The sequence below is a fragment of the Rhizobium sp. RU20A genome, from assembly GCF_900155885.1.
Classification (GTDB): domain Bacteria; phylum Pseudomonadota; class Alphaproteobacteria; order Rhizobiales; family Rhizobiaceae; genus RU20A.
In genome coordinates this window covers 172,539-284,273 of sequence record NZ_FTMB01000004.1, presented here as the reverse complement: position 1 = coordinate 284,273, position 111,735 = coordinate 172,539, and the positions used below count along the sequence as shown (strand labels likewise).

113 protein-coding genes and 1 tRNA gene (2 of these 114 running past the window's edge) are annotated in these 111,735 nt (G+C 64.1%); 45 read left to right on the top strand and 69 right to left on the bottom strand.

All coding sequences use genetic code 11. From position 1 onward, the window contains the following. Positions 1-596, top strand: the 3' portion of a protein-coding gene (gene fdhD / locus F3H41_RS13370; protein WP_149739178.1) for a formate dehydrogenase accessory sulfurtransferase FdhD. Its footprint begins 235 nt before the window's first position; only the last 596 of its 831 coding nucleotides appear in the window; its start codon lies beyond the left edge, outside the window; it ends in the stop codon at positions 594-596. Then, positions 586-825 (top strand): formate dehydrogenase subunit delta, encoded by a 240-nt coding sequence (locus tag F3H41_RS13365; RefSeq protein WP_149739177.1) that lies wholly within the window; start codon positions 586-588, stop codon positions 823-825. Before fdhD ends, F3H41_RS13365 begins: the two co-directional genes overlap by 11 nt. Before the next feature lie 140 nt (positions 826-965). Here the strand turns inward: F3H41_RS13365 and F3H41_RS13360 are convergent, their stop codons facing one another. The 7 genes from F3H41_RS13360 to F3H41_RS13330 all read right to left on the bottom strand — a co-directional run bounded on the left by F3H41_RS13360 (position 966) and on the right by F3H41_RS13330 (position 8,912). Next, entirely contained in the window at positions 966-1,370 is a 405-nt protein-coding gene (locus tag F3H41_RS13360) for a F0F1 ATP synthase subunit epsilon (RefSeq protein ID WP_149739176.1), read from the bottom strand. Between the two features lie 111 nt (positions 1,371-1,481). After that, on the bottom strand, positions 1,482-2,909 hold the full coding sequence (gene atpD / locus F3H41_RS13355) for a F0F1 ATP synthase subunit beta (protein WP_188129462.1): 1,428 nt from the start codon (positions 2,907-2,909) through the stop codon (positions 1,482-1,484). 17 nt (positions 2,910-2,926) lie between these two features. Further along, positions 2,927-3,808, bottom strand: a complete 882-nt coding sequence (locus F3H41_RS13350) for a F0F1 ATP synthase subunit gamma (RefSeq protein WP_149739174.1) — start codon at positions 3,806-3,808, stop codon at positions 2,927-2,929. A gap of 30 nt (positions 3,809-3,838) precedes the next feature. Beyond that, the gene (atpA, locus tag F3H41_RS13345; RefSeq protein WP_149739173.1) at positions 3,839-5,368 is read right to left on the bottom strand and encodes a F0F1 ATP synthase subunit alpha; all 1,530 of its coding nucleotides are present in this window, start codon (positions 5,366-5,368) and stop codon (positions 3,839-3,841) included. After that, positions 5,368-5,934: a F0F1 ATP synthase subunit delta gene (locus F3H41_RS13340; RefSeq protein WP_149739172.1), complete on the bottom strand. Its 567-nt coding sequence runs from the start codon at positions 5,932-5,934 to the stop codon at positions 5,368-5,370. Before F3H41_RS13340 ends, atpA begins: the two co-directional genes overlap by 1 nt. A 270-nt stretch (positions 5,935-6,204) precedes the next feature. After that, complete coding sequence (locus F3H41_RS13335) at positions 6,205-6,588, bottom strand: DUF4345 domain-containing protein (RefSeq protein WP_149739171.1); 384 nt, start codon at positions 6,586-6,588, stop codon at positions 6,205-6,207. Between the two features lie 107 nt (positions 6,589-6,695). Next, on the bottom strand, positions 6,696-8,912 hold the full coding sequence (locus F3H41_RS13330; RefSeq protein WP_149739170.1) for a primosomal protein N': 2,217 nt from the start codon (positions 8,910-8,912) through the stop codon (positions 6,696-6,698). Positions 8,913-9,045: 133 nt separating this feature from the next. Between F3H41_RS13330 and F3H41_RS13325 the strand changes: the two genes are divergently transcribed. Both F3H41_RS13325 and F3H41_RS13320 read left to right on the top strand, forming a co-directional pair. Further along, entirely contained in the window at positions 9,046-9,981 is a 936-nt protein-coding gene (locus tag F3H41_RS13325) for a tyrosine recombinase XerC (protein ID WP_149739169.1), read from the top strand. A gap of 217 nt (positions 9,982-10,198) precedes the next feature. Continuing rightward, positions 10,199-11,218, top strand: a complete 1,020-nt coding sequence (locus F3H41_RS13320; protein WP_149739204.1) for a TraB/GumN family protein — start codon at positions 10,199-10,201, stop codon at positions 11,216-11,218. 83 nt (positions 11,219-11,301) lie between these two features. Here the strand turns inward: F3H41_RS13320 and F3H41_RS13315 are convergent, their stop codons facing one another. The 15 genes from F3H41_RS13315 to sdhC all read right to left on the bottom strand — a co-directional run bounded on the left by F3H41_RS13315 (position 11,302) and on the right by sdhC (position 27,870). Further along, on the bottom strand, positions 11,302-11,802 hold the full coding sequence (locus F3H41_RS13315; RefSeq protein ID WP_149739168.1) for a cytochrome b/b6 domain-containing protein: 501 nt from the start codon (positions 11,800-11,802) through the stop codon (positions 11,302-11,304). A gap of 138 nt (positions 11,803-11,940) precedes the next feature. Continuing rightward, complete coding sequence (gene lpdA / locus F3H41_RS13310; protein ID WP_149739167.1) at positions 11,941-13,347, bottom strand: dihydrolipoyl dehydrogenase; 1,407 nt, start codon at positions 13,345-13,347, stop codon at positions 11,941-11,943. A gap of 116 nt (positions 13,348-13,463) precedes the next feature. Continuing rightward, entirely contained in the window at positions 13,464-14,105 is a 642-nt protein-coding gene (locus F3H41_RS13305) for a LysE family transporter (protein ID WP_149739166.1), read from the bottom strand. Between the two features lie 58 nt (positions 14,106-14,163). Then, entirely contained in the window at positions 14,164-14,580 is a 417-nt protein-coding gene (locus F3H41_RS13300) for an MAPEG family protein (RefSeq protein WP_149739165.1), read from the bottom strand. Between the two features lie 116 nt (positions 14,581-14,696). Next, positions 14,697-15,935: a 2-oxoglutarate dehydrogenase complex dihydrolipoyllysine-residue succinyltransferase gene (gene odhB, locus F3H41_RS13295; RefSeq protein ID WP_149739164.1), complete on the bottom strand. Its 1,239-nt coding sequence runs from the start codon at positions 15,933-15,935 to the stop codon at positions 14,697-14,699. A gap of 72 nt (positions 15,936-16,007) precedes the next feature. Beyond that, positions 16,008-19,004 (bottom strand): 2-oxoglutarate dehydrogenase E1 component, encoded by a 2,997-nt coding sequence (locus F3H41_RS13290; protein ID WP_149739163.1) that lies wholly within the window; start codon positions 19,002-19,004, stop codon positions 16,008-16,010. A gap of 193 nt (positions 19,005-19,197) precedes the next feature. Next, complete coding sequence (gene sucD, locus F3H41_RS13285; RefSeq protein ID WP_149739162.1) at positions 19,198-20,100, bottom strand: succinate--CoA ligase subunit alpha; 903 nt, start codon at positions 20,098-20,100, stop codon at positions 19,198-19,200. Between the two features lie 17 nt (positions 20,101-20,117). Continuing rightward, the gene (sucC, locus tag F3H41_RS13280; RefSeq protein ID WP_149739161.1) at positions 20,118-21,311 is read right to left on the bottom strand and encodes an ADP-forming succinate--CoA ligase subunit beta; all 1,194 of its coding nucleotides are present in this window, start codon (positions 21,309-21,311) and stop codon (positions 20,118-20,120) included. 30 nt (positions 21,312-21,341) lie between these two features. Beyond that, complete coding sequence (gene mdh / locus F3H41_RS13275) at positions 21,342-22,304, bottom strand: malate dehydrogenase (protein ID WP_149739160.1); 963 nt, start codon at positions 22,302-22,304, stop codon at positions 21,342-21,344. Between the two features lie 172 nt (positions 22,305-22,476). Continuing rightward, the gene (gene zapE, locus F3H41_RS13270) at positions 22,477-23,649 is read right to left on the bottom strand and encodes a cell division protein ZapE (protein ID WP_149739159.1); all 1,173 of its coding nucleotides are present in this window, start codon (positions 23,647-23,649) and stop codon (positions 22,477-22,479) included. 107 nt (positions 23,650-23,756) lie between these two features. Beyond that, a complete protein-coding gene (locus tag F3H41_RS13265) occupies positions 23,757-24,305 on the bottom strand; it encodes a protease inhibitor Inh/omp19 family protein (RefSeq protein ID WP_149739158.1) in 549 nt (182 codons plus the stop codon). 132 nt (positions 24,306-24,437) lie between these two features. After that, a complete protein-coding gene (locus F3H41_RS13260; RefSeq protein WP_149739157.1) occupies positions 24,438-25,217 on the bottom strand; it encodes a succinate dehydrogenase iron-sulfur subunit in 780 nt (259 codons plus the stop codon). Between the two features lie 15 nt (positions 25,218-25,232). Further along, complete coding sequence (gene sdhA / locus F3H41_RS13255) at positions 25,233-27,074, bottom strand: succinate dehydrogenase flavoprotein subunit (protein WP_149739156.1); 1,842 nt, start codon at positions 27,072-27,074, stop codon at positions 25,233-25,235. A 7-nt stretch (positions 27,075-27,081) separates the two neighbouring features. Beyond that, positions 27,082-27,462 carry a succinate dehydrogenase, hydrophobic membrane anchor protein gene (sdhD, locus tag F3H41_RS13250; protein WP_149739155.1) on the bottom strand — a complete coding sequence of 127 codons (381 nt, stop codon included), beginning with the start codon at positions 27,460-27,462 and terminating at the stop codon, positions 27,082-27,084. A gap of 15 nt (positions 27,463-27,477) precedes the next feature. Next, a complete protein-coding gene (sdhC, locus tag F3H41_RS13245) occupies positions 27,478-27,870 on the bottom strand; it encodes a succinate dehydrogenase, cytochrome b556 subunit (protein WP_149739154.1) in 393 nt (130 codons plus the stop codon). 353 nt (positions 27,871-28,223) lie between these two features. On the opposite strand from sdhC, the gene F3H41_RS13240 reads away from it, so the two are divergent. Next, positions 28,224-28,607 carry a hypothetical protein gene (locus F3H41_RS13240; protein WP_149739153.1) on the top strand — a complete coding sequence of 128 codons (384 nt, stop codon included), beginning with the start codon at positions 28,224-28,226 and terminating at the stop codon, positions 28,605-28,607. A gap of 15 nt (positions 28,608-28,622) precedes the next feature. On the opposite strand, the gene F3H41_RS13235 is transcribed toward F3H41_RS13240, so the two are convergent. The 5 genes from F3H41_RS13235 to tsaD are packed head-to-tail and all read right to left on the bottom strand — an operon-like array spanning position 28,623 to position 32,158. Further along, positions 28,623-29,270, bottom strand: coding sequence for a methyltransferase (locus tag F3H41_RS13235; RefSeq protein WP_149739203.1), 648 nt, complete (start codon positions 29,268-29,270; stop codon positions 28,623-28,625). A gap of 31 nt (positions 29,271-29,301) precedes the next feature. Continuing rightward, complete coding sequence (locus F3H41_RS13230; RefSeq protein WP_149739152.1) at positions 29,302-29,736, bottom strand: EVE domain-containing protein; 435 nt, start codon at positions 29,734-29,736, stop codon at positions 29,302-29,304. A 5-nt stretch (positions 29,737-29,741) separates the two neighbouring features. Continuing rightward, positions 29,742-30,035, bottom strand: a complete 294-nt coding sequence (locus F3H41_RS13225) for a YciI-like protein (protein ID WP_149739151.1) — start codon at positions 30,033-30,035, stop codon at positions 29,742-29,744. A gap of 36 nt (positions 30,036-30,071) precedes the next feature. Beyond that, positions 30,072-31,061 carry an NAD(P)H-dependent glycerol-3-phosphate dehydrogenase gene (locus F3H41_RS13220; protein ID WP_149739202.1) on the bottom strand — a complete coding sequence of 330 codons (990 nt, stop codon included), beginning with the start codon at positions 31,059-31,061 and terminating at the stop codon, positions 30,072-30,074. After that, the gene (gene tsaD / locus F3H41_RS13215; protein ID WP_149739150.1) at positions 31,061-32,158 is read right to left on the bottom strand and encodes a tRNA (adenosine(37)-N6)-threonylcarbamoyltransferase complex transferase subunit TsaD; all 1,098 of its coding nucleotides are present in this window, start codon (positions 32,156-32,158) and stop codon (positions 31,061-31,063) included. The genes F3H41_RS13220 and tsaD overlap by 1 nt, the downstream gene beginning before the upstream one ends. An 84-nt stretch (positions 32,159-32,242) precedes the next feature. On the opposite strand from tsaD, the gene hemC reads away from it, so the two are divergent. From hemC to F3H41_RS13175, 8 genes are all read left to right on the top strand, one after another. Continuing rightward, complete coding sequence (gene hemC / locus F3H41_RS13210; protein ID WP_149739149.1) at positions 32,243-33,172, top strand: hydroxymethylbilane synthase; 930 nt, start codon at positions 32,243-32,245, stop codon at positions 33,170-33,172. 4 nt (positions 33,173-33,176) lie between these two features. Then, positions 33,177-33,938, top strand: coding sequence for a uroporphyrinogen-III synthase (locus tag F3H41_RS13205; protein WP_149739148.1), 762 nt, complete (start codon positions 33,177-33,179; stop codon positions 33,936-33,938). Between the two features lie 87 nt (positions 33,939-34,025). Beyond that, positions 34,026-35,339 carry a COG4223 family protein gene (locus F3H41_RS13200; protein WP_149739147.1) on the top strand — a complete coding sequence of 438 codons (1,314 nt, stop codon included), beginning with the start codon at positions 34,026-34,028 and terminating at the stop codon, positions 35,337-35,339. Positions 35,340-35,348: 9 nt separating this feature from the next. After that, positions 35,349-37,046 carry a heme biosynthesis protein HemY gene (locus tag F3H41_RS13195; protein ID WP_149739146.1) on the top strand — a complete coding sequence of 566 codons (1,698 nt, stop codon included), beginning with the start codon at positions 35,349-35,351 and terminating at the stop codon, positions 37,044-37,046. 9 nt (positions 37,047-37,055) lie between these two features. Beyond that, positions 37,056-37,538 (top strand): TerB family tellurite resistance protein, encoded by a 483-nt coding sequence (locus F3H41_RS13190; RefSeq protein ID WP_149739145.1) that lies wholly within the window; start codon positions 37,056-37,058, stop codon positions 37,536-37,538. Positions 37,539-37,558: 20 nt separating this feature from the next. Further along, positions 37,559-38,329 carry a glutamine amidotransferase gene (locus tag F3H41_RS13185; protein ID WP_149739144.1) on the top strand — a complete coding sequence of 257 codons (771 nt, stop codon included), beginning with the start codon at positions 37,559-37,561 and terminating at the stop codon, positions 38,327-38,329. 141 nt (positions 38,330-38,470) lie between these two features. Next, on the top strand, positions 38,471-38,767 hold the full coding sequence (locus F3H41_RS13180) for a YggT family protein (protein ID WP_149739143.1): 297 nt from the start codon (positions 38,471-38,473) through the stop codon (positions 38,765-38,767). After that, entirely contained in the window at positions 38,764-39,096 is a 333-nt protein-coding gene (locus F3H41_RS13175) for a DUF167 family protein (protein WP_244616182.1), read from the top strand. The genes F3H41_RS13180 and F3H41_RS13175 overlap by 4 nt, the downstream gene beginning before the upstream one ends. Before the next feature lie 32 nt (positions 39,097-39,128). Here the strand turns inward: F3H41_RS13175 and ppa are convergent, their stop codons facing one another. Continuing rightward, positions 39,129-39,668, bottom strand: coding sequence for an inorganic diphosphatase (gene ppa, locus F3H41_RS13170; protein WP_149739142.1), 540 nt, complete (start codon positions 39,666-39,668; stop codon positions 39,129-39,131). Between the two features lie 269 nt (positions 39,669-39,937). On the opposite strand from ppa, the gene F3H41_RS13165 reads away from it, so the two are divergent. Beyond that, positions 39,938-40,417, top strand: a complete 480-nt coding sequence (locus F3H41_RS13165; RefSeq protein ID WP_149739141.1) for a hypothetical protein — start codon at positions 39,938-39,940, stop codon at positions 40,415-40,417. A 48-nt stretch (positions 40,418-40,465) separates the two neighbouring features. Here F3H41_RS13165 and F3H41_RS13160 read toward each other — a convergent pair whose 3' ends face one another. The 9 genes from F3H41_RS13160 to F3H41_RS13120 all read right to left on the bottom strand — a co-directional run bounded on the left by F3H41_RS13160 (position 40,466) and on the right by F3H41_RS13120 (position 50,343). Then, a complete protein-coding gene (locus tag F3H41_RS13160) occupies positions 40,466-40,972 on the bottom strand; it encodes a GNAT family N-acetyltransferase (RefSeq protein ID WP_149739140.1) in 507 nt (168 codons plus the stop codon). A gap of 210 nt (positions 40,973-41,182) precedes the next feature. Beyond that, on the bottom strand, positions 41,183-43,012 hold the full coding sequence (gene typA, locus F3H41_RS13155) for a translational GTPase TypA (RefSeq protein ID WP_149739139.1): 1,830 nt from the start codon (positions 43,010-43,012) through the stop codon (positions 41,183-41,185). Positions 43,013-43,209: 197 nt separating this feature from the next. Further along, positions 43,210-44,772: an alkaline phosphatase D family protein gene (locus tag F3H41_RS13150; protein ID WP_149739138.1), complete on the bottom strand. Its 1,563-nt coding sequence runs from the start codon at positions 44,770-44,772 to the stop codon at positions 43,210-43,212. 205 nt (positions 44,773-44,977) lie between these two features. After that, positions 44,978-47,041 carry a M3 family metallopeptidase gene (locus F3H41_RS13145; protein WP_149739137.1) on the bottom strand — a complete coding sequence of 688 codons (2,064 nt, stop codon included), beginning with the start codon at positions 47,039-47,041 and terminating at the stop codon, positions 44,978-44,980. Positions 47,042-47,143: 102 nt separating this feature from the next. Further along, entirely contained in the window at positions 47,144-47,785 is a 642-nt protein-coding gene (locus tag F3H41_RS13140; RefSeq protein ID WP_149739136.1) for a LysE family translocator, read from the bottom strand. 98 nt (positions 47,786-47,883) lie between these two features. Then, complete coding sequence (locus F3H41_RS13135) at positions 47,884-48,636, bottom strand: YoaK family protein (protein ID WP_149739135.1); 753 nt, start codon at positions 48,634-48,636, stop codon at positions 47,884-47,886. Between the two features lie 160 nt (positions 48,637-48,796). Then, positions 48,797-49,207: a TIGR02588 family protein gene (locus tag F3H41_RS13130; protein WP_149739134.1), complete on the bottom strand. Its 411-nt coding sequence runs from the start codon at positions 49,205-49,207 to the stop codon at positions 48,797-48,799. A gap of 27 nt (positions 49,208-49,234) precedes the next feature. Then, a complete protein-coding gene (locus F3H41_RS13125) occupies positions 49,235-50,107 on the bottom strand; it encodes a TIGR02587 family membrane protein (protein WP_149739133.1) in 873 nt (290 codons plus the stop codon). Between the two features lie 2 nt (positions 50,108-50,109). Next, entirely contained in the window at positions 50,110-50,343 is a 234-nt protein-coding gene (locus tag F3H41_RS13120; protein ID WP_149739132.1) for a hypothetical protein, read from the bottom strand. Positions 50,344-50,545: 202 nt separating this feature from the next. On the opposite strand from F3H41_RS13120, the gene F3H41_RS21710 reads away from it, so the two are divergent. Continuing rightward, positions 50,546-50,674 (top strand): hypothetical protein, encoded by a 129-nt coding sequence (locus F3H41_RS21710; RefSeq protein WP_280177044.1) that lies wholly within the window; start codon positions 50,546-50,548, stop codon positions 50,672-50,674. Between the two features lie 42 nt (positions 50,675-50,716). Here the strand turns inward: F3H41_RS21710 and F3H41_RS21295 are convergent, their stop codons facing one another. The 3 genes from F3H41_RS21295 to F3H41_RS13110 all read right to left on the bottom strand — a co-directional run bounded on the left by F3H41_RS21295 (position 50,717) and on the right by F3H41_RS13110 (position 51,885). Further along, positions 50,717-50,878, bottom strand: coding sequence for a hypothetical protein (locus tag F3H41_RS21295; RefSeq protein ID WP_188129459.1), 162 nt, complete (start codon positions 50,876-50,878; stop codon positions 50,717-50,719). 135 nt (positions 50,879-51,013) lie between these two features. Continuing rightward, on the bottom strand, positions 51,014-51,229 hold the full coding sequence (locus tag F3H41_RS13115) for a hypothetical protein (RefSeq protein ID WP_149739131.1): 216 nt from the start codon (positions 51,227-51,229) through the stop codon (positions 51,014-51,016). Between the two features lie 74 nt (positions 51,230-51,303). After that, positions 51,304-51,885 carry a sigma-70 family RNA polymerase sigma factor gene (locus F3H41_RS13110; protein WP_149739130.1) on the bottom strand — a complete coding sequence of 194 codons (582 nt, stop codon included), beginning with the start codon at positions 51,883-51,885 and terminating at the stop codon, positions 51,304-51,306. A 271-nt stretch (positions 51,886-52,156) separates the two neighbouring features. Here F3H41_RS13110 and F3H41_RS21535 point away from each other — a divergent pair, with 271 nt between their 5' ends. Next, the gene (locus F3H41_RS21535; protein ID WP_149739129.1) at positions 52,157-52,402 is read left to right on the top strand and encodes a hypothetical protein; all 246 of its coding nucleotides are present in this window, start codon (positions 52,157-52,159) and stop codon (positions 52,400-52,402) included. Between the two features lie 77 nt (positions 52,403-52,479). On the opposite strand, the gene F3H41_RS13100 is transcribed toward F3H41_RS21535, so the two are convergent. The 3 genes from F3H41_RS13100 to F3H41_RS13090 all read right to left on the bottom strand — a co-directional run bounded on the left by F3H41_RS13100 (position 52,480) and on the right by F3H41_RS13090 (position 53,826). Then, complete coding sequence (locus F3H41_RS13100; protein WP_188129458.1) at positions 52,480-53,349, bottom strand: SDR family oxidoreductase; 870 nt, start codon at positions 53,347-53,349, stop codon at positions 52,480-52,482. Between the two features lie 105 nt (positions 53,350-53,454). Next, positions 53,455-53,643: a hypothetical protein gene (locus tag F3H41_RS13095; protein WP_149739128.1), complete on the bottom strand. Its 189-nt coding sequence runs from the start codon at positions 53,641-53,643 to the stop codon at positions 53,455-53,457. A gap of 108 nt (positions 53,644-53,751) precedes the next feature. Then, positions 53,752-53,826, bottom strand: a tRNA-Gly gene (locus F3H41_RS13090). Positions 53,827-54,083: 257 nt separating this feature from the next. Between F3H41_RS13090 and F3H41_RS13085 the strand changes: the two genes are divergently transcribed. The 4 genes from F3H41_RS13085 to F3H41_RS13070 all read left to right on the top strand — a co-directional run bounded on the left by F3H41_RS13085 (position 54,084) and on the right by F3H41_RS13070 (position 56,731). Continuing rightward, a complete protein-coding gene (locus tag F3H41_RS13085; protein WP_188129457.1) occupies positions 54,084-54,608 on the top strand; it encodes a prolyl-tRNA synthetase associated domain-containing protein in 525 nt (174 codons plus the stop codon). Positions 54,609-54,685: 77 nt separating this feature from the next. Further along, positions 54,686-55,678, top strand: a complete 993-nt coding sequence (gene trxA / locus F3H41_RS13080; RefSeq protein ID WP_149739126.1) for a thioredoxin — start codon at positions 54,686-54,688, stop codon at positions 55,676-55,678. A gap of 176 nt (positions 55,679-55,854) precedes the next feature. Continuing rightward, positions 55,855-56,535 (top strand): LON peptidase substrate-binding domain-containing protein, encoded by a 681-nt coding sequence (locus F3H41_RS13075; protein ID WP_149739199.1) that lies wholly within the window; start codon positions 55,855-55,857, stop codon positions 56,533-56,535. A 7-nt stretch (positions 56,536-56,542) separates the two neighbouring features. Next, complete coding sequence (locus tag F3H41_RS13070; RefSeq protein WP_149739125.1) at positions 56,543-56,731, top strand: Trm112 family protein; 189 nt, start codon at positions 56,543-56,545, stop codon at positions 56,729-56,731. Between the two features lie 9 nt (positions 56,732-56,740). On the opposite strand, the gene F3H41_RS13065 is transcribed toward F3H41_RS13070, so the two are convergent. Then, positions 56,741-57,952: a ubiquinone biosynthesis hydroxylase gene (locus F3H41_RS13065; RefSeq protein WP_149739124.1), complete on the bottom strand. Its 1,212-nt coding sequence runs from the start codon at positions 57,950-57,952 to the stop codon at positions 56,741-56,743. Between the two features lie 173 nt (positions 57,953-58,125). Between F3H41_RS13065 and tesB the strand changes: the two genes are divergently transcribed. The 6 genes from tesB (at position 58,126) to xth (ending at position 65,580) form a co-directional block, all read left to right on the top strand. Next, a complete protein-coding gene (tesB, locus tag F3H41_RS13060) occupies positions 58,126-58,980 on the top strand; it encodes an acyl-CoA thioesterase II (RefSeq protein WP_149739198.1) in 855 nt (284 codons plus the stop codon). Between the two features lie 240 nt (positions 58,981-59,220). Further along, complete coding sequence (locus F3H41_RS13055; RefSeq protein WP_149739123.1) at positions 59,221-59,559, top strand: P-II family nitrogen regulator; 339 nt, start codon at positions 59,221-59,223, stop codon at positions 59,557-59,559. A gap of 25 nt (positions 59,560-59,584) precedes the next feature. Continuing rightward, positions 59,585-60,964 carry an ammonium transporter gene (locus F3H41_RS13050; protein WP_149739122.1) on the top strand — a complete coding sequence of 460 codons (1,380 nt, stop codon included), beginning with the start codon at positions 59,585-59,587 and terminating at the stop codon, positions 60,962-60,964. Between the two features lie 228 nt (positions 60,965-61,192). Continuing rightward, a complete protein-coding gene (locus F3H41_RS13045) occupies positions 61,193-63,856 on the top strand; it encodes a DNA translocase FtsK (protein ID WP_149739121.1) in 2,664 nt (887 codons plus the stop codon). A 133-nt stretch (positions 63,857-63,989) separates the two neighbouring features. Then, the gene (locus tag F3H41_RS13040) at positions 63,990-64,649 is read left to right on the top strand and encodes an outer membrane lipoprotein carrier protein LolA (protein ID WP_149739120.1); all 660 of its coding nucleotides are present in this window, start codon (positions 63,990-63,992) and stop codon (positions 64,647-64,649) included. A 124-nt stretch (positions 64,650-64,773) separates the two neighbouring features. Next, a complete protein-coding gene (gene xth / locus F3H41_RS13035) occupies positions 64,774-65,580 on the top strand; it encodes an exodeoxyribonuclease III (protein ID WP_149739119.1) in 807 nt (268 codons plus the stop codon). An 18-nt stretch (positions 65,581-65,598) separates the two neighbouring features. On the opposite strand, the gene F3H41_RS13030 is transcribed toward xth, so the two are convergent. Continuing rightward, entirely contained in the window at positions 65,599-66,051 is a 453-nt protein-coding gene (locus F3H41_RS13030) for a cyclic nucleotide-binding domain-containing protein (RefSeq protein ID WP_149739118.1), read from the bottom strand. Between the two features lie 129 nt (positions 66,052-66,180). Further along, positions 66,181-66,864, bottom strand: a complete 684-nt coding sequence (locus tag F3H41_RS13025) for a response regulator transcription factor (RefSeq protein WP_149739117.1) — start codon at positions 66,862-66,864, stop codon at positions 66,181-66,183. A gap of 149 nt (positions 66,865-67,013) precedes the next feature. Here F3H41_RS13025 and F3H41_RS13020 point away from each other — a divergent pair, with 149 nt between their 5' ends. Both F3H41_RS13020 and F3H41_RS13015 read left to right on the top strand, forming a co-directional pair. After that, complete coding sequence (locus F3H41_RS13020; protein WP_149739116.1) at positions 67,014-67,556, top strand: L,D-transpeptidase family protein; 543 nt, start codon at positions 67,014-67,016, stop codon at positions 67,554-67,556. Between the two features lie 130 nt (positions 67,557-67,686). After that, complete coding sequence (locus tag F3H41_RS13015) at positions 67,687-68,514, top strand: aldo/keto reductase (RefSeq protein ID WP_149739197.1); 828 nt, start codon at positions 67,687-67,689, stop codon at positions 68,512-68,514. A gap of 77 nt (positions 68,515-68,591) precedes the next feature. On the opposite strand, the gene leuC is transcribed toward F3H41_RS13015, so the two are convergent. The 4 genes from leuC to F3H41_RS12995 all read right to left on the bottom strand — a co-directional run bounded on the left by leuC (position 68,592) and on the right by F3H41_RS12995 (position 72,571). Further along, entirely contained in the window at positions 68,592-70,001 is a 1,410-nt protein-coding gene (gene leuC / locus F3H41_RS13010) for a 3-isopropylmalate dehydratase large subunit (RefSeq protein WP_149739115.1), read from the bottom strand. 245 nt (positions 70,002-70,246) lie between these two features. Continuing rightward, the gene (locus F3H41_RS13005; protein WP_149739114.1) at positions 70,247-70,834 is read right to left on the bottom strand and encodes a BA14K family protein; all 588 of its coding nucleotides are present in this window, start codon (positions 70,832-70,834) and stop codon (positions 70,247-70,249) included. A gap of 92 nt (positions 70,835-70,926) precedes the next feature. After that, a complete protein-coding gene (locus F3H41_RS13000; protein WP_149739113.1) occupies positions 70,927-71,754 on the bottom strand; it encodes an amino acid ABC transporter permease in 828 nt (275 codons plus the stop codon). 10 nt (positions 71,755-71,764) lie between these two features. Further along, positions 71,765-72,571 (bottom strand): basic amino acid ABC transporter substrate-binding protein, encoded by an 807-nt coding sequence (locus F3H41_RS12995; RefSeq protein WP_149739112.1) that lies wholly within the window; start codon positions 72,569-72,571, stop codon positions 71,765-71,767. Between the two features lie 196 nt (positions 72,572-72,767). Between F3H41_RS12995 and F3H41_RS12990 the strand changes: the two genes are divergently transcribed. Further along, a complete protein-coding gene (locus tag F3H41_RS12990) occupies positions 72,768-73,325 on the top strand; it encodes a GNAT family N-acetyltransferase (RefSeq protein WP_149739111.1) in 558 nt (185 codons plus the stop codon). 5 nt (positions 73,326-73,330) lie between these two features. On the opposite strand, the gene F3H41_RS12985 is transcribed toward F3H41_RS12990, so the two are convergent. The 3 genes from F3H41_RS12985 to acnA all read right to left on the bottom strand — a co-directional run bounded on the left by F3H41_RS12985 (position 73,331) and on the right by acnA (position 77,889). After that, positions 73,331-73,717 carry a DUF2794 domain-containing protein gene (locus F3H41_RS12985; RefSeq protein ID WP_149739110.1) on the bottom strand — a complete coding sequence of 129 codons (387 nt, stop codon included), beginning with the start codon at positions 73,715-73,717 and terminating at the stop codon, positions 73,331-73,333. Between the two features lie 341 nt (positions 73,718-74,058). Continuing rightward, the gene (locus tag F3H41_RS12980) at positions 74,059-74,796 is read right to left on the bottom strand and encodes a DUF1223 domain-containing protein (RefSeq protein WP_244616189.1); all 738 of its coding nucleotides are present in this window, start codon (positions 74,794-74,796) and stop codon (positions 74,059-74,061) included. Between the two features lie 396 nt (positions 74,797-75,192). Next, complete coding sequence (acnA, locus tag F3H41_RS12975) at positions 75,193-77,889, bottom strand: aconitate hydratase AcnA (protein ID WP_149739108.1); 2,697 nt, start codon at positions 77,887-77,889, stop codon at positions 75,193-75,195. A gap of 261 nt (positions 77,890-78,150) precedes the next feature. Here acnA and ccmA point away from each other — a divergent pair, with 261 nt between their 5' ends. From ccmA to F3H41_RS12950, 5 genes are all read left to right on the top strand, one after another. Next, complete coding sequence (gene ccmA / locus F3H41_RS12970; RefSeq protein WP_149739107.1) at positions 78,151-78,798, top strand: heme ABC exporter ATP-binding protein CcmA; 648 nt, start codon at positions 78,151-78,153, stop codon at positions 78,796-78,798. A gap of 43 nt (positions 78,799-78,841) precedes the next feature. Beyond that, the gene (ccmB, locus tag F3H41_RS12965) at positions 78,842-79,501 is read left to right on the top strand and encodes a heme exporter protein CcmB (protein WP_149739106.1); all 660 of its coding nucleotides are present in this window, start codon (positions 78,842-78,844) and stop codon (positions 79,499-79,501) included. A gap of 103 nt (positions 79,502-79,604) precedes the next feature. After that, the gene (locus F3H41_RS12960; RefSeq protein WP_149739105.1) at positions 79,605-80,408 is read left to right on the top strand and encodes a heme ABC transporter permease; all 804 of its coding nucleotides are present in this window, start codon (positions 79,605-79,607) and stop codon (positions 80,406-80,408) included. After that, on the top strand, positions 80,405-80,587 hold the full coding sequence (ccmD, locus tag F3H41_RS12955) for a heme exporter protein CcmD (protein WP_149739104.1): 183 nt from the start codon (positions 80,405-80,407) through the stop codon (positions 80,585-80,587). Before F3H41_RS12960 ends, ccmD begins: the two co-directional genes overlap by 4 nt. Before the next feature lie 59 nt (positions 80,588-80,646). Next, positions 80,647-81,207 (top strand): DsbE family thiol:disulfide interchange protein, encoded by a 561-nt coding sequence (locus F3H41_RS12950; RefSeq protein ID WP_244616188.1) that lies wholly within the window; start codon positions 80,647-80,649, stop codon positions 81,205-81,207. A 31-nt stretch (positions 81,208-81,238) separates the two neighbouring features. Here the strand turns inward: F3H41_RS12950 and F3H41_RS12945 are convergent, their stop codons facing one another. The 6 genes from F3H41_RS12945 to F3H41_RS12920 form a co-directional block, all read right to left on the bottom strand. Beyond that, the gene (locus F3H41_RS12945) at positions 81,239-82,429 is read right to left on the bottom strand and encodes a GGDEF domain-containing protein (protein WP_149739102.1); all 1,191 of its coding nucleotides are present in this window, start codon (positions 82,427-82,429) and stop codon (positions 81,239-81,241) included. 203 nt (positions 82,430-82,632) lie between these two features. Continuing rightward, positions 82,633-83,229, bottom strand: a complete 597-nt coding sequence (locus tag F3H41_RS12940) for a septation protein A (RefSeq protein ID WP_149739196.1) — start codon at positions 83,227-83,229, stop codon at positions 82,633-82,635. A 179-nt stretch (positions 83,230-83,408) separates the two neighbouring features. Continuing rightward, positions 83,409-84,815: a signal recognition particle-docking protein FtsY gene (gene ftsY / locus F3H41_RS12935; RefSeq protein ID WP_149739101.1), complete on the bottom strand. Its 1,407-nt coding sequence runs from the start codon at positions 84,813-84,815 to the stop codon at positions 83,409-83,411. Positions 84,816-84,842: 27 nt separating this feature from the next. Further along, complete coding sequence (mtaB, locus tag F3H41_RS12930; RefSeq protein ID WP_280177043.1) at positions 84,843-86,114, bottom strand: tRNA (N(6)-L-threonylcarbamoyladenosine(37)-C(2))-methylthiotransferase MtaB; 1,272 nt, start codon at positions 86,112-86,114, stop codon at positions 84,843-84,845. Next, entirely contained in the window at positions 86,111-87,022 is a 912-nt protein-coding gene (gene dapF, locus F3H41_RS12925) for a diaminopimelate epimerase (protein WP_149739099.1), read from the bottom strand. The genes mtaB and dapF overlap by 4 nt, the downstream gene beginning before the upstream one ends. A gap of 94 nt (positions 87,023-87,116) precedes the next feature. After that, the gene (locus F3H41_RS12920; protein ID WP_149739098.1) at positions 87,117-88,115 is read right to left on the bottom strand and encodes an MBL fold metallo-hydrolase; all 999 of its coding nucleotides are present in this window, start codon (positions 88,113-88,115) and stop codon (positions 87,117-87,119) included. Between the two features lie 319 nt (positions 88,116-88,434). Between F3H41_RS12920 and ffh the strand changes: the two genes are divergently transcribed. The 5 genes from ffh (at position 88,435) to trmD (ending at position 92,108) form a co-directional block, all read left to right on the top strand. Next, the gene (ffh, locus tag F3H41_RS12915; RefSeq protein ID WP_149739097.1) at positions 88,435-90,009 is read left to right on the top strand and encodes a signal recognition particle protein; all 1,575 of its coding nucleotides are present in this window, start codon (positions 88,435-88,437) and stop codon (positions 90,007-90,009) included. A 13-nt stretch (positions 90,010-90,022) separates the two neighbouring features. After that, positions 90,023-90,334, top strand: coding sequence for a chorismate mutase (locus F3H41_RS12910; protein WP_149739096.1), 312 nt, complete (start codon positions 90,023-90,025; stop codon positions 90,332-90,334). A gap of 57 nt (positions 90,335-90,391) precedes the next feature. Further along, positions 90,392-90,748, top strand: coding sequence for a 30S ribosomal protein S16 (gene rpsP / locus F3H41_RS12905; RefSeq protein ID WP_149739095.1), 357 nt, complete (start codon positions 90,392-90,394; stop codon positions 90,746-90,748). A gap of 92 nt (positions 90,749-90,840) precedes the next feature. Beyond that, a complete protein-coding gene (gene rimM, locus F3H41_RS12900; RefSeq protein WP_149739094.1) occupies positions 90,841-91,404 on the top strand; it encodes a ribosome maturation factor RimM in 564 nt (187 codons plus the stop codon). A 5-nt stretch (positions 91,405-91,409) separates the two neighbouring features. Continuing rightward, complete coding sequence (gene trmD, locus F3H41_RS12895; protein ID WP_149739093.1) at positions 91,410-92,108, top strand: tRNA (guanosine(37)-N1)-methyltransferase TrmD; 699 nt, start codon at positions 91,410-91,412, stop codon at positions 92,106-92,108. On the opposite strand, the gene F3H41_RS12890 is transcribed toward trmD, so the two are convergent. Continuing rightward, positions 92,090-92,836 carry a sulfite exporter TauE/SafE family protein gene (locus F3H41_RS12890; protein WP_149739092.1) on the bottom strand — a complete coding sequence of 249 codons (747 nt, stop codon included), beginning with the start codon at positions 92,834-92,836 and terminating at the stop codon, positions 92,090-92,092. The two genes, trmD and F3H41_RS12890, sit on opposite strands and share 19 nt — an antisense overlap. A gap of 284 nt (positions 92,837-93,120) precedes the next feature. Between F3H41_RS12890 and rplS the strand changes: the two genes are divergently transcribed. After that, positions 93,121-93,609: a 50S ribosomal protein L19 gene (gene rplS / locus F3H41_RS12885; RefSeq protein WP_149739091.1), complete on the top strand. Its 489-nt coding sequence runs from the start codon at positions 93,121-93,123 to the stop codon at positions 93,607-93,609. Between the two features lie 189 nt (positions 93,610-93,798). Here rplS and F3H41_RS12880 read toward each other — a convergent pair whose 3' ends face one another. The 3 genes from F3H41_RS12880 to F3H41_RS12870 form a co-directional block, all read right to left on the bottom strand. Beyond that, a complete protein-coding gene (locus tag F3H41_RS12880) occupies positions 93,799-94,533 on the bottom strand; it encodes a Bax inhibitor-1/YccA family protein (RefSeq protein WP_149739090.1) in 735 nt (244 codons plus the stop codon). Positions 94,534-94,721: 188 nt separating this feature from the next. Further along, positions 94,722-97,292 (bottom strand): ABC transporter permease, encoded by a 2,571-nt coding sequence (locus tag F3H41_RS12875; protein WP_149739089.1) that lies wholly within the window; start codon positions 97,290-97,292, stop codon positions 94,722-94,724. Next, positions 97,289-98,008 (bottom strand): ABC transporter ATP-binding protein, encoded by a 720-nt coding sequence (locus F3H41_RS12870; protein ID WP_149739088.1) that lies wholly within the window; start codon positions 98,006-98,008, stop codon positions 97,289-97,291. Before F3H41_RS12870 ends, F3H41_RS12875 begins: the two co-directional genes overlap by 4 nt. A 62-nt stretch (positions 98,009-98,070) precedes the next feature. Between F3H41_RS12870 and F3H41_RS12865 the strand changes: the two genes are divergently transcribed. Beyond that, entirely contained in the window at positions 98,071-98,724 is a 654-nt protein-coding gene (locus tag F3H41_RS12865) for an arylesterase (RefSeq protein WP_149739195.1), read from the top strand. 85 nt (positions 98,725-98,809) lie between these two features. After that, positions 98,810-99,394 carry an RNA 2',3'-cyclic phosphodiesterase gene (gene thpR, locus F3H41_RS12860; protein ID WP_149739087.1) on the top strand — a complete coding sequence of 195 codons (585 nt, stop codon included), beginning with the start codon at positions 98,810-98,812 and terminating at the stop codon, positions 99,392-99,394. Positions 99,395-99,422: 28 nt separating this feature from the next. Here thpR and F3H41_RS12855 read toward each other — a convergent pair whose 3' ends face one another. Continuing rightward, a complete protein-coding gene (locus tag F3H41_RS12855) occupies positions 99,423-100,685 on the bottom strand; it encodes a TIGR03862 family flavoprotein (RefSeq protein WP_188129455.1) in 1,263 nt (420 codons plus the stop codon). A gap of 163 nt (positions 100,686-100,848) precedes the next feature. Here F3H41_RS12855 and F3H41_RS21530 point away from each other — a divergent pair, with 163 nt between their 5' ends. Genes F3H41_RS21530 through F3H41_RS12845 form a run of 3 tightly spaced genes read left to right on the top strand, consistent with a single transcriptional unit; the run spans position 100,849 to position 106,611 of the window. Beyond that, positions 100,849-101,772, top strand: a complete 924-nt coding sequence (locus F3H41_RS21530; RefSeq protein WP_244616181.1) for a hypothetical protein — start codon at positions 100,849-100,851, stop codon at positions 101,770-101,772. Next, complete coding sequence (locus tag F3H41_RS12850) at positions 101,684-103,252, top strand: DNA polymerase Y family protein (protein WP_280177045.1); 1,569 nt, start codon at positions 101,684-101,686, stop codon at positions 103,250-103,252. The genes F3H41_RS21530 and F3H41_RS12850 overlap by 89 nt, the downstream gene beginning before the upstream one ends. Before the next feature lie 11 nt (positions 103,253-103,263). Next, complete coding sequence (locus tag F3H41_RS12845) at positions 103,264-106,611, top strand: error-prone DNA polymerase (RefSeq protein WP_149739085.1); 3,348 nt, start codon at positions 103,264-103,266, stop codon at positions 106,609-106,611. 475 nt (positions 106,612-107,086) lie between these two features. Here the strand turns inward: F3H41_RS12845 and F3H41_RS12840 are convergent, their stop codons facing one another. The 5 genes in view from F3H41_RS12840 to hutI are tightly spaced (at most 9 nt apart) and all read right to left on the bottom strand, a layout consistent with a single transcriptional unit that may run on beyond the window. Then, positions 107,087-107,650 carry a HutD family protein gene (locus F3H41_RS12840; protein ID WP_149739084.1) on the bottom strand — a complete coding sequence of 188 codons (564 nt, stop codon included), beginning with the start codon at positions 107,648-107,650 and terminating at the stop codon, positions 107,087-107,089. A gap of 9 nt (positions 107,651-107,659) precedes the next feature. Beyond that, entirely contained in the window at positions 107,660-109,345 is a 1,686-nt protein-coding gene (gene hutU, locus F3H41_RS12835; protein ID WP_149739083.1) for a urocanate hydratase, read from the bottom strand. Between the two features lie 5 nt (positions 109,346-109,350). Then, positions 109,351-110,163 (bottom strand): N-formylglutamate deformylase, encoded by an 813-nt coding sequence (gene hutG, locus F3H41_RS12830; protein WP_149739082.1) that lies wholly within the window; start codon positions 110,161-110,163, stop codon positions 109,351-109,353. 1 nt (position 110,164) lies between these two features. Then, entirely contained in the window at positions 110,165-111,700 is a 1,536-nt protein-coding gene (hutH, locus tag F3H41_RS12825) for a histidine ammonia-lyase (protein ID WP_149739081.1), read from the bottom strand. Further along, a protein-coding gene (gene hutI / locus F3H41_RS12820; protein ID WP_149739080.1) for an imidazolonepropionase crosses the window boundary here: on the bottom strand, positions 111,697-111,735 show its end. Its footprint extends 1,224 nt past the window's final position; the window shows 39 of its 1,263 coding nt (coding positions 1,225-1,263); its start codon lies off the right edge, out of view — the gene reads right to left on this strand; its stop codon occupies positions 111,697-111,699. The genes hutH and hutI overlap by 4 nt, the downstream gene beginning before the upstream one ends.

The window sequence follows — 111,735 nt, the reverse complement described above, 5'->3', positions numbered from 1 at the left end:
TCGAAGCGGGCGATGGGCTCGACGTGCAGGTGATGCTCGCCGAACCGGAGGCCGACGCGCTCACCGCCCGCCGCCGGCGCATGGCCGGCCCCGTCGGTTGCGGCCTCTGCGGGATCGAATCGATCGAGCAGGCCACGCGCGCCGTGCCACAGGTTCCGGAGAGCGCCCTTGCCTTCGCGCCCCATGATATCGAGGCCGCCGTGACCGCCCTCTCTGCCGCGCAGGCGATGAACCGGGAAAGCCGCGCCGTTCACGGTGCCGGCTTCTATCGACCGGGCACGGGCCTTCTCGCCGCCCGAGAGGATGTCGGCCGGCACAATGCCCTCGACAAGCTCACAGGCGCCGTCCTGCGCGGCGGCGCCAACGGCGCGGATGGCATGGTGGTCGTGACGAGCCGTCTCTCTGTCGAGATGGTGCAGAAGACCGCCAGCCTCGGGACCACTATCCTCGCCGCCATTTCGGCGCCAACGGCGCTGGCCATCCGCACCGCTGAGGCTGCCGGCATCACGCTGGTTGGCATCGTGCGGGGCGACGAGTTTGAGATCTTCACGCGGCCTGACCGCATCACGACGACCGGAGACCGCCATGTCGCATAGCAACACCGACGAAAAGCTGGTCCGCATGGCCAACCAGATCGCGACCTTCTTCCTCTCCCAGCCGGAGAACGAGCGTGTGGACGGCGTCGCGGGTCACATCAACAAATTCTGGGAAGTCCGGATGCGGGCGCGCTTCTTCGAGATGATCGATGCCGGCGAGGGTGAATTCCTGCCTCTCGTGAGGGACGCGGCCGCGCATGTGAAACGTCCGGTCAAGACACCGGCCTGAGCAACCGCTCGGGCGCGATCCGCGACCTCGTCGCCAGCGCACGGTCTGGCTGCTGCCTTGAAGAACGAAATTGCAGACAACAAAAAAGCCCCGCGAAGGGGCTTTTCGTTTTGGCATCAGGAGCTTTCGCCCTGTCCCTTTCAGGCCGGGATCAGCGTTTCCTTCAACGACGTCAGTTCGCCGATGAGGCGCTCCAGAGACGTCTTGCGGTCGTCGTCGCCATGGCCGTCCAGTTCGTCGCGGGCAGCAGCGATCCGGCGATCGAGCTGAGACTTGTCGAGTTCATCGACATGAACAGCCGATTCGGCCAGCAGCGTGCAGCCGCTCGGCACGATGTCGGCGAAACCGCCGAAGACGACGTAGCGATCCGTCTTGCCATCGGCCTTGACCGTCACGACGCCGGGTTTGATCGTCGTCATGGTGGGCGCGTGGTTCGCCAGAACGGTCATTTCGCCTTCACTGGCGGGAATGACGACTTCGCTGACCTTCTGGGACAGGAGAAGGCGTTCCGGGGAAACCAGTTCGAAATTGAAGTTGTCAGCCATGACCCATCACTCTTCCTGGGCGGTCGACCTGCGACCGCGAACGTCAAAACCTGCGCCGGTCTCTGGCCGCAGGCGAAGACCGGCGCGACGGGCGCGCCGGTCGATCGGTCATCAAGCGGCTTCAGCAGCCAGGCGCTTCGCCTTCTCGATCGCTTCGTCCATGGAGCCGACCATGTAGAAGGCGGCTTCCGGCAGGTGGTCGTACTCGCCGTTGACGAGGCCCTTGAAGCCCTTGATCGTGTCTTCGAGAGCAACCAGCTTGCCCGGCGAACCGGTGAAGACTTCGGCAACGAAGAAGGGCTGCGACAGGAAGCGCTCGATCTTGCGGGCGCGGGCAACCGTCAGCTTATCCTCTTCGCTGAGTTCGTCCATGCCGAGGATGGCGATGATGTCCTGCAGCGACTTGTAACGCTGCAGAGTACCCTGCACCTTACGGGCCACATCGTAGTGCTCTTCGCCGACAATCATCGGGTCGAGCATACGCGAGGTGGAGTCGAGCGGGTCAACGGCCGGGTAGATGCCCTTTTCGGCGATCGAGCGCGACAGAACGGTCGTCGCGTCGAGGTGCGCGAAGGACGTTGCCGGAGCCGGGTCCGTCAAGTCGTCGGCGGGAACGTAAATGGCCTGAACCGAGGTGATCGAACCCTTGGTCGTGGTCGTGATGCGTTCCTGCATGGCGCCCATGTCGGTCGCCAGCGTCGGCTGATAGCCCACAGCCGAAGGAATACGGCCGAGCAGAGCCGACACTTCCGAACCAGCCTGCGTGAAGCGGAAGATGTTATCGACGAAGAACAGAACGTCCTGGCCCTTGTCGCGGAAGTCCTCAGCGATCGTCAGACCGGTCAGGGCAACGCGGGCGCGGGCGCCCGGCGGCTCGTTCATCTGGCCATAAACGAGGGCAGCCTTCGAGCCTTCGCCGCCGCCATGCTTGTTCACGCCCGACTCGATCATTTCGTGATAGAGGTCGTTGCCTTCACGCGTACGCTCGCCAACACCGGCGAATACCGAGTAACCACCGTGCGCCTTGGCGACGTTGTTGATCAGTTCCATGATCAGAACCGTCTTGCCAACGCCGGCACCGCCGAACAGGCCGATCTTGCCGCCCTTGGCGTAGGGAGCGAGAAGGTCGACGACCTTGATGCCCGTGACAAGGATCTGGCCTTCCGTGGACTGCTCGACGTAAGCCGGCGCTTCCTGGTGGATGGCGCGCAGCGTCGAACGGTCGAGCGGACCGGCTTCGTCAACGGGCTCGCCGATGACGTTCATGATACGGCCGAGCGTCTGGTCGCCGACCGGAACCGAGATCGGAGCGCCGGTGTCGGTGACGGGCTGGCCGCGAACCAGACCTTCGGTCGAGTCCATGGCGATCGTGCGAACGGCATTTTCGCCGAGGTGCTGGGCAACTTCGAGAACAAGGCGGTTGCCGTTGTTGTCGGTTTCCAGCGCGTTCAGGATCAGCGGAAGATTGCCTTCCTCGAAAGCGACGTCGACGACGGCGCCGATGACCTGGGTGACCTTACCGGTAGCGGCCATGTCAATAACCTCTTTCGTAACCTTTAGAGCGCTTCGGCGCCCGAGATGATTTCAATCAGTTCCTTGGTGATCTGAGCCTGACGCTGACGGTTGTAGGACAGCGTCAGCTTGTTGATCATCTCACCGGCGTTGCGCGTCGCATTGTCCATGGCGCTCATCTTGGCACCCATTTCGCCGGCGACGTTCTCGAGCAGGGCCCGGAAGATCTGGACGGAAATGTTGCGCGGAATGAGATCGCTGAGGATCTGGCCGGCATCCGGCTCGTAGTCGTAAACGGCCGTGGCACCCGTGGCTGCCGGAGAAACTGCCTCGGCCGAGGCCGGGATCAGTTGCAGCGCCGTCGGCACCTGGCTGATGACCGACTTGAACTCAGAATAGAACAGCGTGCACACGTCGAATTCGCCGGCTTCGAACAGGCCGATGACCTTGCGGCCGATCTGGTCTGCATTGTCGAAGCCGATCTTCTTGACTTCGCGCAGGTCGATGCGGTCGATGATCAGCGATGCGAATTCGCGGCGAAGGATGTCATAACCCTTCTTGCCCACGCAGACGATCTTCACCGTTTTGCCCTGGGCCAGCAGCTTACGCACGTGATCGCGGGCAAAGCGCGCGATCTGCGAGTTGAAGCCGCCGCACAGGCCGCGTTCGGCCGTGCAGACAATCAGGAGATGCGTCCGGTCCTTGCCGGTGCCCGTCATCAGCAGCGGTGCGCTGTCGTCCTGGCCGACCGCCTGGGCGATATTGGCGAGGACGGCGCTCATCCGCTGCGAGTAGGGACGTGCGGCCTCGGCCGCCTCCTGCGCACGCCGAAGCTTTGCCGCGGCGACCATCTTCATCGCCTTGGTAATCTTCTGCGTCGCCTTGACGGAGGCGATCCGGTTTTTCAGATCCTTAAGAGAAGGCATCCGTTTTCCGTCCTAGCTTCTGTCGTCCGATCAGGCGAAGGTCTTTGCGAAGGCATCGAGGGCGGCCTTGAGCTTGCCCTTGGTGTCGTCGCTGATGGCCTTTTCCGTACGGATGGTGTCGAGGAGCGCCTTGCCTTCCGAGCGGAGGTAGGACAGCAGGCCCTGTTCGAAGGCGCCGACCTTGGCGACCGGGATCTTGTCGAGGTAGCCGTTGACGCCGGCGAAGATCACCGCGACCTGTTCTTCCGTCTTGAGCGGCGAGAACTGCGGCTGCTTCAGGAGCTCGGTCAGGCGCGCGCCACGGTTCAGCAGGCGCTGGGTGGATGCATCAAGGTCCGAGCCGAACTGGGCGAAGGCGGCCATTTCGCGATACTGGGCGAGTTCGCCCTTGATCGAACCGGCAACCTGCTTCATCGCCTTGATCTGAGCGGAGGAGCCCACGCGAGAAACCGACAGACCGACGTTCACGGCCGGACGGATACCCTGGTAGAACAGGTCCGTTTCAAGGAAGATCTGGCCGTCGGTGATCGAGATCACGTTGGTCGGGATGAAGGCCGAAACGTCGTTGCCCTGCGTTTCGATGACCGGCAGAGCCGTCAGCGAACCGGCGCCACGCTCGTCGGAGAGCTTGGCAGCTCGCTCGAGCAGGCGGGAGTGCAGGTAGAAGACGTCGCCCGGATAGGCTTCGCGGCCCGGCGGACGGCGCAGCAGGAGCGACATCTGGCGGTAGGCAACGGCCTGCTTGGACAGGTCGTCATAGGCGATCAGAGCATGCTGACCGTTGTCGCGGAAGTATTCGCCCATGGCGCAGCCGGCAAACGGTGCGAGGTACTGCATCGGGGCAGCGTCCGAAGCCGTCGCGGCAACGACGATCGAGTACTGCAGGGCGCCGCGCTCTTCCAGAACCTTGACGAACTGGGCGACCGTCGAGCGCTTCTGGCCGATGGCCACGTAGACGCAGTAGAGCTTGTCGTTCTCAGGACCGTTGTCGTGGATGGCCTTCTGGTTGAGGAAGGCGTCCAGGATGATGGCGGTCTTGCCGGTCTGGCGGTCGCCGATGACGAGCTCGCGCTGGCCACGACCGACCGGGATGAGGGCGTCGATGGCCTTGAGGCCGGTCGACATCGGCTCATGAACCGACTTGCGCGGAATGATGCCGGGAGCCTTGACGTCGACGCGCGAGCGGCGCGTGGCGTTGATCGGGCCCTTGCCGTCGATCGGGTTGCCGAGCGCGTCGACGACGCGGCCGAGCAGCTCCGGACCAACCGGCACGTCCACGATGGCGCCAGTCCGCTTGACGGTGTCGCCTTCCTTGATGTCACGGTCGGAGCCGAAGATAACCACGCCGACATTGTCGGATTCGAGGTTCAGCGCCATGCCGCGGATGCCGCCCGGGAACTCGACCATTTCGCCGGCCTGGACGTTGTCGAGGCCGTAGACGCGGGCGATACCGTCACCGACGGACAGAACCTGGCCGACTTCGGAGACCTCAGCCTCCTGGCCGAAGTTTTTGATCTGATCTTTGAGAATTGCGGAAATTTCCGCGGCGCGGATATCCATCAGCCGACCTCTTTCAGTGCAAGCTTAAGGCTCGAAAGCTTTGTGCGAAGGGAAGTATCAATCTGCCGGGAACCGACCTTGACGATCAGGCCACCGAGAAGGGAGGGATCGACGGTGACGTTGACCGCCACGTCCTTGCCGGTAACGCTCTTCAGCGTCGCCTTCAATTCTTGTTCCTGCTCGCCGGAAAGGGCGTGGGCAGAGGTCACTTCGGCCGTGACTTCGCCGCGATGGCGAGCGGCGATGGCGCGGAAGCCGCGGATGATCGCCGGAAGCGCGAAGAGGCGGCGGTTGCGCGCCACGACCTTGAGGAAATTGCCGACCAGAGCGGAGGCACCGGTCGACGCCACGATGGCGGAGATGGCCCGGAACTGGTCATCGGCCGAGAAGACGGGGCTTTCGACGAGGCGCTTGAAGTCTCCGCTTTCGGAAATCAGTGCCTCGAACTTGCCAAGATCCTGTGCGACCGCATCCACCGCGCCGGCTTCAAGCGCCAGATCGAACAGGGAGGATGCGTACCTTTCTGCAACACCGGAAACGAGCTGGGATGTGTCTGCCACGGGCACAAGCTTCTCTAATTATTTCCAGCCTTGGCATCGCAAAAGAAGCTGCAGACAAGACGCTGAAAAGGTTGCTGTTTTTTCGGTCGTCGCGGGCGTCTCTTCCCGCTTTTCTCTCAAATTCGCGGTTCGTCTAGCATAGGAACTGGGGACTCGCAACACGCGAACGGCAGGAATGCGCCATAAGTCGCGCCCGGATCGACGGATTCTTCGATTCCCTTGCGTCAACCGCGAAGGTGGCCAAACCACCTTGCATATCACCCTTTTGCGGGCGTTTCAGACAAGGCCGAAAACGTGCAGCAGCGGCGCGGCGCCGAGGCACAACTGTAGGACGAGAAAGCCGATGCCGATAAGCGAGGTGGACCGGTCCGACATCAGAGACAGCAGCCGCCCGAAAGCGGCGAGCAGGAACGCTCCGCCAAGGCCGAGATAGAGCCAGTCCTGCGCCAGGAGGATGGCGGACAGCGCCAGTCCCGCCTGAAACCCGCCCGACGAGCGCGCGGTGGCCAAACCATCGCGGCGGTCCGGCCGGACATCCAGACCGCCAAGCCGCAGCGCCGTGCGCGGCGCGATGAGGCCGAGGAGGCCCAGCACGGCGGCAATGGCAGCAGCGGTAAAGGCGACGAGTTCGCCGGGATCGCTCGGAATGTAGAAATCCATCGGGCCGCATCTCCCTGCGCCGGGCATTCGAGGTGTCGCTTATCGCATGCACCGCGATTCCGGCGGAAGGGCCAAACCCTCCTTATGAACAGAAGCCTGGGCAGCCCTCACAGGAAACTTTGCGGGTCGATGTCGATCTGCACCTGGATCGAGGCGCGTGGCTTGGGCCCGCGCTCGATCATCTGGCGCAGGTATCCCTGCATGTCGCTTGCCCTGCGGCCATGGATGAGAAGCCGGAAGCGGTGGCGCCCGCGAATCATCGCGAGTGGCGCTTCTGCCGGGCCGAGCACCTGGATATCGCCGGCCGGCGGCGCCGACTGCCTGAGGCCCCGCGCATGGCTCTCCGCCGGGGCCCGTTCGTCTGCCGAGACGATGACGGCGGCCAGCCGTCCGAAGGGTGGCAGCAGGGCCCGCTCCCGCTCCCCGATCTCGCGCTCGTAAAAGGTCCGCGCATCGCCCGACACGATGGCCTGCATGACCGGGTGCTGCGGCTGGTAGGTTTGCAGGAGGCCGAGGCTCTTGCGTCCCGTTCGCCCGGCGCGCCCCGTGACCTGGCTGAGCAGCTGGAAGGTGCGTTCGGCGGCGCGCGGATCGCCGTTCGTCAGCCCGAGATCCGCATCGATAATGCCGACCAAGGTCATCAGCGGGAAATTATGTCCCTTGGCGACAAGCTGCGTGCCGATGACGATGTCGGCCTCCCCCCGCGCAATGGCCTCCAGTTCCAGCCGCAGGCGCTTGACGCCCATGATGTCGGAGGAGAGCACGATGGTGCGCGCCTCGGGAAAATGGCTTTCGACCTCCTCGGCGATCCGCTCTACACCGGGCCCGCAGGCGACCAGATGGTCGAGCGTGCCGCATTCCGGGCAGGCCTGCGGGGTCTTTTCGCTGTAGCCGCAATGGTGGCATTGCAATTGGCCGCGGAAGCGGTGCTCCACCAGCCAGCTGGAGCATTGCGGGCACTGGAAACGATGGCCGCAGACCCGGCAGAGCGTCAGCGGCGCATAGCCACGCCGGTTGAGGAAGAGCAGCGACTGCTCCTGCCGCCCCAGTGTTTTTTCCATCTCGCGCAGAAGCACCGGCGAGAGGAAGCAGCCGCGTGCCGGTGCGTGGCGCCTGAGATCGACAACACCGAGCGTCGGCAGGGCCGCATCCGCAAAACGCGTCGGCAGATGCACATCATGATAGCGGCCCGCCTGCGCATTCACCTGGCTTTCAACGGAGGGGGTCGCCGAGACCAGCACCACGGGAAAGGACCCGATGCGCCCGCGCACCACCGCCATGTCGCGCGCATTGTAAAAGACGCGGTCCTCCTGCTTGAAGGCCGGGTCATGCTCCTCGTCCACGATGATGAGACCGAGATTTTCAAAGGGCAGGAAGAGGGCCGAGCGCGCACCGGCCACGACCCGCACGCCGCCCGTCGCCACCTGGCGCCAGACTTTCTCACGCGTGCGGGGTGCTAGATCAGAATGCCATTCGGCCGGCTTGGAGCCGAATCGCTCCTGGAACCGCTCGAGGAAACTTGCTGTCAGCGCGATTTCCGGCAGCAGGATCAGCACCTGCCTGCCCTGCCGCAGCGTTTCGGCGATCGCCTCGAAATAGACCTCCGTCTTGCCCGAGCCCGTCACGCCATCAATCAGCGTCACCGCAAAGCCGCCCGCCTTCACCGTTGCCGCCAGTTCCCGGCCTGCTTCGGTCTGGATGCCTTCCAGTCGGGCCGAGGCATAATCCGGGTCCGGCGCGGCAACGACTGGGGGTGGTTCCATGAAAATGGTCTCGAACACGCCCTGTTGCGTGAGACCGTCGATGACGCTGGAGGAAACGCCGGCCGCGTGGGCAAGGCCCGAGCGTGTCCAGGCAAACCCGTCCTCGGCGGTCGCGATCACCCGCTGGCGGGCGGGCGTCAGCCGCTCCGGCCGTTGCTCGGTCAGCTTAAGGCCTTCCACCATCGGCTCGGGATCAAAGGCGGCAGGGGCCCGCAGCGCCATGCGCGCCACCAGCCCCGGCGGCGAGAGCGTGTAGCCTGCCACCCAGTCCAGAAAGCGGCGCATGCGCTCGTCGAGCGGCGGGCAGTCGAAAACCTTTTCGATGGATTTCAGTTTCTTCGGATCGACCCGGTCGTCCGCGCCGCCATCCCAGACGACACCGACGACAAGGCGCGGCCCGAGCGGCACCTGCACGATCGAGCCCGGCTGCACGGCCATGCCATCCGGCACGCTGTAGGAATAGGCCTTTTCCGCCGGCATGGGCAAAAGCACCGGCACGGCCCGCACTGCAGCCGCCTCGCCCGTCGGCGCGCCAAAAAGGTCCTTCGAATCTCTCGTCATGATCGCGGACCATGCCTCCGGTGAGGGCAAAAGAAAACCGCCTTCGCTTCATCCCGGCGGAATGTCAGCCTTAACAATTTCCTAAGCCGGATCACGGCACACTGCATCCTTTGAATCATAGAGACGATCTTCCATGGATGCGCCCCTGATCTTTGCCAGTCCCGAGCTTGCCGAAGAGCGTCAGCGCTGGCTGGCAACCCTTTCCGACGAACGACGGCTGTCGGGCAATTCGGTCGAGGCCTATGAGCGCGACACGCGCCAGTTCCTCACCTTTCTCACCACCCATATGGGGGGGCCGGCCCGCCTTGCAGACCTCAGCGACCTGAAACCGCTCGATCTGCGCGCCTTCCTCGCCGCCCGCCGGCGGGATGGCGCCTCCTCGCGCACGCTGGGGCGCGGCCTCGCGGGCATCCGCTCCTTCCTGCGCTATCTCGAGCGCAAGGGCATGGTGAATGCCGCCGGCGCCGGCGCGGTGCGCACGCCGAAACAACCTCGCTCCCTGCCCAAGCCGCTGACCGACGGGCAGGCCCTCAAGGTGGTGGCGAGTGAAGCCCAACTGCACGAAGAACCCTGGATCGCCGCCCGCGACGCCGCCGTTCTCACCCTCCTCTACGGCTGCGGCCTGCGCATTTCCGAGGCGCTCGCCCTGACTCCGGCCGACTTTGCCGGAGACCCGACGGCCCTGCGCGTCACCGGAAAGGGCGACAAGACGCGGATTGTGCCGCTGCTCGCTGCCGCCGTCAGCGCCGTTCGCGCCTATCAGGCCATCTGCCCCTATCACCCCGCCCCAGATGCGCCGCTGTTTCGCGGTGCCCGTGGCGGTCCGTTGCAGCCGGCCATCATCCAGCGGGAAATGCAGAAGCTGCGCGGTGCGCTCGGCCTGCCGGATACGGCAACGCCGCATGCGCTTCGCCATTCCTTCGCCACCCATCTTCTGGCCGGCGGTGGGGACCTGCGCACCATCCAGGAGCTTCTCGGCCACGCCAGCCTGTCGACGACGCAGATCTATACCGGTGTCGATTCTGCCCGCCTGCTCGACATCTACGACCGCGCCCATCCCCGCGCCTGAACGCGAGGGATTTGAACCGCGCCATTAAGCAATCCGTGACGCTGTGCCGCTAGGCTGGCGCTCGATCCAGACGTCGCCGTCCCTGACCACGGCGACCCATCCATGCGCCTTCAGCCATGCTCGCCGACCGGTGGGCTCGGGGACAGATATGACGACGATCTTCACTGCCGCACCGACCGAGCGTAGCACCGCCGCGGACCGCCTTCTCGACCGCCTGATGAAGGCCGCCTGCCTGCTGCCGCTCGTCCTGCTCGTCTGCCTTTTCGCCACGCTCGCCGTCATCGGATCGGCCCGGGCGGAGGAAGCCTGCGCTGGCCGCGACCTGATGGCCGAATGGCGCAGCTCCGATCCGGCCGCGGTAGCAGCCGTCGAAAAGGAAGCTGCCGCAATCCCGAATGGCAAGGGCATCTTCTGGAAGATCGAAAAGCCGGGCATTCCCGCTTCCTATCTGCTCGGCACCATGCATGTGACCGATCCGCGTGTGCTGAAGATGCCGGACGGTGCGGCGGAAGCCTTCGCCGCGGCGGCGACCGTCGTGGTCGAATCCGACGAAATCCTCGACCAGCAGAAAGCGGCGGCGGCCATGCTCGCCAATCCACACCTGACCATGCTGCCGCAGGGCAAGTCGATTGCCGACTATCTCACCGATGACGAGGAGAAAAAGCTCGACGCGGAACTGAAGACGCGCGGCCTTCCGCTGGCGCTCCTGTCCCGCATGAAGCCCTGGCTGATCTCCAGCTATGTGGCGCTGCCGGCCTGCGAACTCGCCCGCAAGGGCAAAGGCGCGGCCTTTCTCGACATGAAGCTCGCCCAGGATGCCGTGCGGGACGGCAAGCAACTGAAAGGTCTCGAAACGCTCGTCGAGCAGCTCTCCGCCATGGATGACCTGCCGATCGAATTCCACCTGAAGGCGCTGATCGAAACCCTGGCGCTGGGCAATACGATCGAGGATGTCATGGCGACCATGACGACGCTCTACGTCAATGGCGAGATCGGCATGGTACTTCCCATGATGAAGGCCGCCGCAAAGGCGGCGACCGGCAAGGACGACACCGACAGCGCCGATTTCGAGCAGCGCGTCATCATCGATCGCAACCACGTCATGGCCACCCGCACCGCGCCGATCCTGGCCGCAGGCAATGTCTTCATGGCCGTGGGCGCCCTGCATCTGCCGGGCGATGAAGGCCTTGTGGAACTGCTGCGCAAGGACGGCTTCACGGTGACGGCCCTGAACTGAGCCGCAGGGCTGGCGTCCGACCCGAGTCGACATGATCTTTGATTCGCCCGCCGTGCCTCCGGCGGGCGTTCGTCGTTTGGACGTCAGGCGACCCGCCCATGTGTCATTCGGGCCAGAACATTGGTCTTCCAGTAAAACTGGTGGACCAGCGCGCCGGCGACATGGGCAACGATCAGCAGCCAGAGCACCAGCTTCATCACCCCGCCATGCAGCTCTCCGGCAATCTCGACGCCGAAATAATAGGCTGCGATGCCGCCGAGCGGCATGGCAAGCAAGAACACATAGAGAAGGCCATGCGTGACCTTGGCGAGAAGGCGAAGCGCGGCAGGCTCCTCGACGGGCGGTTCCGGCGCGCCCTGAACGAGCCGCAGGATGATGCGCACCACGGCCAGCGCGAGAATGGCGATGCCGACATAGGCGTGGATGTTGGCCGAGGCCACGTCCTCCGGCGTCACGGTCTCGCCGCGCCGGACGAGACTGTTCCAGTGCTCCATGCCGCCGGGAAACAGCAGGTTGAAGAAGATCAGGAGCGCCATGCCCCAATGCAGGATGCGCTGTGGCACCGAATAGCGAAGTGGAGACATGTTATCACCTTTTCAAGGACTTAGTCTATGTCCACAATACAGAACCCCGCCTGCGGGACAAGCGGGGTTCTCATGAAGCTTTCATGGCATTCTGACGGAGCGCTGAAGCCGCGCGAAAAAGCGCGGCCCGGCAATCCCTTACATGTGCAGCGGCTTGAAGAAGGTGGAGAGCGCCGCTTCCTTGACGGCTTCCGACATGGTCGGATGCGCGTGGCAGGTGCGGGCGAGATCCTCCGAGGAGCCGCCGAATTCCATCAGAACGGCCGCTTCGTGGATCATCTCGCCAGCGCCGAAGGCGATGATGTGGACGCCGAGAACGCGGTCGGTCTCCGCATCCGCCAGCACCTTCACAAACCCGTCCGTCGCCTGCATGGCGCGAGCGCGGCCATTGGCCGTGAAGGGGAACTTGCCGGCCTTGTAATTGACACCAGCAGCCTTCAACTCTTCCTCGGTCTTGCCGACGGAGGCGACTTCAGGCTGGGTGTAGACGACACCCGGAATGACCTCGTAATTCACGTGGCCATGCTGGCCGGCGAGGATTTCGGCAAGCGCCACACCCTCGTCTTCCGCCTTGTGGGCCAGCATCGGACCCTTCACCACGTCGCCGATGGCGTAGATGCCCGGCACGTTGGTGGCATAGTGGCCGTCGATCTCGACACGGCCGCGATTGTCGAGAACCACGCCGGCTTCCTCAAGGCCAAGACCTTCCGTGTAGGGCTTGCGGCCCGTGGCAATGAGAACGACATCGGCCGGCAGCGTCACGGCCTCGCCGCCCTTGACGGGCTCGAAGGTCACGCTCGCGCCGCTTTCCGTGCGGGCAACGCCCGTCACCTTTGCGCCGAGCTTGAAGTCCATGCCCTGCTTGGCCAGCATGCGCTGGAACTGCTTGGAGACTTCGCCGTCCATACCGCCGAGGATCGTGTCGAGATATTCGACGACCGTGACCTTGGCGCCGAGACGCGACCAGACCGAGCCGAGCTCGAGACCGATGACGCCGCCGCCGACAACGATCATCTGCTCCGGCACCTTCTTCAGCGCGATACCGCCAGTGGAGGAGACGATGACTTCCTCGTCGATCTCGACCGAAACACCGGGAATGCCGGCGACGTCGGAGCCGGTCGCAATCACGATCGACTTGGTTTCCAGCACGGTTTCTTCGCCGGCATCGTTCTTTACGGCCACCTTGCCGGCCGAAAGGATACGGCCCCAGCCCTGCACGCCGTCGATCTTGTTCTTCTTGAAGAGGTAGGCGACGCCCTCGACGTTCGACTTCACCGTCGCGTCCTTGTGGGCCATCATCTTCTCGAGGTTCAGCACCGGCGCAGGAACCTCGACGCCGAGGTCGGCCGCGCCATGACCGACGTGGTGGAACACTTCCGACGCATGCAGCAGCGCCTTGGAGGGAATGCAGCCGATGTTGAGGCAGGTGCCGCCATAGGTGGCCCGCTTCTCGACCACGGCAACCTTCAGCCCGAGTTGGGCCGCCTTGATCGCGCAGACATAGCCGCCGGGGCCCGAACCGATGACAACGACATCATAAGACATGGAACATTCCTCTCAATCCGTTTGGCGCCGCCCAACCCGTGGGGCGCCCTTGCTGTGTTGCGGCCCTTGGCAGGCCATGGGCAGGGCCGCGCCCCGCCCGGTCAAATCCGTTCCGCTCAGCGCGTATGCGCCGTAGCGGCAAGCTTCAGACCGAAGCCGATAAAAACGAGGCCGCTAACCTTGTTGATGGCGCCCGACGCGCGCTGGAAGGCAGAGCGCATCGAAGGCGTCGTCAGGAAGAAGGACACGACGACGAACCAGGCGATCAGCGCCGAAGCCATGACAAGGCCGTAGCCGAATTTCATGACACCGGGCGTGTCGTGGGCAACCACCGTCGAGAAGATCGACAGGAAGAAGAACACCGGCTTGGGGTTCAGCGCATTGGCCATGAAACCGAGGCCGAAAGCCGTCAGGGCCGACTGCCGTCTCTTCTCGCCGACCGCTTCACCCGTCTTGATAAGGTCGATTCGCCCGGCCCGCAGCGACTGGATCCCGATATAGACGAGATAGGCGACACCGCACCATTTGATGATGTTGAAGGCCAGGATCGACTGGGAGATGACGAGGCCGAGGCCAAGGATCGTATAGGTGACGTGGAACATCAGCGCCGTGCCGATGCCGAAGGACGTCAAGATCGCCTCGCGGCGGCCTGCCACCATGGACTGGCGGATGACCATGGCGAGATCGGCGCCCGGCACGACGATGGCGAAGGAAAAGACCGCCATCAGCGATGCGAGTTCGAAGAGATAGGGGTGCATCGGTGTCGGGTTCCTGTAGAGCGGTCAGGCGCTTCGGCCGGGGATCGGGATCCGGAGTCTAGGCGAAAACGATGGCGATGAACATCGCCAGGAGGCCGACCAGAGAGCCGAGCCAGACCAGCGAGCGCACATAGGGCACGCCGGCAAGATAGAGCGGGATATAGACGATGCGGCAGACGAACCAGACATAGGCGCCAATCAGCGCCCAGCCGCTGGCGATCCCCATGAGACCGGCCGCCGCCGCAAGCGCGACGAAGGCCGGATAGGTCTCGCGAAAATTGGCCGAAGCGCGCGCGGCACGACCGGCCAGCGCACCCTTCGGCTTGAGGTCGCCATCGCGCGGCCCGGCATTCCATTTGGTGCCGAGTTCGCGCGTAGCCAGCTGCCCCTGTAGCATGATGTGGACGACGAGAAGCACCACGCTCCAGGCGAGCAGCAGCACGAAAGGTGAGTAGGCGAGCGTCGCGCCGTCCATCATCGGTTTCCTTGCTTAGAGCATTTTCGGTGAAAGCCAGATCACCTGAAATGCTCTATCCTTTGTTTCACGCAGTCCGGACGCAAAACCGCTCACGCACTTTTGCTGGACGTGCTTTAGAGGTCCAGAACCAGGCGTTCCGGATCTTCAAGGCTTTCCTTGACGCGCACCAGGAACGTCACGGCTTCCTTGCCGTCAACGATGCGGTGATCGTAGGACAGCGCGAGATACATCATCGGACGGATGACGATCTGGCCGCCGACGACGACCGGGCGCTCCTGGATCTTGTGCATGCCGAGAATGCCCGACTGCGGCGCATTGAGGATCGGCGAGGACATCAGCGAGCCGTAGACGCCGCCGTTGGAGATGGTGAAGGTGCCGCCCTGCATGTCGGCCATGGAAAGCTGACCGTCGCGGGCAGCCTTGCCGAGACGGCCGATTTCCTTCTCGATTTCGGCGATCGACATCTGGTCGGCATCGCGCACGACCGGAACGACGAGGCCCTTCTCCGTGCCGACGGCAACGCCGACATGGCAGAAGTTCTTGTAGATGATGTCGGTGCCGTCGATCTCGGCGTTGACGGCTGGCAGTTCCTTCAGGGCATGCGTGACGGCCTTGGTGAAGAAGCCCATGAAGCCGAGCTTCACGCCATGCTTCTTTTCAAAGATGTCCTTGTACTTGTTGCGCAGGCTCATCACGGCCGACATGTCCACCTCGTTATAGGTGGTCAGCATGGCTGCGGTGTTCTGGGCGTCCTTGAGGCGCTTCGCGATCGTCTGGCGCAGACGCGTCATCTTCACGCGCTCTTCGCGCGGCGCATCCTCGGCCGGCGACGGAGCGCGGGCAGCTTTGGCAGGTTCGGCGGCGGCGGCCGGGGCAGAAGCAGTGGTGCCACGGGCGACGGCGGCGAGAACGTCGCCCTTCATCACCTGGCCGCGTTTGCCGGAACCATCAACGTCAGCGGCAGCAAGGTTGTTGTCGGCCAGCAGCTTGGAGGCGGCCGGCGAAGCGGAAACGGCGGCGGAGGCGGCTTCCTTCTTCGGCTCGGCGGGGGTTTCACGCTCTTCGACCGGCGTCGGGCCGGCGGTCGGCTGCGAGGCGGCCTGCTCGCCGGCAGCGCCAGCCGAGATCTGGCCGAGCAGCGCGCCGAGACCGACGGTTTCGCCGGCGGCGGCAACGATTTCGGAGAGCACGCCGGCGGCCGGCGCGGGAACCTCGATGGTTACCTTGTCGGTTTCGAGCTCGACGATCGGCTCATCGGCCTTCACGACATCGCCAACCTTCTTGAACCAGGTGCCGACGGTGGCCTCGCTGACGGATTCGCCCAGGGTGGGCACGCGGATTTCTGTAGACATGGTTTCTTCGTCCGTTTGTCAGTGTCTGTTTCAGGCTTTCGATCGATGGAGGGGGCACATGTGCCCCCGCCTTCAACCGCCGAGTGCGTCTTCCAGGAAGGCCGCGAGTTGTGCGAGATGCTTTGACATCAGGCCCGTTGCCGGAGAGGCAGCGGCCGGACGCCCGGTGTAGCGAACGCGCTGGTACTTGGCGTCGATATGCGCCAGCACCCATTCGAGATAAGGGTCGATAAAGCCCCAGGCACCCATGTTCTTGGGCTCTTCCTGGCACCAGACCATCTCCGCATGGCGGAAACGGCTGAGCTCGTTGATGAGCGCCTTGGCCGGGAACGGATAGAGCTGCTCGACGCGCAGCAGGTAGACGTCGTCGATGCCCCGCTTTTCGCGCTCTTCCAGCAGATCGTAGTAGACCTTGCCGGTGCACAGCACGACGCGGCGGATCTTGGCGTCCTTCTGGAGCTTGATCGGGCCGTCCTTGATGACCTCCGCATCGTCCCACAGCAGGCGGTGGAACGAGGTCTCGCCGGCCATTTCCGACAGCGAGGAGACCGCACGCTTATGGCGCAGCAGAGACTTCGGCGTCATCAGAACGAGCGGCTTGCGGAAGTCACGCTTCATCTGCCGGCGCAGGATGTGGAAGTAGTTTGCCGGCGTCGTGACGTTCGCGACCTGCATATTGTCTTCCGCGCAAAGCTGCAGGAAGCGCTCAAGGCGCGCCGAGGAGTGCTCGGGACCCTGGCCTTCATAGCCGTGCGGCAGAAGGCAGACGAGGCCGGACATGCGCAGCCACTTGCGTTCGCCCGACGAGATGAACTGGTCGAAGACGACCTGCGCGCCGTTGGCGAAGTCGCCGAACTGGGCTTCCCAGAGCGTCAGCGCATTCGGGCGGGCCAGCGAATAGCCATATTCGAAACCGAGTACGGCCTCTTCCGAGAGCATCGAATTGATGACCTCGTAGCGGGCCTGCGTCGGCGAAAGGTTTGCCAGCGGAATGTAGCGATCCTCGGTCTCCTGATCGTAGAGAACAGAGTGGCGCTGCGAGAAGGTGCCGCGTTCACAGTCCTGACCGGACAGGCGGATCTTGTGACCCTCGACGCAGAGCGTGCCGAAGGCGAAGGCTTCCGCCATGGCCCAGTCGATGCCCTCGCCCGTCTCGACCATCTGCGCGCGGTTTTCCATGAAGCGCTGGATGGTGCGGTGGGCGCGGAAGCCTTCCGGAATGGTCGACAGTTTGCGACCGATTTCCTTCAGCTGCTTCATCGGAACCGAGGTCCTGCCCCGGCGCTGTTCGTCCTGGTTGTCGGCGACACGCAGACCCGACCAGGCGCCATCCAGCCAGTCGGCCTTGTTCGGCTTGTAGGACTGGCCGGCCTCGAATTCCTGCTCCAGATGGGCGCGCCAGTCGGCCTTCATCTTCTCGAAGTCGCCCTCGCTGATGAGACCTTCGGCAATCAACCGCTCGCCATAGATCTGGGCGACCGGCTTGTGGGCGCGGATCACCTTGTACATCTTCGGCTGCGTGAAGGACGGCTCGTCGCCTTCATTGTGGCCGAAGCGGCGGTAGCAGAACATGTCGATGACGACAGGCTTATGGAACTTCATGCGGAATTCGGTCGCGACCTTGACCGCATAGACCACCGCTTCCGGATCGTCGCCGTTCACGTGGAAGATCGGCGCCTCAATCATCTTCGCCACGTCAGACGGATAGGGCGAGGAGCGCGAGAAGGCCGGGTTCGTGGTGAAACCGATCTGGTTGTTTATGATGACGTGCATCGTGCCGGCAACGCGGTGTCCGCGAAGGCCCGACAGGCCGAGGATTTCAGCCACGACGCCCTGGCCAGCGAAGGCCGCGTCGCCATGCAGCAGCAGCGGCAGAACCTTGGCACGCTCGCGCAGCGGAATGATGTCGCCTTCGAAGACGGTCGCCATCTGGTCCTGCTTGGCGCGCGCCTTGCCCATCACGACCGGATTGACGATTTCGAGGTGCGAGGGGTTCGCCGTCAGGGACAGGTGAACCTTGTTGTTGTCGAATTCGCGGTCGGAGGAGGCACCGAGGTGGTACTTCACGTCGCCCGAGCCTTCCACGTCGTCAGGCGCGTAAGAGCCGCCCTTGAATTCGTGGAACACGGCGCGGTGCGGCTTGCCCATCACGTTCGTCAGAACGTTCAGGCGACCACGATGCGCCATGCCGAAGATGATTTCCTTCATGCCCAGCTGGCCGCCGCGCTTGATGATCTGCTCGAGCGCCGGAATGAGGCTCTCGCCGCCGTCGAGACCGAAGCGCTTGGTGCCCTTGTACTTGACGTCGATGAACTGCTCGAAGCCTTCCGCCTCGATCAGCTTCTGGAGGATCGCCTTCTTGCCCTCGGGCGTGAAGCCGACGCCCTTGTCCGGCCCTTCGATACGCTCCTGGATCCAGGACTTTTCTTCCGGGTTGGACATGTGCATGAACTCGACGCCGATCGTCGAGCAATAGGTGCGCTCGAGGATCTCGACCATCTCGCGAACGGTCGCGTATTCGAGCCCGAGCACGTTGTCGATGAAGATCTTGCGGTCGAGATCGGCTTCCGTGAACCCGTAGTTCGACGGGGAGAGCTCGTGATAATCCTCGACCGGCGCTGCAATCGCGAGCGGGTCGAGCTTGGCATGCAGATGACCGCGGGCGCGATAGGCGCGGATCATCATGATGGCGCGAACCGAATCGCGCGTTGCCTGCAGCACGTCGGCCGGGTTGACCGTGGCGCCGGAGACGGCAGCCTTTTCCTCGGCCTTGGCCTTGATCTTCTTTTCCACGGCCTTTTCGACCGTGCCCCAGTCGCCGTCAAGCGCCGAAACCAGTTCGCCGCCTTCCGCCAGCGGCCAGTTCGACCGCTTCCAGGAGGCGCCCTTGGCGGCCTTCACGACGTCGGTCGGATTGTCCTGCAGCGCCCGGAAGAAAGATTGCCATTCGCCCGAAACCGAACCCGGGTCTTCCTGATAGCGCGCATAGAGCTGCTCGATATAGCCGGCGTTCGCTCCGTCGAGGAAGGACGTCAGCTGGAATTGCTCGTTGGCCTCTTGCCGTGTCATGGTGTTTTCGCGGGCCGCCGCCCGCCTCCTGACTTGTTGTCCATGCCGGCTCACCCGGCCCGGTCGTTTATGTGTCGGTATCGTTCATGGATGGCTTTTGTTGCGCCACCCTTGCGATCTGGGCCACGTGCCCGCGTCTTCAAGCAAATTGATGGCGAAGCGGACGTCTTCACGCCCGCCTCGCCCGATCGTGTCAGCCCTTGAGCACTTCGACGAGCGTGGTACCCAGGCGTGCCGGCGAGGGCGAAACCTTGATGCCGGCCGCTTCCATGGCGGCGATCTTCGACTCCGCGTCGCCCTTGCCGCCCGAAACGACAGCACCGGCATGACCCATGGTACGGCCCTTCGGCGCCGTGCGACCGGCGATGAAGCCGGCCATCGGCTTCTTGCGGCCCTTCTTGGCTTCGTCGATGAGGAACTGCGCCGCATCTTCTTCGGCCGAGCCGCCGATTTCGCCGATCATGATGATCGAGGTCGTGGCTTCGTCGGCCAGGAACATCTCGAGCACGTCGATGAACTCGGTACCCTTGACCGGGTCGCCGCCAATGCCGACGGCCGTCGTCTGGCCAAGGCCCTCGTTCGAGGTCTGGAACACGGCTTCATAGGTAAGCGTTCCTGAACGGGAAACAATGCCGACCGAACCCTTGCGGAAGATGGAGCCCGGCATGATGCCGATCTTGCATTCTTCCGGCGTCAGGATGCCCGGGCAGTTGGGGCCGAGCAGGCGTGACTTGGACTTGTCGAGCTTGGCCTTGACCCGCACCATGTCCATGACCGGGATACCCTCGGTGATGCAGGTGATGAACGGGATCTCGGCGTCGATCGCCTCGATGATCGCGTCGGCAGCGCCGGCCGGCGGAACGTAGATCACGGATGCGTCGGCACCGGTCTTTTCCTTGGCTTCCGCGACGGTCGCGAAGATCGGCAGGGTTTCACCCTTCGAGCCGGTCCAGTTTTCGCCACCCTTCTTCGGATGGATACCGCCGACCATCTGCGTGCCGTAATAGGCGAGCGCCTGTTCGGTGTGGAAGGTGCCGGTCTTGCCGGTCAGGCCCTGAACCAGGACCTTGGTGTTCTTGTTGACGAGAATCGACATGAAATCAGGTCCCTCAATTAGCCGTTGATCGCCGCGACGATCTTCTTGGCGGCGTCGTCCAGATCGTCGGCCGCCGTGATGGCAAGGCCCGACTCGTTCAGGATCTTCTTGCCAAGCTCGACATTGGTGCCTTCGAGACGGACAACGAGCGGAACCTTGAGGCCGACTTCCTGAACCGCAGCGACGACACCTTCGGCGATGACGTCGCACTTCATGATGCCGCCGAAGATGTTGACGAGGATGCCCTCGACCTTCGGGTCAGCCGTGATGATCTTGAAGGCTGCCGCAACCTTCTCCTTGCCGGCGCCACCGCCGACGTCGCAGAAGTTTGCCGGCTCCTTGCCGTAGAGCTTGATGATGTCCATCGTCGCCATGGCAAGACCCGCACCATTGACCATGCAGCCGATGTTGCCGTCGAGAGCGACGTAGGCGAGATCCCACTTGGAAGCCTCAATTTCCTTGGCGTCTTCCTCGGTCTCGTCGCGCAGCGCCCTGACGTCGTCGTGGCGGAACAGCGCGTTGCCGTCGAAGGACATCTTGGCGTCGAGAACGCGCAGATGGCCATCCTGCATGACGATCAGCGGGTTGACTTCGAGAAGGGCCATGTCCTTCTCATTGAAGGCCTTGTAGAGCGCCGGGAAGAGCGCGTTGGCATCTTCGACAGCAACCCCTTCGAGCGCCAGCGCCGAGGCGATCCTGGCGACGTCGTCAGCCGTGACGCCCGTTTCCGGGTCGATGGCGATCGTGTGGATCTTCTCGGGCGTGTCGTGGGCGACCGCCTCGATGTCCATGCCGCCTTCGGTGGAAACCACGAAGGCCACCTTGCCGACGGAGCGGTCGACCAGCAGCGAGCAATAGAGTTCGCGGGCAATGTCGGCGCCGTCTTCGATGTAGAGACGGTTGACCTGCTTGCCGGCTTCGCCAGTCTGGGCCGTCACCAGCGTGTTGCCGAGCATGTCCTTGGCGTGCGCCACGACTTCCTCGATTGACTTTGCAAGGCGAACGCCGCCCTTGGCGTCGGGGCCAAGTTCCTTGAACTTGCCCTTGCCGCGGCCGCCGGCATGGATTTGGCTCTTGACCACGTAGAGCGGACCCGGAAGCTGCTTTGCGGCAGCCTCCGCTTCCTCGACCTTGAGAATGGCCACGCCCTGCGCGACCGGTGCGCCGTAGCCCTTCAGAAGAGCCTTGGCCTGATATTCATGAATGTTCATGGGATCGTTCCTGCTTGAGAGCGGGGAAAATTACTTCAGCGCCGGGGCGATGGTGACGCAGGCCTCGCACAGGCCCTGCACAGCGCCGACAGACTTCTGGAAGGCTTCTTCCTCGGCCTTGTTGAGGTTGATCTCGATGATGCGCTCGACACCGCCGGCACCGATGATCGTGGGGACGCCGACATACATGTCGTTGACGCCATACTGGCCAGAGAGGTAGGCGGCGCAGGGCAGAACGCGCTTCTTGTCCTTGAGGTAGGACTCGGCCATCTCGATGGCGGAAGCGGCCGGCGCATAGTAGGCCGAACCGGTCTTCAGGAGGCCGACGATCTCGGCGCCGCCGTCACGGGTGCGCTGGATAATCTCTTCGAGACGCTCCTTGGTGACCCAGCCCATGGTGACGAGATCGGTCAGCGGAATGCCGGCGATCGTGGAATAGCGCGCAAGCGGTACCATCGTGTCGCCATGGCCGCCGAGAACGAAGGCGGTCACGTCCTGAACGGAAACGTTGAATTCCTGGGAGAGGAACAGGCGGAAGCGAGCGGAGTCGAGCACGCCGGCCATGCCGACCACCATGTTCTTCGGCAGGCCGGAGAACTTCTGCAGCGCCCAGACCATCGCGTCGAGCGGGTTGGTGATGCAGATGACGAAGGCGTTCGGGGCATACTTCTTGATGCCGGCGCCAACCTGTTCCATGACCTTGAGGTTGATGCCGAGCAGGTCGTCACGGCTCATGCCGGGCTTGCGGGCAACGCCGGCGGTGACGATGCACACGTCAGCGCCTTCGATGGCAGCGTAATCGCTCGCACCGGTCAGGTTGGCGTTGAAGCCTTCGACGGGGGAGGACTGGGCGATGTCGAGGCCCTTGCCCTGCGGCACGCCGTCGGCGATGTCGAACAGGACGATGTCGCCGAGTTCCTTCAGGCCGGCGAGATGCGCCAGCGTTCCACCAATCATTCCCGAACCAATAAGTGCGATCTTCTTGCGCGCCATGACGTGTTCCTTTGGACCCGACTTTGTTCGAGGCCGGACGACGGCAGGATGCGCCTGCGCCAAGCCTTTCGGCGCAAGGGATTAGCCTTCCACAGATAAAAATTCAACCACTACTTTGGAGATGAGAAAATTCAATCGTTTAGAAGCTAATTATCTTACGTAAACGTAAGAATTATTCCGAATAATCATGACTATTCAGAGTCCGTGCTGCGGCAGCTTCTGCTTCGTAATCCCGGCTTTGCATCTCGGTCAGCCGCGAAACCGTCCGGTCAAACTCGAAACCTTCCGTTCCGTTGCGGGCCGTCAGGAGCTCGAATGGAGAGGAGACAGCCGATGCGAAGAGCCGGGCGCGACGGTCGTAAAGCGTATCGATCAACAGGATGAACCGCTTCGTTTCGTTGCGTCGCTCCGGGCCCATATATGGCACATGGTCAATGAAGATCGTGTGATAGTGATCGAGGATCGCCAGGTAGTCGGACGCGCCGAGCGGCGCCTCGCACAGGTCCTTGTAGGTGAACCGGGCGACGTCGCCAACGGCGAGCGGCACGGCGATCGAGCGCCCGCGATGCGCGATGCTGGCCGGCGCCGCCGTCTTGCCGGCCGTTTCCCGCTCGAAGGCGCGCTGCATGTTGCCATCCGCCTCAGGCCCCAGCGGAAACGACCAGACCGGCACCTCCACATGCTTTTCCATGCGATAGTCGGTCTCGGACTCCACGGCCACAACATCCGTGTACTGCTTCAGGAGGCCGATGAATGGCGTGAAGAGGCTGCGGTTCAGCCCGTCACGGTAGAGATCGTCGGGCGCAACGTTAGAAGTTGCGACGAGCACGCAGCCCCGCTTGAAGAGTTCGCCGAAGAGCCGGGACAGGATCATTGCGTCGGCAATATCCGTGACCGTGAACTCGTCGAAGCAGACGAGGCGCGCCTCTGCCATCAACTCGGCCGCAACAGGCGGCATCGGATCCGCCTCGCTCGTCTCCCCGGCCTTGAGCTTCTGGCGATGGCGATTGATGCGCGCATGCACATCGCCCATGAATTCGTGGAAATGCGCCCGCCGCTTGCGCTTGATTGGTACGGCTTCGAAGAACATGTCCATCAGCATGGTCTTGCCACGCCCGACACCACCATGAATGTAAAGTCCGCGCGTCGGCGCCTGGTCGGATTTGCGCCGCGCAAACAGCCAGCCAAGCGCATTCGACTTTCTCTCCGCCCGGCTTTGCGCAAGCGCATCGATCAGGCCGTCGAAGCGGCGGGCGATAGCAAACTGTACGGGATCGCGCGTGAGCGCCCCCTCGGCCACGAGACGTTCGAGCTTCTGGGTCACGAGGGACTGGGGATTGGGCATCCGCTATCGGCACTCCGCCTTGGAGAGCGCGACCGGCGCAGGCCCGTCGAGGAACCTGCCGGGAAACGGTCGCGACGGCCGCCGCAGGAACGGGCGGCGCGGGATGGTCAGCGGCTGAGGCTCAGCGGCTGACCGGAATTGGTCTGGCCGTCGAAGCGGTTGTCGGCAGTCTTGAAGACGCGGCCGATCGGATTGCCGCTGCGGTCCTTCAGCACGACCTGCTTGCCAGCCACTTCCCACGATCCCATTGTCGTCAATTCACCGACGCAGCCGCGCGTGCCGCCGCGCGAGCCGGAGCCGAGATTGGTCAGCGTCAGGAACATGTCGCAGGACGTGCCGCCATTGCTGACGCGCCAGTTTCCGACCATGCCTTCTTTCTTCACGTCGAGGGCATTAGCCGCCACTTCGACATTGGCCGCCTGGCCCGGCATGGTCGTCGTGGCCGTCACCGGCGCCGCGGGGAACTGCGAGGCATTGGCACCCACGGTCGGGTCCGGCAGCTGGCTAGATTGGACGCCGGGAACAGGCTGCGCCTGCAACGGCGCTGGCTGGTAGGGCTGATTGTTGGAGGCTGCGAAATCGTTCATGCCCGTGCGCTGGCAACCGGCGATCGCCGTCACCGCCAACAGACCTGCTGCAACACGAAGAAGCTGCATTTCCAAACTCCCGATTTTCCGCATCCTGACCATTACTGCGCAGCAATATAGAGCGAATCATTGCTTTGAAATGGCCGGTGTTGAGATACGGCCATTTCTTTGCGCGGTTGTGGCAAGAAGGCGACGCCCGCGTCAGACGCGGCGCTCGACCATCATCTTCTTGATTTCGCCGATCGCCTTGGCCGGATTAAGGCCCTTCGGACAGGCCTGGGCACAATTCATGATCGTGTGGCAGCGATAGAGGCGGAAGGGATCCTCGAGATTATCGAGGCGCTCACCCTTGGCTTCGTCACGACTGTCGATCAGCCAGCGATAGGCCTGCAGCAGCACGGCCGGGCCGAGATAGCGGTCCCCGTTCCACCAATAGCTCGGGCACGAGGTCGAGCAGCAGGCGCACAGAATGCACTCGTAAAGGCCGTCGAGCTTCTGGCGATCCTCATGGCTCTGGCGCCATTCCTTTGCCGGCGTCGGCGACACCGTCTTCAGCCAGGGCTCGATCGAGCGATGCTGGGCATAGAAGTTGGTAAGGTCAGGCACAAGATCCTTGACGACCGGCATGTGCGGCAGCGGATAGATCTTCACCGTGCCGTTCACCTCGTCCATGCCCTTGGTGCAGGCAAGCGTGTTGGTGCCATCGATGTTCATCGCGCAGGACCCGCAGATCCCCTCGCGACAGGACCGGCGCAGCGTCAGCGTCGGGTCGATCTTGTTCTTGATGTAAAGCAGACCGTCGAGCACCATCGGGCCGCAATCATCGATATCGATGAAATAGGTGTCGATGCGCGGATTCTGGCCATCATCCGGATTCCAGCGATAGACCTTGTATTCGCGAATATTCGTCGCGCCTGCCGGCTTCGGCCAGACCTTGCCTTCGGTGATCTGCGAATTCTTGGGTAGAGCGAGTTCAACCATCTGTGAATCCTCCGATCAATACACGCGCGCCTTTGGCTCGATCTTGTGCGGATCGATGCCGTCGGCAATCAGGTCGGTATGGACGGGGCGGTATTCCAGCTTGACGTCGCCGGTCTCGTTCACCCAGGCCAGCGTGTGCTTGCGCCAGTTCTCGTCGTCGCGGCCGGCGAAGGGGCCGTCCTTGTAGTCCTCGCGGGCATGGGCGCCGCGGCTTTCCTTGCGGGCTTCCGCGCCGTAGACGGTCGTGATGGCGTTGGCCATCAGGTTTTCCAGCTCCAGCGTTTCCACAAGATCGGAGTTCCAGACCATCGAGCGGTCGGTGACCTTGATATCGGGCAGTTCCTTCCAGATGGCCGAAAGGCGCTGGCAACCGTTTTCGAGCGATTCCTGCGTGCGGAACACGGCGGCGTCTTCCTGCATGGCCCGCTGCATCTTCTCGCGCAGCACCGCGGTCGGCGTCGAGCCGGAAGCGTGACGCAAGCGATCGAACCGGTCCATGATGCGCGCGCACGAGGCTTCGTTGATCGCCGGGATCGCCTCGTTGCGGTCGATGACCTGGCCGGCGCGGATGGCGGCGGCGCGGCCGAAGACCACGAGGTCGATCAGCGAATTGGAGCCGAGGCGGTTGGCCCCGTGCACCGAGGCGCAGCCGGCTTCACCGACCGCCATCAGGCCGGGCGACAGTCGCTCGGGATTGTTGGCATCCGCATTCAGCACTTCGCCCCAGTAGTTCGTGGGAATGCCGCCCATATTGTAGTGAACGGTCGGCAGAACCGGGATCGGCTCGCGCGTCACGTCGACGCCGGCGAAGATCTTGGCGCTTTCCGAGATGCCCGGAAGGCGCTCGTGCAGAACGGCCGGATCGAGGTGGTCGAGATGCAGGAAGATGTGGTCCTTGTTCTTGCCCACACCGCGGCCTTCGCGGATTTCCAGCGTCATGCAGCGCGAGACGACGTCACGCGAGGCGAGATCCTTGGCGGACGGCGCATAACGCTCCATGAAGCGCTCGCCTTCGGAGTTGACGAGATAGCCGCCTTCCCCTCGCGCGCCTTCCGTGATGAGACAGCCGGCGCCGTAGATGCCCGTCGGGTGGAACTGCACGAATTCCATGTCCTGGAGCGGCAGGCCGGCACGCGCGATCATGCCGCCGCCATCGCCGGTGCAGGTGTGCGCCGACGTGGCGGAGAAGTAGGCGCGGCCATAGCCGCCCGTCGCCAGCACGACCATCTTGGCCGAGAAGCGGTGAATGGTGCCGTCATCAAGGTTCCACGCCACGACGCCGGTGCAGCGTCCGTCATCGGACATGATGAGATCGAGCGCGAAATACTCGATGAAGAATTCGGCGTTGTTGCGCAGCGACTGGCCATAGAGCGTATGCAGGATCGCATGGCCCGTGCGGTCGGCCGCGGCGCAGGTGCGCTGCACCGGCGGACCGGCACCGTAATTCTGCATGTGGCCGCCGAAGGGGCGCTGGTAGATGCGACCGTCTTCGGTGCGCGAGAAGGGCACGCCGTAATGCTCGAGCTCGTAGACCGCCTTCGGCGCTTCCATGGCGAGATACTGCATGGCATCGACGTCGCCGAGCCAGTCGGAACCCTTGACGGTGTCGTAGAGGTGCCACTGCCAGCAGTCCGGCGTCATGTTGGTCAGAGACGCCGCGATGCCGCCTTGGGCGGCGACCGTGTGCGAGCGCGTCGGAAAGACCTTGGAGATGCAGGCCGTCTTCAGACCCTGCTCGGCCATGCCGAGCGTGGCGCGAAGACCGGCACCGCCGGCACCGACGACGACCACGTCAAAGGCGTGATCGACGTAGGTGTAGGCCTTGCCGTTGATGTTGGGCGAGGTATTCGATGCCATGGCGCGCTTATCCTGCGAAGGCGATCTTCAGAACGGCGAAAAGACAGAGCCCGCCGATCAGAACCGCGAAGAAGGTGTTGAGCATGAGAAGAAGGATCTTGCCGCCCTCGCCATGCACGTAGTCCTCGATGATCACCTGCATGCCGAGCTTCATGTGAATGAGGCCGGAAATCACCACGAGGCCCATGATGACCGCGACCAGCGGGTGGGCAAGCGCCGCACGGACCTCGGCATAGGGCGCGCCGGCATACATGACGACGAAGATCACGAAGAAAGTCAGAAGCGGAACATTGGCAACGGCCGTCAGGCGCTGGCGCCAGAAGTGCTCCGTCCCGTCCTTGGCAGAGCCGAGGCCACGAACCTTGCCGAGAGGTGTGCGCATATCCATCAGAGGTCTCCCCGGTCAGCGTACGGCATAGCCGATGATCCAGATCACCAGCGTGAGAGCAATCGAGGCGACGGGCGTGGCCTTGGCGAGTTTGGTCGAAAAATGCTTCTCATAGCCGTGCCCCATGTCCCACATGAAGTGGCGAAGACCGCCCAGCATGTGATGCACGAGTGCCCAGGTGTAGCCGAAGAGAACCAGACGGCCGATCCAGGTGCCGAAAGCCCAACTCACCCAGTCGTAATAGGCCTCGCCGGAAGCGGCGGCAACCAGCCACCAGGCAACGAGGATGGTGCCGACGTAGAGGGCTCCGCCGGTGATGCGGTGCAGAATCGACATGACCATGGTCGGGATCGGCTTGTAGATTTGAAGATGCGGCGAGAGAGGCCGGCCTTTGGTGACATTCGTCATCTGAACCTCACGGTATTGCCGGCTAAGCGCGCCTGTCTGCGACGCAGTCTATCCGGCCATGCACCCAATTGTGCCTTATTTTCATTGCGGAGCTTTAATCCCCGGAAGTTTCAACGACAAGTCCGTCCGGGAAGCAAAATCGATTAAATCGGCTTGCCCTCTCGCGGTGCAGCAAGTGATGCGCCATTGCGGGCTCCCAATTAACGTTAAGAACCGAAATCCCTGCCGAATCCGTGACATCGGGAACAAAGAGGGCCATCTTCCGGGTTAATAAAGGGTTAACATGCCCCGGAGGTTCGACAATGGTGGGAAAATCTGTCGCAGGATATGCAACAAAAGGATTAGCAACGTTCTTGGCCGCCGGCCTCCTTGCCGCGGCCCCCTTGGCCATGGCCGGCGACTACGGTGACGGGTACGGCGGCCGGGGCGACCGAAGCACCGATGGCGGATACCGCTTCTCCGGCGGACCTTTCAGCCAAACCCAGCAACCGATCCATGGCGGCAACGGCCTGCCGAGCGTCGTACCGGGCATCGGTACCTACACGGGCGGATTGTCGGCCGTACGCATTCCCGGCAACGGCGTCTACATCCAGGTCGATCACAACAGGGGCGCATGGCCCCGGGCGGGCGTTCCCATCGTTGAAAAGAACGACGCCGCAAAGATCATCCACGTCACGCCATCGGCCAATCGCAGTGCCTGCTCCTACGAAGCTGGCGTCTGCGTGGTGAGACCCTGACCCTCGAGCGGCCCGTCAGCCGCGAAACCGCCAGACGGTGGTTTTCTTGACCTCGCTGTCCTCCAGCGCCCGGGAGACCGGAACGCTGTAGGTGGCGAGCACCTCAAGCCGGTCGCGCGGACAATAGCTGCGGCCGGGATCGCCGACGATGACGGTCACCCCGGCCGCCGTCAGGGCCGTGAACCACGGCACGAGAAGATTGGCAAAGCCCTTGTCGTAGAAGACATCCCCGGCCAGCAGCACATCGGTATCGAGCGGCTGCCCCACCCGGTCCTCGCCGCAGAAGACGAGATCGGCGCCATTGAGGGCGGCGTTCAGCCGCACCGCCGTTCCCGCCCAGGGATCGATATCGCAGGCCGTCACGGCGCACGCACCGGCAAGACGCGCGGCGATCGCCACAAGGCCCGAACCCGTCGCCAGATCGAAGACGCGCCGCCCGGCCACCACCTCGCGATGGTCGAGCACGTAACGCGCTAGCCCCTGCCCGCCGGCCCAGGCGAAGGCCCAGAAGGGCGGTGGCAGGCCGATCTCATCCAGTTCCTCCTCGGTCTTCAGCCACAGATCATGGGCTTCGCTGGCGAGATGCAGCCGGATTTCCGGCACATGCGGCGGCATCAGGATGGCGGTGTTGTCGAGAATGAAGCGTTCAGGATCCGTCTTCACCGCCTGCCCTCGCCCGTAATTCGCAGCGCGGTCAGCGCGGTGGATTGTCGAGCCCGCCCATGCGGCAGACTTCAAGATATTCCTCCTCCGTCACCGGCTGCACCGACAGGCGCATGGAGGTCACGAGCGACATGTTTTCCAGCTTCGGATTGGCCTTGATGTCCTTCAGCGAGACCGGCTTCGGCATATCCGCCACGGCGCGGATGTCCACGCAGTCCCAGCGTAGATCGCCCTCGGCGGTCGAATCGGGGTGGCTGAGGGCGCAGACCTCGGTGATCCCGACAACCTCCAGGCCCTCGTTGGAATGGTAGAAGAAGCCCTTGTCGCCGATCTGCATGGCACGCATGTTGTTGCGGGCGAGATAGTTGCGCACGCCGGTCCATTCGGTGCCTTCGGCGCCAGCATCCTTCTGCATCTGCCAGGACCACTTGAAGGGCTCGGACTTGTAGAGCCAGAAATTTGCCATGTCCATTATGCCTCGGGCTTGTTGAAGACCCAATTGAAGGCCTTCACCTCGACGGCGGCGAAAAGCCCGGCCTTGGCATAGGGATCCCCAGCACCGAGGGCCGCGGCCGCTTCCTTGTTCTCGGCCTCGACGATGACAAGGCTCCCCATCGGCTTGCCCTCGTCATTGAGGAAGGGGCCGGCCATCTTGAGGATTCCCTTCTCGTTGAGATCGTTGAGGAAGGCGACGTGGTCCGGGCGTGTGTCGAGCCGCAGTTGCAGGCTGTCGGGACGGTCGGTGCACAAAAGAGCGTAGAGCATGGAAGCCTCCGTTGAGGGATAAGGATGACCCGCCGGTCACTCCTCGCGGATCGGGCGGGACATGAGTTGTTCGAGCGCGGTGCGCACATCAAGGCGCCCCTCGATGATATCGGCGACGGCTGCGGTGATCGGCAGGTCGATGCCAAGCCGGCGCGCCGCGGCCGCAGCGACGGAGGCGGTAAAGGCGCCCTCGACCAGATCGCCGCCGGAGGCGCTGGCGCCCCTGCCCCGCCCCAGCGCGATGCCGAAACGAAGGTTGCGCGACTGGTGCGACGTGCCCGTCAGCACGAGGTCGCCGAGCCCGGAAAGTCCGCTGACCGTCTCCGCCTCTCCGCCCTCGGCCGCCACGAAACGCGACAATTCCGCAAGACCACGGGAAATGAGCGCCGCGCGCGCCGATTCGCCGAGCCCCGCGCCCTCGACGATGCCACAGGCAATCGCCAGCACGTTCTTCAGCGCACCACCGAGTTGCACGCCGATCCGGTCCGTCGAGGCATAGAGGCGAAAGGTGGGACCGGAGAGCGCAACGGCGAGCGAAGCCGCCAGCCGCGCCTCCTCGGCCGCCACCACCATGGCCGTCGGCAGGCCGCGCGCTATGTCGGCGGCAAAGCCGGGGCCCGAGAGCGCCGCGACCGGATGGCCGGGCAGCCCGGCCTCCAGCACGGCCGTCAAAAGCCGCGAGGTCGTCTTCTCCAGCCCCTTGGCGCAGGTAACGATGACCGAACCTGGCCGCAGATACGGACCATAGACGGAAGCCGCCTCGGCATGCGCCTGCGACGGCATGGCAAACAGCACCGTCCCAGCCCGACCCAGCACGGCAGGATCGGACGAGACGGCGAGCGCATCGGGCAACCGGGTGCCGGGCAGTGCCCTTTCATTGAGCCGGCTATCGGTCAATGTATCCGCAACCTCCGGCCGGCGGCAGAGCAGCGTCACCGGCGCCCGTCCCGTCAAGGCCGCGACGCTTGCCAGAGCCGTGCCGAAGGCGCCGGAACCGATGACGACGATATCGTCCCGCGGCACCATCATGACTTTGCCCCCCGCCGCCCGGAACCGACGAGCGCAACCGCCTCGGCATCCAGCGGCCAGCGCGAACGCGGCGCCACATCGAGACTATCGGCCTGCAAGCCGCAGGCCATCCGCTCGGCACCGGCCCAGGCGATCATCACGGCATTGTCGGTGCAAAGGCGGATCGGCGGCGCGACGAAGCGGAAGCGTTTCGCGCTGCACAGATCCGACAGCATGGCGCGCAGCACCGTATTGGCCGCAACGCCGCCGGCAACGACCAGCGCCGGCTGCGGCACGGCCGAACCGTAACGCTCACGAAAGCGATCCAGTCCGCGGCCGATGCGGTCCTTGAGGGTGCGCGCCACGGCGCTCTGGAAGGAGGCGCAGATATCGGCGACATCCTGCTCTGTCAGGGGCGCGACGCTTTCGGCCGCCTGCCGAACGGCGGTCTTCAGACCGGAAAAGGAGAAATCGAGCCGCGCCTCGCCAACCATTGGGCGGGGCAGGGAGAAACGCTCTGGATCGCCGGTCCGCGCCGCCTGCTCCACCGCCGGGCCGCCGGGATAGGGAAGGCCAATCAGCTTGGCGGTCTTGTCGAAGGCCTCGCCCAAGGCATCGTCGATGGTCGTGCCCCAGCGCTCGTAGTCCCCGACACCGCGCACCAGCACCAACTGCGTGTGGCCACCGGAAACAAGGAGCATCAGGAAGGGAAAGTCGAGCCCGTCGGTCAGCCGCGCCGTCAGCGCATGGCCTTCGAGATGATTGATGCCATAGAGAGGCTTGCCGGTGGCCAGCGCCAGCGCCTTGCCCGTCATCAGGCCAACGATCAGCCCGCCAATGAGTCCGGGACCGGAGGTGGCGGCAATGGCATCGACGTCGGCAAGGCGCATGTCGGCACGCAGCAGCGCCTCCTCGATCAGCGTGTCGAGTGCCTCCACATGGGCGCGTGCCGCGATCTCCGGGACGACGCCGCCATAGGCGCTGTGTTCTTCGAGCTGGCTCAGCACCGTCTCGCCCAGAATATCGCCGCGACCATCGGGAAACCGGCGCACGATCGCGGCTGCGGTCTCGTCGCAACTGGTCTCGATTCCGAGAAGGGTGAGGGGCGCGGTCATGGGGTTTGACCCTGAGCAGTCGGACACATTGCGGAGGCCGTCAAAGGCCGGTACAGGTCATCCGGTAACAATGGATGCGCATGGATGCAAACAAAACCTTTCCGCATCGGCACGCGTGGCAGCCCGCTGGCGCTTGCCCAGGCCCACGAGACCCGCGACCGCCTGATGGCCGCCCACGCGCTGCCGCAGGAGATGTTCGAGATCGTCGTGATGTCGACCGCCGGCGACCGCATCACCGACCGGGCCTTGTCGGAGATCGGCGGCAAGGGTCTCTTCACGCAGGAGCTTGAAGACAAGCTTCTGTCCGGCGACCTCGATTTTGCCGTGCACTCCTCCAAGGACATGCCGACCCGCCTGCCGGAAGGCCTCGTGCTCTCGGCCTATCTGCCGCGCGAGGATGTGCGCGACGCCTTCATTGGTCGCATGGCGCAAACGCTGATGGAACTGCCGCGCGGCGCCGTCATCGGCTCTTCCTCCCTGCGGCGGCAGGCCCTCATCCGCAGCCTGAGGCCCGATATCGAGGTCATCACCTATCGCGGCCTGGTCGATACGCGCCTGCGCAAGCTGGCCGAGGGGCAGGTGGATGCAACGCTCTTGGCCTATGCGGGGCTTCGGCGCCTCAACAAGGCGGAGGTGGTGACGGAACTGCTGGATCCCGAGCGCTTCCCGCCCGCCCCGGCGCAGGGTGCGATCTGCATCGAAAGCCGCACCGACAATTCTGTCGTCAACGATCTCCTTGCCGCCATCAACGACGCGGAGACCTTTGCCGCCGTCACCTGCGAACGCGCCTTCCTAGGGGCGCTCGACGGCTCCTGCCGCACCCCCATTGCCGGCCTTGCCCGCGCCGAGGGGGGACACATCACCTTCTCCGGCATGATCCTGTCGCCGGACGGCAAACAAAGCCACAGGGTCTCCGGCGAGGGGCCGGCGGGCAAAGCCGAGGCGATCGGCGCCATGGCCGGAGAAAGGGTGAGAGCCGCAGCTGGAACCGCCTTCTTCGAGAACTGGTCCTGATCGCATGCGCGTCCTCGTCACAAGGCCCGAGCCCGCTGCCACGAGGACGGCGGAAAAGCTGGTGGCGCTCGGCCATGTCCCGATCCTGCTGCCGCTGTCCCGCGCCCGTCACGATCCCCAGGCGGCCCTGCGCGCCCTCAACGGCAGCTCCGCCCGGCGCGGCGCATCACAAGCCGGTGGCCAACCCTCTTCGCCACCCTGCGTCATCGCCGTCACCAGCGCCGAAGCACTGCGGGCACTGGAAAGCCTCGGCGAGGCCCTCGTTCCGCATCTGTCACGCCCGCTCTTCGCCGTGGGACAGGCCACGGCCGCGATGGCGAAATCCCTCGGTTTTCGCGACATCGTGACCGGCGAGGGAAATGGCGCCGATCTTGCCGCTGCAATCGCTCGCGCCCCGCAGGCATCGGCCGGCGTGATCTATCTGGCCGGTCGTCCGCGCGCCCGCGGGCTCGAAGATGCCCTTTGCGCCGCTGGCATCCCCCTCTCGGTCGCCGTTTGCTACACGATGCAGCCGCTCGATTATGAGCGGGCAGCCGTCGAGGCGCGGCTGTCATCCTCGGTGCCGCAAGCCGTGCTCGTCTATTCCGGCGAAACCGCGAGAGCGCTCATTACCCTTCTCCAGGGCGACATCCTGTCGGACCTTTCACGGCAGATGACATGGCACCCGCTCAGCCCTGCCATTGCCGGCGTTCTGCCTGCGACGCTGAGCGTCGCCGAGCCGCCTGCGCGGCCGGATGAAGACCTGCTTCTTGCCACCCTTGCTTGAGCTTTCGATTGAATTTGCCGATCGGCCCTTTTCCTCCTGCCGCCCGGTGACTAGTTTGTCTCAAGGAACGGAAACGGGAAGACAATCATGGCCTCCAAACCACCGTCACGCCGCAAGCCGGGCGAGAGCAACGAGCAACCGACGACGATCGACCTGAGCGCCGATCCCGTGGTGAAGGCCGATGTGGACACGGACGGCGGCAAGGATGCAGGCGAGCCGGCACTGACCGCGCCGGAAAAGCCGCAGGCCGATCCCCTGTCGACGCAGGCCATGCCAGAGCAAGCCGAGGCCTCCACGGCAACACTGGAGAGCAGCCGTGTCGAGGATGCGCCCACAACAGCCGCGGATGTGGCCGACACGCCGTCCGATCGGCCGCGCGATGCCGCCGCCGATGCGGCGGCCGCTTTCGGCGAAGAACCGTCACCGGCCCGGGCAGAGACCGCGACGCCTACATCCGGGCCCGCCGCGACCCACAAGCCCTCCGGCACTTCGACTAGCGGCGCGCTCGCGGCCGGCATTCTCGGCGGCCTCGTCGTACTGGTCGCCGCCGGCGGCCTGCAATATGCCGGGGTCCTGCCCTCGCTCGCGCCGCGTGAAGCCGACAGCGAAGCGCTCACAGCCCTTCAGGCCGAGGTTGAAAGCCTGAAGTCCGCAAATCAGGGCGCTCCGGCCGATCTTGCCCCCGTGGAACAACGCCTCGCCGCCCTTGAGCAGAAGACGACGGAAACGCAAAGCGTCGATCTCGCACCGCTGAACCAACAGCTTGCCGATCTCTCAGCTGCCGTCGCCAGCCTTCAGGCGAGCACCGGCTCTGCCGATTCGGCCCGCAGCGATCTCACAACCCGCCTTGACACCATCGAGAAAAAGCTGGCCGAGCCGACGGCCGAGACGCGCCTTGCCCGCGCCGTTGCCGTCACGGCGCTCAAGACCGCGATCGATCGCGGCGGCCCCTATCTTGCCGAACTCGATGCCTTCAAGTCCGTCGCGCCCGATGATCCCGCCATCGCTCCTCTCAGCGAGGACGCGCAAGGCGGCGTTGCGACCCGCGCCGATCTCATCGACGCCTTCCCGGCCGTTGCCGATGCGATGCTCGATGCCGTGCGCCAGCGCGATCCCAACCAGGGCGTCTTCGGCCGCCTGCTCGACAGTGCCGCATCGGCGGTGCGCATCCGCCCGGTCGGCGACGTCGCCGGCGATGGTCCGGATGCAGCCGTCGCCCGCATCGAGCGCGCCCTGACCAACGGCGACCTCAAGGCCGCCGCGCTGGAATGGGACACCCTGCCGGAAGCCGCCAAGACGGCCGGCGCCGATTTCCGCCGCAAGCTCGACCGCCGCATTGCCGTGGAAGCTGCCATTGACAGCGCCGTGGCCGCACCGGTCACCACCAGCAACCAGGGTTGAGGACGAACCATGATCCGCATTCTCGTCTTTGTCCTCGTCATCCTCGCCCTCGGCAGCGGCTTTGCCTGGCTGGCCGACCGTCCAGGCGAGCTCTCCGTCATCTGGATGGGCATGCGCATCGAAATGTCGCTGCTGGTGGCCGCGACGGTGCTCGTGGCGCTTGTGGCGCTGATCTTCTTTGCGATATGGCTGGTGCGCACGCTGATGGCCTCGCCGCACACCATCACGCGCTACTTCCGTGCCCGCAAGCGCGACCGTGGCTACCAGGCCCTCTCCACCGGCCTGATTGCCGCCGGTGCCGGCGATGCGACGCTTGCCCGGAAAATGACCGTGCGCGCCCGCGGCCTCATCCGCGCCGATCAGGAACCGCTCATCCATCTGCTGGAAGCCCAGACAGCCCTCATCGAAGGCCGCTACGACGATGCGCGCCGCAAATTCGAGCAAATGGCGGACGATCCGGAAACCCGCGAGCTTGGCCTGCGCGGCCTTTATCTTGAAGCAAGCCGCCTTGGCGCCACCGAGGCCGCCCGTCAATATGCCGAGCGCGCGGCGGCAAATGCTCCGCACCTTGCCTGGGCGGCGCTCGCCACGCTCGACCACAAGAGCCAGGCCGGCGCCTGGGATGAGGCGGTTCATCTCATCGACCAGATCCGCGCCGCCCACGTCATCGACCGCAAGGAAGCCGAGCGGAAGAAGGCTGTGCTGCTCACCGCCCGCGCCCGCGCCCGCCTTGAGGCCGACCCGCGCGGCGCCCGTGACGACGCCCAGACAGCGCTGAAGCTCTCGGACGGCTTCGTGCCGGCCGCGCTGCTGGCCGCCAAGGCCTATCTTCGCGAGGACAATCTGCGCAAGGGGGCCGCGATCCTCGAAAAGGCCTGGAAGCAAGAAGCCCATCCCGAGATCGCCAGGCTCTATGTGCGCGCCCGCAGCGGCGACAGCGCTCTGGACCGCCTGAAGCGCGCCACCAAGCTGGAGACCATTCGGCCCAACAATCCGGTCTCCCTGCTGACGACCGCCTCCGCCGCGCTCGATGCCCGCGAATTCGCCACCGCCCGCGCCAAGGCCGAAGCCGCCGCCCGCATGGCGCCGAGCGAGGAAGCCTTCCTGCTGCTTGCCGATATCGAGGAAGCCGAAACCGGTGACGTCGCCCGCATCCGGCACTGGATGAGCCAGGCCCTCAAGGCCCCGCGCGACGCCACCTGGATCGCCGATGGCGTGGCAAGCGGCGATTGGCAGCCCGTCTCGCCCGTGACCGGCCGCCTTGACGCCTTCGAGTGGAAGACGCCCGTCCTCCCCGCCGGCGGTGACGTCATCGACGCGGAAGCCGCGATCCGCAGCCTGCCGCCCGTCAAGCCGGCGGAAAAGCCCATGCAGCCGGCCGCGGAACCGCAGAAGGCACCCACGACCATCATCGCGACCCCCGCCACGTCTGCCGCCGAGAAGCCCGCCGCGTCCGCTGCCGAGAAGCCGGTTGCAGTGAAGGCAGCGCCGGCTGTGCCGGAACCCGTCGCCGTGGTCGAGAAGCCGGCAAAGGTCGTGCCCGTCAAGGCCGCAACCGCACCGGTGGCGAAACCAGCCGACACTGCGAAAGCACCAGCCCTCGCCGGTGAGGGCGAGTTGGTCGATCCCTTCTTTGGGCGCCCCCCGGATGATCCGGGCGTGCGCGACCCGCAGGCAGAAGAAAAAGCCGCCACCCGGCTCTACTGAGGATAGTAAATGTTCGATCGCCTGCGCAGCTTCATCGATGGGCTCACCCGCCCTGGCACCGGACCGAGCTTTACCAAGGATGATCCCCGGATCGCCGTCATCGCCCTCAGCATGCAGGTGATGGAGGCGGACGGCCAGATTATGGAAGCCGAGCGCAAGACGCTGCGCGACGTCATGCGCGAGCATTACGATCTCGATGACGCCATGCTGGACGCGCTGATTGCAGCCGGCGAGCGGGCGGAAAAGGAAGCCATCGACTTCTACCATTTCACCACCATGCTTAATCGCAGCCTTGATGATGAACAGAAGATCGAACTGGTGGGCATGCTCTGGGAAATCGTCTACGCCGATGGCTCGCGCAGCGAGCTGGAGGACCATGCCCTGTGGCGCATCGCCGACCTTCTGGGCGTGTCCGGCCGCGACCGGATCGTGCAGCGCCAGCAGGTGGCATCGAAATTGCACGTTGAGGACGAGAAGACTCAAACGACTTGACCGGTCAACCGGAGCACGGAATGCCTGAAAGGCCTGCCCTGAAACCCATCCTCGTTATCCTCCACCAGGAGCGATCCAGCCCCGGCCGCGTCGGGCAGATCCTGACGGAGAAAGGTTTCCCCCTCGACATCCGCCGCCCGGTCTTGGGTGATCCCCTGCCGAAGACGCTGGCGGACCATGCCGGTGCGGTGATCTTCGGCGGCCCGATGAGCGCCAACGATCCGGAAGACTACGTGCGCCGGGAAATCGACTGGATCGAAATCCCGCTGAAGGAAAACAAGCCCTATCTTGGCATCTGTCTCGGCGCGCAGATGCTGGTCAAGACGCTCGGTGGGACCGTGGCCCCGCATGTCGAGGGTCTCACGGAGATCGGCTGGTATCCGCTCGCGCCCACGCCCGCCGGAACCGCGCTGATGGACTGGCCGGACATGGTCTACCATTTCCATCGCGAGGGTTTCGACCTGCCGCAGGGTGCAGAGCTTCTGGCCACAGGTGAGACCTATCCCAACCAGGCCTTTCGCATCGGCGGGAATGCCTGGGGCATCCAGTTTCACGGCGAATTAACGCGGGCCATGATGCACCGCTGGGTGGTTCACGGCGCCCACCGCTTCGACCTTCCGAATGCCCAGGTCGGCCGTCAGCATCTCGACGGGCGTTTTCTCTATGACGCGGCGCTCAGGCGCTGGATGGAGGGATTTCTGGAACTGGTCTTCCTGCGCGAAGCCGAATCCATGCTCAAACCCCAGTCCCTCCAACGGCAGAAAGCCCAATTTTCAGCCGTCGGAGGCTGACGATAACCCACGCCAACCAGGGCGTCGGCGAACGAGCCGGCCACCGCGCGTTAAACATCCTCCAAGCCGCCTTGGCACGCGGACTTGCCGCTCGCGCCGGCAATGTCTACATGTCATGCACCGAACGATTTGGAGAAGCGCATGCTCGCGGTCATCGCCACCTTGAACTTCATTATCAACATTGCCTGGTTCCTGATCATCGCATCGGCCATCTTCTCCTGGCTCTATGCGTTCAACGTCATCAACGTGAACAATCAGGCGATCAACATGATTGGCCGCTCGCTCTACCAGTTGACGGAGCCGCTCTACCGGCCGATCCGCCGCATCCTTCCGGATATGGGCGGCGTCGATCTCTCGCCGCTCGTCGTGCTGGTCATCCTCTACTTCATCCAGATGCTGCTCAACACGACGATCGCCCCCGCGCTTCTCGGCATGTGACCCAGCCAAATCCGCTCGACGCCCTGACGGTCCATGCCGACCATCTGCGCCTTACCGTCCGGCTGACGCCAGGCGGCGGTCGGTCGAAGATCGAGGGTGTGGAGCGCGATGCCGCCGGTACCGTCTATTTGAAGGCGCGTGTCGCCGAACCGCCGGAAAAGGGCAGGGCAAACGCCGCCCTCATTCTTCTCCTGTCAAAAACCTTCGACACGCCGAAAAGCGCTATCCGCGTTCAGTCCGGCGAGACCTCAAGACTGAAAACGCTCCGGATCGAGGCCGATCCGGAGCGCTTCAAAAAGGTCTATGAGGCCCATTTCGCACGGGCCTGATGGCTGGCAAAGCCGGCTTCGAGACTGAGGCCTTACTTGGCCTTTTCGGCCTTGGCGCGCTCGATTGCTTCGACGATGAGCTGCTTGGCTACGTCAACGCCGCGCCAGCCGAAAACCTTCACCCACTTGCCGGGCTCCAGATCCTTGTAGTGCTCGAAGAAGTGCTCGATCTGCTGCACGGTGATTTCCGGCAGGTCGGTGTATTCCTTCACCTTGTCGTAGCGCTTGGTGAGGTGATAGCTCGGCACGGCAACGATCTTTTCGTCCTTGCCCGAATTGTCTTCCATCATCATCACGCCGATCGGGCGCACGTTGATGACACAGCCCGGAACGAGCGGACGGGTGCTTGCGATCAGCACGTCGATCGGGTCGCCGTCATCCGAAAGCGTGTGCGGCACGAAACCGTAGTTCCCCGGATAGGTCATCGGAGTATAGAGGAAGCGATCGACGATCAGCGTACCGGCTTCCTTGTCCATTTCGTACTTGATCGGATGGCCGCCAACCGGGACCTCGACGATGACGTTGATATCTTCCGGTGGATTTTTGCCGATGGAAATTGCATCAATACGCATGATGGTCCTCAAGAAGGGGGCTGTAAGAACTGCCTGTCCGATAGAGCGAAATGGTCACGGACGCAACATCACTTTCGTCGACAAGGTAAAAATGGGTGCGGGTCATGAGACGCAGGCCGGGCCAAACACCGAAAGTTCGAAGAACATTCGCCGCCATCAGCGCATCTCTTTTCGTTTCACTGTGCGCTGTCCCCGCCGCATCTGCCAGCGAAAGCCGCTATACCGCGCTTGACACCTCGGCGTGCACGACGCTGTCAATCGAAGACGGCATGGGCTCCAGCCAGAAATGCACCGGGCTGGAGGGTCTGCCTGTCTATGTGAAAGAGGGCGACCTGCGCCTGTCGGTCTTCTATGGTACCGTGCCACAAAGCTATATCGACGAGGGTTTCGAGACCTTCAGCCCCTTCAACACGATCGGGACAAAAATCGAATGGCGCATCGATGCCGATGGTCGCACGAAGGCTGCGATTCTGCGCTGGTTTCTCGACAATATCAGCCCGGAAACGGGCGAAGTCGATCCCAAACGCCGCGGGCAGGTTCTGGTGATTTCGCGCGTCGCTGCCGGAAAGGGCGAAAAGGGCTGCATGGTTGGCTTCGTCGATGCGCTCGCAAACGCCGATGCCAACCAGTTGGCGCGTGACACCGCCGATGCCCTCGCCGCGGATTTCCGATGCGGGGTCGACACACCCGCCTATCATGGCCTGCGCGGCGAGACCGCCGGAGAGCCTTCCCGCCATTTGCCGGAGTAAAAGCGGGCCGACCAAGTTGGCTGTTGGCACTGACAGTCGGCGACAAGGTCAGTCCCAGACGTATCCGATCTTCTTGAGGAGCACGTCGTCGAAGTCCTCCATGCCCTCGGCAATGTCGCGTCCGCCGGCATCCCGGAAGAAGCTGTCGGCGTGATGGCTGTCCTCGAGGCACCAGACGACAAGCCCGCGGCAGCCGAGCGATTTGAGGAGGTTCCGTGCCTCGTTAAACAGGATGCGGCCGAGCCCCATGCCCTGATATTCCGGCCTGAGGTAGATCTCGTAGACCTCGCCTTCCTGCGGCAAAGCGCGGGCGCGGTTCAGCCCCATCGTCGCATAGCCTGCGATGGTTCCCTCGATCTCGACGACCATCAGCGTTGCCGGACCGCGCGTTGCGCGCCGCCACCATTTCTCGTCGCGGCGATTGACCATCTGCAGCAGGGCGCGGTGTGGAATGAGTCCCTTATAGGCCTGCAGCCAGCTTTCACGATGCGCGCGCGAGATCGCGGCCGCATCATCCGGCTCACCTGGCCTCACGTCAATGGACACTGTCTTCATGGCAGGACTCTAGACCGTCCGCATCCCCGGGCGGAATCCCGCGCACGCGAACTATCGGCATAACACACAGACAACATGCATCGTTGCCCCTGCCTAAAAGTTAACGCAAAGGTAACCTGTCCCGCAAGCAACCAGAGGGAGCCCCGCACAACAAAAAGGCCCCCGGCATGAGCCGGAGGCCTTTGCAATGTCAGACAGACGGAGACGGGATCAGGCGGCGCCAGCCGTCTTCATCTTTTCGAAACGCTTGCGATCGTTCGGGTCGAGATACATCTTGCGCAGACGGATCGACTTCGGCGTCACTTCCATCAGTTCGTCGTCCTGGATCCAGGACAGTGCACGATCGAGCGTCATGCGGATCGGCGGCGTCAGCTTCACGGCTTCGTCCTTACCGGCGGCACGGATGTTGGTCAGCTGCTTGCCCTTGAGGACGTTGACCTCGAGGTCGTTGTCGCGCGAGTGGATACCGATGATCATGCCCTGATAGACCTTTTCGCCCGGCTCGATGATCATCGGGCCGCGGTCTTCGAGGTTGAACATGGCATAGGCCACGGCTTCACCCGAGGCGTTCGACAAAAGCACGCCGTTGACGCGGCCGGCAATCGGACCCTTGTAGGGCTGGTAGTCGTGGAACAGGCGGTTCATGATCGCCGTACCGCGCGTGTCGGTCAGGAGTTCCGACTGGTAGCCGATCAGGCCGCGGGTTGGTGCCAGGAACTTCAGGCGCACGCGGTTGCCGCCCGACGGACGCAGTTCCGTCATCTCGGCCTTGCGCTCGGACATCTTCTGCACGACGACGCCGGAATGCTCTTCATCCACGTCGATGACGACTTCCTCGATTGGCTCCATGGTCTGGCCGGTCGTCTCGTCCTTGTGCATCACCACGCGCGGACGCGAAACGGCAAGCTCGAAACCTTCGCGGCGCATCGTCTCGATGAGCACGGCGAGCTGCAGTTCGCCGCGGCCGGAGACGAAGAAGGAGTCCTTGCCTTCGGCTTCCTCGATCTTCAGCGCGACGTTGCCCTCGGCTTCCTTGAGCAGACGGTCGCGAATGACGCGGCTCGTGACCTTGTCGCCTTCGGTGCCGGCCAGCGGGCTGTCGTTGACGATGAAGGACATGGTGACGGTCGGCGGGTCGATCGGCTGTGCCGTCATCGGTTCCGTAACGGACGGATCGCAGAAGGTGTCGGCAACCGTACCCTTGGAAAGGCCGGCGATCGCGACGATGTCACCCGCATGCGCTTCATCGATGGCCGTGCGCTCGATGCCGCGGAAGGCGAGGATCTTCGAGATGCGGCCGGTTTCGATGAGCTTTCCGTCCTGGCCGAGAACCTTGACCGGCTGGTTCGGCTTGATGGAGCCGGACGCGATGCGGCCAGTGATGATGCGGCCGAGGAAGTTGTTGGCTTCAAGGATCGTGCCAATCATGCGGAACGGGCCTTCTTCGACCGTCGGAGCCGGAACATGTTCCAGAACGAGGTCGAGCAGAGGCGCCAGACCCTGGTCCTTCGGGCCTTCCGGGTTGACATTCATCCAGCCATCGCGGCCCGAACCGTACATGATCGGGAAGTCGAGCTGCTCGTCGGTGGCGTCGAGATTGGCGAAGAGGTCGAAGACTTCGTTGATGACTTCCTCGTGGCGGCCATCGGGACGGTCGATCTTGTTGATCGCTACGATCGGGCGAAGACCGACCTTCAGCGCCTTGCCGACCACGAACTTGGTCTGCGGCATCGGGCCTTCGGAGGCATCGACGAGAACGATCGCGCCGTCCACCATCGAGAGAATGCGCTCTACTTCGCCGCCGAAGTCGGCGTGGCCGGGCGTGTCCACGATGTTGATGCGCGTGTCCTTCCACTCGATGGAGGTCGCCTTCGCCAGGATCGTGATGCCACGTTCCTTTTCGAGATCGTTGCTGTCCATCATGCGCTCGGCAACGCGCTGGTTCTCGCGGAAGGAGCCGGACTGCTTCAGGAGCTCGTCCACAAGTGTCGTTTTGCCATGGTCAACGTGTGCGATGATCGCAATATTGCGCATTTTCATGTTTGGAATCTCGGAGGTTCGGGCAGACCCCTGAGGGTCGCAATCTTCAATTGACGGGGCTCATACAGCTTTTTCCGCATTTGCGAAAGGGGGAGAAGCGCGCAAAGCCCTGCCGCGCCTGCGAGGGCGGCCATGCGCGAATGCGAGGGCAGGCTTTGCCGGCGCTCGCGAAGCCGCTGCGGAGGCAGGCCGCGACCTTACGCACCGACATAGCCTTCCGGCTGGAGTGTGACCCGCCAAAGCTCGTGATTTTCGCGGTCCATCAGCCGCACCGTCGCCTCGCCGGAGGCGGCAATGTCGACGAGGCCGAAGAACTGCAGCCCGGCGGATGGTGGCAGATTGCTGTCGATGCCGCCGCCGGATGACTTGATGAAACGCACTTCCGGCCCCAACGTCGGATCGAGCGGCTTCGGACCGTAGGTGCCGGAATGCAGAGGACCGGAGACGAACTCCCAGAACGGATCGAAATCCGTAAAGCCCGCGCGCGCCGGATCATAGTGATGGGCGGCAGTGTAATGCACGTCGGCCGTCAGCCAGATCGTGTTGCGGATGTCCTTGCGCTTCATGAAGGAGAGGAGATCGGCAATCTCGCCCTCCCGCACAGACGGCGCGCCACCTTTGCCATCCGCAACGCCCTCGATGCCGGATTTGCGGCCATAATCGTCCCAGATGACAAGGCCGAGCGGCATATCGCAGGCAAACACTTTCCAGAGCGCACGGGAAGCAGACAATTCGCGCTTCAGCCAGTCGATCTGCCGCCAGCCGAGCAGGCCACTTTTCTCGTCCTGGTTCTCGCCGCGATAGCTGCGCAGGTCGAGGAAAAAGATATCGAGCAGCGGACCATAGGACACCTTGCGGAAGATCCGCCCCGGCTCCGTCGCCGGCACGCGGATCGGCGTCATCTCGTCAAAGGCCCGCGCCGCTCGGGCCGCGTAGACGGAAATGTCCTTTTCCGGATACCGCGGATCATCGCTGAGATCGGTGGACGCGGACCAGTTGTTGAGCACCTCGTGGTCATCCCACTGGTAGAAGGCCGGACAGGTGGCATTGAAGGCCCGCACGTGGTCATCCAGCAGATTGTATTTCCACTGCCCGCGATATTCGCGCAGCGTACGCGCCACCTCGCGCTTCTCTTCGGTGACGACACGGTTCTTCCAGATCGTCCCGTCGCGCAGGGTGATCTCGTCGGGCATCGGGTTGTCGGCGTAGATCGTGTCGCCGGAGTGGATGAAGAAATCCGGCTGGTGCCAGGCCATGGTCGAATAGGTCTTCATACCGACATCATCGATGCCCCAGCCCTGCCCCGCCGTATCGCCCGACCAGGCAAAGCGCACCGCCCGGCGCTTCAGCGGCGCGGTGCGAAACCGGCCGGTGACTGGCTCTGCAACAAGATTGACGTCGGAAATATCATGGGCCCGAAAGCGGTAGAAGTAATCCTGGTCCGGCAAAAGCCCCTCCGCCAGCCATTTCACGGCTTGATCGGTACCGGGCAGCGCATCCTTCGCGCTTAACCGGACCGGATCGGCAAAGCTCTCCGTTGTCGACAGTTCCACGCTGACGCGCGCCGCGCGGTCCGTTCGCGTCCACACCATGGCGGATCCACCATCGACGTCGCCCGACTGGACGCCGAGCGAAAATGCCGGCCGCTGGGTGTTGCGAGCGTAAAACGGCGCAGAAAGCGCGGATGTCGCCGCAAGCCCGAGCGTTCCCGCTGAGACGAGGAAGGAACGGCGGGAAGACGCGCGCGCGAGGATGGACATGATGACGGCTCCGGTCGCGAAGCAGGCAAAGCCTGATCGCGGGACCATGAGCCGCCCCAATGTCAGTCACGTTACGGCACCGCGACGGTTTCGTAACGTCGCGGCGAAGTTTCCGTGACAGTGAGCATGTCCAGCAAATGTGCACCGCGGTTTTGCGTCCGGACATGCGCAAGCAAGAATGTCAGCCGGATAAAGGACGGACGCGTCAGGCGGCCAGCCCTTTCTTGGCGAGCATGGCATCCGGGCTCGGCAGCTTGCCGCGGAACGCCTTGTAGGCCTCTTCCGGATCGATGGAGCCGCCGACGGAATAGATGTGCGTCTTCAGCTTCTCTGCCATGCCGGGGTCGAAGGCATTGCCGGTCTCCTCGAAGGCAGCGAAGGCATCGGCATCCAGCACCTCCGACCACATGTAGGAATAGTAGCCGGCCGAATAGCCGTCGCCGGAGAAGACATGCTGGAAGTGCGGCGTCGCATGGCGCATGACGATGGCCTGCGGCAGGCCGATACGCTCCAGAACCTCGGTCTGCACGGCCATCGGATCTTCCGGCGCCGGGATCGTGTGAAGCGCCATATCGACCAGAGCCGAGGCGGTAAACTCGACCGTTGCGAAACCGGAATTGAAGGTGCGCGCGGCCAGCACCTTGTCGAGCAAGGCCTGCGGCATCGGCTCGCCGGTCTCGACATGCACGGCATAGGTTTTGAGGATGTCCGGCACCGTCAGCCAGTGCTCGTAAAGTTGCGAGGGCAGTTCCACGAAGTCGCGCGAAACGCCAGTGCCGGAGACCGAGGGATAGGTGACGTCTGAGAGCATGCCGTGCAGCGCATGGCCGAATTCATGGAAAAGCGTACGCGCATCGTCCAGAGACAACAGCGCCGGCTTGCCTTGCGCGGGCTTTGCGAAGTTGCAGACATTGTAGATGATGCCGATCTCGCCCTTGGTGCCATTCGGCAGATCCAGTCGATGCTGGGACTGGAAGGAACTCATCCAGGCTCCCGAGCGCTTCGAGGAGCGCGCAAAATAATCGCCAAGGAACAGGGCGACGAGACCGCCGTCCCGGTTGCGGATCTCGAAGACGCGCACATCGGGATGATAGCCCTTCACATCCTTGCGCTCGACAGCCGTGATCCCGAACAGGCGGCTGGCGACATCGAAGCAGGCATCGATGATCTTTTCGAGCTGCAGGTAGGGCTTCAGCTCGCTCTCGGAAAAGCTGAAGCGCTGGGCGCGCAGCTTCTCCGCATAGAAGCGCCAGTCCCAGGGCATGATCGTCTCGTTGCTGCCAGCCGCCGACGCCAGCGCCTGCAGATCGGCCTCTTCTTCCCGTGCCCGCGCCACCGCCTTGTCCCAGACCTGCGTCAGGAGACCGTTCACGGCTTCCGGCGTCTTCGCCATCGTATTGTCGAGCTTAAGGGCGGCGTAGTTTGCGTAGCCGAGCAAGCCGGCTTTTTCCGCCCTCAGTTTCAGCGTTTCGGCGACCACGGCGCGGTTGTCGGTCTCGCCGCCATTTTCGCCGCGCGCCACCCAGGCCTTGAAGGCCTGCTCGCGCAGCGGGCGGATCTCGGAAAACGTCAGGAAGGGCTCGATGATCGAGCGCGACAGGGTGACCGCATAAGCGCCGTCGCGGCCGCGATCGCGGGCCGCAGACGCCATGGCATCGCGCAGGAAGCCTGGCAGACCGGCGAGATCGGCTTCGCTGTCGAGGAAGAGCGCCCAGCTCTTCTCGTCCGCCAGCACGTTCTGGCCAAAACGCGTGCCGAGACCGGCCAGCGTCTCGTTGATGGCGGCCAGACGCTCCTGCTGCTCGCGCGGCAGCTTTGCACCCGATTTCACGAAACCCTTCCAGTGACGCTCGAGCACGCGGGTGGCTTCGAGATCGAGACCAAGGGTTTCGCGCGTCTCCCACAGCCTGTCGATGCGGGCAAAGAGCGCGACATTCATGCCGATCTTCGAATAATGGCGCGACATGCGCGGCGAAATCTCGCGCTCCAGCGCCTGGATCGTGTCATTGGTGTTGGCGCCGGCAAGGCACCAGAAGATCGAGGACACCCGCGACAGCGCGTCGCCGGCGATCTCCAGCGCGACGATCGTGTTCTCGAAGGTCGGCGCTTCCGGATTGTTGGCGATCTCATCGATTTCCGCCTCATGTTCGGCGAGCGCCGCATCGAAAGCCGGCGCGAAGTCGGTATCGTCGATCGCTTCGAAACGCGGCAGGCCGTGTGGCCCGTTCCAGTCCGTCACGGCAGGGTTCAGGGCACGCGTCTCGGTCATGGCAGCTCCTTGCGGCAGGCGATCGGAAATGGGGGGAGGCTGATTCTCCTCTCCCGCTATCCGAGGTAAGCCGCTGGCGCGACAAGTTCAAGGCAGCCGGCGTCAGCCGCGCTTCAGCCCCAGGAGCCCCGGCGCAGCATGCCAGATGGCCTGCGCGGCAAAGCCGAGGAACAGAAGGCCGGACAGCCTGACGATCAGCCGCTCGTGCCGGCGATAAAAGCGGCGCACGACGCCCGCCCCGATAATGGCGATGAGGATCACGTCGGCACCGAGAAAGCCGGCCAGCGAGGCCATTAGCAGAACCGGCAGCGCATCGAAATCGAGCGCGTTGGCCGAGCCGGCAAGAAGCGCCGTGAAGGTGGCGAGCGCCACGGGATAGCCCTTGGGATTGGTGAGACCGAAGATCAGCCCGCGCCGCAGCGGATGCGTGACGACCGTGAGCGGCGCGCCATCGCCCCGGGGCTTGGCCGTCAGTGCGCTCCAGCCGATCCAGGCGAGATAGATTCCGCAGGCAAGGCCAAGTGCATCGAAGATAACAGTGCCGAGCGTCTTGGCGCCGACAATGGCGACGAGCGCCAGTGCCGACCAGACGAGATCGCCGGCCAGATGCCCGCCCATGAAGAAGGCGCCCGCCTTGCGCCCCTGCCCGGCGCCGATGCCGAGGAGCGCGAGAAAAGCCGGACCCGGGATGAGGACGTAAAAGAGGGCGGCGAGGAAGGCCCCGGTGATGAGTGTTGACGACATGCGATTCCCCTCTGTTTTCGCCATGAGGGGCCAGTCCTTAGCGGCCGTCAATCACGCATCTCTGATGCGCGCATGAAGAGAGCTGATGGGTGAAAAGATCAGTCGCCCTTTTGTCCGCTCGACCACGCCCGTGCATCGGCCAGGAGCGGGAAGATGCCGACCACCATCAGCGGCAGGCCGAAGGCGAAGGAAGCGGCCAGACCAAGGGAGGCGAAGAGCACCGCGCCGCAAATACCGCCGAGAAAGAAATGCCCGACCATGGTTGAAAGGAGCAGCAGTTTGGCCCGGTCGGCGATCACCGGTTTTGTCGCCGTCGCCCCGTTGCGGTAGACAAATTTGCCGATCTCGATTCCGATATCCGTCACCATGCCCGTGACATGAGTGGTGCGAATGCGGGCGCCGGAAAGCTTGGTGATCATCGCGTTCTGCAGGCCCATGACATAGCACAGGAGCATGATGACCAGCACCGCGTGACCGAGAAGGTTGACATCGGCAAAGCGGGAACTGCCCGCGAAGGCCGCCAGCAGCAGGGCCTGCCACAGAAGCGGGATGGCGTATTGGGACCGAAGGTCGCGCTGGCGCGCCCAGTTAATCAGGATGGCCGAGGTGGCGGCGCCCGCCAGGAAAGCGATGAAGGAGGCAAGGCCGAGAAAGGCGAGCGCCCATTCGCCGAGCACCAGATGATCGGCGAGCGAGGAGACGACCCCGGACATATGGGAGGTATATTGATGCACCGCCATGAAGCCGCCGGCATTGATGCCGCCCGCCACGAAGGCGAGGAAAAAGGCGAGATGGCGGTCTGCCCGTTCGCTCCGGTCGCGGTCGATCAGGCTCAGAAGATAGAGATGCATTTCAGGTCCGCATTGCTTCGGTCGAAAGCGCACCAGAAAACGTCCCGCACCTGCCGACGCACGGGACCGGAAATGCCCGGCCAACAGCCCAGCCCTGAGAGTGTATTCGAAAACCCTTCCGAAACGGAAATGAAACCGTGCAGAAGATGGCAGGCCGGGATCAGGGATCGGTGTAGCCGACGACAGTGAGACGGAGCGTCCCTGGGCTCGGCTGCGCGGCAAAGAAAAGGGCACCTTTTTCGGCCGATTCCGAGGCGACGTAGTCGAAAGTGACGTCAGCGCTTTCCGCGACCTCGTCGCCTCGCATGAGATCGCCGCGCACATGCACCTGCGCCCCCGTCGCCAGCGAGGGATTGTGGACTGCGACGGTGACCCGGTAGCGCCCGCCCGCCGGCTCGATGGCCGTTGCGCTCACCTCGAAGCGCGCCGGTTCCTGGCGATGCCTGACGATGTCGATGACCAGCATTACGAACAGACCGGCAACCAGGAGGCTGCACAGGAGGCCCGTTGTCCATTCCACCAGATGCGAGGACCGGCCCTTGCTACGTGCGGGATCCGTCGTGCTGCCCATCGTGCTGTGTCCTCCGGTGCGATCGCGCTACAAGATCAGTCGGGCCGAGGCCGCGCCGATGGCGGCGGGCAGGCCAAGCACGACCGTCGTCGTCATAATCTGCTGCAGGGAAACGCTGTCGACCCGCTCAAAAGTCCACAGGGCATAGAGGCTGACGAGCAGCGCCAGAACGTAGCCGGGGATGGTGTAGACGAAAAACGGCCGCCACCAGCCGGCCCCTTCGGCGCGCCTGTGCCCGCCGCGAAACTGCACCGCGTAGACGAACCCATGCATGAGCACGATGGACGTGACGACCATCAGCAAGGTGTGCACGGGCGTTGCCTTGAAGGCGATAAGGTTCATTTCCTCCGTGGGCGCGACGTTGAGATTGAGAAACAGGGCGCCAACCACCATCATGAAAAGTTCGCGCCCGTAACCAGCCTCGGCCTTCTCCCCCTCGTCCTCCTCGTCGCCTTCTTCGTCACTGTCGCCAAGCTGGCTGCGACCGAGAAGCGCGCCGATACTGGCCGGCACCGCCTGCAGCGCAATCTGGGCCACGGCGGTCGCCATCGTCGCTCCCTGCCCGAGAACGTTGAACAGCAGCAGAAACCCCGCGGAAACGAGGATGCCGAGGCCGTAGGCCGTGATCGCATCCCGGTACGCCGCGCCCCATCCGATCGATTTTTCAAAGCCGATATAGTGGGCCAGGAGAACCAGCATGGGCAGGTTCACCGTGCAGAGCACAAGAAGCCGGAGGGGATGCACGTAAAGGCCGAGAAACCACATTTCCATGGTCATCAGCATGGGCAGGGAAAACAGCAAAGCCCCCGCAAGCCCGCGTGCAAGGCCGGTCAGAAACCGCCTGTCTTCGCCGTCGAGGGAGCCACCATCTTTGGCTCCGCATTCATCGGCCTTCGCCATGCTCACGCCTTGCGCTCAGCCTCATCCGAAACGGAAGGTAGAAGCAGGGCGACTTCCCTGCGCCCCTCATCGTCCAGCCCATCGACGTTGTCGCGCCAGAAAGCATCCGCTTCCTGCGGTTCGTCATCCCATTGGCGAACGGAAACCTTGTTATCGTCGATGATCGCCTGCCGGCGTCCACCGAGCGCGAGGTACTGGTCGGCGAGATCCTGATGCGGTGTCCGTATGTCCTGCATGGCGCGCTCCTTTAGGATGTCCCTGGTCGTCCACCAAACCGCGACGCGCAGGGAAAGGTTCCGCCGATGCGATCAAGCCGAAGCGGAACATTCGCGGTCCGGACCGCTTAGGCCATGCGTTGAACAGTTGGCCAGCGAGCCCCTGGCACTTCGCGCCCTTGAGGCGAACGGCCGGAAGGCCTCGAGAATGGAGAGTGAGAAAATGAAAAAAGCCCTGATGCTTGCGGGATTGATTGTCATCGTCGTGGTGGCGGCATTTGCCTTTTCGGAGCGAGGCCGCGACGACGCACCCGGCAGGCCCTCCCCGCACGCCATCGATCAGTCACCATGAGAAAGGACAGGCGCCTCCCCGCGACAGGCGGGGGGTTTCAGCTCAGGACGGACGACGATCTTTGAGCGCCGCCTGAAGCTGGCGGGCAAGGTTGAGCAACCGCTCAGGCACATCTTCATGCTTGATCTTGCCCATCAGCGCCTCGATCTGTTCATCGACGCCAACGCCAGCGCCGTCTCGCTTGATATCGTCAGGTTTTTTCATCCGGCCGTCCTTTCCGCGCAACCCTTTACGGTTCTTTGAGCGGAATGGTTTCATCCGGCGAATAGATCGAACCCGAACGCGGCATGACGGGCCAACGCGAAGGCTCGTCTTGCGAACCGATCGTGTACGCTCGCCCTATCGGCGGCCGCCATCGAGGTCGTGATTGACGCTCCACTCCTTCGGCCTTTTCTTCTCGTCAGGCCGACTATGGATCGTGGCATCATCACTGCCGGTAATCACCCGCGGCTTGGCGCTGGCAACGCCATTGTTGTCGCCGCCGGCCTGTGTGCCGACGAACTGGCCTCTAGCATCCTTCTCGACCTGGCTCTTTGAGCCTTTGGCATCGTTCATCGTAAAACTCCCGTTTCGAGGCATCGCTATGCCGACTAAAATGCAAGGCGCGCCGTTCGCGCATCCAGCCCCGCTCAGGCCGGCAACGGCCGGCCGCCAAGCTCGACCGCAAGCGCCTCGCGGGCCCTGCTGAGGCGGCTCTTGATGGTGCCGACCGCACACTGATGAATTTCCGCAGCTTCCTCGTAGGAAAAGCCCAGACCACCGACCAGCATCAAAACCTCGCGCTGCTCCACCGGCAGGCGTGCCAAGGCAGACTGCAAGTCTCCCTCCATGCAGGCCCACTCCTGCGTCGGCGCGCTGACCAGCGTGCTCGCGACGCAATCCACCAGGCCCGGCGCCTCGCGCACGCGCACTCGGTACTGATTGCAATAGGTGTTGCGCATGATGGTGAAGAGCCAGGACTTCAGCTGTGTACCCCGTTGAAACTGCTCGATGCTGCGCAAAGCCCGCATCAACGTTTCCTGCACGAGGTCGTCGGCGTCTGATACGTTAAGCGTAAAGGTTCTGGCAAAGGCGCGCAGGGCCGGAATAAGCGCGACGACATCGTCTTTTACGTCGCGCTTTTTGGCACAGCTCTCAGCGGCAATGTCTGGGGAGCGCTTGGTTCGCACGGGGGCGGAAGGCGGGGCTTGGTGCCGCTGGAGGGATGACATGGACTGCACACGCTCTCTGACTTGGACCATGGGAGCGAAATGGTCCAAGTCAGAGTTTTGTTCCTTGCAGCGACGAACATCAGCTGTATAGTTTACGATTAGAACTCCATAAAGAAAGTATGTTTTATATATATCCTTTTCTTATGTCGCATATAAACCGAGATGTGACCCATTAGTTCCAACTGTTCAAAGAAAATACGGCGGAGATCGACGTCGGAACATCTGTCGTTGTCCATGGTTGCAATGTTCTATGGCAACAGAGTTTATCGACATGACACAGGACACACCAAAGGCTGGCAAAGCCGGCACCACGAAGCAGTCTCCGCGGTGGGAGGGGCCTGAGGCCTCCCGTCCGCGTGGTTATTTGCCTGCGAAAGATGATCCCGATACGGAGCCGGATGCCGTCGGCGAGACTTTGTCGGATCCCGATCGCACAAAGGCGCGCGATGTCGCGAAAACCGGTGCTGCAACGCGCCGCCTCAAGCCGGCGCCTGGGTCTGATACGAGTGATGGATGACAGGATGCATCCATGTGAAAAGGCGCCCCTTCTGGTCGGAAAGGGCGCCTTTTTCAATCGTTGTCTAGGGGACGATGTCAGATCATGATTTCGCCGCCGGTGACCGGGATGACGGCGCCGGTCATGTAACTGCCGAGATCGCTGGCCAGCAGCACATAGGCTCCGGCAAGCTCCCCCGGCTGGCCCGCACGGCCCATCAGCGTCTTCTTGCCGAAATTTTCGACCTTGTCGGCCGGCATGGTGGAGGGGATCAGCGGCGTCCAGATGGGGCCGGGCGCGACAGCATTAACGCGAATACCCTTGTCGGCCAGCATCTCGGCAAGGCCCGCGGTGAAATTGAGAATGGCCCCCTTCGTGCTCGCGTAGGCCAGAAGGTCAGCCGACGGCTGGCGAGACTGGATGGAGGCCGTGTTGATGATCGCGCTGCCGGAGCGCATATGCGCTGCCGCAGCACGGGAAAGGAAGAACGGCGCGTAGATATTGGTGCGGAATGTCGCGTCCCATTCCTCGGCAGAGATATCGGCGATATCCGAGAACGTTCGTTGCCGCGCGGCGTTGTTGACGAGAACGTCGAGCCCACCGAGATCGGCGATTGTCTTTGCGATGACGTCATCGCAGTGACTTTCGCTGGAGAGATCACCGCGCAAAAGCAGAGCACGACGGCCGGCCTTCTCGACTAGCCGCCGCGTTTCCTCCGCATCGTCGTCTTCGGAGAGATAGGCGATCGCGACATCCGCGCCTTCACGCGCAAAGGCGATTGCAACCGCCCGGCCGATGCCGGAGTCGCCGCCGGTGATCAGAGCAACCTTGCCCTCGAGGCGACCGGCGCCGACATAGCTGTCCTCGCCATGGTCGGGAACGGGCTGCATATCCCGCGTCTTTCCGGGCGGTGTCAGCTGCCCTGCGGAATAGGGAGGGGCGGGGCGGCGGATGGAATCGTCAGACATAAGAAGCTCCGGAGTCTGTGAGGTTGCCGGCTCAAACCCGTCCGAAAGCCCCTTGTTCCCCGAAATTGCTCAAGACGCGCCCATCCGCTCGTCCGCGCCCGACGATTAGGCGTGTAGCCGCCGCATCTGCTGTGGCGGGCAGTCATTCTCATCCGGATTGGGATCCGGCGTCTCGTCCGGCAAAACGTCGGGCTCGGGCTCGCGGATCGGCGGCGTCGGATGTCCGATCGGCGGAATATCCGGTCCCGGTACGGGGCCGGGCGTCGGGTACGGCTCGACAGGTGCAATGGCCATGATGGTCTCCTTTGCACCCAAACACGCGCGACATGCGCAAGGTTCCGTCCGACGCTGCGATACGCGGAGAGATCCGGTGGAAAAGCAAAGAAGAATGAGAAGAAAAACTGGAGCGGGTGAGGCGATTCGAACGCCCGACCCCAACCTTGGCAAGGTTGTGCTCTACCCCTGAGCTACACCCGCTCATTCCTGCGATCCGGGGGTAATCGGTGGATCGCCGGCCGCCGTTTGTTGCGGCGACGGGCGCTATATGGCCCAAGCCTTTTTCAAATGCAACAGGGAAATGACGGCCGCCCGAAGAAATTTTCGGACACCCATCGCAAACTCCGCTGACGTCCCGGTGGGGCGCCGGCATTTTCTCCGGATCTGTCGCGATCCGCGTTGCCGTGCCGGCCGCACCCGCCTATTGCAGGACACCGGATCAGCACAGGAGACAGATGATGAGCGACGCGCCCGCGCAAACCAATTTTCCGAAGACATCGCAGGACCTCTTCGCCTTTCTCGACGGGCTCGGCATTGCCCACGAGACCAAGGAGCATGCGCCGGTCTTCACCGTCGCCGAATCGCAGTCGCTGCGCGACGAGATGCCGGGCGGTCACACCAAGAACCTCTTCGTGAAGGACAAGAAGGACAATTATTTCCTGCTGACGGTGGAGGAGCATGCGACCGTCGATCTGAAAACCGTGCACACCATCATCGGCGCCGCCAGCAAGGTCTCCTTCGGCAAGCCGGAAAAGCTGATGGAGTATCTGGGTGTCATCCCCGGCGCCGTGACGGCCTTCGGCGTCATGAACGACACCGACCACAAGGTGACCTTCATCCTCGACGCGGACCTCACGAACGAGGCGGTCATCAACTGCCATCCGCTGCGCAACGACGCCACGACGGCGATCGCGACCAGGGACCTGCTGCGCTTCGTGGAAGCGACAGGTCACGCGCCGCTTGTCTTGAAAGTGACGGCCTGACATACGATCTTGCTGCCAGAAACACTGATCTCGAAGGCGCGCACCCTTTTGCGCTTTCGAGTGCGAGAGGACAGATCATGAGCGGCGACAACAATCCCTACGCGGCCTCTTTCGGAAGCCCGATGACGGCAAGCGCAAGTTTTGCGCCGCAGGCCTCGGCCCCCTCCCCGGCTGCCACGGCCGGTGCCGCTGCCGACGTCGTCTCCGACACCACCACCGCGACCTTTGCCCGGGATGTGCTGCAGGCCTCGCTCGAAACCCTCGTTCTCGTCGATTTCTGGGCGCCCTGGTGCGGTCCCTGCAAGCAGTTGACCCCCGTGATTGAAAAGGTCGTGCGCGAGGCGCGCGGCCGGGTAAAGCTCGTGAAGATGAACATCGACGAGCACCCGCAGGTCGCCGGACAGCTTGGCATCCAGTCGATCCCCGCCGTCGTCGCTTTCAAGGGCGGCCGCCCGGCCGATGCCTTCATGGGCGCCGTGCCGGAAAGCACGATCCGCCAGTTCATCGAAAAGAATGCCGGCCCGGCGACGGATGACCGGGCTCAGGAAATCGAGGCTGCTCTGGCTGAAGCCGCAGCCCTTGCCGAGGCGGGCGATCTCCAGAACGCCGCGGGCCTTTATGCGGCCGTGCTCGATGCCGAGCCCGAACATGCCGGCGCCTTTGCGGGCCTCGTCGAGTGCATGCTGACGGCTGGCGATCTTCAAAGCGCCCGCGAACAGCTGGCGCTCGCCCCGGAGGCCATGCAGAAGGATCCGGCCATTGCCGCCCTCACCAAGAAGATTGGCCAGATCGAGGAAGCCCGCAAACTCGGCGATCCCGTGGCGCTTGAGCACCAGATCGCCGTGAACCCCGACGATCACGCCGCGCGCCTGAAACTCGCAAAGATCCGCAATGTGGAGGGCGACCGCGAAGCCGCCGCCGGCCACCTGCTGTGGATCATGAAGCGCGATCGCACCTTCGAGGATGACGGCGCACGACGCGAATTGCTGCAGTTCTTCGAGGTCTGGGGACCCAAGGACCCCGCAACGATTGCCGCGCGCCGCAAGCTGTCCTCGATCCTCTTCTCGTAATCTGTCACTCTTTGCGTGAAATGTGACAAAGGCGCTTGAGAACGCGGGACCAAACCCCATTTTGTTCCCAAGCGGCCTTGCGCGGCAGAGCCCCCGTCATAGCCTAATCCATGCGAGGCCCTGAAACCGCGCGGGCGGAAAATCTGATCCGCGCAGGCGGAAAAAAGGTGGACACCATGCACGTCGGCAATGCCCGTTATCTCGAAGCGTCGGATCTGCCCGGGATGGTTCCCGTTTTTCCGTTGACGGGCGTTCTGCTTCTGCCGGGCGCGCAACTGCCGCTGAACATTTTCGAGCCCCGATACCTTGCCATGTTCGACGACGCGCTGGCCGGCAATCGGCTGATCGCGATGGTCCAGCCCTCGCTCTCCAGCGAACGCGAGGAATCCGAACCCGGCATGACGCAGGCGCTGTGCGAAGTCGGCTGCATCGGCCGAATCACCTCTTTCACCGAGACCGGCGACGGGCGCTACGTCATCTCGCTGACCGGCGTGTGTCGAATCCGCCTCTCCGACGAGGTGCACAATCACAAGGCCTACCGCACCTTCCGCATCGTCCCCTTCCTTGGCGACCTCGAGGGGCCTGAAGATGATGGCCAGGTGGATCGCAAGGCGCTGCTCGCGGCGTTTCGCGCCTATCTCAATGCCAACAAGCTGGAAGCGGACTGGGAGAGCGTGGAGCGGGCCAGCAATACGACGCTCGTCAACTCCATGGCAATGATGTCACCCTTCGGTCCGGCCGAAAAGCAGGCGCTTCTCGAGGCGCCCGACATGAAGACTCGCGCCGAAACGCTGATCGCCATCACCGAAATCGTGCTGGCTCGCAGCTTTGGCGATATCGACACGATTTTGCAGTGAGGCCGCGATGGATCTGGTCACCAGCAGCGTCGATCCGAAGCTTCTCGAATTGCTCGTCTGCCCCCTGACGAAGGGGCGCCTGACCTATGACCGCGCCGCAAACGAACTCGTGTCGGAAAGGGCGCGCCTCGCCTATCCCATCCGGGACGGCATCCCGATCATGCTGGTCTCCGAGGCTCGCAAGATCGAGGACTGACGTCGCCGCTCAGATCGCCTGCCCGGCGAGCATTTTCGGATCGGACGGCTTTGCAGCGCCAGAGGCTTGGCGGATGAAGAAGGACTTTAGCGACGGCAGGCGATCAACGAGACCGAGCCCGATATCGCGGGCAATGCGCACCGGCGTGATGTCGTTGGAAAACAGCCGGTTCAGCACATCGGTCGTGACCCCCATGCGGAACGTATCGAACCGCCGCCACATCTGGTAGCGCTCCAGCACCTCCTCCGAGCCGATGTCGAGACCGAGGCGATCGGCGTCGACAATGGTTTCGGCCAGCGCCGCCACATCCTTGAAGCCGAGGTTGAGGCCCTGGCCGGAAATCGGGTGAATGCCATGGGCGGCATCCCCGGCCAGCGCAAAGCGCGGCGCGATGAAGCTGCGTGCCAGCGTCAGCCCCAGAGGGTAGGCCCGCCGGCCGCCAACGACGCGGATCTGCCCGAAGCGATGGCCGAAACGGCGCTCCAGTTCCTCCTCGAACACAAGATCATCGCTGGCGATCAATCGCTCCGCATCCTCGGTGCGCTCGGTCCAGACCAGCGAGGACCGGTTGTTGGGAAGCGGTAGTGTGGCAAAAGGACCGGCCGGCAGGAAATGTTCGAAGGCGGTGCCCTCATGGGAGCGCTCGTGCTCGACCGTCGTGACGATGCCGGACTGGCCATAGTCGAAATGCACCGTCTTGATGCCGGCCGCATCGCGCAGCTTGGAACGCACGCCGTCGCAGGCCACGAGCAGCCGCGCCGGGATCACGTCGCCCGAGGCGAGCGTCAGCGTCACGCTGGCGACGTCGGTGGAAAAGCCGTTCGCCACCACGCCCTGCCGGATCTCGACGCCGGCCTTCTCGGCTGCGCTGCGCAGGGCGCCGACCATCGCGACATTGGGCACCATATGCGCAAAGGCGCCCTCCTCCGTCAGTCCCTCGAAAGTGAGGAAGACGGGGCGAACGGGATCGCCGCTGCGCGAATCGGTGATGTCCATGCGCAGAATCGGCTCGGCCTGCGGCAGGATCTCGTCCCAGACGCCGAGCACGTCGAGCATCCGGCTGGCCGCCGCGGCGATGGCGGAGGCGCGTTCATCGCGCCGCCAGGCATCTTCCGGTGCGGCATCGATGACGGTGACGCCAAGGTGCGGCGCGGCCGTTTTGACCGAAAGCGCCAGCGCAAGGCCCACATAACCGCCACCGGCAACCAGAAGATCGATCATAGCGCGCACTCCGAAAGGCTTGAGACAATTGCGCTCCCTATATAGTCCAGAGAAACGTCTGTTCCTACCGCTGGAGAGTGCCGAAAATGTCGCGCCCGCAAACCGAGACTGAAACGACTGCTACCGCGACCAAAGCCGCGAAGACCGAATCGCATGTGGGTTCGAATGCTGCGATGGACGTGCTTCTGGAGACACTCGACCTTGAAAAGCTGGAGGAAAACCTGTTTCGCGGCCGCAGCCCGCAGGTCGGCTGGCAGCGCGTCTTTGGCGGGCAGGTGATCGGCCAGGCCCTCGTTGCCGCGCAGCGCACGGTGGATGCGGGACGCTACGTGCATTCGCTGCACGCCTATTTCATGCGCCCCGGCGACCCCGCCGTGCCGATCATTTACGAGGTGGACCGCATTCGCGACGGCGCCAGTTTCGCCACCCGCCGTGTCGTTGCCATCCAGCACGGCAAGGCGATCTTCTCCATGTCCGCCTCCTTCCAGTTCGATGAAGAGGGTTTCGAGCATCAGTTCCCCATGCCAAAGGTGCCGGCGCCGGAACAGTTGCTCGGCGAGAAGGAAATCGCCGAACGGTTCCTTGCCGGTGCGCCGGAGGCGATCCGCCGCTACTGGGAACGGCCGCGCCCGATCGAGATCAGGCCGGTCTCGCTCACGCACTACTTCTCGCGTGACAAACTGGAACCGACGCAGGACGTCTGGGTAAAGGCCGTCGGCAAGGTGCCGGAGGAACGTCATCTTCAGGCCGCCGTGCTCGCCTATCTCTCGGATATGACGCTGCTCGACACGTCGCTCTACGCCCACGGCACCTCGGTCTTCGACCGCACGCTGCAGGTGGCAAGCCTCGACCACGCCATGTGGTTTCATCGCCCGTCGGCCATGGATGACTGGCTGCTCTACACCCAAGATAGCCCCAGCGCCCATGGTGCACGCGGCATGACACGCGGCAGTCTCTTCGACCGGCAGGGGCGCCTGATCGCCTCCGTCGCGCAGGAAGGTCTGATTCGCAAAAAGGCATATGACTAAATAATGATCATTTTTGCCGAGGCGCCTGCAAATTAGGCGATTTTACTGCCGCTATTTTTGGCGGCAGCGGCGCTCACGCGACCCTTTCATGGCAGTTTTACGGTTTTTCAACGCAATCCATTCGGTGCGCGTGAATCTGGCACGCCCCTTGAATGTCATTGTCCAGTCGCCGGGAGTGAACCTCTCTCGCGGCAGGAGAGACGGCGACACGCCGAGATGAACACGAAGGATGGGAACCAGATGAAAATTGTGATGGCCATTATCAAGCCGTTCAAGCTGGACGAGGTCCGCGAGGCCCTCACGGCGATCGGCATCCAGGGCCTGACGGTGACCGAGGTCAAGGGTTACGGCCGCCAAAAGGGGCATACGGAAATCTACCGCGGCACCGAATATGCCGTCAGCTTCCTGCCCAAGCTCAAGATTGAAATCGCCGTCGCATCGGAAGTCGTCGACAAGGCCGTCGAGGCGATCGCCTCCGCCGCCAAGACCGGCCAGATCGGCGATGGCAAGATCTTCGTCTACTCGATCGACCACGCCGTGCGCATCCGCACCGGCGAAACGGATTCAGAAGCGCTGTAAGTCAGGCTTTAGGGAGCACTTTTCAATGACGTCAAACAAGCTTTCCACCTCGCTCAGCCTGGCGGGCGCCACCATGGCGGCAGTTCTTGCCCCCATCGTCGCCTTCGCCCAGGAAGCCGCACCGGCCGCCGCCGAGGCAGCTCCGGCTGCTGCCGCTGCCGCAGCGCCTGTCATGGACAAGGGTGACACCGCCTTCATGTTCCTCTGCACGATCCTCGTGCTCTTCATGCTGATGCCGGGCCTCGGCCTGTTCTACGGCGGCCTCGTGCGCGCCAAGAACATGCTCTCCGTGCTGATGCAGTGCACGGTCGCCGGCGCAGTCGTCATGCTCGCCTGGGTGATCTACGGCTACTCCTTCGCCTTCGGCGGCTCCGAATCGCCGTTCTGGGGCGGCACCGCCAAGCTCTTCCTGTCGGGCGTCACCAAGGACACGACGGCAGCAACCTTCTCTGCCGGCGTCGTCATTCCGGAATACATCTTCGTCATGTTCCAGATGACCTTCGCGGCCATCACGCCTGCCCTGATCGTCGGCGCCTTCGCCGAGCGCATCAAGTTCTCGGCAGCCATCCTGTTCTGCCTGCTTTGGGCAACCTTCGTCTACTTCCCGATCGCCCACATGGTCTGGGATGCCAAGGGCCTGATCTTCGGCTGGGGCGCACTCGACTTTGCCGGCGGCACCGTCGTTCACATCAATGCCGGTGTTGCGGGCCTGATCGGCTGCATGATGGTCGGCAAGCGCACCGGCTACGGCAAGGACATGATGGCACCGCACTCCATGACCCTGACGCTCGTCGGCGCGGCCATGCTGTGGGTCGGCTGGTTCGGCTTCAACGCCGGTTCCAACCTCGAAGCTTCCGGCGGCGCGATGCTCGCGACCGTCAACACCTTCATCGCCACGGCCGCCGCCATCGTCTCCTGGTCGCTGGTTGAAACCTTCACCCGCGGCAAGGCATCGGCCCTCGGTGCTGCCTCGGGCATGATCGCCGGCCTCGTCGCCATCACGCCTGCCGCCGGTCTTGTCGGCCCGATGGGTGGCATCGTCATGGGCCTGCTCGTCTCGCCGATCTGCTACTTCTTCGTATCCGTCATCAAGAACAAGTTCGGCTATGACGACACTGCCGACGTCTTCGGCGTCCATGGCGTGGGCGGTCTCTTCGGCGCCCTTGCCACCGGTATCTTCACCTCGTCTTCGCTGGGCGGCGTCGGCTATGTCGAAGGCGTCACCATGGGCGCCCAGTTCATGACGCAGGTCTACGCCGTGCTCGTGACGCTCGTCTGGTGCGGCATCGGCTCGCTCGTCCTCTACAAGGTCGTCGACCTCATCGTCGGCCTGCGCGTGCCGGTCGAGGCCGAGCGTGAGGGTCTCGACCTCTCCTCCCACGGCGAAGCCGCCTACCACAACTAAGCGCTTCCGGCGCCGCCCGCGCGGCGCCGGTTTGCCTCTGTGGGAACGCAGTTCCTATCTAACGCCATGGCCCGGATCGCCGCGATCCGGGCCATTTTCATGTGTCGGCCGGCCTCACGATCTTCGTGCGCATGGTTAATGGCCCATTAACCCCGCTCCCCTAAGGTGCAATCGGACAGGTGGGCCACATCGGGCCCGGGACGCATTCCACAACGGACAGCAGACATCATGGGCAGAAGCAATCAGATGGCGATCGACGGCCGCGCCGAACGGTTCGTCTTGTCTCATTTCCTCCTGCGGCAGCTGGGAACCCTGACGGGCACAGCGCTCTTCGTCGCACTGGCGCTCGCCATCACGGCGCTGGCGACCTGGAATGTGGAGGATCCGAGCTTCTCCTTCGCAACCTCCAATCCGCCGACAAATCTGCTCGGCGTGCCCGGCGCCACCTTTGCCGATATCTTCATGCAGTTCTTCGGCCTTGCCAGCGTCATCGCCCTGCTGCCGGTCGTCGCCTGGGCCTTCATCCTCGTCACCCATCGCCGCACCGACAAGCTTTTGAAGCGCGCCATTGCCTGGTTCCTCGGCTCGGTCTTTGCCGCCGCCGCACTCGCCTGCGTCCCCGCCCCCATCACCTGGCCGCTTCCGAATGGCCTTGGCGGCGTCTTTGGCGATATGATCCTGCGCTTTCCCGCTCTTTTCACCGGCACCTTCCCCACGGGCGGCTTTGCAATTGCCTGCGGCATCGTCTTTGCCATCCCGGCCACCGGCGCCCTCATCCTTTCGACCGGCCTCGTTGCCGTCGATGATCCCGTCGATGACGAGCCGTCAGCGCCAGCGACCCCCAGCAAGGCCCGCACGGTGCGCGACGAAGTGGAAGACGAGGACGATCGCGGCGGCCCCTTCACGCTGATCGCCGGCGCGCTCGCCCATATGCGCTTTACGGCGGAAGCCCGCGCGCGCCGTCTCTTCGGCCTGAAAAACGCAGGCCGCCGCCGGCGCGGTGATGCCTTCGAGGAACCCTACGACTTCAACAACGACGAATTCGGGACGCTCAATGAGCCGAACCGCCCGCGCGGACGCAATGCAGGCGAGCGGATCGAGCCCTCGCTTAACCGCTCCGAACGCCGCATCATGTCGCCGCCCTCCATTTCCCACGAGGGTGACGAGGACGACGACGACGATTTTGACAGGGATGACCTGCGCCCCGCCGGCATCCTGCCCGACGACGAGGACGATGATCCGGCGGCTGACTGGGCGCCGCGTCCCGCGCCGAAGCGTTCCGGCCTGCCGGGCTCTTCCCGGGTCTCCGCCGCAGCTCCCCGCCCGCGTCCCGGCAGCCGCGCCGATCGCGAAGCGCAGGCGTCCTTCATCGATGAGGATGGCGACTACACGCTGCCGCCCATCCACTTCCTCGCGGAACCGAAGAATGTCGCCAAGGACGCGACGCTATCTGCCGACGCGCTGGAGCAGAATGCCCGCATGCTGGAAGGCGTGCTGGAAGATTTCGGGGTCAAGGGCGAGATCATCCATGTCCGCCCCGGGCCGGTCGTCACGCTTTACGAGCTGGAGCCCGCACCTGGCATCAAATCCTCCCGCGTCATCGGTCTTGCCGACGATATCGCCCGCTCCATGAGTGCGATTGCCGCCCGCGTCGCCGTCGTACCGGGCCGCAACGCCATCGGCATCGAACTGCCGAACCAGCGCCGCGAAACCGTCTACCTGCGCGAACTCGTCGCCTCCCGCGACTTCGAAAGCTCCAAGGCGCGCCTTGCCATGGCGCTCGGCAAGACCATCGGTGGCGAGCCGGTCATCGCCGATCTCGCCAAGATGCCTCATCTTCTCGTCGCCGGTACCACCGGCTCGGGCAAGTCGGTCGCCATCAACACGATGATCCTCTCGCTGGTCTATCGCCTGCGGCCCGACCAGTGCCGCCTGATCATGATCGATCCGAAGATGCTCGAACTTTCCGTTTATGACGGCATCCCACACCTCCTCTCCCCCGTCGTCACCGATCCCAAGAAGGCCGTTGTGGCGCTGAAGTGGACGGTGCGCGAGATGGAAGAGCGCTACAAGAAGATGTCGAAGATCGGCGTGCGCAACATCGACGGCTTCAACAGCCGCGTCGAGCAGGCGCTGGAGAAAGGCGAGGTGCTGACCCGCACCGTTCAGACCGGCTTCGACCGCCAGACCGGCGAAGCCATGTACGAGACCGAAGAATTCGATCTGAAGCCGATCCCCTATATCGTCGTCATCATCGACGAAATGGCCGACCTGATGATGGTCGCTGGCAAGGACATCGAAGGCGCCGTGCAGCGTCTCGCCCAGATGGCCCGTGCCGCCGGCATCCATGTCATCATGGCAACGCAGCGACCCTCGGTCGATGTCATCACCGGTACGATCAAGGCCAACTTCCCGACCCGCATCTCCTTCCAGGTGACCTCGAAGATCGACAGCCGCACGATCCTCGGCGAGCAGGGCGCCGAGCAGCTGCTCGGCATGGGCGACATGCTCTACATGGCCGGCGGCGGTCGCATCCAGCGCGTCCACGGCCCCTTCGTTTCGGATGGTGAGGTCGAGGAGATCGTCTCCTACCTGAAAAGCCAGGGCACACCGCAATATCTCGACGCCATCACCGAGGATGACGGTGAGGACGATGGCGAGGGCGGCGGCCCGGCCGGCACCGGCAACATGGCCGATAGCGATGATCCCTACGACCAAGCAGTCGCGGTCGTCCTGCGCGACGGCAAGGCATCGACCTCCTATATCCAGCGCCGTCTCGGCATCGGCTATAACAGGGCGGCCTCCCTCATCGAACGCATGGAGAAGGAAGGCCTGATCGGCCCTGCCAACCATGCCGGCAAACGCGAAATCCTCGTTCCGACCGAAGAGTGACCGGCCCCGCCGCCTGCCACAGGCGCGCGGCCACGGGCCAGTCCCGGCTGCAGGCGCCAAGCGGCCTGCGAACCCGAGCCGGGCCTTGAAGGTGCCGCAGTTGCGCGCCACATCAAGACAAAAGGAGATACCCATGAGCGAAAAGACTGTCCCCGCCGCCGGCCGTTTCATCGTTTCGCGCCGCGCGATCCTGGCGGGCACGGGCGTTTTGGCAACGGGCCTTGCTGTCGGCCTGCCGCTGCGCGGCGCATCCGCCCAGCAAACCTCGGGCGCGGCCCAGAAGATCGCCGACCATTTTGCCTCTGTGAAGACCATGGCCGGCGAATTCGTCCAGTTCGGCCCGCGCGGCGAACAGACCGGCGGCAAGTTCTACATCAGCCGCCCCGGCAAGATCCGCTTCAACTATGACGCCCCCTCGCCGATGCGGGTGATCGCCGATGGCAAGTCGGTCGTGATCGGCAACCAGAAGCTCAAGACCTGGGACATCTATCCCCTGTCCAAAACGCCGCTGAACATCCTCCTTGGCGACAAGATCGACCTGAACGGCGCCATGGTGCGCAACGTGAAGGAGGAGGCCGACCTCATCACAATCGTGCTCGGCGACAGGTCGATTTTCGGCGATTCGACGATCACCATGATGTTCGATCCGCGCACCTACGACTTGCGGCAATGGACCATCACCGACGCCCAGAAGAAAGACACGTCCGTGATGATCTTTAATGTGCAGACCGGCCTGCCGATGGACGACCGCGTTTTCCGCATCCCCTATGACGAAGTGCGCAACCGGGGTTGAACCAGTTGTGGACGCGAGGGCGGGCCTAACGCCACATGGGGTGGCCTTGTCGCCGTGAAAAGCCTATTTCAAAAAGCCGCGCCGCGTTCCCGCAGTGCGGCTCTGCTTTTCATGAGGACAATCCGTGGCCCTGACGATCGCGACCTGGAACATCAATTCGATCCGCCTGCGCATGCCGATCGTCGAACGGTTTCTCAACGCCCATCAGCCGGATATCCTGTGCCTGCAGGAAACCAAGTGCCCGAATGACCTTTTCCCGCATGCGCCGCTGGAAGCGCTCGGCTACCGCCACATCGCCATACACGGCCAGAAGGGCTATCACGGGGTCGCGACGCTTTCACGCCTACCGATCGAGGAAACGATCGAACGGCGCGATTATTGCAACATCGGCGACAGCCGCCATCTCTCGGTGATCTTCACCGCCGGCGGCAAGCGCATTCGCCTGCATAATTTCTATGTGCCAGCCGGCGGCGACGAGCCGGACCGCAACATCAATCCGAAGTTCGGCCACAAGCTCGATTTCCTGGAGGAGATGAAGCTGCTGAAGGCGGATGCCGACGCGGGTATCTCGTCCATCCTTGTCGGCGATCTCAACATCGCGCCGCTGGAGCACGATGTCTGGTCCCACAAGCAGCTTTTGAAGATCGTCAGCCACACGCCGGTGGAGACGGAAGGCATGCTCGCCATGATGGCCGGCGGCAACTGGGTGGATCTCATGCGCCAGCACACGCCCGAACCAACGAAGCTTTATACGTGGTGGAGCTACCGCGCCCAGGACTGGGCCGCCGCCGACCGTGGCCGACGCCTCGACCATATCTGGTCCTCCGCCGACCTTGCTCCGCACCTGAAAGACATGCAGATCCTGCGCGAAGCCCGCGGCTGGGAGCGCCCATCCGACCACGTCCCGGTGATTGCCACCTTCGATCTGTGACCGCAGAGCGGGGAAACCTCAGGAGAAGCGGGGAGCGAGTGCCGCAGCGCCGTCAACAAGCCTGGCAAGATTGTCCTTGATGCGCTGCTCCACGACACGCCCGACATCCGGATATTCTTCGAGGAGACGCTGGAAGAGAGGCCTGCCAATGCGCATCACATCGCATTCCGTCTCGGCAATGGCGGTAAACTTGCGCCGCACGGCAGAAATCATCGCAAGTTCCGACAGCAGCGTACCCCGCCCGACAGTGGCGATGTAATCGGTACGCCCATGTTCGGTCCGGCTGAGAGACAGCGTGCCGCGCACGACGACATAGGCGCAATCGGCCGGGCTTCCGGCCACGAACAGCACTTCGCCGGCCTCGACGCGCTGGTGCTCGGCCCCGAAGGCGACCAGCCGCAGCCGGTCCTGGTCAAAGCCGGAAAACAGCGGGGAGCCCTGCAGCAGGGCAATATCGTCGGCAAGCGCCATCCAGAACCTTCAGACATGCAAACGCGGCCGGAACCGCTGTAACGACAAAGACATAAACCATCGCCCCGAGAATCGGAATCGATTTTCGGGGCGATGGCATCGTGCAAATGAGGAGGCAGGCGGCGGCGATCAGGGAACGATCTTGTAGCCGCCGTTTTCCGTCACGAGGATTTCGGCATTGGAGGGATCACGCTCGATCTTCTGGCGCAAACGGTAGACGTGGGTTTCCAGCGTATGGGTCGTCACGCCGGAATTGTAACCCCAAACCTCTTCCAACAGGATGTCGCGCGTCACCACCTTCTGTTCGGCGCGGTAGAGATAGCGGATGATCGCCGCCTCTTTTTCTGTCAGGCGGATCTTCTGGCCGTTTTCCATCGTCAGAAGCTTCTGGCTCGGCTTGAACGTATAGGGGCCGACGGTGAAGGTGGCATCCTCGCTCTGCTCGTGCTGGCGCAGCTGCGCGCGGATGCGGGCGAGCAAAACGGCAAAGCGGAACGGCTTCGTCACGTAATCATTGGCGCCGGCTTCGAGCCCGAGGATCGTGTCGGAATCGGTATCGTGGCCCGTCAACATGATGATCGGGGCCTTGAAGCCGCCCTTTCGCAGCAGTTTCACCGCCTCGCGCCCATCCATGTCCGGCAGGCCGACATCCATGATGACGAGATCGATCTGTCGGCTGCGCGCCGTCTGGATACCCTTGCCCGCCGTCGCCTCGTCGACGGTCTCGAATTCCTCGTAGAGAGAAAGCTGCTCGACAAGCGTTTCCCGCAGGTCATTGTCATCATCGACGAGAAGGAGAGTTCGGGCTGTCATGGGCTGTCCGGTTCTGTTTGAAGTGTATTAGAGGTAAGTGTTCCCGCGTCAATGGCAAGGCCGGATGCGCAGTGTGTTCCCTGTTTACGCATGTGCTACGGTGCCAATGCCATCACGGACAAGCACAACTGCGTGAAACCAGAGACAGAATGCCCCCGCACCGCAAGACCTCCCCAGCACCGATCCTCACGTTACGCGCCCTGCCGGGCCAACCGCAACGGGGCCTTTTGACCATCGGCGTAATCACTGTCCCCGCCGCGATCGGCCGCTCCGGCCGCACCAGCCGCAAGCGCGAGGGCGACGGCGGAACCCCGATCGCCACGATGCCCGTGCTCGAGGGCTTCTGGCGTGCTGACCGCGGTCCACGACCCCTCACCCGCCTGCCGATGAAGCCCATAGCGCACGATGCACTCTGGTGCGATGCGCCGCGCCACCCCCTCTATAACCGCCCCGCGCGCAAGCCGCTGGCGGCGAGCCATGAAGAGATGCGCAGGGACGACGAACTCTACGACATCTGCATCGTGCTCGACTGGAACGTGAGAAGCCGAAAGCGCTATGGCGGCTCCGCCATCTTCTTCCATCTCGCCCGCCCCGGCTTCACGCCGACCGAAGGGTGCGTGGCCATTTCCGAAAAAGCCATGCGCCGCCTCCTGCCGGTCATTGGACCCGGCACGCGCCTGCGCGTGGTTTGAAAGGCCTTTCAATCCCGTTTCAACGGCCTATATCCCCTTCCCATATCCGTGCGTGCGCTGTCAGTGTTTTTCGCGATGGCGCGGCAGGCTTCCGATCTTTCCCGACGCGACAACGGAGACGACCGTGACGATCACCCAGCCGACGATCAGCTTTCATGATGGCAATGCCATCCCGCAAGTGGGCCTCGGCGTTTGGCAGACGCCAAACGAGAACGCCGCAGACTGCGTACGCACCGCGCTTGAAACCGGTTACCGCCATGTGGACACTGCCGCCATCTACGACAATGAGAGCGGCGTCGGCGAAGGCATCAAGGCCTCCGGCGTCGAGCGTGGAGAGATCTTCCTGACGACGAAGCTGTGGAACGACCGGCAGGGCTTTGACAGCACGCTGCGTGCCTTCGACGAAAGCCTGGAGCGCTTGGGCACCGACTATGTCGATCTCTACCTCATCCACTGGCCCTCGCCGCATCGGGGCCTATTCGTGGACACGTGGAAAGCCTTCATCCGGCTGAAAGAAGAGGGACGCGCGCGTTCCATCGGCGTGTCCAACTTCTATCCGGAACATCTCGATCGTATCATCGACGAAACCGGCGTCATGCCCGTCCTCAACCAGATCGAGCTGCATCCGGATTTCCAGCAGGCAGAGACGCGCGCCGCCCACCAGCGCCACGGCATCATCACCCAGTCCTGGAGCCCGCTCGGGCAGGGCAAGCTGCTCGGCCATCCCATGCTCTCGGCCATCGCCGCCAAGCACGGCCGCACCACCGCGCAAGTGATCATTCGCTGGCATATCGATATGGGCTTCGTGGTCATCCCGAAGTCGGTCACGCCGAACCGGATCGTCGAGAATTTCCAGGTCTTCGACTTCGCCCTCGACGCTGACGACCTTGCCTTGATCGCCAAGCTCGATGATTCCAGCGCCCGCATGGGACCGGATCCGATGACGGCAACCTTCTGACACGCCATCACAAACGAAAGGCCCCGGATGGAGAACCACCCGGGGCCTTTTCATGTCCGCCTCTCAAAAGGCAGCGATCAGTTCCATTCGCGGATATCGACGAAGTGGCCGGCAATCGCCGCCGCGGCCGCCATGGCCGGCGAGACGAGATGCGTGCGGCCCTTGAAGCCCTGACGGCCCTCGAAGTTGCGGTTCGACGTCGAGGCGCAGCGCTCGCCCGGCTTCAGCCGGTCGTCGTTCATGGCAAGGCACATGGAGCAGCCCGGCTCGCGCCAGTCGAAGCCGGCCGCCTTGAAGATCACGTCCAGACCTTCCTTCTCGGCCTGTTCCTTCACAAGGCCCGAGCCCGGAACGATCATGGCGCTGACGGTCGAGGCTACGGTCTTGCCTTCGACGACCTTGGCGACGGCGCGCAGATCCTCGATGCGACCATTGGTGCAGGAACCGATGAAGACGCGGTCGAGCGCAATGTCGGTGATCTTCGTGCCCGGCTTCAGGCCCATATAGTCGAGCGCACGCCACTTGGAACTGCGCTTGTTCTCGTCCTCGATCTCGTCCGGGTTCGGAACCGCACCCTGGACCGAGATCACGTCTTCCGGCGAGGAGCCCCAGGAGACGATCGGCGGCAGGTTGGCAGCATCGAGCACGACCACGCGGTCATAATGAGCGCCTTCATCCGTGGTGAGCGTCTTCCAGTAGTCGAGCGCCATGTCCCAGGCCTTGCCCTTCGGCGCGCGCGGCTTGTCCTTCACATAGGCGAAGGTCGTCTCGTCTGGCGCGATGAGGCCAGCGCGGGCGCCGCCTTCGATCGTCATGTTGCAGATCGTCATGCGCCCTTCCATCGACAGCGAGCGGATGGCCTCGCCGGCGAATTCGATGACGTAGCCGGTGCCGCCGGCCGTGCCGATCTCGCCGATGATGGCAAGGATGATGTCCTTGGCGGTGACGCCCGGCGGCAGCTGGTTGTCGACGCGCACCAGCATGTTCTTCGCCTTCTTCTGGATCAGCGTCTGGGTGGCCAGAACGTGCTCCACTTCAGAGGTGCCGATGCCGTGCGCCAGCGCGCCAAACGCCCCATGGGTGGAGGTGTGGCTGTCGCCGCACACGATCGTCATGCCCGGCAGGGTAAAGCCCTGTTCGGGACCGACGATATGCACGATGCCCTGGCGGATATCGTTTTCGGAATAGTATTCAACGCCGAAGTCGGCCGCGTTCTTTGCAAGCGCCTCGACCTGGATACGGCTTTCCTCGTTCTTGATGCCGAGCTTGCGGTCCGGCGAGGTCGGCACGTTGTGATCGACGACGGCGAGCGTCTTTTCCGGATGGCGAACCTTGCGGCCGGCCATGCGCAGCCCTTCGAAGGCCTGCGGGCTCGTCACCTCATGCACGAGGTGACGGTCGATGTAGAGCAGACAGGTGCCGTCATCCTGTTGGCTGACGACGTGGTCGTCCCAGATCTTGTCATAGAGTGTACGCGGTGCGCTCATGGCGTTTCGTCCCGTAATGTCGAGAAATGTCGGAAAAGCAAAAGCCGGATGGCCGCCGGCCGCGGCGGGCGTGCCTAGCCGAGAAGGCTGTTCAGCGCGCCGGACAGGCACGAGAAAAAGCGGGCCGGCAGGCGCTTGTGGTCCTGCAGCACGACGACTCCCCGGCAATTCAGTCCGAATTTGGATTCCATGACGGGCACATAGCAATTTTTTGAGCGCTCGGCAATTCTGCCGTTGCGTCGCGACTACTCGTTGATCGACGCCATGCCGGCCGGCGGCATGCAGGGGCGGCGCCCGCCGCCATAGGGCTGATAGGTGTTATCGGATGCGCGATAGGAGCGGTAGCGCGCCTTGCACCAGGAAGATGCTGCATCGTCCGGCAAAGCGGCGTAAAGGCCGTCATCGGTCCCGACGTCCGCAAGGGTCGTTTCGCCCTTGACCTCGAAAGGGGATTGGCAGGTGCGCAAGGTGCCCGAATAGCTGCGGTAGGTATTGTCTTCCGCCCGATACGACCGGTAGCGCTGCGCGCACCAGTCGACATGCGCCGTATTGACCCTTGGTGACGTTGCTTGCGGTGACGCGGCCTGCGCTTCCATGTCGGCAAGCATCGCGGCAGAGCCCTCGGGCGTCGGCTTACGCGCTGCCAGGATGGCGGGTGCCGTCTGGTTGTTCCGATCAAGATAGACGGGTGTGAAGGTCCACAGCGGCGCCCCCATATTGGCAAACGCGTGCGGCTTGGTCTGCACCCCCAGGGCGGATGCACCGGCAACCGCACCCGAAACAAGAAGCACGCCCAGACCGATACCGGCAACCGCCAACACGACCGTCTTCATTGGATCATCTCCGCTTACCTTTGATGAAAACCGAATGCGGAATTCGGCTCAAGGTTCCGGAAAGTTTCTACAATGGAGCAGGGAATGGGCTGTCAACGTCCATCGCCGCGGCCGAGCCGCAGGCGCTTTTCCAGCCGCCGGAGCACGAGCGAGAGGCCGATGGTCAGGATCAGGTAGATATAGGCAACGATCGAATAGGTTTCGAAGAAGCGGAAGGAGCCGGAAGCATAGACCTTCCCCATCTGCGTGATGTCGGCGACGCCAAGCACGGAGACGAGCGAACTGTCCTTGACCATCGCGACAAAATCGTTGCCGAGCGGCGGCAGGATGGTTCTGAGCGCCTGCGGAAAAACCACCAGCCGGAAACGCTGCGCACCCGTGAGGCCGAGCGCCTTCGCCGCCTCGATTTGCCCGGCGTCAACGGCAAGGATGCCGGCGCGAAACACCTCCGCAATGAAGGCGGAATAGCCGATCATCAGGGCGAGGATCGCCCGCCACATCAAAGAGAGGTCCCGCACCTGCATCGGCTCCATCAGCCCTTGGGCGACGAGGGGCGCAATCACGAGATTGACGAGGGCAACGAGGGCGGGTGCGCCGACAAAGGCGATATAGAACAGGAGGACGAGGATCGGGATACCCCGGATGACCTCCGTATAGAAGCGCGCGATCTGCCGCAGCACACCATGGCGGGACAGCCCCATCAACGCGATCATGAGGCCGAGCGCCGTCGCCAGCGTAAAGCCGGCCATCGTCACGAAGACGGTGACCCCGAGGCCCTTGATGACCGTGGAGAACACCTGCGTATAGAGATCATTGGCGATGATGACGCCGGCAAGGGCAAGGGCGATCAACACCAGAACGACCAGCCACCAGGGCTGGTCGTTGGCGTCGGGGCTGCCGGAAGGATGCGAAGCGGCCATTCTCTGGGGATCAGCCGCCCATCTTGTAGTCGAGGAACCACTTCTTGTTCAGCGCATCGAAGGTGCCGTCCGCCTTCAGCGCCTTGATGGCGGCATTGACGGGCGCGACGAGATCGGAACCCTTCGGGAAAATGAAGCCGAAGTCTTCGGTGCCGAGCGGCCCGCCGATCAGCTTCAGCCCGCCATTCGACGTCTCGACATAGCCCTTGCCGGCCGTTCCGTCCGTCAGCACGGCATCGACGTCGCCGGCCTTCAGGGCCTGAACGGTGGCGCCGAAGGTCTCGAAGAGCTTGATGCGCGGGTTCTGCTCGTTGCCGTCAAGCACTTCGTAGACAGCGGTGTAGAAGGGCGTCGTGCCAGGCTGCGCGCCGATCAGCCCGTCGGCAAAGGCGCCGAGGCTCTTGGCATCGGTGAAGCGCTTTTCGTCGCCGCGCACCAGCAGGAACTGTTCCGAGCGCATGTAGGGATCGGAGAAATCGACCTTCTCCTTGCGATCGTCCTTGATGGTGATGCCGGTCATGCCGATCTGGTACTGGCCGTCGGACACGGACTGGATCATCGCATCCCAGGAGGTGTTCTGGTACTCGACCTTGAAATTCAGTCGCTTGGCGATCTCGTTCATCGCATCATATTCCCAGCCGACCGCCTGGCCAGTCGAAGGCTCGACGAACTGCAGCGGCGGATAGGCATTTTCCGTCACGACGACGACGGTCTTGCCGCCGAGATCGGGAAGATCGGATGCGGAAACGGGGGCCGTGACAAACAGCGCGGCGGCGAGGCCGGCCATGCCGGCAAGAAATTGACGTCTGGGGGACATCGGGAAACTCCGGAAAATCTGAGGTATGCAAAGGTTTCACGATCCCGGCAGCGATTGCAAGACCGGCCTTTCGCAAAAAGCGGCAAAGTGGGAAATGGATATCCGGGTAAGGACAGACGCCCCGCCTTTCCCCGATCTTGATGCGTCCGGGCCAATGTGACAAGGAAGCGCAACCGCACACTCGCAGGACCCTGCCATGACCTTCTCGATCCGCGACGCCAACCCCGCCGATATTCCGGCGCTGACCGCCATCTACCGCGAATCGGTCGAAAACGGCGTCGCCACCTATGAGATCGAGGCGCCAGACGAAGCCGAGATGGCGGCGCGCTTTGCGACAATCACCGGCAACGGCTATCCCTATATCGTCGCGATCGACACCGATGGCACCGTTCTGGGCTATGCCTATGCATCCGCTTTCCGCACCCGCGCGGCCTATCGCTTCCTGGTCGAGGATTCCATCTATCTGGCCCCTGCCGCCCGTGGCCGCGGCATCGGCCGGGCATTGCTCGACCAGTTGGTGGTGCGCTCGACGACGCTCGGCTTTCGCCAGATGGTCGCGGTCATCGGCGGCGCCCATCCCGCCTCGATCGGCGTGCACCGCGCGGCGGGCTTCGTCGATTGCGGCACAATGAAGGGCTCAGGCTACAAGCACGGACGCTGGCTCGATACGGTCTTCATGCAGATCGATCTCGGCGACGGCACCGACACCCATCCGAGCACCGACACCTATCCCGATACGCTCTACCGCTCCTGAAGCGCCTATTTGTCGATTAGCTTCAGCACGCTGTCGAAGACCTTGAGCACCTGCGCCAGATCATGGCCGCGCTTCAGGATACGCCCATGGGTGTTGACGACGCTGAAGGCGCCCTGGCGGCTGGCAAGCTTCGGGTTCTTCTCGATCCGGAACAGCGGCATTTCGCCGGAGCGCTTGAAGACCGAAAAGACGGCGCGATCCTTGAGATGGTCCAGCGCATAGTCACGCCATTCGCCCTCGCCCACCATGCGTCCGTAGACCCTGAGGATCTGATCGAGTTCACGCCGGTGGAAGGTGATCGGCAGCGGATCCTTCTGCGATCGGTATTCCTGCAAATCGACGACCACGGGCGCTCTCATGTCGCCGGGCGTCACGTCTGCTCCATCCGTCATCTCATCTCCGCATCTCACGTGACAGATGGGTGACAGTGTGCCTGACAAGCCTCAAATTGCAAGCGGGCTCCTCCCGGAAGCGGAGTGCCTGGAGCCATGCAATGGGTCCAGGAAAGCCGCATTTTGGCCCACAGCACGCCCCAATCCGCATCGAAAATCCGCCAGCCCACGGGAAAGCTTGCCCCGCGATCCCGACGGGTACGGATGGAAGGCCGCGTTTTGTAACGCTTTCCCTCCAACGGGTCGGTTCGGACGTGTCGAAACCCTCAAGCCCCAGCCCCCTCGGTGCGGCCGGGCCGACCCACAGGGAAAATTCCTATCCGCAGCGCGCGCAACAGCGCCTACTGGGCCGCGTGGATGGCCTCACCCAGCACGATGGAGGCCGCTCCCAGGATGCGTCCCGGGGCGCCGTCCGGGGTCGTCGCCTGCAGGAGAATTGCACAGCCATTGCGATCAGCCGCCTCGATGACCGAGCGCGGCAGGACGAAGTTCTTTGCACTGCCGTCCCACATGCCGATCGTCTGAACGTCGCGCACCGGGTGGGCATAGGTGATGTCGCGACCACTGTTTTCGCCCTTTTCGACTTTTACCCGTTCCGCAACATCGAAATAGACGACGACGACATTGGCGTGCGGCGTACCCTTCCGGTCCGCCGGGCCGGCGCCAATGGCAATGTCGATCTCCTGCCCGTTCATTGACAGGTTGACAGGAACCGTCAGCCCACGGCCGGCCCGGGACAGGTCCTCGATCTTGGCGCGGATGCCCCCGAGATCACGACCGTTCGCGTGGTCCTCTCCATTGACGATCGCCTGGGGCGTATAGACACCGGCGCGGCCAAGCGCCTTGGAATAGGCATACTGGCGCGCGGTATTATCCTTGGTGGCGAGCGTGTCGTTCCAGCCGAGGTAGTTCCAGTAATCGACGTGATAGGCGAGAGCCACCACGTCACCCTGCCGGATCAGCGACTTCATCACTTCGTCGGCCGGCGGGCAGGACGAGCATCCCTGACTGGTGAAGAGTTCGACAACGGCCTTCGGATTGGAAAGCACATGGCCGGCGGCCTGCGCACCGGCAGCCATGCCGAAGGCGGCAAAAGCAGCAGCAATGATGCATCCGATCCGTCGCATGGCATTCCGTTCATAGCGCGCCGTTCGTCACGGCAGCGGTTCCACGCCATCGCCAGACGATGTCGCCATGAACCGCTTTGTCCTCGGGATCTCCGCCACCGCACGGCGTGGAGGGTGATAACTGGCATCGTGTCTAACGTGCCGTCCGACCCACGCAAAGTCACGTTGGAGTGAGACTCCGGCACGTGGAAAGGCACCCTTAAAGCCTGGCTATGCGCAAAGGCCTGCGGCCAAAGCGCGATTGCGGACCGCGCACCGACTTCCGTGGCACAGCTCGCGGAAGGGTCACAAAAAAGAGAACGCCGGGGCATGCCCCGGCGCTCTCATCAGCTTGAAGGATGCCGTCGATCAGGCAGCGAGATCGCGCAGAACCGTCTGCAGGATGCCGCCATTGTTGACGTAGGTGACTTCGTCGAGCGTATCGATGCGGCAGACCAGCGGCACTTCCTTCACGGAACCGTCGCCATAGGTGATCTTGGCGATCTTCTTCTCGCGCGGCTTGATCTCGCCGTCGAGGCCTTCGATCGTCACCGTCTCGTCGCCCTTGAGGTCGAGCGAGGCCCAAGTGGTGCCTTCCTCGAAGACGAAGGGGATGACGCCCATACCGACCAGGTTCGAGCGGTGGATACGCTCGAAGGACTGGGCGACGACGGCGCGCACGCCAAGCAGGTTGGTGCCCTTGGCGGCCCAGTCACGCGACGAACCGTTGCCGTATTCGACGCCGGCGAAGATGACCAGCGGAACGCCCTCGGCCTTGTACTTCATGGCCGCGTCGTAGATCGACATCTCTTCCTTGGACGGATAGTGGATGGTGTAGCCACCTTCCTTGCCGTTCGGGCCGAGCATGTGGTTGCGGATGCGGATGTTGGCGAAGGTGCCACGCATCATGACTTCATGATTGCCGCGGCGCGTGCCGTACTGGTTGAAGTCCGCGACGCCGACGCCATTGCCGATGAGATATGCACCGGCGGGCGATGCCGCCTTGATCGAACCGGCCGGGGAAATGTGGTCGGTGGTGATCTTGTCGCCGAAGAGACCGAGAACGCGGGCGTTGACGATGTTGTCGACGCCAAGGCCTGCCTGCTTCGGCATCCCAACGAAGTAGGGCGGGTTCTGCACGTAGGTCGACTTGTCGTCCCAGGCATAGGTCTGGCCATCCGGCACCTGCACGGCCTGCCAGTTCTCATCGCCCTTGAAGACATCCGCATACTTCGTCTCAAAGAGCGCGCGGGTGACGTACTTCTGGATGAACTCGTGCACTTCCTGCGACGACGGCCAGATGTCCTTGAGGTAGACGGGGTTGCCGTCCTTGTCCTCGCCGAGTGGCTCCTTCGTCAGGTCCTTCTGCACGGTGCCGGCCAGCGCGTAAGCGACGACGAGCGGCGGCGAAGCGAGGTAGTTCGCCTGGACGTCGGGCGAAATGCGGCCTTCGAAGTTGCGGTTGCCCGACAGAACGCCGGCCGTGATCAGGCCCTTGTCGTTGATGGTCTTGGAAATCGGCGCCGGCAGCGGGCCGGAATTGCCGATGCAGGTCGTGCAGCCGAAACCGACCAGGTTGAAGCCGAGCGCGTCGAGCTCCTTCTGGAGGCCGGACTTTTCGAGATATTCGCCAACGACCTGGGATCCCGGCGCCAGCGAGGTCTTCACCCATGGCTTGGACTTCAGGCCCTTGGCAACGGCATTGCGGGCGAGAAGACCGGCCGCGATCAGCACGCTCGGGTTGGAGGTGTTGGTGCACGACGTGATGGCGGCGATGCAGACGTCGCCGTGGCCGAGATCGAAGCTCTCGCCTTCGACGGCGTAGCGGTTCGACAGCTGGCCGGGCTTCTTGTAGTCGCCTTCGAGCGCGGTCGCGAAGTTCGGCGCGATGGTTTCGAGCGGCAGGCGGCCTTCCGGACGCTTCGGGCCGGCCATGGAGGGCACGACGTCGTTGAGGTCGAGTTCGAGCGTATCGGTGAAGACGAGCTGCGCGCCATCATTGTCGCGCCACATGCCCTGCGCCTTCGAATAGGCTTCGACAAGCGCGATGCGATCCTTGGAGCGGCCGGACATGTCGAGGTAGCCGACGGTGGCGGCATCGACCGGGAAGAACCCGCAGGTCGCTCCGTATTCCGGGCCCATGTTGCCGATCGTCGCGCGGTCGGCGACCGGCAGCGTGTCGAGGCCGGGGCCGAAGAATTCGACGAACTTCGAAACGACGCCCTTCTTGCGCAGCATCTGCACGACGGTCAGCACGAGGTCGGTCGCGGTCACGCCTTCCTTCAGCGTACCGGTCAGCTTGAAACCGATCACTTCCGGCAGCAGCATGGAAACCGGCTGGCCGAGCATGGCGGCTTCGGCTTCGATACCGCCCACGCCCCAGCCGAGAACGCCGAGACCGTTGATCATCGTCGTGTGGCTGTCCGTGCCGACGCAGGTGTCGGGATAGGCGATCGTTTCGCCGTCTTCGTCCTTGGTCCAGACCGTCTGGCCGAGATATTCGAAGTTGACCTGGTGACAGATGCCGGTGCCCGGCGGAACGACGCGGAAGTTCTTGAACGCCTGCTGGCCCCACTTGAGGAAGCGGTAGCGCTCGCCGTTGCGCTCATATTCCAGCTCGACGTTGCGGGCAAAGGCGTTCGGCGTGCCGAATTCGTCGACGATGACCGAGTGGTCGATGACGAGATCGACGGGAACGAGCGGGTTGATCTTTTCCGGATCGCCGCCGAGCGCCTTGATGCCGTCGCGCATCGCCGCCAGATCCACCACGGCAGGAACGCCGGTGAAGTCCTGCATGAGGACGCGGGCCGGGCGATAGGCGATTTCGGCTTCCGTAAGACCCTTGTTGGTGAGCCAGGCGGCGACAGCCTCGATGTCGGCCTTGCGGACGGACCGGCCGTCCTCGTTGCGCAGCAGGTTCTCAAGCAGAACCTTCATCGAGTAGGGAAGCTTGGACACGCCGGCGAGACCATTGGCCTCAGCCTTGGGGATGCTGAAATAGACGTATTCCTTGCCGCCCACAGTGAGCGTGGAACGACAATTGAAGCTGTCGAGGGATTTGGACACTGGGTACTCCCGCTCCGTTTGATCGCCAAAAACTGACGTACGAACGCCCGAGCGCCTGGCGGCGCGATATGGGATGCGGGTGCGGCCATTTCCGCTGTCCGTACGTGGAAAGTCTTCCATGTTCGGCGCTAGAATGAAATTCACGCCGACCGCTGGCGTGTTGAGGGCGTTATAGATAATTTCGCCGGAACGTGCCAGACCGGGACAGCCCGTCGGGCGAGATTTTTTTGCATTGCGACGAAGGTCGTAAAGGGATTGTGAATGCCGCTTCTGCTCAGCGTCGAAGGACTGGCCGCCCGGCGCGGAGAAGACTATGTTTTCCGTGACATAACGGTCCGTCTCGAAGCCGGCGAAGCCCTCGTCGTGACGGGTCCGAACGGGTCGGGAAAATCGACGTTTCTGAGAGCCGTCGCGGGCCTGCTCAAACCCGATCTTGGAGAGGTCCACGTCTCCGGAACGCACACCCCCGTCGAGCGCACCGCTGAACTGTGCCACTACCTCGGCCATCGCAACGCGATGAAGCGGGAACTGACGGTGGAGGAAAACCTCGGCTTCTGGAAGTCCTTCTTCGGCGACGTCGCGCCGGCACGGGGAATGACGATCACCGAAGCCGCCGAAGCGGTCGGTCTGCCCGGCATCCTGCATCTGCCCTATGGCTATCTCTCCGCCGGCCAGCAGCGCCGCATGGCCATGGCAAAGCTCATCGTGGCGGGACGACCCATCTGGATCCTCGACGAGCCGACCGCCGCGCTGGATGCGGCCTCCGAAACCCTCTTTGCCGACCTTGTGCTCCGGCATCGTTCCGCCGGCGGCATCGTCCTTGCCGCGACACACCAGCCGCTCGGCTTCGAAGGAGCAAAATCCCTAGTGATGAAAGGCTTTGAGCCCTTCGAGGAGGCCGCATGGTAACGGGCCGCACACTGCACCCCGGCCAGCCAGGGAGAATAAACCGATGATGGCCCTCCTGCTGCGCGACCTGCGCCTGTCCGTGCGCGCCGGCGGTGGGGCGCTGATCGGCATCCTCTTCTTCATGACGGTCGTTGCCGTCATCCCCTTTGGCGTCGGGCCGGACCTCAACCTCCTCGCCCGCATTGGACCGGCCATTCTATGGATCGGCGCCCTGCTCGCCGCGCTGCTCGGTCTCGACCGTCTTTTCCAGGCCGAGCGCGAGGACGGCTCGCTCGATCTGCTTCTCATGCAGGAAACGCCGCTCGTCCTCATCGTCTTCGTGAAGTGCGCCGCCCACTGGCTGTCGAGCGGCCTGCCGCTGGCGCTGGCCGCCCCGCTGCTGGGCCTCTTCATGAACATGGATGCCACGGCCATCGGCGCAGCCATGCTGACGCTTCTGGTCGGTACGCCCGCCATCACCTTTATCGGCGCGGTCGGCGCGGCGGTCGCCGTTTCGCTGCCGCGCGGCGGGCTGCTGGTCTCCATCCTCGTCCTGCCGGTCGCCATTCCCGTGCTGATCTTCGGCGTCAGCGCCAGCTATGCTGCGGTCGAAGACCCCGCGCCCTTCCTGCCACCCTTCCTCATTCTCATCGCCATCACACTCTTCTTCGCCGTCATCGGCCCGCTGGCCGCCGCCGCGGCCCTGCGCAATGCCAGCGAATGACGGGACACCGTTCGGGAGTTGCGTCCAAGAATGGCGTCGCTCCCGGCGCCCGGTTTGATCGCGGTCAATTGCCGGAGAGCAGTAGACACGGTAAACAGGGGTCATGAGCGAACAGAGCCTTGCCATCCGCAGGATCAGCGATCTTGCCAATCCCACCCGCTTCCTGGCCCTGGCCGGGCGCATCCTGCCTTGGCTGTCCGGATTGACGGTCCTGCTCTTTGCGATCGGACTCTACCTGTCCTTCACCACGGAGGGGGATTACCAGCAGGGCGAAACCGTCCGCATCATGTATATCCATGTGCCCTCGGCCTGGCTGTCGATGATGTGCTATACGGTGATGGCGATCTCAGCGCTCGGCACGCTGGTCTGGCGCCACCCCTTGGCGGATGTCTCGGCGCGGGCCGCCGCCCCCATCGGCGCCGTCTTCACCTTTCTGGCACTCGTCACCGGTTCGCTCTGGGGCAAGCCCATGTGGGGCACATGGTGGGTCTGGGATGCACGGCTGACCTCGGTCTTCGTCCTCTTCCTGATGTATCTCGGCCTTATCGCGCTCAACCGCGCCTTCGAGGACCCGGGCCGTGCCGCCCGTGTTTCGGCCATCCTCATCCTCGTCGGCTTCGTCAACATTCCGATCATCAAGTTCTCGGTGGAATGGTGGAACACGCTGCACCAGCCGGCCAGCGTGATGCGCATGGACGGTCCCGCCATTGACGCGGAATTCCTGCGCCCGCTGCTCGTCATGGCCGGCGCCTTCACGCTCCTTTTCTTCACCCTCCATATCGCCGCCATGCGCAACGAGATCTGGGACCGCCGCATGATGGCCATGCGCCGCCAGGCCGCTCGCCTTGCCGGCAACGGCCAAAGCAAGCCGCAGGAGCTCGCAGAAGGGCGCGGAGAGGCCCGATGACTCATACGACCTATGTGATCGCGTCCTATGGTGTTGCGGCCATCACAATCCTCGGCCTGATTCTCTCCATCTATTTCGGCGGGCGTCGCCGCCAGCGCGATCTCGCCCGGCTGGAAGCCTCCGGGATCCGCCGCCGGTCCGCCTCTGCGGTGCAGCCGCCGGAAGGGGCAGCAAAATGACCGCCGAAACCCCGCATGAACAAGCCCCGCAGGCGGGCAATACGGGCCGCGCGGCCCCCATGCGCATCGTCCTCGCGCTGCTGCCGCTCGCCATCTTCGGTGTCCTCGCTTATGTCTTTTGGGCGCAACTGCAATCGGGCCGCGACACCAGCGTCATCCCGTCAGCCCTCATCGGCACAAAGGCGCCGACCCTGGCGCTCGAACCGCTTGCGGGCGCCACGCTTAACGGCAAACCGATGCCGGCGCTGACCGATGCGGCCATTGCCGGCAAACTGACACTGGTGAATGTCTGGGCCTCCTGGTGCGTGCCCTGCCGGCAGGAGCATCCGATCATCCTAGAGCTTTCCAAGGATCCGCGCCTGACGGTGGTCGGTATCAACTACAAGGACCAGAACGAAAACGCGTTGCGCTTTCTCGGCGAACTCGGCAACCCTTTCCATGCCGTCGGCATCGATCCGCGCGGCAAGGCGGCCATTGACTGGGGCGTCTACGGCATCCCCGAATCCTATCTCGTGGGGCCGGACGGAACGATCCTTTACAAGCGTGTCGGTCCCTTCGACGAGAAGAGCCTTGAGGAAGGCCTGAAGCCGGCGATCGAGAAGGCCATGGCCAAGAGCTAAGTGCTGGCCGCAATCGTTGGATGGGCGATGCTCAACCGTGCTGCAGCGCCAGATCCGTCTGGAAAATCTCGTTGCGGTCAATGATCCCGGCCAAGCCATGGATCACCACCCTGTTTCGCCCGCCGGTCTTTGCCAGATAGAGGCAGGCATCGGCATGGGCGATGGCCTCATGGATCGAGGCCGCACCCCGCAACTCCGGCGCAAGACCGAAACTGGCGGTAATCGCGATCGTCGTCCCCTCGCCTGTCACAAAGGAGGCGTCGGCGATCGCACGGCAGGCCTCTTTCGCCAACCGGCCGGCTACCTCAAGATCGGTTTTCGGCAGATAGGCCACGAACTCCTCCCCGCCGAAACGGGCAATCAAGGTCCGGGCAGGAAGCGCAGCGGCAAGCTGCGCCGCCACGTCGCGCAGGATGCGATCGCCTGCCGCATGGCCGTGACGATCATTGACGCCCTTGAAATGGTCGATATCGCAGACAAGGATGCAGCCGCTCCCGGATACCCCCAGAACCGCCCGCTCGAATCCCCGGCGATTGAGAAGCTCCGTCAGCGGGTCGCGCTCGGCAAGCCCCTGGTGCCTTTCAATAATGTCGGTCACCACAGTCGCGAGCGCCGCCAGACCGAGAAGAAAGCCGAAGATGCTGGCCATGATCTGCATCAGAAATGCGTAGTTCGAGCCGAGGAAGCTGTCGACCGATAGCGGATCGGCTGCCGTGGTCTGGAACAGCAACACGCCGACCCGCGCGACCGTCTCGATGAGGGTTGCGCCGAAGGCCAGCATGATGGCGAGATCGGCCGGCCTCTCCGGGCGTCGGACAACACTGGCAAGCGCCATGCAGCCGATCGCCGCGCAACCAAGGTCGGAGACTGCCAGATGGGACCGCAGATCGCCGGCGGCCAGCAGCATCGTCGCCACAACGATGAAGGCAAGCGCGGTCAGAAGGCGCGGCACGACAATGGTCGACGCACGGAAATGGATGAGGAGCGCATGACTGTAAAAGAAGAAGCCACCATAAAAGAGCCCGTTCGCAATCAGGCTCTGGAGGAGTGGGTGAAGACCGCCCACGACGAGCGAAAAGACGAATCCAAGAGCGGCACTGAGAAAGCCGAGGCCCCAGAACAGCGAGGCGCCATCATCCACCCGCCGGGCGGCGAGGAACATGAGACTGAAACAGAGCATGAAGAAGGGAAGCAGAAAGGCGAACGTGTCGTGATGTTCCATCTGTCTCCCACCGTGCTGCTGCGCCAGCGCTCCGGAGGAAGGGCCGTCCAACGCCTTTTCTATGGAGCGGACCTTAACGAAAGATAGACATCCAGCTTCGAGATTTTGCAGATTCGCAAACGCGTCGCGTCACCGCCTGCCGAAATGCGGAAATCGCCGTTGTCCGCGATCACCCGGTTCACGGCCGATCGCAAGTGCCTGGATCACGTTTCCGTCTTCTCTTCGATGGAATGGCGGATGATCAGCGGCAACTGCGCCATGGTGAAGGCGATGGTGATCGGCATGGTGCCCCAGACCTTGAAGGCCACCCAGAAGTCGGTCGAGAAGTTGCGCCAGATCACTTCGTTGAGCACGGCAAGAAACAGGAAGAAGACGCCCCAGCGGAAGGTGAGCTTGTACCAGCCCTCATCCGTCAGCTTGAAGGCCGAGTGCAGCACGTAGCCAAGCAACGACTTGCCGAACCAGAGACCGCCGAGCAGGATGACACCGAACAGCGCATTGACGATGGTCGGCTTCACCTTGATGAAGGTGTCGTTCTGCAGCCAGAGCGTCAGGGCGCCGAACACGAGCACCACGATCCCGGAGATCAGCGGCATCATCGGCAGGGTGCGCGTCAGGGCCCATGAAACCGAAAGGGCAATCGCCGTTGCCGCCATGAAAAGGCCGGTGGCAATAAAAATCGGCCCGCCCATCTCGGCCAGCACCGGGAAGCGCGCGGCCAGCCATTCGCCGCGGGAATTGGCAAAGAAAAACACCAGGAGGGGGCCGAGCTCGAGAACGAGCTTGGGGAGGGCGCCCATCTCCTTGCGGGGCTGTTCCGGCGTGATCTTGCCCGGTTCGGCGGTGGACATGGGCGTCAGGCTCCTGCTTGTCTCATCATGCGCATGCCGGTCTGTCGTCTGCAAACCTGAAATGCAAGGTGTATTCGTGAAGGATCATGTGCCGACGACCTCCATACCGGAACGACGGCAAAACCATGTCAATGCGCCGTTCCCGCGATCGCGGCAGCAAAATCCTTCGCTTCGAAGGGTTCCAGGTCGTCTATACCCTCGCCAACGCCGATGAAATAGACCGGCAGCTTATGCTTGGCGGCGATGGCGACGAGAATGCCGCCGCGCGCCGTACCGTCGAGCTTGGTCATGATGAGACCGGAGACACCGGCCACATTGCGGAAGATCTCCACCTGCTGCAGCGCATTCTGCCCCGTTGTCGCGTCCAGCGTCTGAAGCACGGTATGCGGCGCATCCGGATCGATCTTGCCGAGGACCCGGACGATCTTTTCAAGCTCGGCCATCAGTTCCGTCTTGTTCTGCAGACGCCCGGCCGTATCGATGATCAGCACATCCGTGCCATTGGCCTTGGCCTGCTGATAGGCCTCGAAGGCAAGGCCCGCCGCATCGGCGCCAAGCTTGGTCGAAACGATGCCCGAGCCGGTGCGGTCGGCCCAGATCTTCAGCTGCTCGATGGCCGCAGCACGGAACGTGTCGCCCGCAGCCAGCATGACCTTCAGACCGGCACCGGACAGCTTTGCGGCCAGCTTGCCGATCGTCGTGGTCTTGCCGGTTCCGTTGACGCCGACAACGAGGATGACATGCGGCTTGTGGGACAGATCGAGCGCCAGAGGCTTGGCAACCGGCTCCAGCACCTTGGTGATCTCGTTCGCCATGATCCGCTGTACATCCTCGCCCGTCACGTCCTTGCCGTAGCGTTCGGACGACAGGGTATCCGTGATGCGCATCGCCGTCTCGAAACCGAGATCGGCCTGCAGCAGCAGGTCTTCCAGATCCTGCAGCGTCGCCTCGTCCAGCTTGCGCTTGGTGAAAAGGCTGGTGATCTGGCCGGTCAGCTGGGACGAGGTGCGGGCAAGGCCGGCCCGCAGACGCTGGAACCAGCTGAGGCGCGGTGCCGCCACCTCCGGCTCTGGCGCGGCCGGAAGGGCGCCGATCGCAAAGCCCTTGGGCAGGACAGCCTCACCCGGCGAAACGGGGTCTGGCTCCACGACCTCGACCGGGAGCGCGTCCCCGACGGCGACCGCCTCGGCCGCGCGCATACCCGCGTCGCTTCCATCTCCCTCAACGCCATCCAGCCGCGCCAGATCGGTGATGTCATCGTCATCGACGGGACCGCCGGCGGTCTCCATTTCGACATCGAGAACGGGATCCTCGGCGGTCGGCAGGTCCTCGATCGGCTCGGAGACGGTCTCGATCTCGTCCCCATGCGTTTCCTTGAAGACGGCGATCGACTCGTCTTCGCCCGGCACCGCCCAGGCTTCGGACTGCTCAAGAGCGCGCTCGGCGGCCTCGTCCGGCGGCAGCACCGCATCGGCGGCAGGCTGCGGCTGATCTTTGCCGAAGGTGAAGACTTTCTTGATGAAGCCGAAGGCCATGAAACTGTCCGTTTCCGGGGAAAGCGCCTACGCCGCAGCGTTGGCAGCCGTTCCGATCTGAAGATGGCGGCCATTGTGGCCGGTGATGGTGACGCGAACAAGGGCGCCGGGCGAAAGACCGGGTGCTGCAACCAGCGTGAAATCCTCCGTATGCGCCATGCCGTTGCGCTCCACGAGGATGACCTGCCGGCTGCCGGAAAGCTTTTCGAGATGGCGGCCGTGCAGTCGTTCCGCCACGGCCCGCAACGCCGCCGCCCGCGCTTTCACAAGTCCGCGGTCGAGCTGCGGCATGCGCGCCGCCGGCGTGCCCGGGCGCGGGCTGTAGGGGAAGACGTGGAGATGCGCGATCCCCATCGCCTCGGCAAGACGCGCAGAATTCTGCGCCATCTGCTCCGTCTCGGTCGGAAAGCCTGCGATCATGTCGGCGCCGAAGCTCATCTCGGGCCTGAGCCGCCGCGCCGTCTGCGCAAAGGCCAGCGCATCGGCGGAAAGATGCCGCCGCTTCATCCGCTTCAGGATCATGTCGTCACCGTGCTGCAACGACAGATGAAGATGCGGCATGAAACGCGGTTCGTCGGCGATGAGGTCGAGAAGATGCGTGTCCACCTCGATACTGTCGATGGAGGAGAGCCGGAGCCGCGCGATTTCCGGCACCTGCTTCAACAGCGTCTTGGCGAGTTGCCCGAGTGTCGGCCGCCCCGGCAGGTCGCCGCCATAGCTGGTGGCGTCCACACCCGTCAGCACCACCTCGCGGTAGCCGCCTTCGACCAGCCGCCGCGCCTGATCCACCACCGCACCCATCGGCACGGAGCGCGAATTGCCGCGCCCATAGGGGATGATGCAGAAGGTGCAGCGATGGTCGCAGCCCGTCTGCACCTGCAAAAACGCCCGCACATGCCCGTCAATGCCATCGACGAAGTGCGGCGCCGTTTCCGTCACGCTCATGATGTCGTTGACGCGAAGCTTTTCCTCCGCACCGACACCGAAATCCGGCAGGGCCGCATAGCTCGCGCGCTTCAGCTTTTCCTCATTGCCAAGCACGGCATCCACTTCCGGCATGGCAGCGAAATTGGCGCCCTCGACCTGCGCGGCACAGCCCGTGACGACGATGCGCGCACCCGGCTGTTCGCGGCGCAACCGGCGAATGGTCTGGCGCGCCTGCCGCACGGCCTCGCCGGTCACGGCGCAGGTGTTGACGAGCACGGCATTGCCGAGCCCGGCGGCCTCGGCCTCGCGGCGCATGACCTCGCTCTCGAAGGTGTTGAGGCGGCAGCCGAAGGTGATGACCTCGACGCTCAACGCTCCGCCGCCTCCGGCGCGTGATCGGCATCGCGCGTGAAAGCACCGGTTTGAGGATCGACCATGCCGGACCATTCCCAGGTCGCAGGCCCGGTCATCACGACATGATCGTCGCGCTCGCGCCAGTCGATAACGAGTTCGCCGGGCGGCAGGGCGCTGGCAACCTTGATTGTCACCCGCCGTCCCGTGCGCCCGGTCCGCGCCGCCGCGACGCCGGCCGCGCAGGCAGCCGAGCCACAGGCGAGCGTCAACCCCGCGCCGCGCTCCCAGGTCCGCGTGGTCAGCGTATCCTTGCCCGTCACCTGCGCGATCGTGATATTGGCACGCTCGGGGAAAACGGGGTGGTTTTCAAGAAGCGGGCCGAAACGCTCGAGATCATAGGACCAGACATCCTGCTCGACCCAGAAGATCGCATGTGGATTGCCCATGGAGACGACGGCTGGCGAATGCAGGATGGGCGCATCGATCGGCCCGATCTGCAACTCAATGCGGCGCGTGTCGTGGAATTCTTCCGCAAGCGGGATCTCGTTCCAGGCAAGCCGCGGCTTGCCCATGTCGACGGAGATCGAGCCATCCGCGTGTTCGTCCGCTTCCAGCAGCCCCGCAACCGTATGGAAGAGGAAATGCCGCTTGCCCGTTTCGGCGGCGAGCGCCTGCACGACGCAGCGCGTGCCATTGCCGCAGGTCTGCGCCTTCGAACCATCACAGTTGAGAATGTCGATAAAGGCATCCGTACCGGCCGCCTTCGGATCGTGCACGGCCATGATCTGGTCGAACGATGTCTGCGGGTCAGCCGCCAGCGCAATCGCCGCTTCCGGCGTCACGCGCCCGGGGCGACCGCGCATGTCGATGACGAGGATCTTGTTTCCAAGCCCGTTCATCCGCGCAAACTGAACCTTCTGCGACATTCGCGTTCATCCCATCAAAGGCAAGTGCGCCGTATATGGCGCAAAACCCCCGTAAATGCCAGCCTTGCGGCCGTGCCGCGCGATGCACGAGCCCTCAGGCCACCGGCGGCACGTCGAAGACCTCCCCGGCGAGCATCGGCCGGAACCGCTCGCGTGCAATCCCGGCCGCATCGAGCGCGGCGAAAAGGGCCTGCCGTGGCGTATCCGGCGCCTCGTTCGTCAGCTGGAAGGTGCGCCAGTGATGACCGGCGACATAGGCGGCATGGCAAAGCCGCATGCCTTCCACCGCTTCTTCCGGGTTCTGGTGCTGCCCCTTCATGAACCAGCGCGGCTCATAGGCCCCGATCGGCAGATTGGCGAGGCGGAAGGACCCGTAACGCGCCTGAACGGCGCGATAGTTGATGCCGTCATGAAAGCCGGTATCGCCGACGTGATAGATGCGGCCCGCCGGCGTTGCGATCACGAAGGCGGCCCACAGCGCCATGGACCGGTCACCGACGCCGCGCGCCGACCAGTGGTGGCACGGCTCGCAATGTACGGAAACACCCGGCATCACCTCGACACCGTCGCCCCAGTCCATCGCCTCGACGGCCGCTTGGGGAATGGCGCGGCGAATGATCGTATCATTGCCGAGCGGCGTCAGAATGCGTGGCGCATGCACCTGGACGAGCCGCTTCAGAGCATCGAGATCCAGGTGGTCGTAGTGATTGTGCGTGACGATAACGAGATCGATTGCCGGCAAGGCATCGAAGGCGACACCCGGCGGCGTCACCCGCTTCGGTCCCACCAGCCCAAGCGGCCCGACCCGCGCGGCAAAGACCGGATCGATCAGAATGTTGAGGCCCGCCACCTGGATCAGCAGGGCGGCATGGCCGATCATGGTGACGCGCAGCCCATCGCCATCGACGCGCGCTGCCGGTACCGTGCCGACGAAAGGGCTCTCCAGCTGCTTCGGCCAGGTCTCGATCCCCCCGCCCGTCTTCCACCGCCAAACCGCCCGCAAGCCCAACGGCGCGACACCGTCCGGATTGAAGAATCGGTTTCCGTCGTAGTGATCGGAGACCGGGCCGGAATAATAACGATTGCTGGGCATGGAAGAATAGCGTCCTGCTGAGGGCGGCGAGAGGTCTCCTTAAGTTGGTCTGCCGCCACAGAATTGCAAATCGTCACGAGCGAACGCCAAAAACCCCGGCATCCTTGACTTTCGCCCCGCTTTCCTGTTTAAGCCCGGCGTTCGCTTTCATGCAGACGAGACCACCGAGCCTCCGACCGGGTCATCCCTACAAGGGACAGAACCCGGAGGGCAACATCCGACAGCGCGTTGCGCCCTCGGGTGCTTTTTGGCTTTGCGTCTTGTTTTTGCGCGGGAAAGACCCGACGTTTCGGGCAACCGAAACGACTAGGATGAGATGATGTTCGAGAGCCTTCAGGACCGCCTTGGGTCCATTTTGAACGGACTGACCGGCCGTGGCGCCCTGTCGGAAGCGGATGTTTCCGCGGCGCTGCGCGAGGTTCGCCGTGCGCTGCTCGAGGCGGACGTTGCGCTCGACGTGGTGCGCGCCTTTACCGAGGCCGTGCGCGAAAAAGCCGTTGGCGCCGAGATCGTCAAGTCGATCAAGCCCGGCCAGATGGTCGTCAAGATCGTCCATGACGAGCTCGTCTCCATGCTCGGCACCGAAGGTGTCGCGATCGACCTCAACGCCGCAGCCCCCGTCGTCATCATGATGGTCGGCCTGCAGGGCTCGGGCAAGACGACCACCACCGGCAAGATCGCCAAGCGCCTCACCGACCGGGACCGGAAGAAGGTCCTGATGGCCTCGCTCGACACGCGCCGTCCGGCCGCGCAGGAGCAACTGCGCCAGCTGGGTGTCCAGACCGGTGTCGATACGCTGCCGATCATCGCCGGCCAGACCCCGACCGACATTGCCGCCCGCGCCGTTCAGGCCGCCAAGCTCGGCGGGCACGACATCGTCATCCTCGACACCGCCGGCCGTACTCACATCGACGAGCCGCTGATGCTCGAGATGGCCGAGATCAAGCGCAAGTCGAACCCGCATGAAATCCTGCTGGTCGCCGATGCGCTGACCGGTCAGGACGCCGTCAATCTCGCCCGCAACTTCGACAGCCGCGTCGGCATCACCGGCCTCGTGCTGACCCGCATGGACGGCGACGGCCGCGGCGGTGCTGCGCTTTCCATGCGCGCCGTCACCGGCAAGCCGATCAAGCTGATCGGCGTCGGCGAAAAGATGACGGAGCTCGAGGAGTTTCATCCCCGGCGCGTCGCGGATCGCATCCTCGGCATGGGCGACATCGTTGCCCTCGTCGAAAAGGCGGCTGAGAACATCGACGCCGAAAAAGCCCGCGCCATGGCCGAGAAGATGGCCAAGGGCAAGTTCGACCTCAACGACCTTTCCGACCAGCTGAAGCAGATGCAGAGCATGGGCGGCATGGGCGGCATCATGGGCCTGATGCCAGGCATGGGCGGCATGAAGGACAAGCTCGCGGCCGCCGGCCTCGACGACAAGATGTTCAAGCGCCAGCTCGCCATCATCTCCTCGATGACCCGCGAGGAACGTGCCAATCCCGACCTCCTGAAGCATTCCCGCAAGAAGCGCATCGCCGCCGGCTCCGGCACGGATGCGTCCGACATCAACAAGCTTCTGAAGATGCACCGCCAGATGGCGGACATGATGAAGATGATGGGCGGCAAGGGCAAGGGCGGCATGATGAAGCAGATGATGGGCGGCCTTGCCGGCAAGATGGGCCTGGGTGGCCTTGGCGGCGGCATGGGGGGCATGCCGGATCTGTCCAAGATGGACCCCAAGCAGCTCGAGGCTCTCGCCAAGCAGGCGGAAGCCGCCGGCATCAAGCCCGGCAGCCTGCCCGGCATGGGTGGCCTTGGCGGAATGCCCGGGCTTGGCGGCCCGAAGCTGCCCGGCCTCGGCGGCGGTTTCCCCGGCCTGCCTGGCATGCCGAAGAAGAAGTGAGGAGCGCCCGGCGATGGTCGATCCCGAGGTGAAGAAAGAATTGGCGGGCTACCGGCAGTCGATCGACAATATCGACGCCGCGCTCGTTCACATGCTGGCCGAACGTTTCCGCTGCACCAAGGCGGTTGGCGTTCTCAAGGCCAGGTACGATTTGCCGCCGGCCGATCCGGCGCGCGAGGAATACCAGATCGAACGGCTGCGCAGGCTTGCGCGGGATGCCGATCTGGACCCGGATTTCGCCGAGAAGTTCCTGAACTTCATCATCAAGGAAGTCATCCGGCATCATGAAGCCATTGCCGCCGATCTCGGCGGTTCAGACACGTAAAACCAGACCGGAGCCCGTCGGAAGACGGCCTTCCAAAAACATCCAAAGGAGCAAACCATGTCCCTCAAGATTCGTCTCGCCCGCGGCGGTTCCAAGAAGCGTCCCTATTACCAGATCGTCGTTGCCGACGCCCGCTCGCCGCGGGACGGCCGCTTCATCGAAAAGCTCGGTTCCTGGAACCCGATGCTCGCCAAGGACGATGCAAACCGCACCGTCATCAACAACGAGCGCGTCCAGCACTGGCTCGACAACGGCGCCCAGCCGACCGACCGCGTCCTGCGCTTCCTGAACGAAGCCGGCCTCGCAACCCGCGAAGCCCGCAACAACCCGAACAAGGCAAAGCCGGGCAAGAAGGCCCAGGAACGCGCCGCCGAGAAGGCCCAGAAGGCCGCCGACGCCGCTGCTGCCGAATAAGGCTGGCACACCGGATTTTGTAATGACGGGCGGCGTGCGAACGCCGCCCGTTTGCTTTATGCAGAACGGAACACGCTGCAAGGACCTGAACCATGCCGAAGCTCGAAGATCCGATCCTGATGGCAACCGTCGGCGCGGCCCAGGGCCTGCGCGGCGAGGTGCGGCTGAAGGCCTTCACCGAAGACCCGATGGCCGTCGGTGATTACGGCGCACTGCACAGCATGGACGGCCGCAGCTTCGAAATCCTCGAAATCCGAGAGGCGAAGACCGTCGTCATCGTCCGCTTCCGCGGCATCAACGACCGCAACGCCGCCGAGGCCCTGAACGGCCTTGATCTCTACATCGAACGTGAAAACCTGCCGGACGACGATCTGGAGGAGGACGAGTTCTTCTACGCCGATCTCGAAGGGCTGGAAGCCGTCGATGCCGAGGGGCGCAGCTATGGCAGTGTCACAGGTGTCTTCGATTTCGGCGCCGGCGATCTCCTGGAGCTCAAAGGGCCGGGCAGACGCCCCGTCCTCATTCCCTTCTCGGAGGCCGCCGTGCTCGAAATCGACCTGGAAGGCGGGAAGATGCTGGTCGATCCCATCGCCGCCGGCTTGATCGACACCGACAAGGACGGCGCCGAAAGCCCCTTCCTGCCGAAGGGCAACTAAAGGCCATGCCGTTCCACGCCACGATCCTGACGCTCTATCCGGAAATGTTTCCGGGCCACCTCGCCCATTCGCTGGCCGGCAAGGCGCTGGCGCGCGGCGATTGGACCTGCGAACCCGTTCAGATCCGTGATTTCGCCACCGACCGGCACCGCACGGTGGACGACACGCCTGCCGGCGGCGGCGCCGGCATGGTGCTGAAGCCGGATGTGCTGGCCCGCGCCATCGACCATGTGGAAGCCGCCGACACGCGGCCCCGCCTGCTGATGAGTCCGCGCGGCCGCCCGCTGACGCAGGGCCGGGTGCGCGAGATCGCGGCCGGGCCCGGCGTCGTCATCGTCTGCGGCCGCTTCGAGGGCGTGGACCAGCGCGTGATCGAGGCGCGCGGCCTCGAAGAGATTTCCATCGGCGACTATATCCTTTCCGGCGGCGAACCGGCTGCCCTCACCCTGCTCGATGCCGTCGTGCGCATCCTGCCGGGCGTCATGGGCAACGATCTGTCCGGCGTTCATGAAAGCTTCGAAGGCGGGTTGCTGGAACATCCGCACTATACGCGCCCCCAAGTCTTCGAGGGCCGCGAGATCCCGGCGATCCTCACCTCCGGCAACCACGCCGCCATCGGCAAATGGCGGCACGAAGAAGCGTTGCGGCTGACCCGCGAGCGCCGCCCGGACCTTCTGTCGGCCGATCAGGCCGTCACGAAGTAGTAGCCCGTCAGGAACAGGCCGACCGCGACCACCAGACCACGGATGATGCCCTGCGGCACGCGTCGGGCGACCCAGACGCCGGAATAACCGCCAAGCGCACCGGCCGGGATCATCACCAGCGCCTCCGGCCAGGCCACGACCCCGCCGCCGGCAAAGACGACGATGGCAATCGCCGCGATCACCATGGCGATGAAATTCTTCAATGCATTCAGCCGGTGATAGTCGCCGCCCGTGGCAAGGCCGAGCACGGCCAGCATCATGATGCCCATGCCGGCGCCGAAGAAGCCGCCATAGATCGACGTGAAGAACTGGCCGATCATGCCGGCAAGGCCGACGTTGCGATGCTCTCCGGTATTCTTCGGCCGCAGATACGGCCCCGCCCAGAAGATCACGGTAGCCGCGAGCAGCAGCCACGGCACGAGACTGCGGAAGGAGGGATTGGACAGCGACAGCAGGATCAGCGCGCCACCAAGACTGCCGATGACCGAGATGATGCCGAGGATGATCGCCTCGCGCGGCCGGGCCAGGATTTCCTTGCGATAGGCAAGCGCCGAGGTGACATATCCCGGAAACTGCGTGACCGAGGAGGTCGCATTCGCCGAAATCGGCGGCATGCCGGTTAGCGTCATCGCACCGAAGGTCAGGAAGGTACCGCCACCTGCAATGGCGTTGACGACACCGGACAGGAAACCGGCTGCGGCCAGCAGCAGGATGGTCAAAATGCTCATGATATCTCCTCCGTCATCCCGCTTATCTGGCCAATTCCGAAGTTTCAAGATCGACAAGAGACGAAGGCACCTCTGCATTTTCAGGCATTGCAGTCGTTTGAGGGGTGACAAGCGGGGCAATCTCCTGTAAAGCCCCGGCCGGTTCGGGGAATCCCGTCCGCCAATAAAGAATGGCGCATCCGCTCCCGCTGATCACGCAAATCGATCGCGCACCGTCCAAGGCTGGTCCGAGGCGGTGCAGAGAGCGCTCTGGTCGTTTCAGAAGAAATGGAAAAGGTAGACCAATGACCAACATCATTGCCCAGCTCGAGGCCGAACAGGCCGCCAAGATCGCCGCCAAGCGCGAACTTCCCGCATTTTCCGCCGGCGACACCATCCGCGTCAACGTGCGCGTGACGGAAGGCAACCGTACCCGCGTACAGGCCTATGAAGGCGTATGCATCGCCCGCTCCGGCGGCGGCATCAACGAAAGCTTCACCGTTCGCAAGATCTCCTACGGCGAAGGCGTCGAGCGCGTATTCCCGGTCTACTCGCCGCTCGTCGAAGGCGTCGAAGTCGTCCGCCGCGGTAAGGTTCGTCGCGCCAAGCTCTACTACCTGCGCGACCTGCGCGGCAAGGCTGCCCGTATCGTTGAAAACACCAACACCCGCGCCCGCAAGCTCAACGACGCCGAGCGCCAGGCCGTTGCCAACGAAAAGGCCCGCATCGAAGCCGAGAAGGTCGCTGCTGCCGAGAAGCTCGCCGCTGAAAAGCCGGCCGACGCCGCAGAATAAGACCTGGTCCGGATCATCCGGTATCATGCGAAAGGCCCCGGTTTTCCGGGGCCTTTTTCGTTGTTGCCCCTGCGGACGAGGGACAAAAGAAAATGGCCGTATCGTTTCCAATACGGCCATTCGCCAATAGTTCGGTCTGTGACCTGTTCGCCGTCTTCCTCAAACTCAAGGAAGACAGCCGCTTTTCCCTTAGTTGCGGTTTCCGAGGAAGCGCAGCAGGAACAGGAAAAGGTTGATGAAGTCGAGGTAGAGCGAGAGCGCGCCCATGATCGCCTTGCGGCCGGCAACGTCAGCGCCATCGGCTTCGAAGTACATTTCCTTGATCTTCTGCGTGTCCCAGGCGGTCAGGCCGGCAAACAGCAGCACACCAATGGCCGAGATCGCGAAGTTCAGCGCCGAGGAGGCGAGGAAGATGTTGACGATCGAGGCGATGATCAGGCCGAAGAGACCCATGATCAGGAACGAGCCGAAGGCCGAGAGGTCACGCTTCGTCGTGTAGCCGAACAGCGAGAGCGCGCCGAACGAGGCGGCCGTCACGAAGAAGGTCTGCACGATGCTCTGGCCGGTATAGACCATGAAGATCGACGAGAGCGACAGGCCCATCAGACCCGCATAGACCCAAAAGGCCATCTGCGCGGCGCCAACGCTCAGCGAATTGATGCGGAAGCTCAGGAAGAAGACCATAGCCAGCGGCGCCAGCATGATCACCCACTTGAGCGGAGATGCGAAAAGGAGCTGGGCGAAGGCCGGATTGGAGACCGCCGCCATATAGGTGCCATAGGCGGCCACGCCGGTGATGGCGAGACCGATGGCCATGAGGTTATAGACCTTCAGCATGTAGCTGCGAAGGCCCTGATCGATCACCGCACCGGCCTCCACGCCGGTCGGCGTTGTGCGGGTTTGGTAGTGTCTGAGATCAGCCATTGTATCCTCTATAGAATTCCCGGGTCCATCGAGCCATGCGGCGGGGCCCCTGCCCCATCCGCCTCAGGCGCCGCTGCGGGATTTCAGCTTGCCTTGAAGACAATATGATGCCCGCGGGTACGGGAGACAAGGCCTCCCGCCCGAAGGTTGGATTACAAAGGGTTAATCCGGCCGCGCTTTTGAAGCTGTCAAGGCTCGCGCAGAACGGGCCCCGCCTTCTGTCCCAGCACCCGCCAGGTACCAATAAGTCCGATACCGACCGTCATCACGAGAGCAACGAGAAGCGTCGTCAGCGCCACGTCCGGCAGGAAGGTTGAGGGGAGCTCCATGATCTGCGAGACGACGAACCAGGCCGCAACACCGCCGGCGGCCAAAGCGAAAATGGCGGTGGATGCGCCAAGGATCGCATATTCGTAGCTGAAGGCGCGGATCAGGGTCTGCCGGGTCGCGCCCAGCGTCTTCAGGATGACGGCATCGTGGATGCGCGCCCGGTTGCCGGCCGCAAGCGCCCCCGCCAGCACCAGCACGGAAGCCGCGAGCGCTACGGACGCGGCGGCCCGGATGGCGGTCGCGAGTTGCGCCACGAGCTGGTTGACGATGTCGAGCGCGTCCTTCACGCGCACGCTGGTAATGGTCGGATAGGCATTGGTGATGCGGCGTAAGGCCTCGGCTTCCTGGGGTGCGGTCGCGGTCGGATCGATGATCGTCGCCAACCAGGCATGCGGCGCACCGGCAAACGTATTCGGCGAAAAGACCATGACGAAATTGATCGACAGCGATTCCCACTCCACCGTACGGAAATTGGCGATCTTCGCCGTGATGTTGCGCCCGAGCACGTTGACCGTCACGGTGTCGCCGATCTTGAGGCCAAGTTCACGCCCCTCCTGCTCCGAGAAGGAAACGAGCGGCTCGCCGCTATAGTCGGCCGGCCACCAGCTGCCTTCGGCAAGGGTCGAATTCTCCGGCAGGTTCTTGGCATAGGTGATGCCGCGATCGCCGCGCAGCACCCACTGGCCGGCGGGTGGCACGTTGAGGGAGGCGACGTCGACGCCGTTGAAGGCGATGATCCGCCCGCGCAGCATCGGCACCTCGATGATCTTTCCCTCGGGCAGGGCTTCGCTCAGAAGCGTGCGGAAGCCCTCGACCTCGCTGCCCTGGATATCGACGAAGAAGAAATTCGGCGCCCGCTCCGCGAGGCTTCCCGTCAACTGACGACGCAGATTGCCGTCGATCAGCGCGATCGTCACGAGGAGCGTCAGTCCAAGGCCGAGCGACAGCACCACCGAGGGCGTCAGGGCGCCCGGGCGATGGATATTGCCGATGGCGAGTCGCAGCGGCGTCGAGGCGATGGCGGGGCTGCGCCGCGCCAGCCACGCGACGCCAAAGGCAACGAGGCGCAGCACCACGAAGGAGCCGGCGACAGCCGCGAGGAAGATCGTCGAGATGCGCCGGTCGTAGGCTGTGAAGATGGCGAGCCCGCACAGGAGCACCAGCAGCAGGACGGCGGCTGTCAGATAACGCCAAGGCGGCAGGCGGAACCCATCCAGCCCCTGTTCGCGAAAAAGCGCGGTTGCGGGAATGCGCCGCGCGCGTCCGAGCGGCAAGATGGCGAAGGCGAGCGCCGTGGTGATTCCGAAGAGAGCCGCAAGCCCCAGCGCGCCCGGATAGAGCGAAAAGCCCTCCGGCACCGGAAGCGTACCGGCCAGGAACTGCGCGGCAGCGTAGGGGATGATGGCACCGAGCACCAGGCCGATGGCAATGCCGATCAGTGCGATGGCGAGGATCTGGATCAGGTAGATCATCAGTACCACGGACGCCGGTGCGCCGAGGCACTTGAAGGTGGCGATCACCGCCCGCTTGGAATCGATATAGGCCCTGACGGCATTGGCAACTCCGACGCCGCCGACGATCAGCGCCGTCAGTCCGACCAGCGTCAGGAATTGCGAGAAGCGGGTGACATTGGCCGTCAGCGCCGGCGCGGCATTGGAACTGGTGCGGATCGACCAGCCGGCAGCGGGGAACTTTTCCTCCGCAAGGCGCCGCGCCTCGGCGGCGCTCTCGCCGGGCCGGAGGCGGATCTTGTAGGTGTGTTCGACGAGGCTTCCCGTCTGCACCAGCCCGCTCGCAGCCAGCGCCTCCCGCGATATCATCAGCCGCGGCGCAAAGCCGAAACCATCGGACACCGCATCCGGCTCCCGGTCGAGCGCCGCGGAAATGACGAGACGGGCCTTTCCGAGCATCAGCACATCGCCCGTCTTCAGCCCGAGCCGGTCCAGAAGTAGCGGCGCGGCGACCGCCCCGAAGCCACCATCACGACTGCCAACGAGCGCCTGCACGGTTTCCGCCGGTGGTGTCGTCTCCACCTTCCCATAGAGCGGATAGGCGTCATCGACCGACTTCAGCTCCACCAACGCCTGGTTCGATCCATCCGGGAGCCGCGCCATGGAGCGCAGGCCGGAATTCACCGACACCGTTCCCAGCGTATCGAGGAAGGCCCTTTCCTCCTGCGTCGCCTCGCGATTGTCGATCTCGAAACGGATATCGCCCGCCAACAATTCCCGCCCCTGCCCCTCGATGGCGCCGGTAATGGACTGCGAGAGCGAATTGACGCCGGCGATCGCCGCCGTTCCGAGCGCGATGCAGGCAAGGAAAATGTAAAAGCCCTTGAGGCCGCCGCGCATTTCGCGCAGCGCAAACCGGAGGGCGACGGCAAGCTGCCGGCCAAACCCGGCACGACCGGAAACAGCCGCCGCGCTCATGCTCGCGCCGCCTCGGCGACAGGCCTTGCGGGCGATGTCGCATCCGCCGCGACGATCTCGCCGGATCGCACCCGCACCTGCCGCGAGCAACGCGCCGCCAGCGCCGGATCATGCGTCACAAGCACCAGCGTCATGCCGCGGCCAGCCTGCTCGGCAAAGAGGAGGTCGGCGATCTGGCGACCCGTTTCCGTATCGAGATTGCCGGTCGGCTCGTCGGCGATCAGAAGTTTCGGTTGGGGGGCAAGAGCCCGGGCGATCGCCACGCGCTGCTGCTCGCCGCCCGAAAGCTGGCCGGGATAATGCGACAGGCGCGCACCGAGACCGACCGCCTCGAGCTCCTTGCGGGCAATGTCGAAAGCATTCGGGGTGCCGGCAAGTTCGAGCGGCACCGCCACGTTTTCGAGCGCTGTCATGTTGGGGATGAGGTGGAAGGACTGGAAGACGATGCCGATCGTGCGCCCCCTGAATTCCGCCACGCGATCCTCATTCAGCGCATGCAGCGCCACATCGTCGATGACGATTTCGCCGCTGTCCAGCCGCTCGAGCCCCGCCAGAACCATCAGCAGCGTCGATTTGCCCGAACCCGAGGGACCGACGATGCCGACCGACTGTCCGGCCTCGATCGAAAGGCTCATGCGCTTCAGCACATGCACCGAGGCCTCGCCCTGTCCGAGCGTCAGATCGGCATTTTTCAGCGCAATGATGGTTTTTGCCACGAATGGGGACCCTATATGTGGGGAGAGGTGTCGATGTGTTATCGCGATTTAGGAAGCGGATGATGGTAAAAAAAGGCTGGTTCACGCTTTTGTTTGCGGCGGGTGTTCTCTTCGCCGCTGCGGTGCTGCCGGCCGCGGCAGCACCCGTCAAGCTCGTCGGCTTCGGCGACAGTCTGATGGCCGGCTATCAATTGCCGCCGGCAGACGCCTTTCCCGCCCGCCTGCAGAAGGCGCTGAACGACAAGGGCATCGACGTCACCATCGAAAATGCCGGCGTTTCCGGCGACACGACCTCCGGCGGCCTCGCCCGCATCGACTGGTCCGTGCCGGATGGCACCGATGGCGTCATCCTGGAACTCGGCGCCAATGACGCCCTGCGCGGCCTGTCTCCGGCCGACAGCCGCGCCAATCTGGAACGCATGATCATCCGCCTGAAGGAACGCGGTATCGCCGTGCTGCTCGTCGGCATGCTGGCCCCGCCGAACATGGGCGAGGATTACGGCAAGACATTCAATGCCATGTATGGCGAGCTCGCCAAGGCGCATGGGGTAACGCTCTATCCGTTTTTCCTCGATGGCGTCGTGACCCATCCGGACCTGCAGCTCGAAGACGGAATGCACCCCAACCCAAAGGGCGTGGGCGTCATGGTGGAGCGTTTTCTGCCGACGGCCGAAGCCTTCATTGCCGGCATCGGAAAGAATGCGCCGGCAAATTGAGTTTTTGCGGGTGCTAAATAGGAGTTGCGTCGATGGCGGATGCATGATTCGCTGAGGCCATAGACCTTGAATCGGGGAGCTCGACATGCCGAGACTGTTCACCGCACTCGAGATCCCCCGCAGCGCCGCCATGAGCCTGTCTCTGTTGCGCGGCGGCCTGCCAGGAGCCCGCTGGATCGATGTGGAAAATTACCACATCACCCTGCGTTTCATCGGCGATGTGGATGGTCGCACCGCAGACGAGATCGTCGACAGGCTCGACCGCATCGAACGACCGGAATTTGAAATCCAGCTCTCGGGCACCGGTGCCTTCGGCTCCAAGAAACCGCATTCCGTCTTCGCCGGCGTCAGCGCCAGCCCCGAAATGAGCGCCCTTCAGGCGGAAATCGAGCGCATCTGCCAGCGCCTTGGCCTTCCCGCCGATCCGCGCAAGTTCACGCCGCATGTGACGCTGGCAAGGCTGCGCAACACGCGGGTGGAAGACGTGGTGACCTATCTAGCCGGCCGTGGCAATTTCCACACTTTGCCCTTCACGGTCGGACGCTTCGTGCTCCTCTCCTCGCGCGATTCGGTTGGCGGCGGCCCTTATCTCACCGAAGAGGTCTTCCCGCTGATGGAAACCGGCGGCTTCGGCGGCGCGGACGATTATCACGCCATGCCGCTCGCCTGATCTTCCGGACAAGCCTTTAGATCTTGCCTCAGGGCGATGTCTTTTCCCCAAGAAAGGCGAGCATGCCGCGCGCCGCCTGCGCCCCTGTGGCGAGGCAGGCTGTCAGCAGATAGCCGCCCGTCGGCGCCTCCCAGTCCAGCATTTCCCCGGCGGCAAAAACGCCCGGCAGCACCTTCAGCTGATAATCCGCTCCGATCGCATCAAGCCGGATGCCACCCGCCGAGGAGATCGCTTCCGCGATCGGCCGCGGGCTGGCAAGCGGGATGGCGAGCGCCTTGATGCACTGGGCCAGCGCGCGGGCATCGCGCCCGGCTATGTCGGGAACCGCCTCGCGCAGCAGCCCCGCCTTGACGCCATCAAGCCCCGTGGCCCTCCGCAAGCGGTTGGAAAAGCTGAGCTTCGGGGCCTGCCGGTGCAAACTGGCCGAAAGCGCCTCCACCGTCCTGTCCGGCGCGAGATCCACGATAAAAGCCGCCTGCCCCGTCTCCAGCAACCGGTCGCGCAGGGGCGCGCAGCCCGCATAGACGAGGCTGCCCTCGATGCCGTGACGGGTCACCACGAACTCGCCCTTCACCACCCGCCCATCAATCCCTGTCGCAACCGACTTGACCGGCGCGCCCGCGAAACGCTCCGCAAACAGCGCGCTCCAACAGACATCGAAACCGCAATTGGCCGGCCGGAACGGCGCAATCGTGACGCCCCGTTCGGCCAGAACCGGCACCCAGGCCGCGTCCGATCCAAGCCGCGGCCAGCTTGCCCCGCCAAGCGCCAAAAGCACCGCATCCGCCGCCACATGGACCGGCCCGTCCGGCGTCTCGAAGAGCAGCGCCTGCCCGTCGAACCCCTTCCAGCTATGCCGTGTCCGCACCGTGACCCCGAGCCCTGCAAGCCGCGCCAGCCAGGCACGCAGAAGGGGCGAAGCCTTCATGGCAACGGGGAAAACACGGCCGGAACTGCCCGTAAACGTCTCCACGCCGAGCCCGGCCGCAAAGGCCTCGACATCGCGGCCTGTCATGGCATCAAGTGCATCGCGTAGAAAATCTCCGGCCGCGCCGAACCGCGTTCTCAGCCGCTCATGCGGCTCGGAATGGGTAATGTTGAGACCGGATTTTCCCGCCAGCAGCAGCTTGCGCGCCACCGAGGGCATGGCATCGTAGACGGTGACGCACACGCCGGCGCGGCCCAGCATCTCGGCCGCCATCAGCCCCGCCGGCCCGCCGCCGACGATCGCCACCTGCGGCGCTGAATGCCTGGCGCTTCCCATCAATGCCTGCCTGTCTGCCTCTGTCATGCGGCCCTTCTGCCCGAGGCGGATGTGACGTTCAAGCCGGGCGCGCGTCTGCCGCCTGCCGCCTCTGGTAGACGATGCCAAAAATCCTCCCGCGAAAAGAGGATTGACTCTCCGGGTGGCCTCTGGAATCCATTAGAACAAAACAGGAACACTGGAGAATGCCATGGAAGGTGCCCGTGATGGCGACCGCCTGTCGATGCTGCGCGACACCCTGGCCCGGATCGAGGGGCGGGAGCCGCGCTTTGACGACACCCACCCGGTTTGCCGCGAAGAAACCCGCCGCGCAACCGAAAACCGCCTGCCGCTCGGCGCCGAACGTTTCGATGCCCTGCTCGGGGGTGGGCTGCCGCAGGCCGGCCTCCTTGAGGTGCGCCATGACGAGACGCGTGAGGCCGGTACGGCGAGTGGCTTCACGCTGGCGCTGGCCGCCCGCTATCAGGAAGACCGCCGCCCCACGCCGCGCCGCAGCCTGCTCTGGGTGGCCGAACGCCAGGCTGCGGCTGAGGCCGGCCTGCCCTATGCGCCTGGCCTTGCCGATTACGGCCTCGATACGGCGCGGCTCTTCTTTTCCCGCACGCGCCGCATCGAGGATGCGCTCTGGGTCGTGGAGGCAGCCCTTGCCTGCGGCGATTTCGCCGCCGTGGCACTCGAGGTGCGCGGCAACCCCGCGAGTCTGGGCTTCACCGAAAGCCGCCGCCTGCATCTGAAGGCCAAGGCCGCCGGCCTGCCGCTTCTGCTGCTGCGCCAGGGGGGCGCGGCGGAGGCAAGCGCCGCACTGCTGCGCTTTGCCGTGCGCCCCGCCCCTGCCCGTCCCCGCCGCCTGACGACGGGGGCCGCCCTTGCCGGCAGCCTCGGCAACCCCGTCTTTTCCGTCACCATCGAAAAGAACCGGGCCGTTCCCCCGCAAACCCTCGCCCTCGAATGGAGCGCCCATGACCTTCGTTTCCACGACCATGACGCAGCAGCCAGCCGCGCTCTTTCCGGCGCAGGGCGCGCGCATCCTGTCGATCGTCTTCCCGCACCTGCCGACGGACCGGATCAGCCGCGGCCTGTGGGGCACGTCGTGGCTTTCCGCCGGGCGTCCTGAGCATCCGCCCATCGTGCTCGCCGGCCGCGAGGGCAATGCCATGCGCATCGCCGCGCTCGACCGCGTGGCGGAAGGGGCCGGCCTGCGCCCTGGTCTCGGCATTGCCGAAGCCCGCGCCATGCTGCCGAAACTCGACGTGATGCCCGCCGATCCCGCCGCCGACCGGAGCTTTCTCGCCGGCATTGCCGACTGGTGCGACCGCTACACCCCGCTGGTCGGCATCGACGGGAGCGATGGCCTCTTTCTCGATATCACCGGCTGTGCCCATCTGCATGGCGGCGAAAAGGCGCTGATGGCAGATCTTCTCGCCCGCCTCTTTCATCTCGGCCTCGAGGCCCGCGCCACCATTGCCGCAACGCCCGGGCTTGCCTGGGCGCTCGCCCGCTTTGGCGCCGCCCCCGCCCACATCGTCGATGCCGGCGCGGAGGAAGAGATGCTGGTGCCGCTGCCGCTTGCCAGCCTTCGCCTGCCCGCCGACATGCGCGACGGCCTTGCCCGGCTCGGCCTCGTCAGCGTCCATGACATCCTCACCATGCCGCGAGCACCCTTGGTTCGCCGCTTCGGCCCCCTGCCCCTGTTGCGCCTCGATCAGGCGCTGGGGCGCGAGGACGAACCGATCAGCCCGCGCCGGCCCGTCGCCCTGCTGGCGGCCGAGAGGCGCCTTGCCTCGCCGGTGGTGGCACAGGACGATATCCTTGCCATCACGCTCAGCCTCGCCACCAGCCTTAGGCCCGGCCTTGAGGCGCGCGGCCAGGGCGGGCGCACCTTCGAGCTGCAGCTTTTCCGCATCGATAGCCGCGTTTTCCGCCTGGCCGTCGGCGCCTCCGCGCCGCTGGCCGACCCCGCCCGCATTGCCGGCCTCTTCCGCGAGAGGCTAGCCGCCCTGCATGACGATATCGATGCAGGCTTCGGCTTCGAAATGCTGCAACTGCGCGTCCTCAGCGCCGAAAGTGCAACGCCACGTCAAACCGATCTCGCTACGGCGGGCGCAGAAGACCGTCCGCTGACCGGCTTCATCGACCAGGTAACCGCGAGGCTGGGCCCGGAAAGTCTCGAGGTCATGCTCCGGCAGGAAAGCCATGTGCCCGAGCGCGCCGCAAGCTTTCTGCCCGCCACGGAGGCGCCTTCGCCGGACGCACCGATCCGGCAGAAGACGCCGCTCGCCGCCCGCGCTGTCGCCGCCATTGGCGCCGTCCGGCCGCTGCGCCTCTTCGCAAGGCCGGAACCGGTCGAGGCCACCGCCGAAGTGCCGGAGGGACCGCCCATGAGCTTTCGCTGGCGCCGGGCGCTCTATCGCGTGCGCCATGCCGAGGGTCCCGAACGCATCGCCTCCGAATGGTGGATCGACGGCGAGGACTGGCCGGTGCGCGATTATTTCCGGGTGGAGGATGTCGAGGGACGCCGCTTCTGGCTGTTCCGCGAGGGTTTCTTCAGCGACATCACCATGCCGCGCTGGTTCCTGCACGGTCTCTTTGCCTGAGGAGACCGACCATGACGACGCTAGATATACACGGCCCGGCAAGGCCCCAGAAACACGCCGCCACGCCGGCTTTTTTCGAGCTTGGTCTGCGCAGCAACTTCTCCTTTCTGGAGGGCGCCTCGCATCCGGAGGAACTGGTGACGGCCGCCTTCCGCCTCGGTCTTGCCGGCATCGGCCTTGCCGACCGCAACACGGTGGCCGGCGTCGTGCGCCTGCATGCGGCGGCCAAGACCAGCCGCTACGGCTTTCGCCCCGGTGCCCGGCTCTGCTTTGCCGACGAGACGCCGGAGGTCCTCGCCTATCCCATGAACCGTAGCGGCTGGGGGCGCCTGTGCCGCCTTCTCAGCGCCGGTAATATCCGCTCCGCCAAGGGCACCTGCACCCTCTTCGAACAGGACCTCATCGACTGGAACGGCGACCTCCTCTTCGCCGCCTTCGCCCCGTCGGCAGAGGCGGGCGCCATGGAGGCTTTCCGTATCCGGCTGGAGCGCCTTGCGCCTCACCTCGGCTCCCGGCTGCATATTGCCATCGCCCCGCGCTACGACGGCACGGACCGGCTCTTCTTTGGCGAAGTCGCGACCCTTTCGGATCGCCTCGGCCTGCCGCTCCTTGCCACCAACGACGCCATCTACCACCGCGCCGACCGCCGACCGCTCGCCGATGTGCTGACGGCGATCCGTGAACATGTTCCGATATCCGAAGCCAGCTTCCGGCTTCAGGCCAATGCCGAGCGCCACCTGAAGGCGCCGCAGGACATGGCCCGCCTGCTGCGCGATCATCCGGATGCGATCGCTGCCACGCAGCGCTTCTGGGACCGCCTCGATTTTTCCCTCGACGAGATCGGCCACCAATATCCCGACGAGGCGATCGACGGCGAGCTGGCACCCGCGGCGCTGCGCCGCCTTGCCTGGGAAGGCGCCCGCGAGCGGTTTCCGAAGGGCGTACCGGCAAAGATCGCAACGCTGATCGAGGAAGAGCTGACGCTGATTGCCGAAAAGCGCTACGAGCCCTTCTTCCTCACCGTCTACCGGATTATCAGGGCTGCGCGGGAAAGAAACATTCTCTGCCAGGGGCGCGGCTCGGCCGCCAATTCCGCCGTCTGCTATTGTCTGGGGATTACCGAGGTCAATCCGGAGCAGACCACCCTGCTCTTTGCCCGCTTCATTTCCACCGAACGCGACGAGCCGCCGGATATCGACGTCGATTTCGAGCATGCCCGAAGGCAGGAGGTGATCGCCTTCATCTACGAGACCTACAGCAAGGAGCACGCCGCCCTCGCCGCCGCCGTGATCAGCTACCGCGCCCGCTCGGCCGGCCGCGAGACGGCCAAGGCCTTCGGCCTGTCGGAGGATGTGCAGTCGGCGCTGTCAGGCTCCATCTGGGGCTGGTGGACCGAAGGCTTCAGCGAAGACCAGGCCAAGGCCGCCGGCCTCGACATGCGCGAGCCGACGACAAAGCGCGTGCTCGGCTATGCCGATCTCCTGCAACGTTTCCCCCGTCATCTCTCCCAGCATGTCGGCGGCTTCGTCATCACCCGCGATCGGCTCGACGAGATCGTGCCCATCATGAACACGGCCGATGGGCGCTACATGATTGAATGGGACAAGGACGATCTCGACACGTTGAAGATCCTGAAGGTCGATATTCTCGCGCTCGGCATGCTCACCTGCCTCGCCAAGGGTCTGCGGCTTCTGGAAGAGCGATACGGCCGGCGCGAAACGCTCGCCTCGATCTTCAACGACCATCAGGACGCCGTCTACGAGATGGCGACGCGGGCCGACACGATCGGCGTCTTCCAGATCGAGAGCCGCGCCCAGATGAGCATGCTGCCGCGCCTCAAGCCCAAGGTCTTCTACGATCTCGTGATTGAGGTCGCGATCGTGCGCCCCGGCCCCATCCAGGGGAATATGGTGCATCCCTATCTCAAGCGCCGCGAGCAGAAGGAAAAGGTCGAATACCCCAGCAAGGAGCTGGAGGCGGTGCTCAGCCGCACGCTCGGCGTGCCGCTTTTCCAGGAACAGGCCATGCAGATCGCCATCACCGCCGCCGGCTTTAGCCCCGGCGAGGCCGACCGTCTGCGCCGCGCAATGGCCACCTTCCGCCGCACCGGTCAGGTCGGCAATTTCAAGCAGCGCATGATCGACGGCATGGTAGGGCGCGGCTATGAGCGCGATTTCGCCGAACGCTGTTTCAGCCAGATCGAGGGTTTCGGCGAATATGGCTTTCCCGAAAGCCATGCCGCCTCCTTCGCTCTGCTCGTCTATGTCTCCTGCTGGTTCAAGGCCTTCTACCCGGATGTCTTCTGCGCCGCTCTGCTGAATTCCCAGCCCATGGGCTTTTATCCGCCGGCCCAGTTGGTGCGCGATGCCCGCGAACACGGCGTCACGGTGCGCCCGCTCGACATCAATGCCTCGGATTGGGACACGCTTCTGGAACCGCTCGGCACCGTCGATGGCGACGGCATCCGCACGGATGCCGTCCTTCCGCGCCATCGTCCGATGATCGGCATCATGCGCACGCGCCACGCGCTGCGGCTCGGCTTTTCCCTCGCCAAGGGCCTGCCGGAAAAGGATATGCGCCGGCTCGTGGCGCTACGCGGCCGGGGCTATGATTCCGTGCATGATCTGTGGCGCCGCACTGGCCTGTCCCGCGGCACGATCGAGCGGTTGGCCGAGGCAGATGCCTTCCGCTCGCTGGGGCTGGACCGCCGCGCCGCGCTCTGGGCCGTCAAGGCGCTCGATGCCCCGTGCGAGGACCTGCCGCTGTTTTCCGCCGCAGACAGCAGCGATCTCCAGCCCGAAGCCAGCGTCCGCCTGCCCTCGCTGCTGCCGGGCGAGGAGGTGATCGCCGATTATCGCAGCCTGTCGCTGTCGCTGAAGGCCCACCCCCTCTCCTTCCTGCGCGCCGATCTCAACCGTCTCGGCTGCCGGCAGAGCAAGACGCTGGATGCAACGCGCAGCGGCACGCGCGTTACCGTCGCCGGGCTCGTTCTGGTGCGCCAGCGCCCCGGCTCGGCCCGCGGCGTCATCTTCATGACACTGGAAGACGAAACGGGCGTCGCCAATATCATCGTCTGGCCCAAGGTCTTCGAAACCTTCCGCCCCGTCGTCATGGGTGCGCGCCTCGTGCGCGTGCATGGCCGCCTGCAGAACCACTCCAACGTCGTGCATGTCGTAGCGGAAGACATCGTCGACATGACCGCGGCGCTTGGCCTTCTCAAGGGCGAAGAGCGCCGCTTCGCTCTCAATCCGCGCGCCGACGAGGCCCAGCGACCGACCGTCGATCAGCGCCGCAAGCTCTCCCGCGCCGAGATCATCGAGGCTGCACAAGCCATGCCCGGCGGGCGGAACTTTCATTGAGAGCAGGCGATGGATCGCAGGCTATCGGGCCGAAGCACGGGCGGTTTCCACAAGACTCCATCGCGCGAGGACGAATCGCATCCGATGCAGATGGCCGCCGGTCGCAGCAGGCCCGCACCTAGAGCCCACGCGCCCACACGGTACGGCTTTACCAGCTACGATCTGGCTGCAGGCGACGGAATCCGGAAAGCAGGCCATCCACGGGAATATTTGGCCGGTTAGCAATCATCTGCCACGCAGCGCCCGGCCGCAAGGGTGGCGCGAACGCCCTGGCATCTGCGGTAAGAGCCGGTCACAGGAAGCGCCCTGTCTCGTCGTTTCATCCTGTCCGGGCGATAGATAACGGTCGGCAAAAGTGCGTTAGCATTCTTGGGCCCGGACTGCGTAGAACCAGATCGGTCAGCATCTTCAGCGAATCCATGTCACCCGGACATGCGCTCAGCCACTGGCGCGCTTTTGCCGGACAGGCGCTTGCTCAACGGTAGAGGTCAATCCGTATCACCGCCGCCTCGGCCCTCGCCCCGACACGCTCGCCGCCATCCAACTGCACCGTATCGAACACCGCCACCTCTGTCGGCATGCCTTCGACGCCAACATCGAAAGCGGCCGTCGCCACAAGCAGCGTTCCGGCTTCAGCGCCAGAAACTTCGCCGCCCGCCGGCAGCACGATCCGCTGCATCCGGTGCTTCAACCGTCCGCGCCGGGTCATGATGTTGAGGTCGATGGTCGGCCCTGCAAAGAGGCGGCTCACCACCGCCGCCCCACCGTCAAAGGCGAAGGGCGCTCCCGCTTCCAGCAGCGCTATCTCCTCGTCGCCCTCCACCGTCAGACCCATGCTACCGCCGGAGAGCACGGCGATACTGCGGTCGATGTCGGGAAAGCGCGAGAACGGACCGTCAGCCGCCACATGCGCGATGCTGAGCCGCCAGTCGAACCCATCCATATCGGCACCGGGCGGATCGCCGGCGATCTCTTCGGTGAGACCGCCGCCATTCTTCCACGGCATGCGCCGGTAATCGGCGCGGCGAATAATGCGCATGCCCTGCCCTCAATTGCCGAGAATGCCGGGCAGGCGCAGGCCCTTGTCCTTGGCGCAGTCGAGCGCGATCTCGTAGCCGGCATCGGCATGGCGCATCACGCCGGTCGCCGGATCGTTCCACAGCACCCGCTCCAGCCGGCGCGCCGCATCATCGGTGCCGTCGGCGCAGATCACCATGCCCGAATGCTGCGAAAAGCCCATGCCGACCCCGCCGCCGTGGTGCAGCGACACCCAGGTGGCGCCGGAGGCGCAGTTCAGCAGCGCGTTCAGCAGCGGCCAGTCGGAAACGGCGTCCGAACCGTCCTTCATCGCTTCCGTCTCGCGGTTCGGCGAGGCGACGGAGCCGGAATCGAGATGGTCGCGGCCGATCACCACCGGCGCCTTCAGCTCGCCCTTGCGCACCATCTCGTTGAAGGCGAGGCCCAGCTTGTGCCGATCGCCAAGGCCGACCCAGCAGATCCGCGCCGGCAGGCCCTGGAACGCGATGCGCTCGCGCGCCATGTCGAGCCAGGTGTGCAGATGCGTGTTGTCGGGCAGCAGCTCCTTCACCTTCGCGTCGGTCTTGTAGATGTCTTCCGGATCGCCGGAGAGCGCCGCCCAGCGAAAGGGGCCGATGCCGCGGCAGAACAGCGGGCGGATATAGGCCGGCACGAAACCGGGGAAGGCGAAGGCGTTCTCGAAGCCCTCTTCCCGGGCCACCTGGCGAATATTATTGCCGTAATCGAGCGTCGGCACGCCGGCATTCCAGAAATCGACCATTGCCTCCACATGCACCTTCATCGAGGCGCGCGCCGCCGCTTCCACGGCCTTAGGATCGCTTTCCTGCTTGGCGCGCCATTCGGCGACGCTCCAGCCGGAGGGCAGGTAGCCGTGGATGGGGTCGTGGGCCGAGGTCTGGTCGGTGACGATATCAGGGCGCGGGCCACCGGCCTTCATGCGGGCCACGAGCTCGGGGAAGATGTCGGCGGCATTGCCGATGAGGCCGACCGACTTTGCCTCGCCCGCCTTGGTCCACACATCGATCATGGCAAGCGCCTCGTCCAGCGTGTGCGCCTTGGCGTCCACATAGCGGGTGCGCAGGCGGAAATCGACGCGGGTCTCATCGCATTCGACGGCGAGGCAGCAGGCGCCGGCCATGACGGCGGCGAGCGGCTGCGCTCCACCCATGCCACCGAGACCGCCGGTCAGGATCCACTTGCCCGTGAGATTGCCTCCGTAATGCTGGCGGCCGGCCTCCACAAAGGTCTCGTAGGTGCCCTGCACGATGCCCTGCGTGCCGATATAGATCCAGGAGCCGGCCGTCATCTGGCCGTACATGGCAAGGCCTTTCTTATCCAGCTCGTTGAAATGGTCCCATGTGGCCCAGTGCGGCACGAGGTTGGAATTGGCGATCAGCACGCGCGGCGCATCCTTGTGGGTGCGGAAAACGCCGACAGGCTTGCCGGACTGCACGATCAGCGTTTCCTCTTCCGTCAGATCCTTGAGCGTCGCGACGATGCGGTCGAAATCGTCCCAGGTGCGGGCCGCGCGGCCGATGCCACCATAGACGACCAGCTCGTGCGGGCGCTCGGCGACATCGGGGTCGAGATTGTTCATCAGCATGCGCAGCGGCGCTTCCGTCATCCAGCTCTTGGCGTTGAGCGTGGTGCCCTGCGGGGCGCGAACGTCGCGGGTGTTGTGGCGGGGATTGCTCATCGGGATCATCCTTTCGCGGAACAGAGACGAAGCGCGGTATCCTCCAGGCGCTTCAGAAGGGTTTGCAGGGTGCCGCGCAGCCGCGCGGCCTTGGTCGTGTCATAGGCAAAGAGCGGGGCCTCGGTGACGAGGTGGGTCGCCTGCGCCAGTTCCATCTGGATGGCGTGCACGCCCGTCTCCGGCTGGCCGTAGTGGCGCGTCGTCCAGCCACCCTTGAAGCGGCCGTTCAGCACATGGCTATAGCCCTCCGCCGCAGCCACGGCGGCAAGCGCGTCGGCCTCCAGCGCCGGATCGCAGGTCTGCCCGCCATTCGTGCCGATGTTGAAATCCGGCAGGCGGCCTTCGAAGAGGAAGGGGATCTGCGAGCGGATCGAGTGGCAGTCATAGACGACGGCCACGCCGTGGATGGCTTTCACGCGCGCCACCTCCGCCGCCAGCGCGGCGTGATAGGGCGCGTGGAAGGCGGCAAGCCGCACCGCCACATCGCTCTCGGTCGGCTCGGCCCCGGCTTTCCAGATCGGCGCGCCGTCGAAATCGGTGAGCGGCACCAGCCCCGTCGTGTTCTGACCCGGATAGAGGCTGACGCCGGCCGGATCGCGGTTGGCGTCGATGACATAGCGGTGGAAGGTGGCCCGCACGACCGTCACATCCGGCAGCAGCCCGTCATAGAGCCGCTCGATATGCCAGTCCGTATCGGCCAGCAGCCGGCCATTGTCGTTCAGCCGCGCATGGATGTCGGCGGGAACATGGGTGCCGGTATGCGGCAGGCCGAGAATGATCGGCGAGGTGCCCTTACGGAGCTCGAATGGCGCGGTCATCTCACGCCTCCAGCCCCGGCAGAATGCCCTCGGCAACCGCCGCAATGAGCCCGCCGGAGGAAACCAGCGTCGTGGCAGCCGCGAGATCCGGGGCCATGTAGCGGTCCTCGTCGAGCGTCGGCACCACGGCGCGCAGCGCCGCGATCGCTTTCGAAAGCGCCGGGCTCGTCACCAGCGGCGCGCGCAGTTCTACGCCCTGCGCTCCGGCCAGCGCCTCGATGCCGAGAATGGCGAAGAGGTTTTCGGTCATGGCGAGCAGGCGCCGCGCGCCGTGGCAGGCCATGGAAACATGGTCCTCCTGATTGGCGGAGGTGGGTGTGGAATCCACCGAGGCCGGGTGCGCCATCTGCTTGTTTTCGCTCATCAGGGCGGCAGAGGTGACCTCCGCAATCATCAGGCCGGAATTCAGGCCCGGCTTCTTCGCAAGGAAGGCAGGCAATCCATAGGAGAGCGCGGGATCGACGAGGAGCGCGATGCGGCGCTGGGCGATCGCGCCGATCTCGCAGACGGCGATGGCGATCTGGTCGGCCGCAAAGGCCACGGGTTCGGCGTGGAAATTGCCGCCCGAGACGACGGAATTGTCCGAGAGCACCAGCGGATTGTCGGTGACCGCATTGGCCTCGATCTCCAGCGTGCGCGCCGCCATGCGCAGCACATCAAGGCAAGCGCCATCCACCTGCGGCTGGCAGCGCAGGCAGTAGGGATCCTGAACGCGCTCGTCGCCCTGCAAGTGGCTCTCGCGGATCACTGACCCTTCCAAGAGGCGGCGCAGCGCCGCAGCCGTGTCGATCTGGCCGCGATGGCCGCGCAGCGTGTGGATGTCGGCGGTAAACGGTGCGGACGAACCCATGGCCGCATCGGTGGACAGAGCGCCGGTCACCAGCGCCGAGACGAGCCCGCGATGGGCGCGGAAAAGGCCGGCCAGCGCCAGCGCCGTGGAGGCCTGGGTGCCATTGATCAGCGCCAACCCTTCCTTCGCCGCCAGCACGACCGGCGTCAACCCGGCCTGCTCAAGAGCAACACGGCCCGGCAGTCGTTCGCCGGCGAAGAAGGCCTCAGCCTCCCCCATCATCACCGCGGCGAGATGCGCGAGCGGCGCAAGATCGCCGGACGCGCCGACCGAGCCTTTTTCGGGAATGACGGGCACGACGCCCTTCTCGAGCATGGCCTCGATCAGCCGGATCAGTTCCAGCCGCACGCCAGAGGCACCGCGCCCGAGCGAGATCAGCTTCAGCGCCATGATGAGCCTGACGACAGTGTCAGGCATCGGCTGGCCCACGCCGCAGCAATGGGAGAGGATGAGATTGCGCTGCAGCGTTGCCGTATCGGCTGCATCGATCTTGATCGAGGCCAGCTTTCCGAAGCCGGTATTGATGCCGTAGACCGGCTCGTTACCGGCGGCGATCTCGGCAATGCGCGCCGCCGCCTTCTCGATGCCCGCATCGAATCCGCGATCGAGCACCGCCGCCTCGCCCTCCCAGTAGATGGCGGAGAGATCCGCAAGGCTGACGGCGCCGGGATGAAGGGTAATGGTCATCGAATGTCTCCTCGCTTCGCGATGGGCAGGGCGCG

Excerpts from the sequence above, each read along its gene's own strand:
- F3H41_RS13365 (WP_149739177.1), top strand. The coding sequence starts at position 586 with ATGTCGCATAGCAACACCGACGAAAAGCTGGTCCGCATGGCCAACCAG.
- F3H41_RS13360 (WP_149739176.1), bottom strand. The coding sequence starts at position 1,370 with ATGGCTGACAACTTCAATTTCGAACTGGTTTCCCCGGAACGCCTTCTC.
- F3H41_RS13350 (WP_149739174.1), bottom strand. The coding sequence starts at position 3,808 with ATGCCTTCTCTTAAGGATCTGAAAAACCGGATCGCCTCCGTCAAGGCG.
- atpA (WP_149739173.1), bottom strand. The coding sequence starts at position 5,368 with ATGGATATCCGCGCCGCGGAAATTTCCGCAATTCTCAAAGATCAGATC.
- F3H41_RS13335 (WP_149739171.1), bottom strand. The coding sequence starts at position 6,588 with ATGGATTTCTACATTCCGAGCGATCCCGGCGAACTCGTCGCCTTTACC.
- F3H41_RS13330 (WP_149739170.1), bottom strand. The coding sequence starts at position 8,912 with ATGACGAGAGATTCGAAGGACCTTTTTGGCGCGCCGACGGGCGAGGCG.
- F3H41_RS13325 (WP_149739169.1), top strand. The coding sequence starts at position 9,046 with ATGGATGCGCCCCTGATCTTTGCCAGTCCCGAGCTTGCCGAAGAGCGT.
- F3H41_RS13320 (WP_149739204.1), top strand. The coding sequence starts at position 10,199 with ATGAAGGCCGCCTGCCTGCTGCCGCTCGTCCTGCTCGTCTGCCTTTTC.
- F3H41_RS13315 (WP_149739168.1), bottom strand. The coding sequence starts at position 11,802 with ATGTCTCCACTTCGCTATTCGGTGCCACAGCGCATCCTGCATTGGGGC.
- lpdA (WP_149739167.1), bottom strand. The coding sequence starts at position 13,347 with ATGTCTTATGATGTCGTTGTCATCGGTTCGGGCCCCGGCGGCTATGTC.
- F3H41_RS13305 (WP_149739166.1), bottom strand. The coding sequence starts at position 14,105 with ATGCACCCCTATCTCTTCGAACTCGCATCGCTGATGGCGGTCTTTTCC.
- F3H41_RS13300 (WP_149739165.1), bottom strand. The coding sequence starts at position 14,580 with ATGGACGGCGCGACGCTCGCCTACTCACCTTTCGTGCTGCTGCTCGCC.
- odhB (WP_149739164.1), bottom strand. The coding sequence starts at position 15,935 with ATGTCTACAGAAATCCGCGTGCCCACCCTGGGCGAATCCGTCAGCGAG.
- F3H41_RS13290 (WP_149739163.1), bottom strand. The coding sequence starts at position 19,004 with ATGACACGGCAAGAGGCCAACGAGCAATTCCAGCTGACGTCCTTCCTC.
- sucD (WP_149739162.1), bottom strand. The coding sequence starts at position 20,100 with ATGTCGATTCTCGTCAACAAGAACACCAAGGTCCTGGTTCAGGGCCTG.
- sucC (WP_149739161.1), bottom strand. The coding sequence starts at position 21,311 with ATGAACATTCATGAATATCAGGCCAAGGCTCTTCTGAAGGGCTACGGC.
- mdh (WP_149739160.1), bottom strand. The coding sequence starts at position 22,304 with ATGGCGCGCAAGAAGATCGCACTTATTGGTTCGGGAATGATTGGTGGA.
- zapE (WP_149739159.1), bottom strand. The coding sequence starts at position 23,649 with ATGCCCAATCCCCAGTCCCTCGTGACCCAGAAGCTCGAACGTCTCGTG.
- F3H41_RS13265 (WP_149739158.1), bottom strand. The coding sequence starts at position 24,305 with ATGCAGCTTCTTCGTGTTGCAGCAGGTCTGTTGGCGGTGACGGCGATC.
- F3H41_RS13260 (WP_149739157.1), bottom strand. The coding sequence starts at position 25,217 with ATGGTTGAACTCGCTCTACCCAAGAATTCGCAGATCACCGAAGGCAAG.
- sdhA (WP_149739156.1), bottom strand. The coding sequence starts at position 27,074 with ATGGCATCGAATACCTCGCCCAACATCAACGGCAAGGCCTACACCTAC.
- sdhD (WP_149739155.1), bottom strand. The coding sequence starts at position 27,462 with ATGGATATGCGCACACCTCTCGGCAAGGTTCGTGGCCTCGGCTCTGCC.
- sdhC (WP_149739154.1), bottom strand. The coding sequence starts at position 27,870 with ATGACGAATGTCACCAAAGGCCGGCCTCTCTCGCCGCATCTTCAAATC.
- F3H41_RS13230 (WP_149739152.1), bottom strand. The coding sequence starts at position 29,736 with ATGGCAAATTTCTGGCTCTACAAGTCCGAGCCCTTCAAGTGGTCCTGG.
- F3H41_RS13225 (WP_149739151.1), bottom strand. The coding sequence starts at position 30,035 with ATGCTCTACGCTCTTTTGTGCACCGACCGTCCCGACAGCCTGCAACTG.
- F3H41_RS13220 (WP_149739202.1), bottom strand. The coding sequence starts at position 31,061 with ATGGTGCCGCGGGACGATATCGTCGTCATCGGTTCCGGCGCCTTCGGC.
- tsaD (WP_149739150.1), bottom strand. The coding sequence starts at position 32,158 with ATGACCGCGCCCCTCACCCTTCTCGGAATCGAGACCAGTTGCGACGAG.
- hemC (WP_149739149.1), top strand. The coding sequence starts at position 32,243 with ATGCAAACAAAACCTTTCCGCATCGGCACGCGTGGCAGCCCGCTGGCG.
- F3H41_RS13205 (WP_149739148.1), top strand. The coding sequence starts at position 33,177 with ATGCGCGTCCTCGTCACAAGGCCCGAGCCCGCTGCCACGAGGACGGCG.
- F3H41_RS13200 (WP_149739147.1), top strand. The coding sequence starts at position 34,026 with ATGGCCTCCAAACCACCGTCACGCCGCAAGCCGGGCGAGAGCAACGAG.
- F3H41_RS13195 (WP_149739146.1), top strand. The coding sequence starts at position 35,349 with ATGATCCGCATTCTCGTCTTTGTCCTCGTCATCCTCGCCCTCGGCAGC.
- F3H41_RS13190 (WP_149739145.1), top strand. The coding sequence starts at position 37,056 with ATGTTCGATCGCCTGCGCAGCTTCATCGATGGGCTCACCCGCCCTGGC.
- F3H41_RS13185 (WP_149739144.1), top strand. The coding sequence starts at position 37,559 with ATGCCTGAAAGGCCTGCCCTGAAACCCATCCTCGTTATCCTCCACCAG.
- F3H41_RS13180 (WP_149739143.1), top strand. The coding sequence starts at position 38,471 with ATGCTCGCGGTCATCGCCACCTTGAACTTCATTATCAACATTGCCTGG.
- ppa (WP_149739142.1), bottom strand. The coding sequence starts at position 39,668 with ATGCGTATTGATGCAATTTCCATCGGCAAAAATCCACCGGAAGATATC.
- F3H41_RS13165 (WP_149739141.1), top strand. The coding sequence starts at position 39,938 with ATGGGCTCCAGCCAGAAATGCACCGGGCTGGAGGGTCTGCCTGTCTAT.
- F3H41_RS13160 (WP_149739140.1), bottom strand. The coding sequence starts at position 40,972 with ATGAAGACAGTGTCCATTGACGTGAGGCCAGGTGAGCCGGATGATGCG.
- typA (WP_149739139.1), bottom strand. The coding sequence starts at position 43,012 with ATGAAAATGCGCAATATTGCGATCATCGCACACGTTGACCATGGCAAA.
- F3H41_RS13150 (WP_149739138.1), bottom strand. The coding sequence starts at position 44,772 with ATGTCCATCCTCGCGCGCGCGTCTTCCCGCCGTTCCTTCCTCGTCTCA.
- F3H41_RS13145 (WP_149739137.1), bottom strand. The coding sequence starts at position 47,041 with ATGACCGAGACGCGTGCCCTGAACCCTGCCGTGACGGACTGGAACGGG.
- F3H41_RS13140 (WP_149739136.1), bottom strand. The coding sequence starts at position 47,785 with ATGTCGTCAACACTCATCACCGGGGCCTTCCTCGCCGCCCTCTTTTAC.
- F3H41_RS13135 (WP_149739135.1), bottom strand. The coding sequence starts at position 48,636 with ATGCATCTCTATCTTCTGAGCCTGATCGACCGCGACCGGAGCGAACGG.
- F3H41_RS13130 (WP_149739134.1), bottom strand. The coding sequence starts at position 49,207 with ATGGGCAGCACGACGGATCCCGCACGTAGCAAGGGCCGGTCCTCGCAT.
- F3H41_RS13125 (WP_149739133.1), bottom strand. The coding sequence starts at position 50,107 with ATGGCGAAGGCCGATGAATGCGGAGCCAAAGATGGTGGCTCCCTCGAC.
- F3H41_RS13120 (WP_149739132.1), bottom strand. The coding sequence starts at position 50,343 with ATGCAGGACATACGGACACCGCATCAGGATCTCGCCGACCAGTACCTC.
- F3H41_RS21710 (WP_280177044.1), top strand. The coding sequence starts at position 50,546 with ATGAAAAAAGCCCTGATGCTTGCGGGATTGATTGTCATCGTCGTGGTG.
- F3H41_RS21295 (WP_188129459.1), bottom strand. The coding sequence starts at position 50,878 with ATGAAAAAACCTGACGATATCAAGCGAGACGGCGCTGGCGTTGGCGTC.
- F3H41_RS13115 (WP_149739131.1), bottom strand. The coding sequence starts at position 51,229 with ATGAACGATGCCAAAGGCTCAAAGAGCCAGGTCGAGAAGGATGCTAGA.
- F3H41_RS13110 (WP_149739130.1), bottom strand. The coding sequence starts at position 51,885 with ATGTCATCCCTCCAGCGGCACCAAGCCCCGCCTTCCGCCCCCGTGCGA.
- F3H41_RS21535 (WP_149739129.1), top strand. The coding sequence starts at position 52,157 with ATGACACAGGACACACCAAAGGCTGGCAAAGCCGGCACCACGAAGCAG.
- F3H41_RS13100 (WP_188129458.1), bottom strand. The coding sequence starts at position 53,349 with ATGTCTGACGATTCCATCCGCCGCCCCGCCCCTCCCTATTCCGCAGGG.
- F3H41_RS13095 (WP_149739128.1), bottom strand. The coding sequence starts at position 53,643 with ATGGCCATTGCACCTGTCGAGCCGTACCCGACGCCCGGCCCCGTACCG.
- F3H41_RS13085 (WP_188129457.1), top strand. The coding sequence starts at position 54,084 with ATGAGCGACGCGCCCGCGCAAACCAATTTTCCGAAGACATCGCAGGAC.
- trxA (WP_149739126.1), top strand. The coding sequence starts at position 54,686 with ATGAGCGGCGACAACAATCCCTACGCGGCCTCTTTCGGAAGCCCGATG.
- F3H41_RS13075 (WP_149739199.1), top strand. The coding sequence starts at position 55,855 with ATGCACGTCGGCAATGCCCGTTATCTCGAAGCGTCGGATCTGCCCGGG.
- F3H41_RS13070 (WP_149739125.1), top strand. The coding sequence starts at position 56,543 with ATGGATCTGGTCACCAGCAGCGTCGATCCGAAGCTTCTCGAATTGCTC.
- F3H41_RS13065 (WP_149739124.1), bottom strand. The coding sequence starts at position 57,952 with ATGATCGATCTTCTGGTTGCCGGTGGCGGTTATGTGGGCCTTGCGCTG.
- tesB (WP_149739198.1), top strand. The coding sequence starts at position 58,126 with ATGGACGTGCTTCTGGAGACACTCGACCTTGAAAAGCTGGAGGAAAAC.
- F3H41_RS13055 (WP_149739123.1), top strand. The coding sequence starts at position 59,221 with ATGAAAATTGTGATGGCCATTATCAAGCCGTTCAAGCTGGACGAGGTC.
- F3H41_RS13050 (WP_149739122.1), top strand. The coding sequence starts at position 59,585 with ATGACGTCAAACAAGCTTTCCACCTCGCTCAGCCTGGCGGGCGCCACC.
- F3H41_RS13045 (WP_149739121.1), top strand. The coding sequence starts at position 61,193 with ATGGGCAGAAGCAATCAGATGGCGATCGACGGCCGCGCCGAACGGTTC.
- F3H41_RS13040 (WP_149739120.1), top strand. The coding sequence starts at position 63,990 with ATGAGCGAAAAGACTGTCCCCGCCGCCGGCCGTTTCATCGTTTCGCGC.
- F3H41_RS13030 (WP_149739118.1), bottom strand. The coding sequence starts at position 66,051 with ATGGCGCTTGCCGACGATATTGCCCTGCTGCAGGGCTCCCCGCTGTTT.
- F3H41_RS13025 (WP_149739117.1), bottom strand. The coding sequence starts at position 66,864 with ATGACAGCCCGAACTCTCCTTCTCGTCGATGATGACAATGACCTGCGG.
- F3H41_RS13020 (WP_149739116.1), top strand. The coding sequence starts at position 67,014 with ATGCCCCCGCACCGCAAGACCTCCCCAGCACCGATCCTCACGTTACGC.
- leuC (WP_149739115.1), bottom strand. The coding sequence starts at position 70,001 with ATGAGCGCACCGCGTACACTCTATGACAAGATCTGGGACGACCACGTC.
- F3H41_RS13005 (WP_149739114.1), bottom strand. The coding sequence starts at position 70,834 with ATGAAGACGGTCGTGTTGGCGGTTGCCGGTATCGGTCTGGGCGTGCTT.
- F3H41_RS13000 (WP_149739113.1), bottom strand. The coding sequence starts at position 71,754 with ATGGCCGCTTCGCATCCTTCCGGCAGCCCCGACGCCAACGACCAGCCC.
- F3H41_RS12995 (WP_149739112.1), bottom strand. The coding sequence starts at position 72,571 with ATGTCCCCCAGACGTCAATTTCTTGCCGGCATGGCCGGCCTCGCCGCC.
- F3H41_RS12990 (WP_149739111.1), top strand. The coding sequence starts at position 72,768 with ATGACCTTCTCGATCCGCGACGCCAACCCCGCCGATATTCCGGCGCTG.
- F3H41_RS12985 (WP_149739110.1), bottom strand. The coding sequence starts at position 73,717 with ATGACGGATGGAGCAGACGTGACGCCCGGCGACATGAGAGCGCCCGTG.
- F3H41_RS12980 (WP_244616189.1), bottom strand. The coding sequence starts at position 74,796 with ATGGCTGCCGGTGCGCAGGCCGCCGGCCATGTGCTTTCCAATCCGAAG.
- ccmA (WP_149739107.1), top strand. The coding sequence starts at position 78,151 with ATGCCGCTTCTGCTCAGCGTCGAAGGACTGGCCGCCCGGCGCGGAGAA.
- ccmB (WP_149739106.1), top strand. The coding sequence starts at position 78,842 with ATGATGGCCCTCCTGCTGCGCGACCTGCGCCTGTCCGTGCGCGCCGGC.
- F3H41_RS12960 (WP_149739105.1), top strand. The coding sequence starts at position 79,605 with ATGAGCGAACAGAGCCTTGCCATCCGCAGGATCAGCGATCTTGCCAAT.
- ccmD (WP_149739104.1), top strand. The coding sequence starts at position 80,405 with ATGACTCATACGACCTATGTGATCGCGTCCTATGGTGTTGCGGCCATC.
- F3H41_RS12950 (WP_244616188.1), top strand. The coding sequence starts at position 80,647 with ATGCGCATCGTCCTCGCGCTGCTGCCGCTCGCCATCTTCGGTGTCCTC.
- F3H41_RS12945 (WP_149739102.1), bottom strand. The coding sequence starts at position 82,429 with ATGGAACATCACGACACGTTCGCCTTTCTGCTTCCCTTCTTCATGCTC.
- F3H41_RS12940 (WP_149739196.1), bottom strand. The coding sequence starts at position 83,229 with ATGGGCGCCCTCCCCAAGCTCGTTCTCGAGCTCGGCCCCCTCCTGGTG.
- ftsY (WP_149739101.1), bottom strand. The coding sequence starts at position 84,815 with ATGGCCTTCGGCTTCATCAAGAAAGTCTTCACCTTCGGCAAAGATCAG.
- dapF (WP_149739099.1), bottom strand. The coding sequence starts at position 87,022 with ATGTCGCAGAAGGTTCAGTTTGCGCGGATGAACGGGCTTGGAAACAAG.
- F3H41_RS12920 (WP_149739098.1), bottom strand. The coding sequence starts at position 88,115 with ATGCCCAGCAATCGTTATTATTCCGGCCCGGTCTCCGATCACTACGAC.
- ffh (WP_149739097.1), top strand. The coding sequence starts at position 88,435 with ATGTTCGAGAGCCTTCAGGACCGCCTTGGGTCCATTTTGAACGGACTG.
- F3H41_RS12910 (WP_149739096.1), top strand. The coding sequence starts at position 90,023 with ATGGTCGATCCCGAGGTGAAGAAAGAATTGGCGGGCTACCGGCAGTCG.
- rpsP (WP_149739095.1), top strand. The coding sequence starts at position 90,392 with ATGTCCCTCAAGATTCGTCTCGCCCGCGGCGGTTCCAAGAAGCGTCCC.
- rimM (WP_149739094.1), top strand. The coding sequence starts at position 90,841 with ATGCCGAAGCTCGAAGATCCGATCCTGATGGCAACCGTCGGCGCGGCC.
- trmD (WP_149739093.1), top strand. The coding sequence starts at position 91,410 with ATGCCGTTCCACGCCACGATCCTGACGCTCTATCCGGAAATGTTTCCG.
- F3H41_RS12890 (WP_149739092.1), bottom strand. The coding sequence starts at position 92,836 with ATGAGCATTTTGACCATCCTGCTGCTGGCCGCAGCCGGTTTCCTGTCC.
- rplS (WP_149739091.1), top strand. The coding sequence starts at position 93,121 with ATGACCAACATCATTGCCCAGCTCGAGGCCGAACAGGCCGCCAAGATC.
- F3H41_RS12880 (WP_149739090.1), bottom strand. The coding sequence starts at position 94,533 with ATGGCTGATCTCAGACACTACCAAACCCGCACAACGCCGACCGGCGTG.
- F3H41_RS12875 (WP_149739089.1), bottom strand. The coding sequence starts at position 97,292 with ATGAGCGCGGCGGCTGTTTCCGGTCGTGCCGGGTTTGGCCGGCAGCTT.
- F3H41_RS12865 (WP_149739195.1), top strand. The coding sequence starts at position 98,071 with ATGGTAAAAAAAGGCTGGTTCACGCTTTTGTTTGCGGCGGGTGTTCTC.
- thpR (WP_149739087.1), top strand. The coding sequence starts at position 98,810 with ATGCCGAGACTGTTCACCGCACTCGAGATCCCCCGCAGCGCCGCCATG.
- F3H41_RS12855 (WP_188129455.1), bottom strand. The coding sequence starts at position 100,685 with ATGACAGAGGCAGACAGGCAGGCATTGATGGGAAGCGCCAGGCATTCA.
- F3H41_RS21530 (WP_244616181.1), top strand. The coding sequence starts at position 100,849 with ATGGAAGGTGCCCGTGATGGCGACCGCCTGTCGATGCTGCGCGACACC.
- F3H41_RS12845 (WP_149739085.1), top strand. The coding sequence starts at position 103,264 with ATGACGACGCTAGATATACACGGCCCGGCAAGGCCCCAGAAACACGCC.
- F3H41_RS12840 (WP_149739084.1), bottom strand. The coding sequence starts at position 107,650 with ATGCGCATTATTCGCCGCGCCGATTACCGGCGCATGCCGTGGAAGAAT.
- hutU (WP_149739083.1), bottom strand. The coding sequence starts at position 109,345 with ATGAGCAATCCCCGCCACAACACCCGCGACGTTCGCGCCCCGCAGGGC.
- hutG (WP_149739082.1), bottom strand. The coding sequence starts at position 110,163 with ATGACCGCGCCATTCGAGCTCCGTAAGGGCACCTCGCCGATCATTCTC.
- hutH (WP_149739081.1), bottom strand. The coding sequence starts at position 111,700 with ATGACCATTACCCTTCATCCCGGCGCCGTCAGCCTTGCGGATCTCTCC.